At 58.9% G+C, this 115343-nt stretch carries 83 protein-coding genes, 12 pseudogenes, 1 riboswitch and 1 other annotated feature (1 of these 97 cut by a window edge); of the genes and pseudogenes, 45 read left to right on the top strand and 50 right to left on the bottom strand.

Features of this window, described 5'->3' with window-relative positions; translation table 11 throughout:
- Positions 1 to 718, top strand: the 3' portion of a protein-coding gene (hemN, locus tag AAFG07_RS31460; RefSeq protein WP_342723625.1) for an oxygen-independent coproporphyrinogen III oxidase. 635 nt of this gene lie to the left of the window's left edge; 718 of the gene's 1353 nt are visible here — the last part of the coding sequence; its start codon lies beyond the left edge, outside the window; the stop codon is at positions 716 to 718.
- Between the two features lie 758 nt (positions 719 to 1476).
- Here the strand turns inward: hemN (AAFG07_RS31460) and metE are convergent.
- Entirely contained in the window at positions 1477 to 3822 is a 2346-nt protein-coding gene (metE, locus tag AAFG07_RS31465; protein WP_342723626.1) for a 5-methyltetrahydropteroyltriglutamate--homocysteine S-methyltransferase, read from the bottom strand.
- 100 nt (positions 3823 to 3922) lie between these two features.
- Positions 3923 to 4126, bottom strand: a riboswitch (cobalamin riboswitch).
- 1443 nt (positions 4127 to 5569) lie between these two features.
- Between metE and AAFG07_RS31470 the strand changes: the two genes are divergently transcribed.
- The 3 genes from AAFG07_RS31470 to AAFG07_RS31480 all read left to right on the top strand — a co-directional run bounded on the left by AAFG07_RS31470 (position 5570) and on the right by AAFG07_RS31480 (position 8662).
- A complete protein-coding gene (locus AAFG07_RS31470; RefSeq protein ID WP_342729294.1) occupies positions 5570 to 6442 on the top strand; it encodes a nodulate formation efficiency C protein in 873 nt (290 codons plus the stop codon).
- Between the two features lie 746 nt (positions 6443 to 7188).
- Positions 7189 to 7914, top strand: coding sequence for a thermonuclease family protein (locus AAFG07_RS31475; RefSeq protein WP_342723627.1), 726 nt, complete (start codon positions 7189 to 7191; stop codon positions 7912 to 7914).
- Between the two features lie 7 nt (positions 7915 to 7921).
- Positions 7922 to 8662 (top strand): carbonic anhydrase, encoded by a 741-nt coding sequence (locus AAFG07_RS31480; RefSeq protein WP_342723628.1) that lies wholly within the window; start codon positions 7922 to 7924, stop codon positions 8660 to 8662.
- Positions 8663 to 9182: 520 nt separating this feature from the next.
- Here the strand turns inward: AAFG07_RS31480 and AAFG07_RS31485 are convergent.
- Both AAFG07_RS31485 and AAFG07_RS31490 read right to left on the bottom strand, forming a co-directional pair.
- Positions 9183 to 9339, bottom strand: a pseudogene (locus AAFG07_RS31485) (IS5/IS1182 family transposase); the annotation flags it as partial.
- A gap of 40 nt (positions 9340 to 9379) precedes the next feature.
- Positions 9380 to 9979, bottom strand: coding sequence for a hypothetical protein (locus AAFG07_RS31490; RefSeq protein ID WP_342723629.1), 600 nt, complete (start codon positions 9977 to 9979; stop codon positions 9380 to 9382).
- Between the two features lie 255 nt (positions 9980 to 10234).
- On the opposite strand from AAFG07_RS31490, the gene AAFG07_RS31495 reads away from it, so the two are divergent.
- A complete protein-coding gene (locus AAFG07_RS31495) occupies positions 10235 to 10456 on the top strand; it encodes a hypothetical protein (RefSeq protein ID WP_342723630.1) in 222 nt (73 codons plus the stop codon).
- Between the two features lie 41 nt (positions 10457 to 10497).
- Here AAFG07_RS31495 and AAFG07_RS31500 read toward each other — a convergent pair whose 3' ends face one another.
- The 6 genes and pseudogenes from AAFG07_RS31500 to AAFG07_RS31525 all read right to left on the bottom strand — a co-directional run.
- Positions 10498 to 11262, bottom strand: a complete 765-nt coding sequence (locus AAFG07_RS31500; RefSeq protein WP_342723631.1) for an amidohydrolase family protein — start codon at positions 11260 to 11262, stop codon at positions 10498 to 10500.
- A 252-nt stretch (positions 11263 to 11514) separates the two neighbouring features.
- Positions 11515 to 11874 carry a hypothetical protein gene (locus AAFG07_RS31505; RefSeq protein ID WP_342723632.1) on the bottom strand — a complete coding sequence of 120 codons (360 nt, stop codon included), beginning with the start codon at positions 11872 to 11874 and terminating at the stop codon, positions 11515 to 11517.
- Positions 11840 to 12262 (bottom strand): nucleotidyl transferase AbiEii/AbiGii toxin family protein, encoded by a 423-nt coding sequence (locus tag AAFG07_RS31510; protein WP_342723633.1) that lies wholly within the window; start codon positions 12260 to 12262, stop codon positions 11840 to 11842. The genes AAFG07_RS31505 and AAFG07_RS31510 overlap by 35 nt, the downstream gene beginning before the upstream one ends.
- Positions 12263 to 12272: 10 nt before the next feature.
- Positions 12273 to 12716 (bottom strand): DUF6088 family protein, encoded by a 444-nt coding sequence (locus AAFG07_RS31515; RefSeq protein WP_342729295.1) that lies wholly within the window; start codon positions 12714 to 12716, stop codon positions 12273 to 12275.
- A gap of 33 nt (positions 12717 to 12749) precedes the next feature.
- A pseudogene (locus AAFG07_RS31520) lies at positions 12750 to 12908 on the bottom strand (MFS transporter); the annotation flags it as partial.
- 321 nt (positions 12909 to 13229) lie between these two features.
- Positions 13230 to 13508, bottom strand: a pseudogene (locus tag AAFG07_RS31525) (integration host factor subunit beta); the annotation flags it as partial.
- 2044 nt (positions 13509 to 15552) lie between these two features.
- On the opposite strand from AAFG07_RS31525, the gene AAFG07_RS31530 reads away from it, so the two are divergent.
- Positions 15553 to 16668, top strand: a complete 1116-nt coding sequence (locus AAFG07_RS31530; protein ID WP_342723634.1) for a branched-chain amino acid ABC transporter substrate-binding protein — start codon at positions 15553 to 15555, stop codon at positions 16666 to 16668.
- Between the two features lie 679 nt (positions 16669 to 17347).
- Here AAFG07_RS31530 and AAFG07_RS31535 read toward each other — a convergent pair.
- The 3 genes and pseudogenes from AAFG07_RS31535 to AAFG07_RS31545 form a co-directional block, all read right to left on the bottom strand.
- Positions 17348 to 17524 (bottom strand): hypothetical protein, encoded by a 177-nt coding sequence (locus tag AAFG07_RS31535; RefSeq protein ID WP_342723635.1) that lies wholly within the window; start codon positions 17522 to 17524, stop codon positions 17348 to 17350.
- 316 nt (positions 17525 to 17840) lie between these two features.
- Positions 17841 to 18046: pseudogene (locus tag AAFG07_RS31540) on the bottom strand (aminotransferase class I/II-fold pyridoxal phosphate-dependent enzyme); the annotation flags it as partial.
- A 416-nt stretch (positions 18047 to 18462) separates the two neighbouring features.
- Positions 18463 to 18594, bottom strand: coding sequence for a hypothetical protein (locus tag AAFG07_RS31545; RefSeq protein ID WP_342723636.1), 132 nt, complete (start codon positions 18592 to 18594; stop codon positions 18463 to 18465).
- 736 nt (positions 18595 to 19330) lie between these two features.
- Here AAFG07_RS31545 and AAFG07_RS31550 point away from each other — a divergent pair.
- The 6 genes from AAFG07_RS31550 to AAFG07_RS31575 all read left to right on the top strand — a co-directional run bounded on the left by AAFG07_RS31550 (position 19331) and on the right by AAFG07_RS31575 (position 26792).
- Complete coding sequence (locus tag AAFG07_RS31550; RefSeq protein WP_342723637.1) at positions 19331 to 20845, top strand: GMC family oxidoreductase; 1515 nt, start codon at positions 19331 to 19333, stop codon at positions 20843 to 20845.
- 27 nt (positions 20846 to 20872) lie between these two features.
- Positions 20873 to 22180: an aminotransferase class III-fold pyridoxal phosphate-dependent enzyme gene (locus tag AAFG07_RS31555; RefSeq protein WP_342723638.1), complete on the top strand. Its 1308-nt coding sequence runs from the start codon at positions 20873 to 20875 to the stop codon at positions 22178 to 22180.
- A gap of 24 nt (positions 22181 to 22204) precedes the next feature.
- On the top strand, positions 22205 to 23152 hold the full coding sequence (locus tag AAFG07_RS31560; RefSeq protein WP_342723639.1) for a sulfotransferase: 948 nt from the start codon (positions 22205 to 22207) through the stop codon (positions 23150 to 23152).
- A gap of 98 nt (positions 23153 to 23250) precedes the next feature.
- Positions 23251 to 24396 carry an MFS transporter gene (locus tag AAFG07_RS31565; RefSeq protein WP_342723640.1) on the top strand — a complete coding sequence of 382 codons (1146 nt, stop codon included), beginning with the start codon at positions 23251 to 23253 and terminating at the stop codon, positions 24394 to 24396.
- A 20-nt stretch (positions 24397 to 24416) separates the two neighbouring features.
- Positions 24417 to 25793 (top strand): condensation domain-containing protein, encoded by a 1377-nt coding sequence (locus AAFG07_RS31570; RefSeq protein WP_342723641.1) that lies wholly within the window; start codon positions 24417 to 24419, stop codon positions 25791 to 25793.
- 777 nt (positions 25794 to 26570) lie between these two features.
- Entirely contained in the window at positions 26571 to 26792 is a 222-nt protein-coding gene (locus AAFG07_RS31575; RefSeq protein WP_342723642.1) for a hypothetical protein, read from the top strand.
- Positions 26793 to 27001: 209 nt separating this feature from the next.
- Here AAFG07_RS31575 and AAFG07_RS31580 read toward each other — a convergent pair whose 3' ends face one another.
- On the bottom strand, positions 27002 to 27649 hold the full coding sequence (locus AAFG07_RS31580) for an FkbM family methyltransferase (RefSeq protein WP_342729296.1): 648 nt from the start codon (positions 27647 to 27649) through the stop codon (positions 27002 to 27004).
- Between the two features lie 1091 nt (positions 27650 to 28740).
- On the opposite strand from AAFG07_RS31580, the gene AAFG07_RS31585 reads away from it, so the two are divergent.
- The 4 genes and pseudogenes from AAFG07_RS31585 to AAFG07_RS31600 all read left to right on the top strand — a co-directional run.
- Positions 28741 to 29055, top strand: a complete 315-nt coding sequence (locus AAFG07_RS31585) for a co-chaperone GroES (protein WP_342723643.1) — start codon at positions 28741 to 28743, stop codon at positions 29053 to 29055.
- A gap of 84 nt (positions 29056 to 29139) precedes the next feature.
- The gene (gene groL, locus AAFG07_RS31590; RefSeq protein ID WP_342723644.1) at positions 29140 to 30780 is read left to right on the top strand and encodes a chaperonin GroEL; all 1641 of its coding nucleotides are present in this window, start codon (positions 29140 to 29142) and stop codon (positions 30778 to 30780) included.
- Positions 30781 to 32001: 1221 nt separating this feature from the next.
- Positions 32002 to 32424 (top strand): transposase, encoded by a 423-nt coding sequence (locus tag AAFG07_RS31595; RefSeq protein ID WP_342723645.1) that lies wholly within the window; start codon positions 32002 to 32004, stop codon positions 32422 to 32424.
- A gap of 113 nt (positions 32425 to 32537) precedes the next feature.
- Positions 32538 to 33188, top strand: a pseudogene (locus AAFG07_RS31600) (transposase); the annotation flags it as partial.
- A 1945-nt stretch (positions 33189 to 35133) separates the two neighbouring features.
- On the opposite strand, the gene AAFG07_RS31605 reads toward AAFG07_RS31600, so the two are convergent.
- Positions 35134 to 35952 (bottom strand): YopT-type cysteine protease domain-containing protein, encoded by an 819-nt coding sequence (locus tag AAFG07_RS31605; RefSeq protein ID WP_342723646.1) that lies wholly within the window; start codon positions 35950 to 35952, stop codon positions 35134 to 35136.
- A 113-nt stretch (positions 35953 to 36065) separates the two neighbouring features.
- On the opposite strand from AAFG07_RS31605, the pseudogene AAFG07_RS31610 reads away from it, so the two are divergent.
- Positions 36066 to 36161, top strand: a pseudogene (locus AAFG07_RS31610) (IS5/IS1182 family transposase); the annotation flags it as partial.
- Positions 36162 to 36195: 34 nt separating this feature from the next.
- On the opposite strand, the gene AAFG07_RS31615 reads toward AAFG07_RS31610, so the two are convergent.
- Both AAFG07_RS31615 and AAFG07_RS31620 read right to left on the bottom strand, forming a co-directional pair.
- Complete coding sequence (locus AAFG07_RS31615) at positions 36196 to 36636, bottom strand: VirK family protein (protein WP_342723647.1); 441 nt, start codon at positions 36634 to 36636, stop codon at positions 36196 to 36198.
- A 157-nt stretch (positions 36637 to 36793) separates the two neighbouring features.
- Positions 36794 to 36935 (bottom strand): annotated as a pseudogene (locus AAFG07_RS31620) (IS5/IS1182 family transposase); the annotation flags it as partial.
- A 600-nt stretch (positions 36936 to 37535) separates the two neighbouring features.
- Between AAFG07_RS31620 and AAFG07_RS31625 the strand changes: the two are divergent.
- Both AAFG07_RS31625 and AAFG07_RS31630 read left to right on the top strand, forming a co-directional pair.
- Positions 37536 to 37802 (top strand): annotated as a pseudogene (locus AAFG07_RS31625) (IS30 family transposase); the annotation flags it as partial.
- A 785-nt stretch (positions 37803 to 38587) separates the two neighbouring features.
- Positions 38588 to 38833 (top strand): annotated as a pseudogene (locus tag AAFG07_RS31630) (IS3 family transposase); the annotation flags it as partial.
- A 189-nt stretch (positions 38834 to 39022) separates the two neighbouring features.
- Here the strand turns inward: AAFG07_RS31630 and AAFG07_RS31635 are convergent.
- Positions 39023 to 40251 (bottom strand): IS3 family transposase gene (locus AAFG07_RS31635; protein WP_342723648.1). Its coding sequence is split into 2 segments (ribosomal slippage): positions 39023 to 39963 and positions 39963 to 40251, totalling 1230 coding nucleotides; the frame shifts between segments, so codons are not numbered across the junction.
- Positions 39854 to 39970, bottom strand: a sequence feature (AL1L pseudoknot). Its footprint overlaps the gene before it by 117 nt.
- Before the next feature lie 1560 nt (positions 40252 to 41811).
- Between AAFG07_RS31635 and AAFG07_RS31640 the strand changes: the two genes are divergently transcribed.
- Positions 41812 to 42003, top strand: a complete 192-nt coding sequence (locus AAFG07_RS31640; RefSeq protein ID WP_342723649.1) for a hypothetical protein — start codon at positions 41812 to 41814, stop codon at positions 42001 to 42003.
- A gap of 570 nt (positions 42004 to 42573) precedes the next feature.
- Here AAFG07_RS31640 and AAFG07_RS31645 read toward each other — a convergent pair.
- The 7 genes from AAFG07_RS31645 to AAFG07_RS31675 are packed head-to-tail and all read right to left on the bottom strand — an operon-like array spanning position 42574 to position 50058.
- Entirely contained in the window at positions 42574 to 43326 is a 753-nt protein-coding gene (locus tag AAFG07_RS31645) for a hypothetical protein (RefSeq protein WP_342723650.1), read from the bottom strand.
- Positions 43327 to 43338: 12 nt separating this feature from the next.
- Positions 43339 to 44493, bottom strand: a complete 1155-nt coding sequence (gene alr / locus AAFG07_RS31650) for an alanine racemase (RefSeq protein ID WP_342723651.1) — start codon at positions 44491 to 44493, stop codon at positions 43339 to 43341.
- Positions 44494 to 44527: 34 nt separating this feature from the next.
- Complete coding sequence (locus AAFG07_RS31655; protein WP_342723652.1) at positions 44528 to 45592, bottom strand: FAD-binding oxidoreductase; 1065 nt, start codon at positions 45590 to 45592, stop codon at positions 44528 to 44530.
- On the bottom strand, positions 45589 to 45930 hold the full coding sequence (locus AAFG07_RS31660; protein ID WP_342723653.1) for a cupin domain-containing protein: 342 nt from the start codon (positions 45928 to 45930) through the stop codon (positions 45589 to 45591). Before AAFG07_RS31660 ends, AAFG07_RS31655 begins: the two co-directional genes overlap by 4 nt.
- Positions 45931 to 45979: 49 nt before the next feature.
- Positions 45980 to 47290: a SidA/IucD/PvdA family monooxygenase gene (locus AAFG07_RS31665; RefSeq protein ID WP_342723654.1), complete on the bottom strand. Its 1311-nt coding sequence runs from the start codon at positions 47288 to 47290 to the stop codon at positions 45980 to 45982.
- A gap of 24 nt (positions 47291 to 47314) precedes the next feature.
- Positions 47315 to 48532 (bottom strand): MFS transporter, encoded by a 1218-nt coding sequence (locus tag AAFG07_RS31670; protein WP_342723655.1) that lies wholly within the window; start codon positions 48530 to 48532, stop codon positions 47315 to 47317.
- Positions 48529 to 50058, bottom strand: a complete 1530-nt coding sequence (locus tag AAFG07_RS31675; protein ID WP_342723656.1) for a class I tRNA ligase family protein — start codon at positions 50056 to 50058, stop codon at positions 48529 to 48531. Before AAFG07_RS31675 ends, AAFG07_RS31670 begins: the two co-directional genes overlap by 4 nt.
- A 419-nt stretch (positions 50059 to 50477) precedes the next feature.
- Here AAFG07_RS31675 and AAFG07_RS31680 point away from each other — a divergent pair, with 419 nt between their 5' ends.
- Complete coding sequence (locus tag AAFG07_RS31680) at positions 50478 to 50657, top strand: hypothetical protein (protein WP_342723657.1); 180 nt, start codon at positions 50478 to 50480, stop codon at positions 50655 to 50657.
- 723 nt (positions 50658 to 51380) lie between these two features.
- Here AAFG07_RS31680 and AAFG07_RS31685 read toward each other — a convergent pair.
- The 4 genes from AAFG07_RS31685 to AAFG07_RS31700 form a co-directional block, all read right to left on the bottom strand.
- A complete protein-coding gene (locus AAFG07_RS31685; protein WP_342723658.1) occupies positions 51381 to 52214 on the bottom strand; it encodes a YopT-type cysteine protease domain-containing protein in 834 nt (277 codons plus the stop codon).
- A 319-nt stretch (positions 52215 to 52533) separates the two neighbouring features.
- Positions 52534 to 52788 (bottom strand): hypothetical protein, encoded by a 255-nt coding sequence (locus AAFG07_RS31690; RefSeq protein WP_342723659.1) that lies wholly within the window; start codon positions 52786 to 52788, stop codon positions 52534 to 52536.
- A 397-nt stretch (positions 52789 to 53185) separates the two neighbouring features.
- On the bottom strand, positions 53186 to 53356 hold the full coding sequence (locus AAFG07_RS31695) for a hypothetical protein (protein WP_342723660.1): 171 nt from the start codon (positions 53354 to 53356) through the stop codon (positions 53186 to 53188).
- Between the two features lie 185 nt (positions 53357 to 53541).
- Positions 53542 to 53688, bottom strand: a complete 147-nt coding sequence (locus AAFG07_RS31700) for a hypothetical protein (protein ID WP_342723661.1) — start codon at positions 53686 to 53688, stop codon at positions 53542 to 53544.
- Between the two features lie 1154 nt (positions 53689 to 54842).
- Here AAFG07_RS31700 and AAFG07_RS31705 point away from each other — a divergent pair.
- The 5 genes and pseudogenes from AAFG07_RS31705 to trpD form a co-directional block, all read left to right on the top strand.
- Positions 54843 to 55092, top strand: a pseudogene (locus AAFG07_RS31705) (IS5/IS1182 family transposase); the annotation flags it as partial.
- Positions 55093 to 57102: 2010 nt separating this feature from the next.
- Positions 57103 to 58572, top strand: a complete 1470-nt coding sequence (locus tag AAFG07_RS31710) for a biotin carboxylase N-terminal domain-containing protein (RefSeq protein ID WP_342723662.1) — start codon at positions 57103 to 57105, stop codon at positions 58570 to 58572.
- A 1-nt stretch (position 58573) separates the two neighbouring features.
- Positions 58574 to 59077: a biotin/lipoyl-containing protein gene (locus AAFG07_RS31715; RefSeq protein ID WP_342723663.1), complete on the top strand. Its 504-nt coding sequence runs from the start codon at positions 58574 to 58576 to the stop codon at positions 59075 to 59077.
- 1 nt (position 59078) lies between these two features.
- Entirely contained in the window at positions 59079 to 60686 is a 1608-nt protein-coding gene (locus tag AAFG07_RS31720) for a carboxyl transferase domain-containing protein (RefSeq protein ID WP_342723664.1), read from the top strand.
- A gap of 760 nt (positions 60687 to 61446) precedes the next feature.
- The gene (gene trpD, locus AAFG07_RS31725) at positions 61447 to 62460 is read left to right on the top strand and encodes an anthranilate phosphoribosyltransferase (protein ID WP_342723665.1); all 1014 of its coding nucleotides are present in this window, start codon (positions 61447 to 61449) and stop codon (positions 62458 to 62460) included.
- A 45-nt stretch (positions 62461 to 62505) separates the two neighbouring features.
- Here the strand turns inward: trpD and AAFG07_RS31730 are convergent, their stop codons facing one another.
- Positions 62506 to 62970, bottom strand: coding sequence for a hypothetical protein (locus AAFG07_RS31730; protein WP_342723666.1), 465 nt, complete (start codon positions 62968 to 62970; stop codon positions 62506 to 62508).
- Between the two features lie 331 nt (positions 62971 to 63301).
- Between AAFG07_RS31730 and AAFG07_RS31735 the strand changes: the two genes are divergently transcribed.
- The 5 genes from AAFG07_RS31735 (at position 63302) to AAFG07_RS31755 (ending at position 69861) form a co-directional block, all read left to right on the top strand.
- Positions 63302 to 63829 carry a flavin reductase family protein gene (locus AAFG07_RS31735; protein WP_342723667.1) on the top strand — a complete coding sequence of 176 codons (528 nt, stop codon included), beginning with the start codon at positions 63302 to 63304 and terminating at the stop codon, positions 63827 to 63829.
- 477 nt (positions 63830 to 64306) lie between these two features.
- On the top strand, positions 64307 to 65431 hold the full coding sequence (locus AAFG07_RS31740; RefSeq protein ID WP_342723668.1) for a M20 family metallopeptidase: 1125 nt from the start codon (positions 64307 to 64309) through the stop codon (positions 65429 to 65431).
- A 989-nt stretch (positions 65432 to 66420) separates the two neighbouring features.
- Positions 66421 to 66678, top strand: coding sequence for a hypothetical protein (locus AAFG07_RS31745; RefSeq protein WP_342723669.1), 258 nt, complete (start codon positions 66421 to 66423; stop codon positions 66676 to 66678).
- Between the two features lie 161 nt (positions 66679 to 66839).
- Positions 66840 to 68375: a long-chain fatty acid--CoA ligase gene (locus AAFG07_RS31750; RefSeq protein WP_342729297.1), complete on the top strand. Its 1536-nt coding sequence runs from the start codon at positions 66840 to 66842 to the stop codon at positions 68373 to 68375.
- A 187-nt stretch (positions 68376 to 68562) separates the two neighbouring features.
- Positions 68563 to 69861, top strand: coding sequence for a peptide ligase PGM1-related protein (locus tag AAFG07_RS31755; protein ID WP_342723670.1), 1299 nt, complete (start codon positions 68563 to 68565; stop codon positions 69859 to 69861).
- Positions 69862 to 70639: 778 nt separating this feature from the next.
- Here the strand turns inward: AAFG07_RS31755 and AAFG07_RS31760 are convergent.
- The 15 genes from AAFG07_RS31760 to AAFG07_RS31830 all read right to left on the bottom strand — a co-directional run bounded on the left by AAFG07_RS31760 (position 70640) and on the right by AAFG07_RS31830 (position 88945).
- The gene (locus AAFG07_RS31760; protein ID WP_342723671.1) at positions 70640 to 71317 is read right to left on the bottom strand and encodes a 2OG-Fe(II) oxygenase; all 678 of its coding nucleotides are present in this window, start codon (positions 71315 to 71317) and stop codon (positions 70640 to 70642) included.
- A 6-nt stretch (positions 71318 to 71323) separates the two neighbouring features.
- The gene (locus AAFG07_RS31765; RefSeq protein WP_342723672.1) at positions 71324 to 72547 is read right to left on the bottom strand and encodes a GFA family protein; all 1224 of its coding nucleotides are present in this window, start codon (positions 72545 to 72547) and stop codon (positions 71324 to 71326) included.
- A gap of 125 nt (positions 72548 to 72672) precedes the next feature.
- Positions 72673 to 73515, bottom strand: a complete 843-nt coding sequence (locus tag AAFG07_RS31770; protein ID WP_342723673.1) for an electron transfer flavoprotein subunit beta/FixA family protein — start codon at positions 73513 to 73515, stop codon at positions 72673 to 72675.
- Between the two features lie 868 nt (positions 73516 to 74383).
- Positions 74384 to 76207 carry a nif-specific transcriptional activator NifA gene (gene nifA, locus AAFG07_RS31775; RefSeq protein ID WP_342723674.1) on the bottom strand — a complete coding sequence of 608 codons (1824 nt, stop codon included), beginning with the start codon at positions 76205 to 76207 and terminating at the stop codon, positions 74384 to 74386.
- 182 nt (positions 76208 to 76389) lie between these two features.
- A complete protein-coding gene (locus AAFG07_RS31780; RefSeq protein ID WP_342723675.1) occupies positions 76390 to 77226 on the bottom strand; it encodes an SDR family oxidoreductase in 837 nt (278 codons plus the stop codon).
- Positions 77227 to 78074: 848 nt separating this feature from the next.
- Entirely contained in the window at positions 78075 to 79187 is a 1113-nt protein-coding gene (locus AAFG07_RS31785) for a nodulation protein NodZ (protein WP_342723676.1), read from the bottom strand.
- An 83-nt stretch (positions 79188 to 79270) separates the two neighbouring features.
- Positions 79271 to 81385: a carbamoyltransferase gene (locus AAFG07_RS31790; protein ID WP_342729298.1), complete on the bottom strand. Its 2115-nt coding sequence runs from the start codon at positions 81383 to 81385 to the stop codon at positions 79271 to 79273.
- 325 nt (positions 81386 to 81710) lie between these two features.
- Complete coding sequence (locus AAFG07_RS31795) at positions 81711 to 82499, bottom strand: ABC transporter permease (protein ID WP_342723677.1); 789 nt, start codon at positions 82497 to 82499, stop codon at positions 81711 to 81713.
- Positions 82500 to 82502: 3 nt separating this feature from the next.
- The gene (gene nodI, locus AAFG07_RS31800; RefSeq protein WP_342723678.1) at positions 82503 to 83423 is read right to left on the bottom strand and encodes a nodulation factor ABC transporter ATP-binding protein NodI; all 921 of its coding nucleotides are present in this window, start codon (positions 83421 to 83423) and stop codon (positions 82503 to 82505) included.
- Between the two features lies 1 nt (position 83424).
- On the bottom strand, positions 83425 to 85134 hold the full coding sequence (gene nodU, locus AAFG07_RS31805) for a nodulation protein NodU (protein WP_342723679.1): 1710 nt from the start codon (positions 85132 to 85134) through the stop codon (positions 83425 to 83427).
- A gap of 23 nt (positions 85135 to 85157) precedes the next feature.
- Positions 85158 to 85778 carry a nodulation methyltransferase NodS gene (gene nodS / locus AAFG07_RS31810; protein ID WP_342723680.1) on the bottom strand — a complete coding sequence of 207 codons (621 nt, stop codon included), beginning with the start codon at positions 85776 to 85778 and terminating at the stop codon, positions 85158 to 85160.
- A 13-nt stretch (positions 85779 to 85791) separates the two neighbouring features.
- The gene (gene nodC / locus AAFG07_RS31815; protein ID WP_342723681.1) at positions 85792 to 87168 is read right to left on the bottom strand and encodes a chitooligosaccharide synthase NodC; all 1377 of its coding nucleotides are present in this window, start codon (positions 87166 to 87168) and stop codon (positions 85792 to 85794) included.
- 16 nt (positions 87169 to 87184) lie between these two features.
- Positions 87185 to 87844: a chitooligosaccharide deacetylase NodB gene (gene nodB / locus AAFG07_RS31820; protein ID WP_342723682.1), complete on the bottom strand. Its 660-nt coding sequence runs from the start codon at positions 87842 to 87844 to the stop codon at positions 87185 to 87187.
- Positions 87841 to 88473, bottom strand: coding sequence for a NodA family N-acyltransferase (locus AAFG07_RS31825; protein ID WP_342723683.1), 633 nt, complete (start codon positions 88471 to 88473; stop codon positions 87841 to 87843). The genes nodB and AAFG07_RS31825 overlap by 4 nt, the downstream gene beginning before the upstream one ends.
- Positions 88474 to 88549: 76 nt before the next feature.
- The gene (locus AAFG07_RS31830; protein ID WP_342723684.1) at positions 88550 to 88945 is read right to left on the bottom strand and encodes a hypothetical protein; all 396 of its coding nucleotides are present in this window, start codon (positions 88943 to 88945) and stop codon (positions 88550 to 88552) included.
- A 386-nt stretch (positions 88946 to 89331) separates the two neighbouring features.
- Here AAFG07_RS31830 and nodD1 point away from each other — a divergent pair, with 386 nt between their 5' ends.
- The 10 genes and pseudogenes from nodD1 (at position 89332) to AAFG07_RS31880 (ending at position 101261) form a co-directional block, all read left to right on the top strand.
- Positions 89332 to 90276: a transcriptional regulator NodD1 gene (gene nodD1 / locus AAFG07_RS31835; protein WP_342723685.1), complete on the top strand. Its 945-nt coding sequence runs from the start codon at positions 89332 to 89334 to the stop codon at positions 90274 to 90276.
- 647 nt (positions 90277 to 90923) lie between these two features.
- Entirely contained in the window at positions 90924 to 91907 is a 984-nt protein-coding gene (gene nodD2, locus AAFG07_RS31840) for a transcriptional regulator NodD2 (RefSeq protein ID WP_342723686.1), read from the top strand.
- A gap of 652 nt (positions 91908 to 92559) precedes the next feature.
- On the top strand, positions 92560 to 92769 hold the full coding sequence (locus AAFG07_RS31845; protein ID WP_342723687.1) for a hypothetical protein: 210 nt from the start codon (positions 92560 to 92562) through the stop codon (positions 92767 to 92769).
- A gap of 121 nt (positions 92770 to 92890) precedes the next feature.
- Entirely contained in the window at positions 92891 to 93604 is a 714-nt protein-coding gene (locus tag AAFG07_RS31850; protein ID WP_342729299.1) for a MerR family transcriptional regulator, read from the top strand.
- A gap of 356 nt (positions 93605 to 93960) precedes the next feature.
- The gene (locus AAFG07_RS31855) at positions 93961 to 94371 is read left to right on the top strand and encodes an ABC transporter substrate-binding protein (RefSeq protein ID WP_342723688.1); all 411 of its coding nucleotides are present in this window, start codon (positions 93961 to 93963) and stop codon (positions 94369 to 94371) included.
- 829 nt (positions 94372 to 95200) lie between these two features.
- Positions 95201 to 95458, top strand: a pseudogene (locus AAFG07_RS31860) (transposase); the annotation flags it as partial.
- A gap of 169 nt (positions 95459 to 95627) precedes the next feature.
- A complete protein-coding gene (locus AAFG07_RS31865) occupies positions 95628 to 96656 on the top strand; it encodes an LLM class flavin-dependent oxidoreductase (RefSeq protein WP_342723689.1) in 1029 nt (342 codons plus the stop codon).
- A 1151-nt stretch (positions 96657 to 97807) separates the two neighbouring features.
- The gene (locus tag AAFG07_RS31870; RefSeq protein WP_342723690.1) at positions 97808 to 98182 is read left to right on the top strand and encodes a NolY; all 375 of its coding nucleotides are present in this window, start codon (positions 97808 to 97810) and stop codon (positions 98180 to 98182) included.
- 1103 nt (positions 98183 to 99285) lie between these two features.
- The gene (locus tag AAFG07_RS31875) at positions 99286 to 99531 is read left to right on the top strand and encodes a hypothetical protein (protein ID WP_342723691.1); all 246 of its coding nucleotides are present in this window, start codon (positions 99286 to 99288) and stop codon (positions 99529 to 99531) included.
- Between the two features lie 1004 nt (positions 99532 to 100535).
- The gene (locus AAFG07_RS31880; RefSeq protein ID WP_342723692.1) at positions 100536 to 101261 is read left to right on the top strand and encodes an outer membrane beta-barrel protein; all 726 of its coding nucleotides are present in this window, start codon (positions 100536 to 100538) and stop codon (positions 101259 to 101261) included.
- A gap of 373 nt (positions 101262 to 101634) precedes the next feature.
- Here AAFG07_RS31880 and AAFG07_RS31885 read toward each other — a convergent pair whose 3' ends face one another.
- A complete protein-coding gene (locus AAFG07_RS31885; protein WP_342729300.1) occupies positions 101635 to 102360 on the bottom strand; it encodes a LuxR family transcriptional regulator in 726 nt (241 codons plus the stop codon).
- Positions 102361 to 102997: 637 nt separating this feature from the next.
- A complete protein-coding gene (locus AAFG07_RS31890; protein ID WP_342723693.1) occupies positions 102998 to 103183 on the bottom strand; it encodes a hypothetical protein in 186 nt (61 codons plus the stop codon).
- Positions 103184 to 104399: 1216 nt separating this feature from the next.
- Between AAFG07_RS31890 and hemN (AAFG07_RS31895) the strand changes: the two are divergent.
- From hemN (AAFG07_RS31895) to AAFG07_RS31905, 3 genes and pseudogenes are all read left to right on the top strand, one after another.
- A pseudogene (gene hemN / locus AAFG07_RS31895) lies at positions 104400 to 105685 on the top strand (oxygen-independent coproporphyrinogen III oxidase).
- 1091 nt (positions 105686 to 106776) lie between these two features.
- A complete protein-coding gene (locus tag AAFG07_RS31900; protein WP_342723694.1) occupies positions 106777 to 107337 on the top strand; it encodes a type II toxin-antitoxin system prevent-host-death family antitoxin in 561 nt (186 codons plus the stop codon).
- The gene (locus tag AAFG07_RS31905; RefSeq protein WP_342723695.1) at positions 107307 to 107729 is read left to right on the top strand and encodes a hypothetical protein; all 423 of its coding nucleotides are present in this window, start codon (positions 107307 to 107309) and stop codon (positions 107727 to 107729) included. The genes AAFG07_RS31900 and AAFG07_RS31905 overlap by 31 nt, the downstream gene beginning before the upstream one ends.
- Positions 107730 to 108129: 400 nt before the next feature.
- Here the strand turns inward: AAFG07_RS31905 and AAFG07_RS31910 are convergent, their stop codons facing one another.
- The 4 genes from AAFG07_RS31910 to AAFG07_RS31925 form a co-directional block, all read right to left on the bottom strand.
- Complete coding sequence (locus tag AAFG07_RS31910; RefSeq protein WP_342723696.1) at positions 108130 to 108390, bottom strand: hypothetical protein; 261 nt, start codon at positions 108388 to 108390, stop codon at positions 108130 to 108132.
- Between the two features lie 3 nt (positions 108391 to 108393).
- Positions 108394 to 109338 carry a class I SAM-dependent methyltransferase gene (locus tag AAFG07_RS31915; protein ID WP_342723697.1) on the bottom strand — a complete coding sequence of 315 codons (945 nt, stop codon included), beginning with the start codon at positions 109336 to 109338 and terminating at the stop codon, positions 108394 to 108396.
- Between the two features lie 18 nt (positions 109339 to 109356).
- Positions 109357 to 110709, bottom strand: a complete 1353-nt coding sequence (locus AAFG07_RS31920; protein ID WP_342723698.1) for a radical SAM protein — start codon at positions 110707 to 110709, stop codon at positions 109357 to 109359.
- A 602-nt stretch (positions 110710 to 111311) separates the two neighbouring features.
- Entirely contained in the window at positions 111312 to 112043 is a 732-nt protein-coding gene (locus tag AAFG07_RS31925; protein ID WP_342723699.1) for a sulfite exporter TauE/SafE family protein, read from the bottom strand.
- A gap of 680 nt (positions 112044 to 112723) precedes the next feature.
- On the opposite strand from AAFG07_RS31925, the gene AAFG07_RS31930 reads away from it, so the two are divergent.
- On the top strand, positions 112724 to 113419 hold the full coding sequence (locus AAFG07_RS31930) for a hypothetical protein (RefSeq protein WP_342723700.1): 696 nt from the start codon (positions 112724 to 112726) through the stop codon (positions 113417 to 113419).
- Positions 113420 to 115343 lie beyond the last annotated feature (1924 nt).

Raw genomic sequence — 115343 nt, forward strand, 5'->3', positions numbered from 1 at the left:
GCAGACGGTCTCTTCGTGCCTGGACACCGTCGCCAAATGCCTCGAGCTGCATCCGGACCGGTTTTCGGCCTATGGCTACGCGCACATTCCTTCCTTCAAGAAGCATCAACGCAAGATCGATGAATCCACTCTGCCCGACAGTGTCGAGCGGCACCTCCAATCCGAAACGATCGCGGAAGCTTTGGTTGATGCTGGCTACCTACGCGTCGGCATCGATCACTTCGCCCTGCCGGACGACAATCTCGCCCAGGCAAGGCAGGAAGGGAGGCTGAGGCGCAATTTCCAGGGCTATACCGACGATTGCGCGGAAGCCCTCATTGGTCTGGGCGCCAGCGCCATCGGCCGCATGCAACAGGGGTTTGTCGCGAACGCTGTCTCGACAAAGGACTACCTCGCACGCATCACCGAGGATCGGCTCGCCACCGCGAAGGGCTATTTGCTGACGGATGACGATCGCTTCCGCGCCGAGATCATCGAGCGAATCATGTGCGACAGGGCAGTCGATCTCTTCGAGACCTCCCGTCGTCACGGCAGGGATCCGAGGTTGGCCGTCGTCGATCATTCTCGGTTCGACAGCCTTATCGCAGATGGCGTCGTGGTCATTGACGATGGCCGACTTTCCGTAGCCGATGGCGCAGAGTTCCTGGTCCGAAGCGTCGCATCGGCGTTCGACGCTCACCTTCCTCGGTCCCGGGCCACACACAGTCGGACGGTCTAAACCGACCAAGCCGAACCGAACCGTTTCGGAATCCGAAATTGACATCACCGAACCGGCTTATGCTTCGGGTTGGCACCAATCGCACGACTGAAGAGCATGTTGATCGGCATCCCGCTGCGAGTTTGCCTTCAGGCGTCGTCGTTACGCCCTCTCCATCTAGCCGCACAAGGATTTCGAACGGAGGTTGGAACCGAGACTTGACTATCGGATGGAACCGGTGAACAAATGACGGCCTGAAGCAGGCCTCAATCAATAGCAAGGCGCTCATTGCATTGATCACGACTATAAGATCCTTGCAGTCGGCAATGTTCGTATAGTCTCGCTGATCGAGCATATCGGAACGCGCACCGAGGTGCGCTTAGCGCCCGTCCATGCCGCAACCTCCCGGCATTGCCGCCCCAAATTTGCTCGACCCGGAAAACGCGTTGCGCTTCTCAGCGACAAACCTTGGTGTAGATTTCTAATCCCGGGCGATATCGGCCGCATACCACGGCATCATTGAGCTACGTTGAGCTTGTGCTTTAACTGGGTTCCGATTTTCGGCGAATGTCCTCGCCGTGATCGAGCCGTCGGCTGTCCTCCCTCCGCCGATGGACGTTCGGCGCGATGCGTAGCAGCGTCGCTCCTCCCAGACTAGACTTCCGCCCGGCCGCTAAAAGCGGCCGGGCTTTTTTGTGCTCATCAAGACTCCCTCGAGATGATCGAGAGCTCAAATGGCCCAGAGGCGGATCAACGTTCTCGACGAGAGACCGGCTGGATCAACGGCCTGCTGGATCGGATGCAGCGCGCAGTTCACGGGCGGCAGCGACCATGTTGACCAGCGCCGGGCGAACCTCCTCCCATTTGCGCGTCTTCAGGCCACAATCAGGATTGATCCAGAGCTGCGAATCCTTCAGCCGCTTCCGAGCCAACGCCATGAGCTCCTTCATCTCGTCCGTCTCGGGAACGCGTGGAGAATGGATGTCGTACACGCCCGGCCCGATTTGATTTGGATATTTGTAGCTCCTGAACGCGTCAAGCAGTTCCATTTTCGAGCGCGACGTCTCAATCGAGATGACATCCGCGTCCATTGCTGCGATCGCATCGATGATGTCGTTGAATTCCGAGTAGCACATATGGGTATGGATCTGGGTTTGATCGGCGACGCCCGATGAGCAGATGCGAAAGCAATCGCCGGCCCACTCGAGATAAGCCGTCCACTCCGATCGACGCGATGGCAATCCTTCGCGCAGGGCAGCTTCGTCGATCTGGATCATGGTCGCACCAGCATTCTCGAGATCGCCGACTTCGTCTCGGATCGCGAGCGCAATTTGACGACAGACCTCGCTTCGGGGAATATCATCGCGAACAAACGACCAGTTCAAGATCGTTACCGGTCCGGTCAACATCGCCTTCATCGGTTTCTTGGTTAGCGATTGCGCGTAGCGCCACCAGTCTACGGTAATCGGCTGCGGCCGTGAGACATCGCCAAACAGGATCGGCGGCCGGACACAGCGCGAGCCGTACGATTGCACCCAACCGTTCTTGGTAAATGCGAAGCCGGCGAGTTGCTCGCCGAAGTACTGCACCATGTCATTGCGCTCGAACTCGCCATGCACGAGCACGTCCAGACCGATGTCCTCCTGCCAGCGTACGGCGCGCGCCGTCTCTTCCTTGAGAAACTTGTCGTATTGCTCGTCGCTCATCAAGCCTCGCGCATGCGCCGCTCGGGCATTGCGGACGGCAGTGGTCTGGGGAAACGATCCGATCGTCGTGGTAGGAAAAGCCGGTAGTCCAAAGCGCTTGCGCTGGATCTCGGCACGACTGGCAAATGGGCTGGCGCGCCTGCGCATGGTCTGGTTGATCGCTCTGAGCCGGACAGCGACATTGGCATCGCGGATCTTCGGCGAAGTCCGGCGGATGGACGCGGCACGCTCGGATTCCGCAAGAGCTTTCGCAACATTCTGGTCGCCTGCGAGTGCTCGCGCCAAGGTCGCGAGCTCGCGCATCTTCTGAACCGAGAAAGCAAGCCAGCTCTTAACGTCGGAAGCGAGCTCCGTCTCGAGTTCAACATCGACCGGCACATGAAGCAGCGAGCAGGATGGAGCGATCTGGACGCGATCCTTGCCAAGCTTCGCAATTGCAGGATCCAGCCGCTGGCGGAGCGCCGACAAGTTCGACCGCCACACATTGCGGCCGTCTATGACGCCAAGCGACATGACGAGATCTCTCCGGCCGCCAGCAATGATCTCGTCCAACAACTGTGGCGCGCGAACCAGATCGACGTGCAGCCCGGCAACAGGCAGGCGCAAGGCGGTGTCCAGATTGTCGCAGAGGTTGCCGAAATAGCTGGCTACCATGATCTTGATGGCCGGCCCCTCCTTTGCGAGCCGGTCATAGGCATGGAGCAAGGATTGTCGCGAGCTCTCATCCAGATCGAGGACGAGGCAGGGTTCGTCGAACTGAACCCAGTTTGCCCCGCGTTTAGCCAATTCCTGCAGAACCTCGATATAGACCGGTATCAGGTCATCCAGCAGTGACAGTGGCTGGAAGGCAGGATCCGCGCTCTTGCCGAGCTTTAAGAATGTGACCGGCCCGATCAGGACTGGGCGGGTCTGAAAGCCAAGTGCCTTGGCTTCCTCATACTCCTCGATAGGCTTGCGACAGGACAGCCTGAAAGTCTGTCCACGGTTAAATTCCGGGACCATGTAGTGGTAGTTGGTGTCGAACCACTTGGTCATCTCCTGCGCGGGCGCGCCATAGGCGCGCGGTCCGTGACCGCAACTCGCATCCTGCCCGTCGCGTTGTGAACCGCGTGCCATGGCGAAGTACGTCATGAGCGAAACGGATTCGGTTTTCGGCGCGTAGATTTCCGGGATGGCTCCAACCATGACACTGGTGTCGAGCACCTGGTCGTACAGCGAGAAATCGTTCGACGGAATGACAGTGACACCGAGGGATGTCTGGCGAGCCCAGTTCGCAGCACGCAGGCCGGCTGCGTCCTCGAGCAACTGCTGTTCGCTGATTCTTCCGGCCCAGTAGCTTTCGAGCGCGAGTTTGAGCTCGCGCCTTGGACCGATGCGTGGCGTTCCGAGCGTGGCAACCGGAAGCGAGAAAAGAGACATAGCGTTAACCCCATATTGGGGACAAAGGCCATGGCGGACGCAGGCAGCGAAGTCGCGCGAGCGACGGCTGCTTGGCGCACCACCGGGACACCCCGCCCGTGGACGAACATATTGCCGGGGCAGGTCTCCTGGCTCGCGGGTCATCGCCGCTGTCCGGCCTTCCCGAAGCCGCGCAGGCTTCAGTGACTCTGTTGGACAGCGGCTCTCCGCTCACAGTTGCGGGGGCAGCGCCGGCATTGGCACCGGCTTCCCTCTTAGCTCCGGATCAAGTGGGACCCGGAGAACCTCGACGACTGGGATTATCGGCAAGAGAACTCGTCCGTCAACCTCTTAAATTAATGCCATGGCCTCTCTTATGCGAATGATGGTCCACCTCCATTATTGATCTCGATGTAGAAGCCGCTCTGCAATCATGGAAGTCACAATGACCATGTCACGGATGGTGCGTTGCCGTGAAGCCGCGCGTCATATCTGTGCAAGAGACAAAGGCGGCCTGCGCGATGAGGGCCATTGCGTCGAGCAGACGGTCTTCATGTGAGTTAGCTACGGTTGATCAAGAGCGCTACCCTGCGTCCGCCTTCTCCACCAACGATCAAGGATCGGTGTTGGCAAGTGCAAGACATATGCGGAACTCCAACAGCATACTCAGCGAGCGTATTGTCTTACGATGCCAGCCAATTCTGGTAGGCGTCACGCAGGTCTTTTTCGGCGATACTGCCTAAGCAAGCATATCGAACCGCCTCAACGAGAGCAGAGAGGCCCGCAATGAAAATGGCTGTTTGGAGTGCCCTCGGCGTCTTTTCTGTTGGCGTCTTTGCGGTTGGCCTGTTCGGGTGGATGGTAAGGCCGTTTATGAGTCAACCCGTTAGACAGATACTCTCGAAACTATTGAGCAACTCAAGCCGAAGCTAACACGGCTCGACGCCCCTACCCGCCTTACGAATATCGACACGGCGTGGAAGCGCACTCCTCCAATCATGAATAGCGACGACCCGTCGATGAACGACGGGCCGATAACGTGCCATCGCGCCTGCGCCGCGCGAACGCCACCGTCTCATTCGCCTGCTCGAGGGGTGCGCTTCCTCGGCGTCTATTCCAAATGCTCGGCACTGGAAATCGACTTCGCGTCGTTGAGCGACCTCGCGTCGTTTTGGACAGTAGAGCACCAAGCACAACTGGCCCCTCCTCGAAACTCCAGAAGCGTCGCATGGTCGCGAAGGAGCGCCAAGCCGCCGCAGTGGGCGCCTTGGCTGCAGGTGCTCAAAGGCATGGCAGCGATCGAACGCCGACGTTGCGGCGACGACACCGATCCAAACGGTTCAATGGCCGCAAACCGTCTCCCAGCTGCCGCCAGGAACCTGGCGGGAAAGCGTTCGCCTGCGCGGTCGAAGATCCAGTGCGTGACAGAGATAAATCGGGGAAGTCGCGGCGGATAGGCTGAATGGAAACATCAATACGCGCGCAAGTCGGAAGGCCAACAAAGACGACACAAATATCGTGCGAACTGCCACCTATTACCTGGCACGAAGAATGCAGGCCCTCGGCCTGCCCAGGCTTCTCCTCCTGGGCAGGTCCAGCATCGCAAATTGAGGCTTTGGCTGGCCATCGAAGTTAGCGGCGCGTGGCATGGAGGGGACAGCGCCTGTTCGCGCGGGACACCGGCGGGCGTCCGCGTCACGTCGCCGCTAACTTCTTGCGATCGCGCATAGCACGTTGAAGGTTGGTCCGCTTTGGAATTGACGTGTGGATGAAAACCAGATGGCCGGCGGTTATGAAGAAAATGGCTGGAAGACGTGTGCTTTGGTTCTGTCTCGGTCGATCACTGATCTTCCTGGCCGGGCTGGCTGCGACGAGCAACAATGTTATCGCCAACGACAACGGCCCTGTTGAACGAGTCAAGTCAATGTGGCGAGCACAGGACGGTGACACTATAGAACACATTATCTCCAAGGTCTCGAAAGTGGCGCAGTTCGTCCCTCAAACGTGGGGAGTCGCTGAAGGAATTGACCGAACTGATTACGTTTATCTTTCATGGACCAGGCACCGGAACCATAAATCAGACGAACAGTACGTTATTGCTTGGAAGATCGCCGCCGATGGGGCGATTAAACTTGCGTCGACGTATGCAAAGCCGATTGAATTGGGCTGGCGCGCCTTGGCGCTCTCGTTGATCGCCAGTGAAATCACAGATGGCGAAGAGGACGCAAATCTTCCATTTCTGCATGATCCGGCCAACTTCAACTTCGTGACGACCGCGCAAGGCAAGCTCGGCAATCTTCTGCGGCACGGGCGCTGCAATATCATTGAACCCGTCGAAGTGGATTACGTGCCAAAGCGGAATGACAAGCCGACCGAGAAAAGTGATCTGTGGCGCGTTTTGCTTTTGGTGAACTGTAATACCCCAGGGCCCCATTATTTTACCCATAATGGGGTCATCACCTTCGAGAAGAGCGAGGGACAAGATTGGGCACCGCAATCCTTCTTTGCCAAGCGTATCGCGGCCTTTCCTCCTGGCGCTTGGTTCGATCGCATAGAACCAGATGAACGGGAAGCATTGAAGAAAGCGCGAAAGGCCTCAGCAAATGGTCGCACGGAGCAAGATCGCGCTGCAGCTCCTTGACGCTGAGCGCCTCGGAGCAACGGCAAAGAACATGCGCTCCGAAAGTTGACACGTGTCCTGTTACGTCTCCGCAATCGACCGCGAGGAAGTCGCCCCCGTGACCAAGCGGCCGCGTGCCAGCCTACGAGAGCCGGTTTGGCCCTCGCCGCTCGCACGCAGCGAGTGGACGCCAATCATCCGCGGCGCGGCCAGCTCTCCGCGCCATCGTTCACGGAATTTGACCTAGAGATGCTTGGGACCGAAGCCCCGATCAGGCGTGCATCGCGCGGCTGATTGGTACCCGCGCGAGCGTGAGCATGAGCGACGCCGAAGGCGGCACGCGGGACCCAGTGCAGCGACGAGACCGCTTAAGAGGGTACCCGGGAACGGGGCAATGATAACGACGCCGGCATACTCCATGGCGGCGGGCCCCTTTCCCAAAGGTTTGGCTTCCTCACGGTGCGAGGAGGAAATCCCCCCATGCTCAGCTTCGCCGAACTCGCGGGCCAAGCGCGATACAGTGCGCGCCAACTAGGAGAGACCATCGAGGCCGGAAGCATGCCGCAACACACACCGGAAGAAATCGCTTGAACCTCACCTTGCGTCAGGACGTAGGGTGGAATCCACGACTAGGCTTTCACAAAGCAAACGCCGGATGATGCAACACAGGCCAAATGACAGACATGGTGCGATCAAGCAGTCGAATGTGGCGGCGCCGGACCGTACGGGTGTCTAAGCGGATGGACCAAGGGCGAAACGTTTTCGGGATGAAACACCGCGTGATGATGGCCGCATTGCTCGCTATCATCGCATCTCCGGTTTGCGCGGCAAAACTCAGCGGTCCTCCGCGCATCGTCGACGGTAATATGATCGAGATCGAGCAAACTAAAATTCGGCTCTCGGGCATCGACGCGCCAGAGACCGATCAGATTTGTCTCGACGCCCATGGCCAGAAATGGGCTTGTGGCGTAGCTGCTCGCGATGAGCTTATCAAGCATTCGAACGGACGAACGTGGGATTGTCACACCACAGGGGTAGACGAGTACGGCAGGTCACTCGGGAGCTGCTTCATCGCAGGCGAGGACGTGAGCGCGTGGATGGTGAGCTCGGGCTGGGCACTATCATCGGGTCGATATACCCATACCTACGTTATCTATGAGGTTGTGGCGAGCAATGCCTATGCGGGCCTTTGGTCGGGGGCGTTCATCGCGCCTTGGGACTGGCGTCACCGCAACAAGGGGACGATCATTATTGGCGCGAGCTCGGTACCGACCGAAGCTCAGGAACTCCTGCTCGGATCCGCTTTGCTATCGGACCCGCCCTCACCCGAGTGTCTGATAAAGGGCACCGTGGGCCGCAAGGGCGAGCGCATTTATCATTTGCCCGAGCAACTCGGTTACGGACAAATCGATATGACGAAGAAGCTGGATGATCGCTGGCTCTGCAGCGAAGCAGAGGCCGAAGCCACGGGGTGGCGTAAATCCGCGCGATGAGTGACAAATGCATCCAGACCGTTTTCCGAACATGTCTTATCCGATCATGATCGTGCCCTCGCGCCGCTCGCTGTTGCTGTTCGCTGTTTCGGCGGTTGGCATGCGGCTTGGCAATATTGTTGACGCGAAGGAAGCAAAAGGGCCGCCCAAGCCGGACAACTTGCTCTCGCCTGATGCTGCGCTGAAGCGGCTATTGGAGGGTAATGACCGCTATGTTCAGGGCGCATCACGAGGCGGCGATTTCAAAGGCGAGCGCCAGGCTTTAGTCGATGGGCAAAATCCATATGCGGCGGTGCTGAGCTGCGCCGATTCTCGCATAGCGCCCGAACTTGCCTTCGACAGTGGACTTGGTGATCTGTTTGTCTGCCGCCTCGCCGGCAATTTTGCCAACGATGACACGGTCGCCAGTATGGAATATGCGGTCGCCGTGCTGAACACGCCGTTGATCATGGTACTCGGTCACGATCATTGCGGCGCGATAGACGCCACGATCAAGTCGCTCCACGACGACAAGCCGCCGCCGGGGCGTATTCCATCCCTCGTCGCGGCGCTTGCGCCTGCGGTAGAGAGATCTCGCCAGCAAGCCGGTGATACGTTCGCCAATGCGACCCGGCAAAATGTCATCGATAACGTCAATAAGCTCAAATCGGCGGGTCCGATTCTGAGCGCGGCAGTTGGACAGAACAGACTGAAGGTAGTCGGGGGTCTGTATCGGCTCGACACCGGCAGGGTCGATCTGCTGAGCTGACGCTGGCACCTTCGCGCGGGCGCCCAGTCGCTTGCAGGCCCACCAGGGCTTCTTGAGTCCCGCGAAATTCGCTCATCCGTCGGCTGCAGATCCGCTCCACAATTGTGGTACAGCTTCGGGATAAGCCTTGATATGCGCGGGCTCTTAATCCTCCTCCTATTTTTCGTACTGATGTTGGCAACGCGCGGCCATCACCAAGATAAATTCGTGCCGCGACCGACAGCGTCCATGCCTCCGCGTTAATGCCCGAGCCAACAGAGTTGACTGAAGCTGCAGAACGCGCTGCGAGGCATGTCGGGGTCTGCGCTCGGTCTGTAGGATCCGCGAGAAATTCCAGCAGAATATTCTCGCCGGCTCATCCGCTATGGCATCGATACAGATCGTCCCGTTTAGGGTCACCCGCTCAGTTAGGGCTGAAGATCAGATAGAGCAGGATTACGACCACAACAGCTGTCCAGCCGGCGGATGTGAGGAAAACGGTTACTCGCGTCGGCATCGGAGGGCAATTCCGCTCTAGGTGTTTGGTCGTCAGGCCGCCGCGCGAATGCCCGACGGCCTGATTTTGAGCCCCCCTCTTGCGCCGCTGGCGTACCGGCGCGGACGAAGGTGGAATCGACGATCAGGTACTCAAAGTCCGGATCGTTCGTCAACGCTTCGGCCATGCGCAACCGGATACCCTAAACCCGGTTGCGCCGGTTCAGCCATCGCCCCAGAGTCTCATCCTTGCCGCGTAAGCCTGACGAACCCTCCTCCGGTTAGTTCGGCTTTGTACAGCTTGCCGTCGAGTGCGATGGTTGTTGGGTGGTAAGGGACAGGCATGTACCCCGTCTCACGCAGCTTCTCGATCAGGGCCGTCGGCGCCCACTGCTCCGGCTGCGGGACACCGCGACGACCTTGACGTTGGGCCTCCCGGAAGAATGCTCCGAAATCTGGCACCCCGTGCGGCCCCTCGCCAATTCTCTGGTCGTCCGAAGGATTGTGGATAAGACGAGTGCCGCTGATCGGGTCTTGCGTGGCCGTGTAGCGATGACCCCGGATCTCGTAGTTCATGGTCGGCTGGTCTGCGTCCGGCAGGAGACCGTGGTGGAACAGTCTCTCGGTCATTTGTTGCGGGGCGGGTCCAGAGCCATGGGAAAATCTCTGGGGAACCGCCCATGAGACATCATATGTTTCCTCAGGTGCAGCCGATGATGGCCCCGCTTGGTTTGCCCTTGTTTCATCCATGACCTGACGAAGCAAATCGTCATCCGCTTGATTCCAGTTGTCTTCCCCCGGGGACCTTGACGACCCGGCACCGTTGATTCGGTTGAAATCCATGCAGCTCTCCTTTCTTGCAGTGGGAACATGGTCTCTTGCAGATCCGCCCGATGGGGTAGCCCAAGTCCGTGACCGAGAGACCGGATTGCACGCTAGTAGGGCTAACTGTCCAGAAGCTGACAAGTTGTAGGAAAACAGCCGTGCCAGCTCAGCTGACTGTCCAGAAGCTGACAAGTTTCAGGAAAGCAGCTGTGCCAGCTCGCATGCCGTGGCCTGCCGCGCCTACGCGCTGATGGAGATTTCCGTCATATTCGGATGCAGGAGCGGCGGCGGCTCTTCCGCGTTCGCGACCTTCTCCCCCAACCTCGCTTTTCTGGTCTCGAGCCGTTTGATGTCCTCGGCGACGGCTTCGCTCGTCCCGCCGGCTTTGATGGCAGCCGACAGCTTTCCAAGTCCACGCTCGATGCGCGCAAGCTCATCCTTTATCGACGCAAAGCGACCATCTTTGTTGAATGGTCAGAGATGCGTCAGTCGTGAATAGCGGATGGCAGCGCACGGAATGTTTCCGTATACGGGGCCTAGTTGCGGAAACCGTACAGCGCAGCAGGGGTCGCGCTAAGGATCCGTCCTCTTGCGTCATCGTCTGGGACGAGTTCCTCAAGCCAATCCAACGTCTGTGCATAGGTTGGCGCATAGGCGTGCGCGGCGGTCACGTGCGGCCACTGCGACCCCCAGAGCAGCTGTTCCGGCCCGAGCCTCTCCAGCAGCCGACCCGCCGCTGCCTTGGCCCAACCATCCGCGACACGTCCGATGCCCGACAGCTTTACCCACACCTCGGCGCCTTCAGCGAGGGCCAGAAGCCGCTCCAATCGAGGGTCCCAGGTCGGATCGCGAGTGCCGTCCGCAAGTCCGAAGTCTCGGAACACCAGGCGATGGCCGTCGGCCAGCAGCGACTCTGCGAGGCCCTCTCGTCCTTCGACCCCGCCGGACACCTCCAGGTGGAAGCCAAGTTGAAGGGCTGCCTCGAGGGACTCAGCCAGCGGGTCATGATCATCAAGGGTTATCGCCAAACCCACGGTGCCCGATCGGGCCCACTCCTCCATGACCACAGGCGCCAACGATTGCACGAGAGGTGGAACCAGTCGCACCGGCATTTGGGCCCGGCTCGCCTGCGTAAAGAGCTCCATCGGGTCGCCGTGCAGGAAAGTGGGTTGGACCAGCACCAGCCCGGTGATCGCGCAGCCGCGCGCCGCGCTTTCCAGCCGTTCCAAGGTGCCGTCGATGACGGGCGTCGCCCGCCGGACCTCCTGGCGGAAGGCGTGAACCTCGCAGTCGATCCTCATGGCTCACTCTCCCAAAGCGCAGCCGGCAGAGCGCCGGCTGGGCCGTAGTGCACTCGAAATCACAACTCATTGACGGCTGTGCGGCGGCCGCGGACACTCGCGAGCTTCTGCTTGGCACGCGGCGGACGACGTCCCGCTGCGCGTCCAGCTCGAAGCGCTCACTCTCCATGAACGCGCCGATAGAGCCGCGCTCGAGGTGGATTACTCGCGCGCCGTTGTAGTACTAGCTCGCTGTAGGTGTTCATTTGGTTATTAGCTCAGGATTTCAAGCCTTCGCTCGTTTCCCTTAGCGCGAACGAGAAACAGGGACAATGGTGCCGAATGAAGCAGATCAAACCTTCGTACGTTTCGGACGAAGGCACGCGCGATACGGCGGCCTGGAAACCGTGTTGACGGACCTTTTTCTTGGTCCGGACGAATGGGCTCGGCTTTGTCGTTGTACGGGTCGAGCGCCGACTTCGCTCCGGACTCGATCTTCACTACGCGACGGACGTAGTCATCGCCGTCCTCGACAAACGCGCTCGGATGGTTGAAAAGTAACGATTGGCCGTCGGGATCTTCCGCATCCGGCTCGATCTTATGTTGAAGGCCTTCGAGCTCCTCGGCGGCCACCTTCGCGAGGGCCTTCTGAAAATCCCCCTTGATAAAGCCGCTGCAGCGCTCCTTGATCTCGTCGAGCCGTCGGCCCGAGCCTTCGACCCCATCGCACGGAGTTCGTCGTCGGACGGGAATTCGTCGCCGAGAAGGTCGGTTCTGAACACGGTGATGTCAATGTCTTCCGTCGTTGGATCAGATCGAACGCTTTCGACAGCGACGTGCCTCCTTTGAAGAGCAGGCGCGGTTTGATGCCGGCTTTGTTGTAGAGCGCGTCGAGCGTCCACGTGACCCAGAAATCCTTTTCGACATTCTCGGGAGCGCAAGCGAGGCGTTGGCCGGTCTGCTGAAATAGGCCCCGGCGGTCTTGGACGCTGGCGCGGATGACTTCCGACAGATCGTTCATGGGCGACTTCCTACGGGCTGGGAGACGACTTGAAAGTGGGATCGTCTTCGGGCGACGGTCCGGCGCGTGCGAGCAGGTCTTTCACGATGGGGACCAGCCAATCCGGCAAATCTCCAAGAAGGTCCTGCAGATCATAACGGATGAGGCCTCCGTCCTTCTGCAGGATGGATTTCAGGCGCTTCATGACGTTGTCCTTGTCCGACGGAAGGACGTCTCTGAGCCAGATGAGAGCTTGGACGACTTGAGCGGCTGGTCGATCCGCCCATGCGAGCCGGCTCGGCGCGACCTTCTTGAAGTCGATGACCATCCGATCGAGCTTGATCTGCTTCACTCGCGCATCCGTCCACACCACCACCTTGGCCGGCACGGCATTTGTGAGACCGAGATTGTTCGCGGCCGTTATCCCGTCGACGAGAAACTTGGCGCGGTCGCGCCGCGCGACCGCCTGGATCACCGACTTGTAGTCGGGAGGTGAGATCTTTTTGGTAAGGCGGTACGCGTCGTTCTCTGGTCCGAAGATCGCGAGCGGCAATGTCCGGCGTGCGATCGTCAGGATGCCGTTGCCTGCGCAGCACAGCAGGGCCAAGGACGCCGCGTCCCTTCCGCTGAACAGACCGATGACGCAAGCGCCGATCGGGTGCGTGACAACGAAGCTACCACCTGCAGGACGATTGCAGTTCGTGGCGTTTCCGACGCAAAAGCGCGCGCTCGGTAACAAGCTCGGTGTGCCGCGGCCGCTCAAATGGCAAGGGAATGTCGTTGACAACCCCTGCCGGGCCTCACGCTCATGACGATGATCCGATCGGCCAGCAGCAGCGCTTCATGAGTGACGAACACGGTCGTCTTCGTCCAGATGTCGCGCAGCACCTCTTGCATCGAGGCAAGCCTCTGAGCATTCTTCAGTCGAAGCTGGCTGCGGCAAACCCTCGTCAGCTGACCTCGGTGAGGATATCGCCTTCTTTGTCGCATCGCGCTTCAGGCGCTCGCGTATTTGCTTGCCGGCCTTGAAGAACGGAAGACGCTTTTGGTCCATCTGCATATTTTTCCCGGTTCGCGGATTGCGGCCCATGCGGGCCCGCCGAAGCCTGACCGAAAATACTCCGAAGCCACGCAACTCAACCCGGTCGCCGCGAGCGAGTGCGTCGACAATTTCGTCCAGGATTGCGCCTACGATTTTTTCGACGTCGCGCGGATAGAGATGCGCGTTGCGGTCGGCGATGCGCTGAGCGAGCTCGGACCTGATCATCGGCGGCGATGTCCACCATATTTCTTGCGAGAGGCCATATCCTCGAAAGCATCGACAACTGTCAAGCATGGCAGGTTTATGGCAGCACGGATCAATAACGGTATCGCGCGATAAAAAGACAGGGCTTTTGCCGGCGGAACCTGAGTTCGTTTCAGCTCGCCCGGCATACCAGCATTGACGCGCTCGTATTCGCTGCATTCGGCAAAACAAAGTGCGTAAGAGAGCCTACGTGCGGAGCGCGGCCAAGGCGGGAGCTCGCGACGTCCGACGCCAACGTTGCGACTTTCCGCACCACGACACCAAAGGAAGAGGCCCCGGCGGCATATCCAAATCGAAAGGATTGTGGATCTGACAACTCATAGCAGCCCATACGGTTCAGCGCCTTGTTTTGGTTTCTCCGTGGCTCCTGCTGCCGCCCAATGACGATGCCGCTTCGCTTCTCGCGGGCGAAACACATCATCAAACGTCGAAGAGGCGCGAAACTTCGGCTGGCGCAGCCCGTACGCGGTCGGGATCGTGACCATGACATCTGCCAGCCGGCGGACTTCGGGTTCGACAAAGTCCTCATCTATCGCTGCTTGTTGGTATGATCGGCGGAATTGACGAAGTTGATGCCGAATGGGCCGGTGCCGATGACTTGCACTACCTTAGAGCCTTTTCCGTTCCGATTGAATCGGAACGGGGCTCTAGATTCTTGTTTTGACGCGTTTTCTTCACGCGAACCGGTATCCACTTCGCTCGAAAACGCTCTAGGCTCCTCTCCGATCCGCGTTGACTGATCTATTTGGGCGGGAAACAACAAACCCACTGGCTTTGATCCGATCGCCGGCGCTCCTGTCGTGCTTTTCGCCTGCAAGCATCTCGGCGGTGTTGGGCCTGTGGAGCGCCACGACGCTGTGCGGCGGAGCCAGATGCGCATAGCGAAACGTTCCGGCTTACCAGGATCTGCGAAGGCACGGATGCTCTTTCTCGCGCGATCACCTCAAGATTGGCCTAGCGCTTCGACCAGGAGCATGCCCTCTTATCCAAAGGGCCAAAGTCCGACGGTGCAGGACGGCTCATGCGGTGACGAAGGGATTCACGGGTGCCGGTACTCTTTCGCCCACCGCCGGCTGCGTTGCCGAGATGGATTGCACCATTCAGTGTGTATTCCAGCGGTCCGACATGCCATTGGCACTGCGAACGGCTCGATATGCCCGTGCCTCTCCGCGAACATTTCCGCCTCTTGATTTTGGCGCCACCTGAAGCGCGCGACGCGGCGTTGTAAGCAAGTCACCGCCGACGATCTGGGGCTGATGGCAAATGAGCCGCGCAAGCGTGGGTCCTGCATGAGGCGCCAATGCGTGCACCTGCAAGCCTCTCCTGCACGTTGCAGACGGGCCGAAGCTCTTCGGATGGTCCAACATCGCCTCCCATGTCACTCGCACTCATGGTCTTGGATTGGTTGCAGCGCCGCAGATGCCAACCGATCGATCGATGGCAGCCGCGTCGGAATTGATGGCTTGTCCTGTTGGGCCAATTGTTGTTGGCATTCCCTATCCAGGCGGGCAGTTTCAGAAGCGGCGAGCTCTGTACATTACGGACTGAGCTACTTCTTTCATAGACGTCCGATTCAGCTAGTCTCCATCCAAGATAACCCTGTGCGTTGACCTGGCGGGCTGGGGTGAGATTGGTCATGCGCCACGAACACGAGACGGGACGAACGCGTTGTACGTTACCGTTACTCGTTCATGCAGCTCTCGCTTTGCGCATGGCGCCTTGGTTCGTTGCCCTGCTGGAACGACATCGGCAAATATCCATGTACTGTTTTCGGGCGATGAGCTGTCTGCCAATAGCTCACCGAACCGGAGTGTGTTTCAGCGGCGCGGACCGTTTCGCACCAAGTGCAGGTGGGCTCCTGCCCGCTCATGGCAGTGCATTCGAAGGGGTTTGATGCGCGACCATGACTTTATCTCCGGCTGCTTTCTGGCACTGACCGCCGCCGGGCTCGCTTTGCTCTGCTCGAGCTTACTCGCCGCCGCGTTCACCCTGTGAGGATCACCCCATGAAGTCGCTCAAACTGATTGGCTTTGCACTTGGAGCATCGATGCTGTCCAGCGCGGCATTGGCGGAGGATATCACTATCGCCGTCGCCGGACCGATAACTGGGGGTGAGTCCGCCTTCGGGCGGCAGATGAAGAACGGCGCCGAGATGGCGGTGGAGCAGATCAACGCTTCCGGTGGCGTGCTCGGCAAGAAGCTCGCCCTCGACGTTGAGGACGATGCCTGTGATCCCAAGCAGGCGCGATCGGTAGCGGAAAAGGTGGCCGCCGCCAAGATCCCGTTCGTTGCTGGGCACTTTTGCTCTTCGTCATCGATCCCGGCATCGGAAGCCTATGCCGACGGCGGCGTGCTACAGATCACGCCGGCTTCCACAAACCCACTATTCACCGAGCGCAAACTATGGAACGTGGCACGCGTCTGCGGCCGCGACGACCAGCAGGGCCAGGTGGCTGCCCAGTACATCACGAAGTACTTCAACGGCAAGAAGATCGCCATTCTCAATGACAAGACCACTTATGGTAAGGGGCTTGCCGACGAGACGAAGAAGGCCCTCAATAGGGCTGGCGTCATCGAGAAGATGTACGAGTCCTACAACAAGGGCGACAAGGATTTCAATGCGATTGTCTCGCGCTTGAAGCGTGACAATATCGATCTCGTCTATGTCGGTGGCTATCACCAGGAAGCGGGGCTTATCCTGCGTCAGATGCGCGAACAGGGCCTGAAGACCGTACTGATGTCGGGTGACGCGTTGGCCGACAAGGAATATGCCTCGATCACCGGCGCGGCTGGAGCAGGCACGCTCTTCACCTTCGGGCCCGACCCACGCAAGAAGCCGACGGCGGCTGCGATCGTCGATAAATTCAGGGCCAGAAATATCGATCCCGAAGGCTACACGCTATACACCTACGCTGCGGTGCAGGTCTGGACGCAAGCCGCAACCAAAGTCGGCACCACCGATCCGAAGAAGGTGATGGACACGATCAAAGCGGGCTCTTGGGACACGGTGATCGGCAAACTGGAATACGATGCCAAGGGTGACATCAGGCAGATCGACTATGTCGTTTATAAGTGGGACGCCACGGGCGGCTATAGCGAGACCAACCCGAGCGCCTTCTGACGCATCTTAGTCCGACCCGTCAAAAAGGGCGCGGTTCCCGGGGAGGTAGGCAGCGATCAATGCCCATCGATCGGTTGCTCCAGGGCCGCAAGCTACGGCCTGAAGAAATTGAATGTCTGAGGTCGGCCTGTACACGGACCCTGCGCTCGCTTTGCCTGGTCGATCGTGACGACCCTATCGCCGAAATCGTCGCAAGGAAGGTTCTCGAGATCGGCGCAAGCGGGGTTGGCGATCCAACGGAGATATCAAGGCTTGCCATTGAGGAGCTTGGCATCCGCTGACCGCCATCGGTCTAAAGCGAGCATCGCGTACACGTGCGGATGGTCGGATCTCTCCTCCCGATCTATGCATAGCCGGTCACCTCGGACTCAATCGAAGATTGTTAGACTGGCCTGACGCAGATGTTTGAACAGTTGGCCGGATGAGTCGACCTGTTCGAGGGACCGCAGTCCCACATGCTAGCGCTAGTCGCTGAGTTTCGGCCTTCGCGCCGCGCGACACGCATCGCTTTTGCCTATCGACTCAGGAAAAGTTCACCCGGAAATGTCGCGGCCCCGCCCCATAGATGGGCGGGGCCGCTCCCCCTCCCCCCCGGGGGACGCCGCGCTGCGGATCGCAACGGCAATGGTCTAACGTCCGTCTTCTGTCGATTCATCATTCGGTACGCGGCTGAGCCGCCTCACCTGCTTTGCGGCTTTCGGCTCTCAGCATTTTCCGCAACATTGCGCAAGACGAGCGCCGAAAGCTGCGCAACCAGCCGTTTGAGACGCACTATTTCTTGCCTGCACTGCGCCAATTCGCGCTGTTCATCTGTCATTACCGATCCGTCATAGCGGTTCACAGCTGCATGATTCATGCTAACCTCTATCCGACCAGGTGAGCGCGAACGACGGCTCGAGCTCCTCCCTGTTCAAAATAGTAATGGCAAACCGGCATTTTTTCGCCAGCAAACACTGTACGCAGCGAACAGATTATGTCTCCGCCTCCGCCTGGTGTGTCGTTCTGGTCTACTAATCAGAGCGTCTCGCACAAAACCTTGCTTGTGTCACGGACGCGAGTTCGCGCTTTGGCTCTTCAAGCCCCCCACGGATAGTCACACGGAATCTCCTTGATGGCCGTCCTGATCGGCACGTGGCATGCCAACTTCGCCTCGCGAACAAACACCTGTCCCGCTCCCGCGCGGCGATGGCCATCAACGGTGCGGGCGCGGCGGCGAAGACGAATGCACGGCACCAATTGACCAAGAAATCGTGCAACACGCGCGTGGTCGTGAGAGCGCGCCGGCAGCGCCCCGCGCCTTCCCGCAGGTGCGCACCACCAAGAGGTTTTCGCGCCCTTCAAATGATGCGGCGTGCCCGCGTCCCTGTTCGCCGCAAACGCTTCTGTGGCATGAGCCTCTGAGCTGAAGGTTCATTCGCCACTTTGAAATATGACGTGCAATGTTCCGGAAGCCCTCACGCGGCACGAGCCCATCCATGAACGGAACGCGACATGCGCCGCCACCCCGCCGATGACTTAGCTGCATGTCGGGGCGGGAGCTTGAATTTCATGCGGGGGCAGCTCAAAGGCCTTGAATCGCACGTGGCGTCACGTTGTACCATCTCATAGTAGGTCGCGAGGATCCCCGGCAGGTGGATGGGGGCCACAGCTTGCTGCCAGCGGTGAGAGGATGATGCCAATGCGGGCGATGTGTGTACGGCAGAGGACGACGGCGGTGCCCCGATCATCGCGCACGCGATCGCGCGAACGGTCTCCGAGTGCTCGCCTCAGAACAAGGTTGTCCTTCCCCGCCCCTCACTGGCGGACGTCGACAGGGGATGCAGCCTTGCTGCGCTCTGCGGTCGACACGTTGACGCCGGTGTTGAGCCGCATTCCGTGAAAAATCGTCTTTGTAACAAAGGAGGCGACGCCAGATTTGTCCGACATCGATCGTTTCGTAATTAGAGTTTGCGGTGAATGTTTCGCCGCAAATAACCGTCGGCAGTCCTCCCTCTGTCGACGGCAGTTGGCGGGATGCCCACTTCGCTCCCCCAGACTGACTTCCGCCCGGCCCTCGAAATGAGGCCGGGCGCTTTTTTATCGACTATGAAGGGCAGCTTGGTGTTCTAGCCCGCGTCTGATGATTGTGAAGAGTTAGCAAGACAAACCCTGTTACTGAAGGCTCATCATCACGGGATTGCCTTGCCTTCTCGCGACCAACGATTGTACAGGCATGACTGTTGTTTGCACCGACCAACCCGTTGCCAGCGAGATCGGGACCGCAAAAACGCTCCCCCGCATGGCCTCTCGACGCATCCGGATTCGAGGAGTATCGGCGAGCGCCCGTTCGATCGTTCAAAAACACAGGCGGGTGGATTGGACAACCGATTGAAACCTCATAAATCTCTTCAAGATTCCTACTGCTTCCGGAAAAGCCGCTTGGTCGTATTCATGCGATTGCCGCCTTGAAGGGCTTGAATCGCACGTAACGTCACATTGTACGATCTCGGGGTAGTTCGCGATGATCCTAGGCAAACAGCGAGGCGATACCGGGTTATCTGGGGCTCTCGCATAGACCTGCCACGCGCTCAACGCTGGATATGGCAATTGTCTCACGGCAGCTGGTCATTAATGAATAGGACGCGATTGCGCACCATCGATGTTCGTTGCCAGAGGGTGGGATATGACGCCCGATATCGTTGATGTATGCGTAATCGGGAGTGGTGCCAGCGGCTCGACAGTGGCCTACGAGATCGCCCAACACGGATTGCGAGTGCTCCTTCTCGAGCAAGGTCGGGCGCTTCCTCCCAACGCCTCGCTGGCGAGCGTCCAAAATGGCATGGATACCGCCCTGGTGCGGTCTGCGGCAGGTACGATGACGCCGTTCGGATGCCCGTGGACCGTCTGCGCGCTCGGCGGAGGAATGACTTTGTATGCCGGAATAGCCTTCCGATATCGCACGATTGATTTTGACGCGCGAGCACATGTGGCCGGGGACGCGCTCGACCCGACCTGGCCGATCAACTACGCCGAACTACGCCCGTTCTATGAGGAACTGGAACGGCGCATGGGAGTGGCCCGTCTAGCCGGGGCGGACCCGCTCGAGCCGCCGAGCGATCCGCCCGTTCTGCCCCCGCATCAGTACAGCGCGCAGGGCCGGTTGATTGCCGATGCGGGCGGACGCCTAGGCCAGCTACCGTTCCCCACCCCATTGGCAATCAACTCGGTGCCATATCGCGGCCGGCCAGCCTGTCACTGCGACGGACCGTGCAACGAACATCTGTGTCCGACCGGCGCGAGGGCCGACGCACGCTCGCCGTTTACGGATACCTCCCTGCCGTCCGGCGCGCTCACGGTTGCCCTCGGCAGCAAGGCCGTGCGCATCGATCTGGGCAACGTCAGCCGCGCGGACTCGGTGGAATGGCTGGACACTCTCAGCCAACAACGCGCTCGGGTCCGCGCCCGCTGCGTGGTACTCGCCGGCAACGCAGTGCAATCTGCCGCCCTATTGCTACGGTCGGCGCAGCGGGCAGCGCCTAACGGCATCGGCAACGCCTCCGGCATGGTCGGCAGTGGCATCTCGTTTAAAATCAGCGGCTACGTGTCCGGTCGCACGCCGATCGATCCGCTGGCCGCGCACCCGGCCGGCGGCCCATTCTCCACCGTCGCGATCTCCGATCATTACCTGGACGACGAGGCTCCTTCCGGGCTCGGCGGAATGATCTACGAAGCAAGCCGGGTTCAGCGCACGGACCACGACGGAAAGATAACGCTACGGCTGCATTTCCTGGCGGCCGACCAGCCCATGCGCAGCAATGTGGTCCGACTGGCCGCCAGTCGGGACGGGCTGGGTTTGCCGAAGATCATTCTCGACTACCGGACCCACCCGCTGGATAAGCGCCGATTGGGCTATTTGTCCCGATGCGCGTCGAAGCTGCTGGCCGAGGCCGGTGTGGAACAAGTCGATTATCAGGATTCCAATTATCAGTTTGGCAGTGGGCACCTGCATGGTGGCTGTCGGGCCGGGATCGATCCGACACAATCCGTGGTCGACCGCTGCGGCCGGGTGCATGACGTTGACAATGTCTATGTCGCGGACGGCGGCTTCTTCCCCTATTCCGGAGGCGTCAACCCGACCTTCACCATCCAGGCGAACGCGCTGCGGATCGCTCGAAGAATAGTCGCGCAGCTGACCTAAGGCATGATCATCAAACGGAGACGGCTCATGTCCATCACCACGCCTACTGCCACCGCGGCCGCCACCGACGGGCACAGATCCGCACTACGCCGCGCCCTGCGCGTCACCGCCTCGGAGAAATGGGATCTCAACAGGCGTTTTCCGGTCGTGATGACGCGCGCTTCGGGCGCGCATGCATGGGACATCAACGGAAAGCAATACGTCGATTTCACCTCCTGTAGCGGGGCCGCGCCGCTCGGAGCCGGATATGAGCCGGTCGTGGCGCATGCAGCCGCCGAGATGTGCCGTACCGGCGGCATCTTGCCCGGGCCGCTGTCCGTGCACCGGGTCGAACTGGCCGAACGGCTGGCGGAGATCTTCCCCGTCGCGGAACGCTCAATGTTCTTCCGCACCGGATCGTGCGCGACCACCGCCGCCGTCCGCCTCGCCCGCGCGTTCACGGGTCTGAACCACGTGCTTACCAGCGGATATCATGGCTGGCACGACTGGCAGTTGCAGGACCGGCCGGAGATGGGGCTGCCCAACCGCGACCGGGACAGCGTGGATTTCCGCTACAACCTGGACTTGCTCGACGAACTGGCAAGTGTCCAGCGCGTCGCCGCGGTGATCGTCACCCCCGAGGTCAACTTCTTCCCGCCCGAGTACCATCAGGAACTGCAGAGGCTGGTGCATCGGCACGGCGCCCTGCTCATTCTTGACGAGGTGATGACCGGATTCCGCTACGCGTTTGGCGGCTACCACATGGCGGTTGGCCTCACTCCCGATCTGATCACACTGAGCAAAGGACTGGCGAACGGAATGGCGCTATCCGCAGTGGCGGGGCGGGCAGACGTACTCGCCGCCGGCGAGAAGACATACATGGGCAACACCTACCAGCGCGAGGTCACCCCGTTCGCAGCCGCACTGAGCACCCTGCACGCGCTGCGCGACGGGACGATGCTGGCCCGGATGCGCGAGATTGGCGAGCAACTGATCAAGGGGCTGAACGAGGTATTCGCCAGACAGCAGGTCGCGGCATGGGCGTTCGCCTGGCCCACCATGTTCGACGTCGTGTTTGCCGACGCCGAACTTGGTCACGACTTCTTCCAGGAGATGTGGGCGCGGGGCTTCCTCATGCAGTACGGAGGGCGCTTCATGCCATCGGCGGCGGTGTCCGACGCCGACGTGCAGGCGGCTGTCGAAGCTGCAGGAGAGGCCCTGCCGGCGGCGTTATCCCGCATGGAGAGCACCGGTGGTGACCCGGATCCAGTGGCAGCCGCCGTACGGTTCGCCAGAGATCATTTTGTGGCGACCCCGGGGGCGGTTCGGCGCTGGTTCACCGCACCCGTCCACTGATGAGCAGCACCTCGAACAGAGCACATGGCCATGCCGCAGCCCGATCCATTTTCCACATCGCCAGTGCTGCTCGGCGGCGACAACCGCTCGGGCACCACCTTGCTGAGCATCGTATTGGATTCGCATCCGGATCTGGTGGCCGGGCCGGAGATCGACTTCCTCGAACCGCCCAATCTCGGGCCGCACATTCTGCGCACCATCGACCTGCTTGTGGCCGGCGATTCCCGGGTCACAGGCACGACCAAAAACACGATCGATCCGTTCTGGTATGACGGGATGCATTTCGCGGTGCAGTGCCGCCGGTTCGGTCTCGACTTCGATGACATGCGCGAGCTGGTCAGCAAGGTCATGGTCGAGGTGGGCAGCGACATCGTTTCGTTCGCCGACCGATGCCGGCTTATCAACGAGATCGGTGGGTTGCGCGGGGCACGCAGCGGGGCCCCGCGCTGGGGATTGAAACTGCAGCGTAAGATCGCCCAGATCGACGACTTTGTCCGGATGTGGCCGCGCGCACATTTCGTGCATATCGTGCGGGACGGTCGCGACGTTGCCGCCTCTCATCTGAAGACCGTTCCTGATTGGGGGTACCGAACTGTCGCCGACGCCGCGCGCGGCTGGCTTGAGGTGGTGTCCCAGGCGCATCGGATCGCGTCGCCTGGGCGTTATCTCGAGGTGCGTTACGAGGATCTTGTAAGCAGCCCCCGCCCCACTCTGACCCGAATTCTCGCCCACCTCGGCTTGCCCTGGGACGAGGCCGTGCTGCATCACGCCGAATACGAGCACGCATTGTTCGAACAACCGCACGGTCATCCGGCGGCGGAGGCTGCAGGAAAGCCGCTGCACCAAGGTCGGATCGGTCGTCACGTCCAAGATCTGACGCGAACCCAGATTGCCGAGTTCGAGCGGATCGCCGAAAGTGAGCTCGCCCGACTAGGGTATCTTTCGGTCCCAAGCCTGTCTGGCGACGCGTGAGGCACCGGCCCTGTTCCGCCGCGCCTCGCGGACTGCCACGCAGCTATCTTGCACTGCTCGTCGGCCAGACCATTTCGCTGCTGGGCTCCAACGTAACCATGCTGGCGCTGCCGCTGACCGCAATTGCCCTGCTGGACGCGGGACCGGCGCAGACGGGCCTGCTGCTGGCCAGCGGTCGGGCGCCGTGCCTGGTTGTGAGCCTGTTCGCCGGAGTCATCGTGGACCGCCTCCCGCACCGGCAAATCCTTTGGACCGCCAACGTGGCGATGGCGGCAACGCTGGCCACGATTCCGTTGTTCGCGAGCCTTGGACATCTTGGAATGATCCAGCTTTATACGACAAGCATGCTGGTTGGGGTTGCCGCGGTGATCGCGGACGTGGCTTATCTGGCGTGCATACCCACGCTCGTAGACCGCTCTCAGCTGGTTCGGGCGCAGAGTTCACTGGAGCTTAGCCAAGCGAGCGCGATGGCAGCAGGTCCGTTCCTCGCCGGTTGGCTCGTCAACGCGTTCTCCGCCCCGACTGCGATCCTGGCAGACTCGGTCTCATTCCTGTTTGCCGCCGCGTTGCTCTCGCTGGTGCCAATGCGTGCCGCCGGCTGCTCAGCAGCCGCGTCGAGCGCGGTGCTCGGCCAAGTGGCCGAGGGGCTGGCGAGCCTGTTTGGCAATCCGGTATTGAGGGCAGTCACGTTGGCCAGCGGCACATTCATCTTTTGGCAGAACGCGTATTCTGCGGCTTTTCTGCTGCATCTGACCAAAGATCTCGGGTTCGACAGCCGGATCGTCGGCATGGTGCTAGGCATCGGCGCACTTGGCGGTGTGGTCGGCGCGGCTAGCTCACCGTGGGCGGGCCGGGCAATCGGACTCGGCCCTGTTTTGATGATCGGTTTGGCGGTGAGCGCCGCAGGCATGAGCTTGGCGGCCCTGCTCACCCAACCCTTCTGGGCCGCGGTGGCATGCGTGGCGCTCTCCCAATTCATTCTGTGGATCGGCCAAGGGATCTACAACGTGCAGCAGGTTCCCATTCGATATGCGTTGGTCCCGCAGCGCTTGCAGGGCCGGGTCAATGCGAGCATCCGCAGCGTGGTGTGGGGACTGGCCTCATTGGGTGCGCTGGCCGGCGGCGCGGCCGCTGCTGCAACAGGCCTGCGCGCCACGTTGCTCGCGAGCAGCGTGCTTGGCACCGCCTCGATCGTTTGGATTTGGCGGTCGCCCCTGCGCCACACGCGCAGCTTGCATCCGTGATCATCGCGACGGACTTGCGCATGGACATGAAGGAATTTGGCGATATTGATCGGCAGCCGGTTCGGCTGGTGGTGTGGCGCGTCAACGTTCACGACCCCGTCTGCTGGCGTCCCGACCCGCGCCGTCCGTCCCATGTTCAGGAGGACCACCTTCGCTCTGCGGACGATGGCCGCCCCGGCTGGCTCGGTGCCGCGTTCGAGTTGCCAGGCGAGTTCAACGCCGCTGCGCTGACCAGAGCGATCCTTGGCTGGGTCGACCGGCACGAGGCGTTACGCAGCCGCTTGGCCAAGAATGGATCGGCAATCCATCGCACCACGGTCGATCCCGGCGCGGTAGCGCTAGAGAAAACCGTGGTGGGTGACTGCGCCAGTCCCGACGAAATTGCCCGGCTGCTGGAAGACCTGTTTGACGCGGAGACCAATCCGCTGCGCTGGCCGGCTTATGTCTTCGTGACGATCAGCCGGCCGACATCCACGAGCCTCCTGGTCGCCTGCGACCACTCCATCAGCGATGGCTACTCGACGGCCTTGGTGCCGTATGAGATCCACGAGCTGTACACGGCCGCGATCCATGGAGTGGCGCACCAGTTGCCACCGGTGCACAGCTATCTGGACCACGCCGAGTCCGAACGGGAGCGACTGACCGATCTGAGCGAGGGCCATCCTGCAATTGGTCATTGGCGCGAGCTGATTGCGGCGAACGGCGATCAATTGCCGGATTTTCCGCTACCACTCGGTGCGCCGGAAGGAACCCTACAGCGCACCGGACGAATGTGGCTGCTCGATGCGGCTGGGGCATCCGAATTCGATCGCGGGTGCAGGTCCCATGGCGGAAACGCGGCGACGGGGATTTTCGCCTGTCTGGCGCTGGCAGGAAAGACACTGGCGAACCAACGACAATTCCACACCGTTGCGCCTTTTCACACCCGATACGATCTGCGGTCGATGCGTTCGGTTGGATGGTATGTCGGGATGAGCCCGGTGAGCTTCCGGGTGGCCGATACGTTGCCGGAAATCCTGCGCGCCGCCCGGCTCGAACTCAGACGCGCCAAGAAGACAGCTCAGGTGCCATTTTCAAAGGCGATGGAGCTGCTCGGCGCCGCATTGCGCGACCGCTTCATGGTATCCTATATGGACTACCGGACAGTGCCCGGGTCGGACTGCTGGCCGCAATGGCGGACGAGATTCCTGATTAGCCGTAGTTCTGATGCTTGCGAGACATACCTTTGGGTCAGTCGCCGGCAGGACGGAATTTGCGTGAACTTCCGTCACCCCGGCACCGCCATTGCGCGAACCGCGATGGACGACTATCTCGCTGAAGTGGTCGCGCAGGCCTGCCTGATCAGCGGCGTTCGTCCGCGCCGCGGCTCTCAATTGACCGACTTGGGGCGGCTGTGAGCTAGCCGTTCTTGGTGCCGGAGACCGGCTCGCGTTACGACCGCGATCCTCCGTTCGTTGGTGATCAGAAGCAGGAGCAAACTCAGGAGATCCGATCGTCAACATGCCGTGAGCGCCACTTGTGGGAGGCGCGCGCCATGGAAGCATACGTCTTGCCAGCCCCACCAATATCCTGGTGCGAGCGAAATTGCTCGCGGCCGGCCTGTGAGAGATGAGGGCGATCATCGGAAAGCTGAGCCAAATGAGTGTTGTTCCGGACAGTGACAGGCACAGTGCCGACTGACATGTCGGATCTACAACAACTCAGCTATTGCGATCTATTGCGAGCTAGCATCCTCACATGCATGTTTTTTTTCATTGAACTACCGGGTGGCACAGCCATTGCAAGTCTTCGCTCAATAGATGGATTCGTCCCTGCCCGACGGGCCGAAATGGTTCTGCGGGATTATGAGCTGCTATAGTCCATATTCGCACACGATGACGCAGATGACCTTCGAATGAGGCTTGCCACCAGCGACGTAGCGAAGAAGATACAAACCAATCAATCAGGGTCTGAAGACGCCGAAGAAACAAGCCAAGGCGCGAGCTGCGCATCAACTCCAAGGCGTCTATGTTGTGGCGGGCGAATGAGCACCCCGAACGAGAGGACCATGCGACAAACTTATCCGATGAGGGACCACGCTCTCAATGCGCCCCGTCTCACGGGCGATCTTGATCCGGCCGAACGCCAATGCGCCAGTTCGTTTTGACTGAGACAACAATAGCGACGTTAAGCGCGTGACGAAACTGGCGCATCTGAAGGAATTACGAGAACTGATGCAGTTGCTTTGGCATTTGTTCGAAGCAGTGCACCAGCTTCCCAGAGGGCCAGAGCATTCAGCAGCCGTTCAGAACATCAAACGCTTTGAGCGCCGGCTGGTCGTGTTGATTCGAGCATCTGAAAGGGCCCGGGCAGCTGACCGCGAAGTCGCCGGCCCTGCCGGCTCACAGAATGAATGATTGTCAGACGCTCACCTACTCTGAAGCGATCCTACGCAGTGCGCCGTCCGCCCGGTCTCAGCCGCACACGTGAAAGGAAGTCGCGAGCACGCCTGTCCGGCCAGCGATATCCATTCGCCTGATTGATCGCCCGTTGTGCAGCGATGCGCCGCATAGACCCCGCGAGCGAGTCTTACGGCGATCAACGAGACGCCGGATATAAGCAGCCGTTAGAAGCGCGTATTTTTGAGCAGTACATCACCTTCCACGGCGCGGGGATAATGGGCTGCCACTTCGAATGACGGTAATAGGTCGAGAATGGCCTGCAGGGACAGCTGCCCCTCGTAGAGCTCGCGGTCGCTATATTCCGTGTAGATGAAACGCGTGTTGCCCACGGTCTGCATGCCGCCGGCGATGACATCGGCCTCGGCTCCTTGGACATCCATCCAGATGAAATCGACGGTGTTCAGCTTGGCTTCGCTGCACCAATCGTCCAGCCGTCGGGTTTCAACCGAGAACGGGCGATCGAACCGAACCCAATCATACTCGGTAAGATGGTTTTTCGGGTGGCGTATCGAGCCGGAGAGGTCCCATTCCTTTGCGTCTCCATCTGCATTGCTTGGATGGAAGTCGATCATCCCGTTTCGATCACTGATCGCGATTTCGAGCAGCTTCACCCTATCGAGGGATGGGCCTAGCTTCTTCTTGAAGCGGGCGATCGCTCGAGGGTCCGGCTCAAAGCAGTAGAGCTGAGCTTGTGGGCACAGGGTGAGAAAATGTTGCGTATCGGTTCCGTCATTGCAGCCGATATCCAAGATGACGGGATTCGGTTTCTGAAGAAGTGAGACGATGTGCTGATGTACTTCTACAGATGACACAGGTTCTTCTTCCATTGGCGCGGAGATCGGTTGAACTTCTTCGTCGAAGCCGAAATCACACGCCAGACGCTCCGGCACAACGTATATCAACGTATATAATCCATATGCCGGCGCAGTCCCCTTGATCGATCGGGGCGATTGGGATGCCGTCGACACCAAAGGAAGCTCTCGCGCCGGGAGTTGCAGCGATTGCCCTGCAACGTCAATTCTGCTGCAGGAGAGGCGGTCGAAGGCCGATGCTTACGCCAAATCGGACAATGTGCACGAAGAGCGGATGGTCACGCTAGATCGTCGCTTCCGGTGCATTGTTCGGGCGATTGAAAGGCGGCTTCGCTCGAACGCCACCCCGTCAGTCGCTCGCGCTGGAGCGGCTCGAGCAGAGTGGTCTCTCCTGCGCAAGGATAGCCAATACTCTCGATCAAAGTTCCGAACACCAAAACTTTTCTCGTGCCGATTGGCGGTCGAGGGTGCGCAGCTGCGGCCAGATCGATCGCCATCTTCTTCGCAAACATCTATTGCGAGAGGCTCGCCGGGGTTTAACATTCCTAGATCGAGTCGAATCCAATATTCGAGGAAGCCGGCGAAATGGCGTAAGTATCGCTCCGGCTCGAGATATGACATCTCGCTAGTGGCAAGTTGGAAGGGCTGGAGTGGTGATGTCCTGCAAACAGTTCTCAGGGCCGACGAGCTCGATAGGCCCGTTCTCTTTTGACGCCGGCTGCACAAGTTACTCCCTCTAGCCAAATTCGTACGAGCGGCTTCGATGGCAGGGCCGACAGTGGACAGCCAATGAGATGCTACGGACCCGGAGACTCTCGGCGCTCGCTCGATAGCCTGGCCATTCATTGGCCCGTCTGCGCGTGGCGGTAAACGCGGGTGTCTTGACGAGACGCGATGTCAGTTTCGCGACAGCCTGGCGGGCTGTGTACATGAGGGCGTTTACTTCCGGACGAACACATGCGGAGCCAGGCGTGTGATTCAGCAGAACTGCAGGTACCGATCGCCCCGCTCATTTTGGCCTGTCTCTTGCTATAACTGGGCTGTTCACAATGTGTCCATCGTCAACTCGTTCAAATGCTCAGGAGGCCTGCATGAATTTCCGTCCGCTTCACGACCGCGTCGTGGTCAAGCGCATCGACGCTGAAGAGAAGAGCGCTGGCGGCATCATCATTCCCGACACCGCCAAGGAAAAGCCCTCGCAAGGCGAAGTCATCGCAGTTGGCCCGGGCGGCCGTGACGAGACCGGCAAGCTGATTCCGATCGACCTCCAGGTCGACGATCGGGTGCTGTTCGGCAAGTGGTCGGGCACCGAGGTCAAGATCGACGGCGAGGAGCTGTTGATCATGAAGGAGAGCGACATCATGGGCGTTCTCACCGACGTGTTTTCCAAGAAGAAAGCCGCCTAATCCAGCGCTTGCACCGCTCACCCTGACGAGCGCCTGCCGGGCGCGCCGAAGGATGAGAAAATAAAAGGACTGAGGGAATTCATTATGTCAGCCAAAGAAGTCAAGTTCGGCGTAGACGCGCGCGACCGCATGCTGCGCGGTGTCGACATCCTCGCCAACGCCGTGCAGGTCACGTTGGGCCCGAAGGGCCGCAACGTGGTGCTCGAGAAGTCGTTCGGCGCTCCGCGCATCACCAAGGACGGCGTCGCCGTTGCCAAGGAGATCGAGCTGGAGGAGAAGTTCGAGAACATGGGCGCGCAGATGGTGCGCGAGGTCGCTGCCAAGGCGGCGGACGCCGCCGGCGACGGCACCACCACCGCAACCGTGCTCGCGGCAGCCATCGTGCGGGAAGGCGCTAAGTCGGTTGCCGCCGGCATGAACCCGATGGACCTGAAGCGCGGTATCGACCTCGCGGTCGAAGCCGTCGTTGCGGACCTCCAGAAGAACTCGAAGAACGTCACCTCGAACGAGGAGATCGCTCAGGTCGGCACCATTTCGGCCAATGGCGATGCCGAGATCGGCAAGTTCCTCGCCGACGCCATGAAGAAGGTCGGCAACGAGGGCGTGATCACGGTCGAGGAAGCCAAGTCGCTCGAGACCGAACTCGACGTCGTCGAGGGCATGCAGTTCGACCGCGGCTACATCTCGCCCTACTTCGTCACCAACGCCGACAAGATGCGCGTTGAGATGGACGACGCCTACATCCTGATCAACGAGAAGAAGCTCTCCTCGCTGAACGAGCTGCTGCCGCTGCTCGAGGCCGTGGTGCAGACCGGCAAGCCGCTGATCATCGTCGCTGAAGACGTCGAAGGCGAAGCGCTCGCCACGCTCGTCGTCAACCGCCTGCGCGGCGGCCTGAAGGTCGCGGCCGTCAAGGCTCCGGGCTTCGGCGATCGCCGCAAGGCCATGCTGCAGGACATCGCGATCCTGACCGGCGGCCAGGCCATCTCGGAAGACCTCGGCATCAAGCTCGAGAACGTCACGCTCGCCATGCTCGGTCGCGCCAAGAAGGTGATGATCGACAAGGAGAACACCACGATCGTCAACGGCGCCGGCAAGAAGGCCGACATCGACGCCCGCGTTGCCCAGATCAAGGCGCAGATCGAGGAGACCACCTCGGACTACGACCGTGAGAAGCTGCAGGAGCGTCTCGCCAAGCTCGCAGGCGGCGTCGCGGTGATCCGCGTCGGCGGCGCGACCGAGGTCGAGGTGAAGGAGCGCAAGGATCGCGTTGATGACGCGATGCACGCGACCCGTGCGGCGGTCGAGGAAGGTATCCTGCCGGGCGGCGGCGTCGCCCTGCTCCGTGCTTCCGAGCAGCTCAAGGGCCTGCGCACCAAGAACGACGACCAGAAGACCGGCGTCGAGATCGTGCGCAAGGCGCTGTCCTGGCCGGCCCGCCAGATCGCGATCAACGCGGGTGAAGACGGCTCGGTCGTGGTCGGCAAAGTCCTCGAGCAGGATCAGTACTCTTACGGCTTCGATGCGCAGACTGGCGAGTACAGCAACCTTGTCTCCAAGGGCATCATCGACCCGACCAAGGTCGTGCGCATCGCGGTCCAGAACGCTGCCTCGGTGGCCGCGCTCCTGATCACCACGGAAGCGATGGTTGCCGAGCTGCCGAAGAAGAACGCCGGCGGCCCCGCGATGCCCCCGGGCGGCGGCATGGGCGGCATGGACTTCTAAGTCCAGCCTCTCAATGCATCGATGACAAGCAGGACCCTGGCAGCAATGCCAGGGTTTTCCAACTTCGGGCGGGCTTGCAACGATTGGCAGCCCTTGCAAGCTTGGAGGCCGATCCGCAGGTCGCGCCGAGAACTCCAAGGCCAATGCGGGCTGTAGTCAGCATGCCGTTTGTGACGCGGTCCTCGGGCAAGCCTTCGCCTCGTGCTACAGGCAGGCGTTGGTGGCCGAGAGACCGAGGGCGCCTGCCGCTGCATAACAGGGAGCGCGGCCGTGCCTGATCAGCGCATCTATCGACCCTGGAGCAGACCCGCCGACACGTTCCCAGGCCGCAGGACGCACGAGCCTTTCCTGAAGAGGAACGCAGGTACGGAGAGCCTTCCGAAATTCTCCGTGATGTGGATCACAACTGCGACGCACCCGCTTACCCCATGACAAGGCGACGTCGAGGCAAAGGTGCCATGCTGTCGCATCTGGATAATTCGGCAATGAGCGCCGCTCGCCTGAGAGACCATAGACCCCACTGGACGGAACATTAAAGGAGCTTCGGGATCTCCATCGCGAGAGAGAACAGAAAGGAAAGCGCTGGCAGGGTGGATAGCTGGAACACCGATCTGCCACGGCCAAAACCGGTAGATGGGGCCGCAGTGGAGCAGATGTCCGGCTACCCAGCGCGACAATTAATCCATTTGTTGAGATGATACGCTTCTGCGTCGCAGTTTGGTATCCGGTGACGAGAACGCAACGTCACGCTCCCGCCTTCTCAAAAGCGCATGTTGAGGCGCGCTCGCTTCGAGAAAATCTGTTCTCTCGAAGAACGACTCGCCGGACGGGCCCACCCGCTGCAAGGAAGCAAAGTGCTACTGCGCGTTGACGTTGGAAAGAGGCGCTGCTGAAGAAGGCCCGGCAGGCTCGGACCGCACCTCATATGAGCGAATGGGAGGCGAAATCACCTAGAGACCGACCGCGTAGCTCCCAATTAGCAGTGTGTCAGCTAGCAGCGTCAACTTGGTCAGCCTATCCATATCAGCGGCGGTCCGCCCCAGATCTAAGTTGCTTGGTCTGGCTTTTCTTCCGCCGCCGCAAGGACGGTGTCTGGCGTCGTCGTAGCTTCCCCCGACCAACGCAATAAGACTGCCTCGTTCGTAAGCGGGAAGCCGGTACCCTGGCTTCACGGTTAGATTAATGTGCGAAGAAGGCCTCCGGCTTGGACGGAGGTTTTGGATGGGATTGGACGGCAAAAAGGACGTCCATTTGGACGGCTCGTCGGCTGGGGCGGTCAGCCGGCTTGAAGTGCTTGAAGGACCGTCCGGGCGTCGTGTGCGTTCGGAGGCTGAAAGGGCGCGGATCGCCGCCGAGAGTTTGCTGCCCGGCGCTCATGTGTCGGAGGTGGCGCGCAAGCACGGGGCAACGCGCTGGCAGGTTTACGATTGGCGACGACGCTTTCGACAGCGAGGCGAATTGCCGTCTCCAGAGGCTTCGCGGCCGCCGTTCGCGCCGCTGGCTGTGGAAGGGCCGTCAGAGGAGCGCCACGTTCCGGCGGTCAAGCTCGAGATCGCGATGGGCGACGTCGTGGTGCGGAGGGACGCGTCGATAGATGGGGAGCAGCTGTCTCGGGTGATCCGCGCAGTGCGGGCGTCACGATGATTGCCCCCGGCGCCGAGCTGAAGATTTACATCGCGACACGGCGTGTCGACTTCCGCTGTGGCCGCGATGGGATGGGCTTGCTTCGAGGGTGCAGGAGATGCTCGGTCCCGACCCGCCCGAAATACGTCTGCCGTCGCTGCTCGGGCGCTGTCGTGCAGGCACACGCGCCGGAGCATGTCGTGCCCGGCGGGCTGCCGACCGAGGCGGCCATTGCGCACGTGATCGTCTCCAAGTTCGGCGACCATACGCCGTTTTACCGTCAGGCCGGGATCTATGCGCGACAAGGGATCCGGCTCGATCGGCGACGCTGGGCAATTGGTCAGGCCGCGCCTGCTTCCATCTCCGGCCCGTCGGGGATCATATGCGCCGCCATCTGGCCACGGCGGATCGTCTTTTCATGGACGAGACCACGGCGCTGGTACTCGATCCCGGGCGCGGCGAGACGAAAGACGCCACCGAAGTAAGGCTACTTCTGGGCGATCGCCTCCGACGATCACGGCCATAGCGGCCCAAGTCCGCCGATCGTGCTGTTCCGCTATGCATCCGGACGCAGGGCGCTTTATGCGCTCTTCGCCGGTCATGAGGTCGGGGCTGAAAATTGGGCCTTGCTTGCGTCGATCGTCGCCACCTGCAAGCTCAACGACGTGAACCCCGTCGCCTACATCGCCCAAACGCTCGAGGCGATCATCGCCGGCCATCCCCAAAGCAAGATCGAAGACCTCATGCCATGGCGATTCCGCAAAACGTCAAGCCAGCATCAATAGGGTTGCGGCTAACTTTGAATTGCCCACATCTGCCGCCTCAAGGCCGACGCCGCTTTTGTCATCGAGGTTGTCAGCATCTCGTAAGCTAAGCCCCGCAATCTACCGTAATCAGAAGGCCGGCTGTGGCGGTTCTCAACGGGTGACGAGGCATGGATTCTATCGAGCGAGCTTTAGCTGCACGCACTTTGTCAACAATCATCGAAGAGGAAGAAATCCGAGGATCGAGTACGGAAGCTTCCCCACCAGCCGGTCCAACGGACTCTCGCCAGCAGCCAAGCGCGCTGAGAATGGTCGAATCATCCAACGGCGGGGATAATTCGCTGGGCAGTATGTCCCGGGAGTTCGGCGCAGTGCTGGCCGAGGTACAGGAAGGTCGCCCGTATTCTCGCATGAATCGCCCCTATCGTGAGTCCGCGTTGTATGACGGTCCTCGCCTTGTGCGCAACCCGTCGCCGGGCCGCGCTAGCGACAGCCCTGAGGGGATTCTCGACCGCAACGCCATTTTAGATTACTCGGACGGTGTTGCCTCAGAGGCTGATATTAACGATTATCGCCAGTGGTGCCTTGAGCGGTTGGCCAGCAGCAGGCTGGGAGCCAATCCACTGGCCTTGTCCGTTGCTTCGGCGGAGCGGTCGCCGGTTGCGTTGCCTAACGATACTCGCCTTGTGCCGCCTGATGGGGCCCGTGAACCGACCACCCCGGGTCAGCAAGCCGCTTCATCGCCTTCCATCGGACCTGTACGTGATCACCAGGACCAGGCCTCTGGGCATCGAAGCGACAGCGTCGACAGTTTCGAGAACTACATCGAGAGCCGAGACGACACTAGCGACAGCTTGAGTTTCACTGCTTCAGAGCAGGACCTGCATCGCCAGCTCATACTCCTCAGGTGGGCTCGACTGGAGCCCCCCCGTGACAGAATACGCAGCGACGACCCAGCGATACGCGAATTGGCCCACGCATTCGCGCTTCAGCGCGGCCAACGAGCTGGGCCGTCTGTCGTGGGTCCAGCCCGCGAACCCGGCTTTCAGAATCAGGAAGCCGCCGGGCCCTCGTCTTCCGCCGGGCCCTCGTCTTCCGCCGAGCCTTTACGCCATCGCCAGCAGCTGGATCGCGCAGCAACAGGAAGAATGAATAACTCCGGGCATCTGGATTTCGGGCCTGTTGTCGGCCCGGACTGGGTCCATTGTGATCAACCGGCGCCCGCTCCCCTGATTCTTCAGTTAGGTCGGCACGGCTTACTGCCGAGTTCGAGTCGAAACAGGAGCATCGACATCTATAGCGTGCCCTATACAGTTGTGCGGGGTTCGGGAGGACCACAGGACATTCGCCTCTTCCGTAACCGGTATGTTCCACCGCCGCAATCTCCTATCGCCACGCCGTGAGTAGCCCGCGCGGGCAACGCCTTGCACGCTGTGAGATACCGTGATCTGGCGGGGACTATCGCTACCGACCGACATCGAACATGGCGCCGCGACCGAGGCAACAATTATGGGTAATTGAAAGTGCGGCTAAGCGCTTACCCTCGTTCGAGTATGAGCGGTCGGTGCAGCCGCCGTCAAAGCTGGAGCGATCGGCGCTGGAACTCCACGAGCTGCTCACGACGAACGCGACCAAATCGCCTCGCGAACAACGCACATTGATCCCAGACATAGCCATCGGAACAATCTGATCATTGTACCTGACCTGTTCCTTTGCAGAGTTTGGCGTTCACAAGGATAGCCGGTCTCCATCAGTCAGGCCGCAGGTTCCCGTGCCCTGGAGATAAGTGCGTCCAACCGATCAGCCAGGTGGCCGCGATCCGAGCGACGACATCCGTAAGCCACGCCTGCGGGTCGATGCCATTCAGTTTCGCCGTGGCGGTGAGGTGTAACTACAAGATAATGTGTGGGGGCGAGCTCGTGTGTGCGCCGTCAGGGGCGCTCGGCTGGCAGTCTATGGTCTGAACTCAGCTCATTTTTTGGGTGACGACTGCCACGATATCATCGCCGTTGTAGCCTCTGTAATCATCGAGGAGACTTCTGAGCAAGTCGCTCATCCGGTCTGATCTGACGGCGAACTCTCCATAGTTCGGATCGAAGAGAGTGGTCATTCCATTTGAGGTCGAAGTCATGACCGAGTGTGCGCCGTCTCCGGCGAAGCGCAAGCTGAACAAATAGATTGATGGGTCTTTGCTGACTTCGTTCGCGATTTCGGCGATCTGCGAAGACGTGCCTAGCACGTATGCCCTCCGCTCTTGGGACGGTCGCAAGCCTGCTTCCTGAAACATGATGTCTTTTGGTTGGAAACTCAGGTTGCCCTGGAATTGGCCTTTCAGGTCTTCATACCGCCGCTGCCGCATGGCAGCTGAGGCGTGGGTTTGCGAGCCGGGCCGCAGCGCGCGCATTCGCGATGATGGACTGCTCGGAAGATTGAGGAGCCACTCCGCCGCCAAGCCAGTGCAAATGCCGTCTACATTCGCGCCACGCAATTTGGCAGTGCGGTATTCGGACAGGGGAATGATCGGCGCTTCCGAGGAGCTGGAGCTGGAGCTGGACGGCAGAGCGGGCATGCTTGGGTTGAAAGAGCTCGGAGGTTGAATACCCGCATCGGAGACATCTGGCTTGCTGCAGCACAGCCCCATTTTGTCGCACGAACCGCCAAGTGACAGAGTTCCCTGCAGCGCTAGATCCGCAACTCTTCTGGCAAATTCGCCATCGTCCATCGACTGACTCGATTTGTATTCCTGATAAGCGCCTCCGGATGAGTCACCGATTCGGTTATACATGGCGATGCCTATCCCTTCGGCGCGTGTTTCCGCACGGTGAATGCTTCGAAGCTCGTCGCGAATCTTATTCAGTCCAGCTGACGACCAGCTGACCACGAGCCCAGTGAAATCAGGCGCTGGGGCGTTCCCGAGGCGGACTGATCACCAAGATCCACGTGCTGGCCGATACGCTCGGTCGCCGGCTCCGCTTCACCGTCACGGCTGGCAGGTTAATAACATCACCCAGGCGCCCGCACTGCTCGACTACCAGACGAACCTCGCGCCATCCGGTAGCTCGCATACGAATTTGCCCTGGTCCTCGACCTCGGCCGCACCTTGGGCCAGCGTAGCGGCCTGCACCGTGAGCTTGCCGTCGCGGCTCAGGCTGTGGTGAATGTACTCCGTCACCGGATGCCCCAAACTGTCCAGAGTCTGATGCACATCGGCGAAGATGATGCCGTGCTGAGCGGTCACCCCAAAGGAACGGATCATCAGTCCGCCCTGCAGGGGCGGCCCAGGCTTGCCGCCCTCGACCGTGGTACAGCGGCTCAGGTCCAATAGGAGCTTCACATTCGAGCTGGACCGCAGGGCACTGAGCACCGCGTCGTATTTTGGCGAAGGCTCATCGGCCTTGGCGATGGTGCTCACGTTTGTGGCTGCAAGCAAGGACACCACGAACAATAGGTGTCTGCCACTGAACGGCATATACTTCTCCTTCGCAAATGTGGTAGGTCGCGCGGATGTTGTGTCCACAACCGCCTCGTGCTGGTGCGTTCGGAAACATCATTTGGGACACAACTGCACGCAAGTGGTTGTGAGGGCGAACCTAACCTCACAATCCCGTATGTAAGTTTTTGCGAAATCTGACCTTGCGCTTGAGGACCCGAAGACGCCGCGCTTCTGGTCGTAGACGAGGACGCGGCAAGGATTTTGAGCGTTGTGACCGCGGTAGCCTTGTCGAAATAGACCTGCTCGATCACACAGGCGACGAGTGTCTCAGTGCGGACGCGCTGACGTCGAACAGTCTCCGACTTCGAGACGCTTCGGTGAAACGGTTGGCCATCGGCATTTTCGGCGACGGCGGTCTGGATTAGGACGCTTCCGGCGGAACGTCTCCTTTCAATGATATTGGGCGAGGTCGGCCCTGGATAGTAAGCGCTAAGACGATACTTGGCTTCAGGGTTCAATTTAAATGTGCGAAGAAGCCGTCGGCTTGAACAGAGGTTTGGATGGTGTTGGAGGGCAAAAAGGACGCCCACCTGGACAGCTCGTCAGTTGGGGCAGTCAACTAAGTGCCATCTAGTGGAAAAGACGTGCAGCTCCTATGCGCTCGACGAAAGCTCTTGCACCATCCCGTCAGTATCGCGGCAGTTAGGAGGATGCTTGGCATCCTTCCGAACGCTCGCAACTCGCCTTTTGCAGATCGCCATGCTCGGCGAGCTATCTCGCCCGCACACGGAATCATCCTCAGTAAACATCGTCGTTTGGCGAGGTCTGACCAAGTAGCAAGATGTCTCCTTCGGCATCGCTTGGCTCAACCGGAAGACGTGGGGAATTGAAAGCTTCGCCGGAGCGATACCGAAGTCTGGGCTCGCGCTTGGCGAAGACGCCGCATCGATGCCGGAGTCCAAGTCTACTTTTGCGATCTGCGAAGTGTGTGGCAGGCGTGGCACCAATGAAAACACCGATGGCTTGCTGCATCAATAGTTCCCGAAAGCCACTGACCTGAGCATCCACAACGCGACGAAATCGCGGCGATAGCAGCCCAAAATGCTCGACCGAGAAAGGCCTTACGCTGGAATACGACGGCAGAGGTGCTTGAGGAATCGCTCCCAGGAGAGAAAATGCCTGATGCAGCGATCATAGATTGAACCCGACCGGTTGATGCGTATCGTCTTGTCGTCCGGGAAGTCGAAGCCTCGGGCAATCTGCTCCGGACTCCAAGCCTTGGCCATCGCCGATCCTTTCGCGGCCCATGCCGGCGCCCGTCCATGGAACGGCGGGACCAGGAACAGCGGGCACCGCTCGCAGCCATAACGACGCCGGCCGGTCGCTGCTCCACATAGGTGCGCAAGATTGTGTTGAGCATGAGCGCAAGCTTTGTCGGCTTGGCCCGACGAACCGATCGCTCTGCATACCATTGCTGTCGATGCACGATACTCTAAGCCACCGCCGCGCGTCGCAGCATTGCGTCGTAGCTCGCGGGAGATGGTCGAGGCGGATCGGCTAAGTCGGGTACGATCTCGCGTCTCGAAAGGCCCTGAACGCGAAGTGGCGCGATCTCCTCACGTTCCGCAAACGAGAGGTACCGGCCGGATGGCTGCTCGGTCGAAGATTTAACGATCGCTGGTGCCACGCCGCCCGCCTGCCGGAACAATCTGGTTCCGACAGGCTGCGACATACCAGCCGATGATGCAGTATCCTTCGCGGGTCATTCCTTGAGCGATCTCTAACCAAAACCGCTGGAGTTCAGATCGCCCCGCTACTGCTGGCCGTCCCGGTGGCGGCAGCGGCGCTCGTCCAGAACGATGCGATCGCCGCTTTCGAATGTCTATCGCGACCTGCTTCGTTCAGGAGTTGCGACGACCGCATGAAATCCGCCCAATCTGCCTCACACGACTAGCGCGCAGCCGTCTGGGCCGCCGACATTACCACATCGATGAGTCGCAAAGCTGATTTCTTCGATAATGCCCCGATTGAGAGCTTCTTCCACAGATTAAAGACCGAACTGGTTCATCATCGCAAATACTTGACGCAGGCCGAGGCCGCACGGGATGTCTTCGCCTTCATTGAAGATTTCTTTAACCGAACTTTGCTTCGTTCCGATCGGAATATCTCCGATCGAGATGGAGGTAAAATCCGCTTAAATCCGTCCACTTTTTCGGGGGAAGATCATCGGTAAACGACCTGCTGACGCTCTTGCATCGGACAGCTCCTGGCTCTCGAGCCTACTACGGATGTCCGCCAATTCGGAGGAGGTTCAGGCTGCGACAGCGGCAGGCTGATCACATTGACGAGCAGAAGCACTTCGGGCGGCACAAATGCTGTCAAGTGAACCGTCCCGGGTTTGCAGGAGGCCATTTGGTTTAAGTTATGCCGCCATGGCCGATTGTTCCAGCATGGCGTAGTAGCGTTGCTCGGCTTCGGCCGGCGGGATGTTTCCGATGGGCTCCAGGAGCCGCCGGTTGTTGAACCAGTCGACCCATTCGAGAGTGGCGAACTCGACGGCCTCGAAGTTGCGCCATAGTCCGCGCCGATGGATCACCTCGGCTTTGTAAAGACCGTTGATGGTTTCGGCGAGAGCGTTGTCATAGGAATCTCCGACACTACCGACAGAAGGTTCGATGCCAGCCTCAGCCAGGCGCTCGGTATACTTGATCGAGAAGTATTGGCTGCCCCTGTCGCTATGGTGCACGAGTCCGCAGCGATGGACCGGCCGTCGATCATGCAGAGCCTGCTCCAGCGCATCGCGCACGAAGCCTGCATGCGCTGTACGTGAGGCCCGCCAGCCAACGATCCTGCGGGCGTAGGCGTCGATGACGAAGGCGACGTAGACAAAGCCGGTCCAGGTCGCGACATAGGTGAAGTCGGAGAGCCAGAGGACGTTTGGCTTTGGCGCCTTGAACTGGCGGTTGACGTGATCGAGCGGGCATGGCGCGGCCTTGTCGCTAATCGTGGTCTTGACAGGCTTGCCGCGGATCACCCCTTGCAGACCCATGTCCCGCATCAATCGAGACACCGTGCAACGGGCAACATCGAAGCCTTCGCGCTTGAGCTGCCGCCAGACCTTGCGCACGCCGTAGACAGAGAAGTTCTGATCGAACACCCGCCGAACCTCGATCTTCAGGGCAGCATCCTGCCTGGCGCGCGCCGACAGATTTGCCGGATCGCGCCGCTTGGCGACATGGGCGTGGTAGGTCGAGGGGGCGATCGGCAAGACCTTGCAGATCGGCTCGACCCCATGCGCCCCACGATGTTCGTCGATGAAGGCGATCATGGCTTGGACCGGCGGTCGAGCTCCGCCGTCGCAAAATAGGCGCTGGCCTTGCGCAGGATCTCGTTGGCCTGCCGAAGCTCCCGGTTCTCCCGCTCGAGCGCCTTCAGCTTCTCCGCCATGTCGGTCGGAACGCCGGCCCGCTGCCCGCTGTCAATCTCAGCCTTCTTGACCCAGTCATGCAGCGTCTGCGGCGTGCAGCCGATCTTGGCCGCAATAGAGGTCACCGCCGCCCAGCGCGAGGGATGCTCGCTGGCGTGATCCAGAACCATCCGAACCGCACGGGCTCGGACTTCGGGTGAAAACTTGTTCGTCGTCTTGCTCATAAGGGCTCCACCTTCTCAAGAGTTGGAGCCTCCGGCAATCCCGGAGCGGTTCACAAGCTTCGGTTCAGAGCTCCCACTCCGCGGGCTGCTTGTCAGCTCCTGGACAGCTAGTGCAGCCAGAGTAGCGTCTAGGACGTATGGGATACGAGCAGCACAGGAGACTTTGGTGGATCCCTTCTTTAATTTCGATCCAGCCGCATACTTTGCCATGGTGGCGCAGCAGCAAGCGGGGCAGGCGGAGCAAGCAGAGGAGGCTGCGCAAGACGACTTTGAGCAGCACCTCGAAGATGCGGGCCAGCCGGACGCTCCGGACCATGGGAGGCGGTATAGGGCAGCGCCTGGAGACGAGGACCTTATCAAAAGCGTGGTCAATGATCAGAGAGCGGGCCTATCGAGTAGCACCGTACAGAGCGACAGCACGAGTCTCCGTAGGCTATCTGAAGCGATTTACGACCGTCACGGGCAGACTCTCTCTGGGCTCAGCAATGAGACGGCGAAGGCTTATGCTGAGCAACTATTCCCGGGCGACGACTGGATTAAACGCGCGGTGTCCGCGCTTGAGCGATACCGTATGGGGCAATCAAGATATGGAAGCGCCCCCGGAGACGATGACCTCATCAAGAGGGCGAGTGATGCGGCTCGCGGTGCGCAGCGCGGGGGGATATTTAGGAGGCTTTCGGGTAACAGCATAAAAAACAACATTTCAGGTCTCCGTAAGCTATCGAAAGCGCTTCACGAGCATCGAGGGTTGTCTCTCTCTGCGCTGAGCGATGAGACGCTGCAGGACTATTTTAAGGAGTGGTACCAACGTGACACCAACATTTCGGGGGGGCTGGCCATGCTTAGGCGGTACCGTGCCACTCTGGGAGAGGGGACCTCGGGCGCTGCGGAGGGGAGCTCTAGTCAGCCAGCGCATGAGCCAGCCTCGCCAGAGCGTGAGCCGCCTCCGTCGCGGGTGTCGAGCTACAACCAGGACGAGCTTTGGGACGCCGCTGGTATGGCGCAGCCAGCGCCATTCATAGCGGATCCAGCGCCGCCCAATTACGATTATCCGGGCTTTGGGGCAGTCGATCAAAGAGAGCCGGCCGGGAGTTGGAGGGCCTATTCGCCGAACCTTTGGCGGGGAATGGAAACGCCTTCGCCAACGCCAAGCGTCAATCAGCCAGAGCCATCGTGGCAGCAAAGCGCGGAAGCAGCGATTTTGGGAGGAGGCTATATGCCTTACGCGCCGCCTCCCGTGCCAGACTTAAACATCTACGTCCCGGGCTGGCGACACGGCAACCAACGGGCGCCTGAGGAACTCATGCGCGGAATGCACTACATGGGCGTGCTGCCGAGCGAGTCTCGGCCGCAGACCAGTTTCACCATTGACGGCGTGCCCTACACCGCGACCTTGGGGCGGTCGGGTCGGCGAAACGATATTCGGGTCGCACGAAACGAGTGATTGCCGCGCTATAAAGAGGAAAGAAGTAGAAGTTGCGTCTGCTCTCGATGAGAGCCGACGTCGCCTTGGCCAACGAGCGACGCGTTGCGCGCCACCTTGGAGAGCTCTCCGCGACAATGCGCTTCCTCCTCGTCCACAACCGCGGGCGCTCGCCTGCAATCTCCTCGACGCAAATGATCGCAACCATCTTGCTGCCAGGCAGCAAGATGGCATTCGCGATCATTCCACTCCACCGATCCCGCTGCACGTTTGGCGTCGAGCACTTCGGCGGCGAAGCCCGCGAGACGGATCTACTTGAGACCGCGTGACCGACAGCGCCCGAGCAGCGACGGCAGACGTATTTCGGGCTGTTCGACGGTACAACTTGGTTGACCTCGTTAGCCACCTACACGCCGCCTAAACCCGTCCATTTTTTTGGGAGAAGATCAAAACCTCTCCAGCCCATGCCGCTGGCGGTGCAAAGACCCGTCAGCTTCTCGACAGCCGGCTCTTTTACATTGGAGCAATTCGACAGATACCGCGGGCGCTGAACCTTGTTTCAATGGGAGACTGGGTATGGATTTCAATTCAATCAGCCGGGCAAGCCAGCAATTTGACAGCACGAGCCCGCAAGGTAGCTCACCAGCGGATCCTGCGGTTGAGCGCGTTGGGGATAGCAGGGTCGTCCGACAGGGCGGGCAATCCGCAGGACAGCGCGTCGCCGGATGACACTGATTCAGTCGTCCATAAAAAAGTGGACCGCGACTCGCTGGTACGCGATGTGGCCCTTGAACTGGCGGTCCAGGCCCAGGGAGCCGGGCCATCGTCGCCCGTCGGGCCTTTGCGCCATAGCCAGGTTTTCGGATGATTTTCGACGTGACACTGTCAATAGCTTAGATCTAGCTTCCTGGGGCGCGGTTGGCATTATCCTGACTACCGTATCCAGGATTACTCTTTTTGAAATGGAGGAAGTGACAGACATCATAGCACTCAGCATTGCTTAAGCGGAAGCCACGGGCCGATATGCGACTCTCCAGAAAGAACGGATCGAAAGCGAACGCCTGGAAACCGTTGGAGCAGTCTAAGCGGACATAGTCATCGGTACGCACTACACCCTGAACGGAGATGCCACAAAGATCATAGTATTCGAGGCGCGCAACCGTTGCCGTCTCGCTCGTTGAAAAGAGCGACAAAGCAAGATCAAAGGGCACTTGGCAGACCCGTGTGAGAAACTCCATTGGCGCATCCATCGTACCGAGAAAATTGAATGGCAATATGCAGAGTACACGCCCGTCATATCGGATCATTATCTCATTGATCAGCCGTGTTCTTTTGAAGAATCTGTTAGCCTCACATCGGATAACCGCTCCGCGCCCATTTTTTAACCGCCGTGCACGAGGTGGGTTTATATCGATGCCAAGATAATCATTGTAATCGCTTTTGACGCCGATCAGGCGATAGCCACTACAACCCACCTCAATGATCAAATCGTATCGGCTCGCGCGCAGGAGATCGCGATAGAAGCGTCTCTCATATTCATGGAACCGACGCACCTTGGCGGTGAAGTGGTTCGGACACATGAGACGCATGCCTGCGTCGCCGAGATAGATCGCTCGATTGACTTGCTCCGACTGGTCGACGGAGGAGTTCACCGTTGCCTCACATCATTTCGCTGAAACATAAAGTTTGCAGCACCGCCGCCCAATTGCTGTGGTCAATTCATCGCTCAGCATTTTCGCGGCTGACGCCATATCTCCCACGGTTTGCTCGGGGCAGATCAGGTCGACCAAGCTGCCCGGCGCCGTCCAACTCTCGGGCAGATCAGTTACGTCAACAGTCATAAGATCCATCGAAACGAAGCCGACGATTGGCACACGCGTACCACATATAAATGCATACCCTCGATTGCCCAGAATGCGCGGGAACCCATCTCCGTAACCGATGGAGGCGGTCGCGACACGCATCCGCCTCCTCGCGCGGTAGGATCCGTAATATCCGATCGCTTCCCCATGCTTTACCTTGCGGCATTGAATGATTTGCGTTCGCAGACGAACAACTTGCGACGGCTTGAAGCAGGGATCATCGGACGTTGAAAGGCCGAAAATCCCTCCACCGGACCTTATGAGGTCAAAATGAAATTCACATCCGGCGAATAGACCGGCCGAGTTCGACAATGAAAGAATAGCTTTCGGGAACAAATAGGTAAGTTTGCGGAACCGCTTCAACTGCCGAAGACTGATCTCGTTTCGCCACTCGGCACAGGCGAGCTGACTCATGAACAACCTTATAGGCAATTCCGACAGCCCGTCTTCATTCTCGGCGATTGCCTGCAACTCATCAATCGCAAAACCCAGTCGAGACAGGCCGGTGTCGACATGGATACCTGCTGGCAACGCGCGATTGCGAAGTCGGCAATGCCGAAGCCAGGCTTCCAGTTGTTCTCTGCTGTTGAGAATCGGCAACAAGTCATGCTGCTCGGCCAACAGCTCCATACCTGACATAACGCCGTGGAGCATGTAGATCTTTGCAGATGACGGCAGCACATCGCGCAGCGCAATGCCTTCCTCCAGATCAGCTACAAAAAAATGCGTACAGCCAAGGTGTGCAAGGAAGGGCGCTATGCGCGCCGCGCCAAGACCGTACGCGTCAGCCTTGACAACTGCGCCGCAGGCGCTGTTTGGCGCAAGCGCCTGACACTTCCGATAATTGGATTGAATGGCGCTGAGATCAACAATCATGGTCGATCTTGAGCTGTCGCGACAACCGGTATCTGCAAATTTGTGAGAGAAGTTGACTTCGATATCCCCTGTATCTGGCATGGTCCCCCTCTTGTCACGGTGATTGACACGGCGACTACGGCGCATACAGGGAACGTATCGCCTGTTCCGCACAAGCGGGCCCAAAGCGAAACCCATTACCTGCTCCACCCCCAATGACGTACAGACCGGCGACATTGCTAGCTGGCCGGGAGAACGGGACGCCATCGTCAGAATAGCAGTCGCAGAACACACGCGCTGAGGCCACCGCGGGCACGTCCGAGGAGAACCATTTTGCCAGGATTGCGGTGGCGCGCACGAGATCATCCGGACTGACATGCAGCCCATCGGCGTCGGGCTTCACATCCCATTCCTGCGAGGTAAAGCTGAACAACCAATATCCCTCCTCGATCATGGGAATGAGGAAAGCGTAGTCATCGAGCAAGCCGATCATTGGACACGTTGGGGTGGGGCGCGCCGCCAAGTGAAGCGCGACCACCTTTTTAACTCGCAATCGCGGCTCCTCTGCGAGAAGCTCACGCAAGGGCGAATCGGGTAGCCAGGGACCAATTGCCAGGATGGCCCGCCTCGCCGTGATTTCGCCACGATCAGAGGTTTGGAGACGAAGATTGCTTCGCCCCTGCCGTATCCTTTCAATAGGTGTCCTTTCGCATATCGAAATACCGACGGCCTTGAGCCTTTGGGCCAGATCCTGAACAATGAAATTCACTGGACTGTAAGAACCCCGATCCAGTGCCACAGCCATACCGTCGGGGATCACAAAACGGGACAGCGAGGAAAGCCTCTCGGTCAGCGCAAAAGAAGTTGATGGGGTAGTACCGCCCACGCTACTCAGTCGGGCGAGTTGGTTGGGAGTGCGCGTCAACCAATACACGTCACAGTCTCGGCCGTTGCGCCAAAGCCCATGGGGATAGATCCCTCGCCAGAATTTCGAACCACGATTGACGAGGCTTCTTTCCTTTTCATTGCGACAGATGTTGACCTGGATTCCGGGAGCAAACCCACTGGCACCTGCCCCAACGGTATCTCGTTCGAAGATGACGATTCTTTCCCGCGGACTATTGCGCGCTGCCATGAAGGCGGCACTTAGGCCCATGACGCCGGCGCCGATGACGGCAAGATCACAAATCCCGTCGGTCATCGAGCTTCTTTCCAGGAGATGGACAAAGCGCTCAACACTTCACTGCCGCGATTTTCTAAATGATGGGTTCGACCAGGCTGCAGAAACACCAGGTCTCCTGCCGTGACCACCAACGAACCATCGTCAGTTATCACCCGACCGTGGCCGCTCGTGATGCGCCAGATCTCGCTTGACGGATGGGAATGAGGCGTCGACACCGCAAGCGGATCCAGCTGGAATTCGATGAGATCGACCGGACAAGCGGTCTCAAGATCAGCTATTTCTTCGACGTGCTGCATCAATACACCAGGGCTATAGACCGTCATGTCGCCCAGGGTCATCAACCGCGCATTCTTCATAGTGTACTCCGAATGAACATAGGGTGGCGGCGGCATGCTGCCGAGTTTTTCAACACGAACCCTCGAAGCCAACGCTACTCCACTTGACGACGCCCGTTGCAGGTCGACAATCGTAAACGACGCGGCCGACGATAGAATTGAGGATCGTTGAAGCGCGCCAAGGAACCAAGCTCAGATTTGTATCAGCGATGCCATGTTGAAAGCGCGCGCCATTCTGCACGTACAAGCGACATTCTTCGGGGCCATCAAAACGAGCCGAAAAGTCCGGCTCGACCACGATCTCCTGAGAGCCACCGGGAGCACTCACGACCGTGAGCCGGCTTGCGATCGGCTCCAGAAGCGAAGGGATTTCGGTGCGGTAGCCTGTGGCTAAGACGACAATATCCGCGACATGTTCTGAACAAACGCCTGTCGTTCGCTGACGCAAGCCCAAGCGAAAGGGAGATAAGCCGCGCAAGTCCTCGGCCGTGGTGTCGACGCGTATTTCCACGTGATTCGGGTAAGCCCGCCCATGAACCTCCCGATCGTACAGCGCGTTGTAGATAGCGCGAAGCGTCGAGCTGTTGACGCCATCGCTGGCCAATGACTGTCGCTCCAGAATTTGAGTTCGCGTGGAGTCACTTTGCTCAAAAAACCAACCACCATATTGCGGAAAGAACCATTCATTGACGAAAGGACTATCTTCGAGCGCGAATATGTTTGCGCGGCGCGTCACCCATGCCAGGGTCCCCAGCGCGCCGCATGCACCACTCAGCAGATGAAGAAATGCTTCGGCCCCGCTTTGGCCGCCGCCGACGACCACAACGCGCTTGCTCGACAATTCGCGGCGCTGGAGAAGAAGGGCGCTCGCGTGAAACACCTCGTTTGACGGTGCATTCCGGCCCCAATCAGGAATAGACGGCACTCTACCCACGCCAAGCACCGTCGTTGATGTTTGGTATCTGCGGCGACTGGTTATGACCTCAAAGGAGTTGCCACGGAGTTCGAGAGCAATAACATGTTCGCCAAATCGAATGTTCGTCAGCTTTTTCGCTGCCCATCGCAAATAATCTTCAAATTCACTCCGGCTAACCCGCTCGAGTCCACGGACAATGGCTTGATAAAGTCGTCTTTGATCATGCAAATAGGCGAGAAAGCTGTATGCGCTCGTCGGATCCGCCGGTGTGACCAGGTCCTTTAACGGGCTGGTTTGCATCACGGCCCCCCCTATGAGCAGGCCTGGATGCCACTGAAGCGTCTCTGACCTTTCCAGGATGTGCAAGGACATTTTCGGGATCGGCGCCGCGAGCGCTGCCAAGCTTAGATTCGACGGCCCGGCACCGATCGCGATTACGTCACAGCTACCGCCGTCCTTCAGCATCCCATGATCCCTAAACGGAGCCACTCAATGCTCCCCGCTGGTTGAGAAGACTTGAGTTGTAAGAAGTACGCCATTGGCGACGATAAGCATGATCATGCTCATCAGCAGATAATCGAAGCTGCCGGCTTTCACGATCTCCGCGGCGATGTATGGAAATCCGAATAGGCCGATGAAGTAGGAAAGTGTGAAGACCTGAGAAGCAATGGCCAACGATGTCCCATCATTACCTGCAATGTGAACAACCATACTGTTCAATGTCGAGTAGCTGAGACCATATCCCAGCGCGAACATCGTTGTCCCGAGGATATAGGTTGCCGTATTACCTGCATTCACGAAGAGGATGACCAGTCCCGCGATAGTGCACACAATGAGAAGCGCGGCCACGCGCTCGAGGCGAAACTTTCCGATTACCGGCGCCACTGCAAACCGCAAGAAGACGGCTGTCAGCGTGAAGACCAGAAAGAATGTATCGGGAGATTGCGCTCGCGACGCAGCGTAAAGCGCTTGGAACGTTGAAAGACCCGCGAAAACGCAGGCCCCGACGCCGATCATGATTATCGGATAGCGCGTGTTCGATTTAAGGATTCCCAGCACGCCTTCGAATGTAAGTCGTACGGTCGGCATTTTGATCCGGGGAGCTTGCGCCAGTGCCCCACCGGCGAACGCCAAAAGCGTCGTCCCAACGAGACATGCGACGGCAAAGAAAGCGTAAACTGCAATGTAGGATCCAGCCACTTCCGCAATGGCGCGTGCGAGGGGGGCAGCAAGCCCGATGCCCAGCATTTGAGATCCGGAAAGCAACGTAAGATACTTGAGACGGGCGTCAGCTCGCACGTGGCACAAGACTTGAAGAGGCGCCAGTATGTAGAACACTGACCATCCAACGCCGAGAAAAAGCCCGCCGATGTAAGCGAAGAGCGTCAGAATTGATGCTGATGCGAAACAACTCATCGCTATCGCCATCATCGCCGCTGCAAGGGTGATCGTTCGCATCATGCCCAGTACATCGGCAATGCGGCCAGCTACAAGCGAACAGAGTATTGTCGCGACGGTACCGGTCGAAATGACGGCGCCGGCGGTCGTGGCACTTTGTCCAATGGACCGCAGGGCGTCCACGAGAAAGAAACTCGAGCCATAGGATGCCGCCAGGCTGATGCTACCAAGCATGAAGGGGATTGAGACTTCCGACGAGACAGCGTTGGGCAATTCTTCGACCGGAACGATGTTCGTGGCCGGTGTCATGCCGCGATCTTCCCGGGAAGGCATCGATCAACATCTGCGGCCGCTAACCTGCTCCCGTTGAGTTTCGGCACTGTTCCGCTTCGCTGGGTTGAAGGCCTCGAAGCGCATGCGGCAAGGGGATGTCCGCTATGACCGAGCCAGTGCCATACAGCTTGCGTTATCGTTGGCATCAGAGGCCAGGCCAGTATGCTAAACCCCATCAACCATGTGTAAGCCGTCTGAAGGTCCGGCGCGGCACCGACATAATCGACCCATTCGACAACCGATATCGATGCTTGGGATACTCGCAGATGGTCCAGCGAAAGGGCGGTACATTGTTTCTCATAGAGCCGATCCAGCGTGATCATCATCGCAGCATCTACGTAACAGCTGGTGAGAGCCGGCACGCCGTTTATGGACTTGGTGCAACGGTCGATGGCTGCAGATATCTTATCGACAATTGCGTTGTAACGATCGGCCAACTGCTCCGACACCAAATCGGTCTCGGTCTCTTCCGGGCAAATTTCCGACAGGTACACCCGAAGAACATCGACAGATATGTGCGGAATTCGAGCGATTTCACCTACCCAGATCACGTGACCGCGACTGGTGGAGAACTTCGATCCGTTCAGCCGAAGGAAGTGATTAAAGAAAACTCGATCAAACGGGCGAAACGAGTTCTGCCCCAACGCACATCCTGTAACTCCGACAAGCATCGGAATCGTGTTATCTATACCTGTAGCGCTAATGAGGAACGCATCGGACTCGCGGGAAAACGGACTCGGCTTGCCGGAGCCTTCCGTGTCTTTATGCCCGCAATAGAGCGAATGAGCGTAGAGTAACGAGGAATAGCTAAACAATATCTGCTGCGTATTGCAATGCGACGAATTCCAAGCCAATCCATGCAGTCCCGGTACGGTCACCCGCATTTGCTGTCCTGTGCGTGCGACATACCGCTTCCCTATGTCCAGGAAGCAAGCTTCGATGGCCGTGTCCTCCCATTCCCGTCGGAGACGGTCGTTTCCCGAAATTGAGAGAAAGGCGGAGATGTTGTCCGTCCATTCTACGATCCGCCCTCGCCTCGATACTGGGCTCAACGCGTCCTCGGGCTCGAAATGATGGCCACAGTGTTCGCAGAAGAAGCTACCCGCAGACGCTTCACAAACCGGACAGGTTGCACCAAACCAGCCTCCAATACAGAAGCGCTCCTCTCGTGGCATGGCCGTGGAAACCGCATCGTCCATTGGTAAGCGTACTGGGCGGAAATGTAGCGCGCCGGCTGCAAGCAAAGCGCCCATGAGCGCGTTGCTTACATTCGAGAATCGTTGCAGATTCCCGCCATACGCCGGATCATCGAAATGATCGAAAACGAGACCTAGTGAGGCAAGATCTTCCACAATTTTGATATGGAAGCCATGTGCCAGGTCCGATGGGTCAACTTTCTCACGAGCCGCTCGGACCAGGACATGGTTCTCGAAACCGTCCGTCGTCAGCCCAGAGCGGACATGATGCCCTGCCCTCTTCAGGTGCTTCTGTACGACATCCATTCTAAGGAATGGCCCGGCAGCGTGCCCGAGATGTGCTCTGCCATTGGCTGTCAAGTTGACGGGCGAGATGTACACATCGATCGGATGCGTGTTCGCTACATTTATCCGCGAGATGGTTGGACTTCTTCTCATATCTGTACAAAAAAGGTCCTTGAACACAGAGATACCCAAACAGATGCCCCGGACACCACCAAAACGCAGGCGGCTTGACGGAGTTGTGGACGCAATCGGGTTGCGTATTCCAAACCGGGCTCCACAGTTCGTCGAAAGCCTTTAGCACTCTGTTTGAGGTTTTCGAGCAGCCGCCCCTCTTCGGCTAAATTCTTGACGAATAGCTCTACCGCAGCTCGCGACATGGCCAATCTCCCCGCCTCTGCCCAATGAGGCCAATTATCCACCTCCCTTGAAAGCCATCGACGATGACGCCGCGAACAAAGCAAGCAGCGCGCCAAGATGAAACTCCCGATTTTGCGCTTGGTCTGGACCTGCGTATCGTCGGCTTTCCGACGTTGGTCGCGAACCTGACAAGCGGCTCGGTAAAGGCGGATGAGAGCTCGTTGCTCCCAGAACGGCCGATCGGCAGCAATGCCGGAAACTGACGGTTCAGTATGCCGGACCAACCGGCCTCATCGTGCACCGTGAAGTCGAGGTCTTTCGAGTACCGCCAGGTCTCGAAGAACCACTTCTCGTGACTCGTTTCGCCATCGAATGTCTAGCTTTCGGCGAGATCCCCGTTGGCATAGCTGCCGACGAACATCCAGCCAAGGAAATAATCCTTCGATGACGTGCGGCATGAGCAATGTCTGCATGGTGAAGTCAGCCGCGCGCGGCTGACTCGACGAGCGCGGCGCCGTCTGACGAGCGAACCCGACCTAGCCGGGACCGTCTCCCGCCAAAGGTTACCGGTCCGGTGAGTTGTTCATTCATATTATCGCAGTTGAAAGCCACGGACGGGCGTCGTCGCTCGTACGCATCGTGACGAGCGTGAGCTACGCAGGCTGACGTAGCCGACATCTGGCAGCGTGAGCAACGTGTATGAAGAGCGCCCGGAAGAGAAGAGCAGGCGATCTTGCAAACTCTCGGCGCCTCGCCACACAACTTTCCGAGGGCCCTCGTCAAGCCCACGCTCTAACATCTTCAGGGCTGCGGTGAGCTCCAGGATCGGTATATCTAGCGCACTTTAGCGGCGGCACAATCGGCCTTCGCGGCCGACGGTGTTGCACCCTAGAGCCGATGCGAACGTTCTCAGTCTCGATCGCCGCCGCTCCGCCAGAGGATCCGCGCGTGGACATCGGCAAGGTACGTCAGACGTGCCGAAACACTCAGATTATCTTCTGTGTGGCGACCGTCGATATATCATATCCGTTCAGGTTACTGTAGCGGTCGGCGAGACTTTTTAACAGCTCACCCAACTGATCTGACCGAACAGTGAATTCTCCATAGTTGGGATCAAAGAGGGTCGTCGTTCCATTCGACGTCGACGTTGCCAATGTGTGTGCGCCACGTCCGGCGAACCGCAAGCCGAGCAGATAGATCGATGGGTCTTCGGTGACTTCGTCCACTATCTGGGCAATGCGCGAAGATGTACCAAACCTATACCGCGTCTGGTCGACGGATGGATCCAAGCCCGCCTCGCGTAGCATTGTAATTGTTGCCCGAAGGTTGTGAGAACCTCCCGCCCTATCGCTTCGCAGCTGCGTATTGAGATCTTCATACCGCTGCTGCCGCGTTGCCGCTGAGGCGTGGCTTTGAGCACCCGGGCGCAGCGCACGCATTCGGGAGGAGGGACTGCGATCGAGATTGAGGAGCCACTCCGCAGACAGACCAACGCAGATACCGTTGACATTGGCCCCGGGCAATTCAGCAGTCCTGTATTGGAACAGGGGACGGATCGGCCTGGCCGGAGAGGAGGGATTTGAGTTGGAGGACAGAGAGGATGTGCTGGGGTTTGAGGAGCCTGGACTGTAAACGTTTGCATCTGAGGTATGTGGCTTGCTGCAGCAGATCCCCATTTTGTCGTACAGCTCCTCAGGTGCCAGGATCTCGCGTTGCGCGAGATCCGTAAGTGCTTGCGAAAAGTTGCTACTGTCTGGCGACTGACCCAGTTCGTCAGCATGATCGATACGTATCGATTGGCTACTAACACGATTATCCATGGCGGCTGCCTCTTGGGCGTACGTTTCCTCAGAGCGGGTGCGGACTGCTTGCGCCCTGCCCGCAAATGATATTGCGGCTAGCTGACGACGAGCTGACGAGCAAACAAGTTTGGACATGCTGTCGCACCCATGCAGGCGATCTGGCGAGTCGGCCGTTTTTACTCACCGAGCCCCGCTCCAGACGCGAGGGCGGTGGGCGACGTGCTTGTAGCTCTTGGAAGGTGGCCGGCCATCGGCCTTGGTGAGACGCTGCCGTTGTCCCCGGACCGATGTTCAGCACGATTTCGCAAACACTGGCGTCAATTCCTCCAAGACCAACTCAATCTATCGTTCCGTCCACTGGAATTGGCCGCACCTGGCATATGAGACATCTCTTGAACCGGTTCAGGTACACAGTCAGCGCCTCCTGCTCGGCAGCAGTGATTTTACGCTTCAGAACCCCTGTACGTTGTTGACAGGCGGTAGAACCCGACATGTCCGCTGGTGGCGCGACCTTCCGGCGGTCGCCGAACCGATGTTTCTGCACGTGCTCGGCCTCATCTTTGGCGCGGATATCGTTGGCCCAACTCATCATGCGGTCGCGCTCATCCGCGCAAACAACGTTGCCGCTTCGGATGGTCCTAGCCCGACGATGCCTACAAAACTCGGCGGGGGCATTGGAATGTCCTGATGAGTGGGTCTCCACAGGTGCAGGCAATACCGGCTGTTATTCACATATTGCGAATGTCGCGGATGCAGTTGCATTACACACTCCTCCTCATCCCAGAACAGGTTTTTGACGAAGCACATCTCTTCCCAGTTCGGACAACGCCGCGGCGTCGAGACAGCGACATGCTCCCAGCCAGGACGGAGTAATCCACTGATCTTCAATTCGCACCCGCAAGGCCCCTGCACAAAGAACAGGCCGCAAGGGCCTGATCCCGGAACGCTGGCGAACTGGCCGCATTGTACGCGGCCGGCCTCCAGCTTCTCTATGATCTGCGCTCGCACGCCCCCTCCTTTGCCTCGCGGATCGCTTTGAAGTCGACGTAGATGACGTTGTCTCGCAGCTGGTTAACCGGCGCCAGCACGGTCGTCAGCGCAGCGTTCCCATACCACTCTTCAGCGAACCATCTGCTGAGAAAACCGCAGATGTCCATCATCACTTGTTCTCCTACCATTAGTTTTCGGACGTTCACTTCGCGTTTCAGGGACCCGACGAACGCTCTCACGAACCCCTGATTGCCCGAATGCGGGCCCTGCACGATCTACTCGATCCGAATCAGCGCGCAAATTGGACTTTCACGCTGATGATGGGCCCGGCGGGTGGGCCCGCCAGATAACCCCGTCACCAAGCGAATTTCACGCGGGCATCTTGCTCATCGATGCCAGCAAGCGCTAGCCGCACATCGGCGAGCAGCGCGCACTTCGGCAACAGGAATTCTGCTCTTGAGCTTTCGGACTTGCAAAACAAGCTCTCCTTGCCCCTGCCCATTCCGGTCCCCCGGAGATGTGCTTGAGCATATGAAATTGGCCGATCGCGGCCCGTCAGTTCACCGCCAATGGATCTATCGTCATCCCGGCATGCTCCATATAATGGCCTCCAACATCTACACTCCCATTATGGCTCGCAAGCCGCGTGGCACCCGCACCGGGTCAAAGGCGATATCGCCTCGGCGGCGATGCTGCTTCGTGATGCGGTACTTGATCATTCGTGGCCTTCTGGTTTGCCGAGTCTGAAACATTGCCAATGCGTCATCTATGTGACCACGGTTGAGTTGTATAAGGACTAAATCGACTGGGCTCGCATCAGAGGCGCGGATGCTCGGCATACTGCCTCCTTGATTGAGCGCTGAGACAACATCTAGCAGGATCGCCTGCCATCTCAGTGCCTCCTTACAGGGTAACGATCCGAGAAGGTGATTAGCCCGCTGTATTGACTGCAACTGCGACCATCGGCGGGTCTTGCGCCGCGTCATTACGATGCAGTTCCTAACGCATTGTTGCCGGTATGGCGCTAGCAGACCACTCACCCTTTACCTGCTACTTCCGGTGCTGTCTTTCAGACATCGATGTCACGAATCCGACTACGGGCAGCTAGTCCATGTCGTCGAACCCGACAGACACGTATTTTTTGTGCCAAAGCGGTGCCGGGACTTCTCCGCCGGTGGCATGCTGATTGCTGTGGTAAAGAAACACGAACCAACAGGAGGCAATATATCCAAGCAACAATTCACAATGGACTATTGATTGGTCCTGATCGATGCAGTGAAAGCCGCGCGACAAAATCATCCGCTGGATGCTCCCGCGCAACAAACAAGATGATGACACCCGAGCTTTTGAAAGACGACCTTATGACTGATACGAGGCATCCAGACGCCAGCCTTTTTCCGTGGACCAGCGTGGCGTGTGATGAATGACGCACTGGCGCACACCAAGGCAACCCAGGATCAGGCATTACGGCGCTGTTTGCCGATCTTGGCAGGCGCAAAGGGGGCGGAACCTGTGGCCGCTGGCCGCGCTTCTCCTAAATGCGCTGCTCTGGACTGGTGTTTGCTGGATCATCGCAGCGTTCTTATGAGTGCATAACCTCGACGAACTCGCGAAGCTCACGACAAAATGGTGGGCGGGTATACAAGGGTTTTTCGACGCATCCTGCGGAGCCGACTCGGCCGGATCATCCGCGACATCCGCCGCAAGGTCGGCCAGTCCTCGAGGCGTTCGCTGCTGCTGGGGGGGCAGCTGAGATCCGTTCGCAACAGCAGCGCGAGCGCGGCTGGAAGCTTTATTTCTTCCGCGCCTTCGAGGTCGAATGCATCGGCAAGGACAACGCCGCCGCGCCCTACGAATTCGACGTCAAGCCTCCATCGTCTCCGTTAATCGGCCCGCCCTCGGCGGCTAGTTCGTGCTGCACGCCAGGGCGTTCCGGGCTTTCACGATTCGATTGGGAGCCATCTAGCGCGACCCAGAACCCGCCGGTGCGGCTCGCATATGGCGTCACCTCGACGTCGCATGCAAGCGCCACTGACTTGCCCGCACCGAGCGACGGTTGACATTTTCTTCACCGATAATGCTCCGTAGCGGTCTATGCGGGCGTTTGTTCGAGACGCGGCGACGGCCTACAGATCCTGATCAGGCCATGTATCGTCCGAGTTTCTGCGCGTCTGCCACTCTTGGGCACGCCGTGCCAGCTTGTCGTACTCCATGGCAATCTTAAGAAGCCGATCTCTGGGTTTGCCGTAAGCGAGCGCGTCCGCTTTCTTTCGCGTTGCTTCCGCACGGCCTCGCCAGTGGTCGGGCTCGCAGAGTTTACTTTTCGGATTCATGCCATGAGCATGCAAGTCGCAGATCAAAGAAATGCGACACCGGCGCTACGTACAATTACGTAACAGCGACGCTGGAGGCCTCCCTTTCCCAACGCGATCGTCACATCGGAAGCAGGCGCTGATTGTTGCTTGCGCTGCCCCGCGCCATGCACAGCCGTCGCCGTTCAGAAAACACGATGTGCGACCTTGCAGCCGAAACTCATACAAAATATCCGCACACCCCAGCCAGGCATCTTCAGGCGATTGGGACGCACGAAAATGCTTGAATCGCACGTGGCGTTAGATTGTACGATCCTACACAAGTGGGGACCACCTCCGACAATCTTGACGCTTCCCGACAGGTACTGAGAATTGCAAATGTCTCAAGCATCCAAGCTCGTTCCGCAAGACTCAATCACGATGCTAGGATCCTCCGAATGCATTGTTGTCTACATCTCATCGGAGGCTGGTCCAGCCGCGGCTGGACCAAATCACGCGTTTCGAGATCTGCGCGGGACGCTCTCCCGTCGCACGAGCCGCATGGGAACGGGCGCTCGGCAAAGGCTCCATCTCAGAATTCTCGCCCGTCGTCTTCACATCAAATGGAATAAAGATTGCAAGACTACACCACGCATGACCCAGGCGCGCGCGACCATGGTTCACTCCCCACCATCGAGTGCATCATTCGCAACGGCTTAAGCGCACCTGGCTTCTGCCTCGTCGCTCTGCCACGCGACACCTTGGCCCGGGCCGCAAGTCTTGTTCGATCCTGCGGCGCACCGGCTATGGCGTCATCAGTCGGCTGGCAGGTTAGTCGGCCGAATCCGGCACCTTAAAGCATGCCACGCCCACGCAATGCCTCGCATGGCGGACCCGACCACACGATCACCGGAAGCCTAAGAATGATCACTTGCTCAGCGAGCTCGGCTGCGAATGCCTCCCGTCCGCCTGGGACTCGGTCCCGACCACGATAGGTGCTGATTGCGTCGTTGCCGACAGAGGACGAGCGCCGAGCGTGGCTAGGTCCGCAGAAGCGATAGAGCCGGCTCGCAGGCACTGGCACTTGACCAATTCCAGCCTGTTTCCCGTTTCATGTTGCGCGTGCACGGGACGAACAATACAGCAGACCTACCGACTTGAAGGAACAATCATGATTCAAAACCAATGCTTCCAATTGGCTTCGCGCCTCAACGCCTACCACTGCGCCATCGCTCTTGCTGTCGCAGTGTCTGCTGCAATCCCCGAGCCTGTTAGCGCGCGCGATCAAGCGCCGACTGCAGAGGAGAAAGAGGCATGCATGGACGACGTGTTCCGCCTCTGTAGCAGCCACATACCCGATCGAGCCGCTATCACTGCTTGTCTCAGATCCAAGCAAGCGAGCCTCAGTCAGCAATGTCGCCACGTCATCTCCGTTCGAGATACAGGAAAGCGAAGCGACGACGCGAAGTGAAGGATCGCGGACCAGGCGGCCTGTTCGCGTCCCTCACGCTCAGAAGCCGCCCCAGCCCGACCTGCAGGACGGTCACGCGAGGACAGATGAACGAGCACGGTCGCTCGCAACTGACAAACGCTGCTGGTTCCAGCGCGCTTGTCCGGATAAGCAAATGCACAAATTGCCCTTCGATACAGTTCTGATCGCCAATAGGGGCGAGATAGCCACACGAATCATCAAAACGTTACGCACCCTTGGACTTCGCTCCGCAATTGCCTACCACGAGGTCGACGCGCAGACCCCCGCCGTCTCCATGGCCGACTTAGCGATTCCGATCACCGGCCGCACGCCGATCGCGAGCTATCTGGACATCGCGCAGATCATCGCGGCCGCCCACAGAGCGAACGCCGGCGCGCTGCATCCCGGTTACGGATTGCTTGCCGAGAATGCGGAATTCGCCAGGACGGTTAAAAAGGCCGGTATTGCGTTCATCGGACCCGCTCCAGAAACTATCGAACTCATGGGCGACAAGATCCGCGCCCGCAATTTCGTTCAGAGCAATGGCTTTCCAGTCGTGCCATGCGCCATCGAGGAAGATGACCCGGCGACATTCGTTTCGAGAGCCTGGGCTATTGGAGCTCCTTTGCTCGTGAAGCCATCAGGGGGCGGTGGCGGCAAGGGCATGCGGATCGTACGCGATCTTGATGCATTGGAGGTCGCCATTGAGCAGGCACGCGGTGAAGCGCGCCGCTACTTTGGAGACGGCCGACTTTACGTCGAACGATATATCGAAGGCCCGCGACACATTGAAGTACAGGTGCTCGGTGACTCCTTCGGAAACTTGGTCCATCTCTTCGAGCGCGAGTGTTCGGTGCAGCGTCGTTTCCAGAAGATCATCGAGGAAACACCCTCGCCGGCACTATCACCAGAATTGCGGACACGAATTTGCGAGACCGCAGTCGGCATCGCCCGTGCAGCGAACTATCAAAATGCAGGAACGGTCGAGTTCATCTTCAGCGGGAGAGAGTTCCACTTTCTCGAAATGAATACACGCCTTCAGGTCGAGCATCCCGTGACCGAGATGATCACCGGCGTCGATCTGATCGCCGAACAGGTCTATGCGGCAGCGGGTCGCGAACTTGCGCTTTCGCAGTCCGATATTGTTTCGAATGGGCATGCAATCGAGCTCAGATTGTACGCGGAAGCTCCGGAACGCGGCTACGTCCCGACCACTGGGAAAGTACTTCTTCTCGAGTATCCGGATAACGTACGGATCGACAGCGGCATCATGCAAGGTCAGAACATCACGCCGGCGTTCGATCCCATGCTCGCCAAGATCATCGTGCATTCACCAAGCCGCATAGAGGCTGCTCTGAACGCCCATCGCGCGGTTCGGGAGCTGGTTCTCCTTGGGTGCGAGACAAACGCAGGCTTACTCGCCCGGATCCTTTCCGACGAGGCATTTCTCGACGGTCAGTTCCATACGGGATACCTCGAAGAGAACCCGCATCTCGCAGCGGGTAACTTTGCTGCCGGAATGTCTGCGTTCCTGGCATCGGCTGCTCTCCTGACGGGGCCGGTCCGCGAGTCGGCCGATGCCGTGCCCGAGCTTCACGCGGCGCTCGGCAGCTGGAGGAATTGACGTGTATCACTCATTCGAGGTCGACGGCGTGGATCACAAATTGTGGCTTTCAGCCAGCCAGCAGGGCTACCGTCTCCATCTGTGTGATCAAGTGATCGCCCCCGTCGCTTTCACCCGGCACAGCGACAGCAGCGGGATCCTGACCATCGCAGGCGAGAGCGAACCGGTTCGGTTCGCCATCGAGGGCGAGCTCATTCACCTACACATACGCGGCAGAACGCGCGTATTGCGCTACAATGACCCATTGCGAGCGCTCGTTTCCGGGAATGACGAGGCACGTCCGCGGGTTGCCCGGGCGCCGATGCCTGGCGTGGTTGTTGCGACCACCGTTTCGCCTGGTCAGGCAGTCTCAGCGGGAATGGCGCTGATGATGATTGAAAGCATGAAGCTGGAAACGATCATACGCTCACCACAGGATGGCATCGTCGATCGAATTCACGTCAAGGAAGGCGAGAGCTTCGAGCGCGACGCTGTGCTGGTCACGCTCTCCAAAGAAGGGCGCTGAAATGCAGCGGATCGGTTCCGTGGCGGACGTGAACTCACGGGAGTTTCGTCGCAACGACCTCCACAACAGACAACTTGCGGCCGACTTGAAGGAACGCCAACGCGTTGCCCGCTTCGACCGGCCCGAGCGGGACTTCGAGCGGCTGCGTCGGCAAAATAAACTGTTTGTTCGCGAGCGCCTCACGGCCTTGCTCGATCCGGAAACCCCATTCCTGGAGCTTTCCACCCTGGCCGCTAACAAGGCATACGACGGCGAGGTGCCAGGCGCTGCGCAGGTCGTCGGCATCGGCATTGTGGCGGGTCGGGAGGTGATTGTTCACGCTGACGATGCCAGCGTGAAGAGCGGCGCATGGTATCCGCTCTCGGTCAAGAAGATCGTGCGGGCCTTAGATATCGCTCTCGAAAACCGTCTGCCGGTGGTTCATCTGTGCGACTGCGCCGGGGGATTCCTGCCTTTGCAGGCGGAGTTCTTTGCTGATCGCTACCATGCCGGTCGAATTCTCCGCAATCAATCCATTCTCTCGAAGATGGGAGTGCCGCAGGTCGCCATCGTCATGGGCCAATGCACCGCGGCAGGGGCCTACGTCCCAGCGCTTAGTGAATACAACATTATGGTCGAGGGTGCAGGAGCGATCTTCCTCGGTGGCCCCCCGGTCGTGAAGGCTGCCACCGGGGAACAAGTATCCGCCGAAGAGCTTGGGGGCGCCCTCATGCATACCAGCGTGTCGGGCACCAGTGATTACTTCGCAAACTCCGAGATTCATGCGATTGCGATTGCCCGCGACGTCGTCGCTCGCTTCCACCAGCCGGCGAAGACCTGGATCGATCGAGTCGCCCCTGAGCCGCCCGCCTATTGCGCGACGGAACTCTACGGTATCATTCCAAAGGACACGCGAGCGCAGTTCGACATGCGAGAGGTCATCGCTCGTCTGGTCGACGGCAGCCGATTTCATGATTACCAGCCGCGCTATGGGACATCACTCGTGTGCGGCTTTGCGCGGCTTCATGGATTTCAAATCGGGATCCTTGCCAATAATGGCGTGCTGTTCGGCGACAGTGCGCAAAAGGGTACTCATTTCATCCAATTGTGCGACAAGAACCGAACGCCCCTGCTCTTCCTGCAGAACGTCACGGGCTTCATGGTTGGCCGCGAATATGAGCAGCGTGGGATCACCAAGGACGGCGCCAAGCTGATCATGGCCGTGTCCGGAGCGTCCGTGCCGAAGTTTACGATCGTTTGTAACAGCTCGCACGGCGCAGGCACATACGCTATGTCGGGACGCGCGTTTGATCCCCGGTTTGTGTTCAGCTGGCCGAATTCCCAGATGTCTGCGATGGGTGCCGAGCAGGCTGCCGGTGTTCTCACTCACGTCAAGGCGAGACAATTGGCTCGCGCGGGAGGACGCCTCTCGGAGCAGGAATTGGCAGCCATTCGAGAGCCCATCCTTGAAGAATATCGCGAGCGGTCGAGCGCCTATTTTGCGACCTCCGAAATCTGGGACGACGGCATTCTTGATCCGGTCGACACCAGAACCGCCCTCGCAATCGCATTGAGCGCCTCGCTCAATGCGCCGATCGATGCACCACAGTACGGCGTGTTCCGGCCGTGAAGCGGCGCAGAACACGATGCATGGCTCGAGACATACCTCGTTCCGCTAGCTGAGAGGTAGGGGTTATGATGATAATGGATCCCGCCAGCCTCGAAGGTAGTCGCCCCATAGTCGATGACGATGCCGCGATCGTCGTCTGCATCTGTCAAAACTTCGAATTTGGCCGTGGCTTTCCCCTGATTCGTTTGAACAAGCGCTCGCCTGCCGCTGTAACGAGAAGGAGTTTTCAGTGGCATCAATGAGAGGACATGCAGCACGTCGTTCGGGGAGGTCTGCGCATCTTTCATTCACGATCTTGCAGGTCATGAGGTCGCGCTTCGATCTAACTGGCATCGATACTCCCGAAGCCGGTAGAGGAGGCCTGCTTCATCGCCCCACGACGGCGGCACCTGCAAGCCGAAAGACTTCGAAGAATACGGTGAATCGGCAGGGACGCTGCGATCGAGGCGGACGCGGCAAGCGGCGGCATGAGACAGTCCCATCGGTGCTGGCGTCCACGCGCCTACACTGTTCTCGCCGGCCGATGATCTCCTCTTGAGCGCACCACGAAATGGAGAGCTTGACCCTCACGTAGCGTCAGGTTGTAGCCTCACCAAGGGGCCCACGCTCAAACCGAACGATACGCAAGCGTCAATGAGGCATCTGGCGCGCGCGGACGGGGCGGGCACTGCATCAATGCAGCCGATGCCACGTCTCTTTAACGAAAGCCCCCGTTGAACGGAAGAGCGTCAGGTTTGGACAAGGGACCGTGTAAAGTTCGATGGAAGCGCTTAAATCGATCATTGGAAAAGTTGCGACGGGCGCCACTCTGACGCGTGAGGAAACTGCGTTAGCCTTCGACAGCATGATGTCGGGCCACGCGACCCCCTCGCAGATCGGTGGCTTGTTGTTGGGAATGCGGGTTCGCGGCGAAACGGTCGAAGAAGTCACCGGCGCAGCCTCCGCGATGCGGAATAAAATGCCGCGGGTCGAGGCGGCATGCGACGCCATCGATATCGCTAGCACCGGCGACGCCCCGTTGTGTTCGATCAGCGTGTCGACGTTCGCCTCCTTTATCGTCGCCGGGGTCGGCGTTCCTGTCGCCAAACATGCCAACCGCGCTGCATCGTCGGCCTCGGGCGCCGCAGACGTGTTGGTGCGCCTCGGCGTAAAGATCGATCTCAAGCCTGACGCCGTTGCTCGTTGTGTGCACGAAGCCGGCATCGGCTTCATGTTTGGGTCGGCCCATTATCCGGCGATGCAGCGCGTTCGTCAGATCCGGACCGCACTAGGGACCAACACGATCTTCGATCTAATCGGACCTCTGTCCAATCCGGCCAGGGTCAAGCGGCAGATCGTCGGGGTATTCTCTCGCGAATGGGTCCAGCCTCTGGCGCAGGTGTTGAGGAACCTTGGTGCCGAGTCGGTATGGGTGGTTCATGGTTCGGACGGGCTCGACGAGATAACCCTCACCGGCCCGACCTTTGTTGCCGCGCTTGAGGCGGGCACCGTCCGCACCTTCGAAGTGACGCCGGAAGAGGCCGGGCTCCCGCGCTGCCGCAACGACGTGCCGGAGAGCGGCAATGCCGATATCCATGCCGTCGCGCTGCAAAGCGTGCTCGATGGCGCACCAAGTCGACATCGTGACGCTGCACTTTTGAACGCGGCGGCGGCATTGATCGTGGCCGGCCGGGCCTCGACGCTGCAGGAAGGCGTCGCACTTGGGCAAGAATCGCTTGATCGGGGCGCCGCAGCCGCTCGACTGCAGCGCCTGATCACGGTTTCCAACGCATGACAGCCGAGTTGACCGATGTCTCAAGATTCCGACCAAGACCAACACTTACAAACGCGGCGAGATCGCTTGTGCGAATGCGCATTGCTTCTGCGAGATTTCAGGGAGGCTGCGCCGCCTGCCCGCGCGCGGATCAAAGCAATTCGCGTTGAGCACGCGGCGCGAGAGCCAACGCTCTTCGTCGGCGAGAGCCTGTAGCGGCACGTCGTTGAGGTCAGGGCCCGCGACGAAGTGCGCGCTGCGCTCCAAAGGAGATAATCGATGATGTCCTCGCAGCCTATGGAAACACTCGGATCTATTGCCATGATAGAGCACATCATTCGAAAGTTTCGAGAATTGATCGACACAGATAGCTCGATCCCGCCGGAGCTGCGGGGTGCGCTGCACGCGACGCTCGATGAGCATCTTCTCGATGCGAAAAAGCGTCTTCTTGTGAGAGTACGTGAGGGTGCCGATGCTGTTACATGCGGATAAAATCTGGCCGGCGCCCGCCGGTAGCGGAATCGGCATCATCTTGTACGCACGGGCACGTAGGAAGGCTCCAGCCCAGCTGCTCCGAGCGCACCACGAATCCATGAGCACTGGCCGCACTTTCACCGTGGCAGTACAGCGCCAGGAGGTCTCTTGAGGAGCGCCCGTTTGAAAAGGGGCGGCGGCAACTCGCACTCCTGCTGAGGCGACCCCAGATCCGGCGCGACGCGGCGAGATATTGCACGTCCGTCAGGTCATCATTGTAGCTGATGATCGATGCGGTCCCCGGTACCAATCTGGGCTCGCCGGTCGGAAATCGAGGTCATCACTGCGTACAGGAGACGCTAGAAATGTACAACTCCAGAGACGGGTCATGAGTCACCACCAGTTCCCTCCTACACTTCGGGAAATTCCGTCTATCCAATCGGCGGAGTTCCGTCAGGCCATGCGACATCTGGCGAGCGGTGTCGCTATTGTGGCGACCGGAGCCGCCGACGAACGACGCGGATTGACGGTTAGTTCTATGACGTCGATCTCCATGGAGCCGCCGTGCCTGCTCGTTGGCATCAATACCGGCTCCGAGACCCATGATGGGATACTGGCCAGCCGCAGTTTTGGAGTCAGCCTTCTCCGCAGCGACCAGGAGGACCTTGCACTGCGTTTTGGCGGCCAGAAGGGTGCGAAAGGTGTTCACCGCTTCGATACCGCGCCCTGGATTCGAGGCGTCCTCGATGTACCGCTATTGCCGAACGCGTGTTGTTCGCTCGAATGCGTTTTGTACGACCACAAGGTGGTTGGCACACATACCATCTTTATCGGACGAATTGTCGCGACCCGGGCAGGCCAGGGCAATCCATTGATCAACTTCAGGGGCGCGCTTCGAACCTTGCTGCTAGATTGAGTGCCACTTACGAAAGTCGCCGTTAGCAGAGAAGAACAGGACGATCGCTGATCTCTGTTAAGTGGCACCTCCGCTTGGTTGCCCGAAGGACCGAGGCCCGAGTAGCAGCCGACGAGACAATCGCAGCAAGCGCCCGCGAGGCGGCTGGATTAATGCCATGGGAATGCAATTTGTGCTGATATCGAAAGCAGTCCTGATCGGAACGGCTACAACTCACCAGAACGGCTCCAACCAGGACAGACCCTTGAGCTTGAGCAATTGCGTCGATACCTACCAGCCTTGGTAGCTCCTTTACGATCGACAGTCGCGTAGCATCATTGCCGCGGCAAGGCCAAGCTTCCAAGGCCAACCTTCCGAGGCACACCTGCCCCATGACAGTAGGCGAATCCGAAGATCTTCGCGCTAGATCACGATACGATTAAGTGAATCTTATCATGATCTTGTGTGAGCGATGCCCTCAGATTCACAGAGACACCCATGTCCAGCAATCCGTTTGGAACAGCTACGATTCTCGACGGCATCCGCCGCTGGGTCGAGATCGAGTCTCCAACGGATCGGCCGGATCAGGTCAACAAACTGGCCGATCTTGTCGCGGCGGGCTATCGCGACCTGTCGGTCACCATCGAACGCGTTGCGGGCCGTGACGGCTGTGGCGATCATTTGGTCACGCGCTCGTCCTGGGGGCAGGACGCACCGGGCATTCTGGTGTTGAGCCATCTCGACACAGTTCATCCGATGGGATTCATCGATCGCCTGCCGTTCAAGGTCGAGGGCGACAGGGCATTCGGCCCTGGTATTTACGACATGAAGGGCGGCGCCTATCTCGCCTATCATGCGTTCCGGCAGATCTGCGCAGATGACACACGCCCGCCGCTCGGCATCACCCAGCTCTACGTCTCGGACGAAGAGATCGGCAGCCCGACCTCGCGGGCGCTGATCGAGGCCGAGGGCCGCAAGGCCAAATACGTGCTCGTGACCGAGCCCGCCCGCGACGGCGGCAAGATCGTCACCGGACGCAAGGGCGTCGCGCGCTTCGACGTGCACATCAAGGGCGCGCCGGCGCATGCAGGCACGCGCCCCGAGGACGGCCGCAGCGCGATCCGGGAGCTCGGCCATGTGATCCTGGCGCTGGAGGCGATGAACGATCTCAAGCGCGGCATCACCGTCAATGTCGGCGTCGTCCGCGGCGGCACCAAGCCGAACGTGATCGCCGAGGAGGCCCATGCGGAAGTCGATCTGCGCGTGCCGACCATCGCCGACGCCGACGAGCTGGTGCCGAAGATCCTCGGGATCACCGCGCGCACCGAGGGCGTCAGCGTGAAGGTGACAGGCGAATTGAACCGTCCGCCCTACGAGAAGAGCAATGCCGGCGCTGCGCTTTACGAACACGCCAGGGAGCTTGCCGCCGAACTCGGTTTCGAGCTGCTCGATGTCTTCACCGGCGGCGGCTCCGACGGCAATTTCACCGCACCGCATACCGCAACGCTCGACGGCCTCGGCGTCGACGGCAAGGGCGCGCATACCTATTATGAGCAACTCTACGTCTCATCGATTGAACCGCGCGCGCGGCTGCTCTACCGCCTCTATCAGACGCTGCGATGAGCTCAGAACCAGGGGAAGCCGCCGACCGCGACGTGCGTCCGATGACGGCCGCTTGCACATTCGCACGGCTCGTTGCTCGAACGGCGCAAGGGCCAAAAACTCCCTTCCGATCAGGCCGGCCTGATCGACAATTATCGTCGGATCCGGCACTTGGCGTTGTCACGTCAGCTGCGACTAAACTATCAATGACGGCGCTGCAGACGTCAGGCGCGAAATCGCCTCCGAGGGCGGTGAGCACCTCAATCGCGGAAGCGCAGGCGTTTGCGGCAACGGACTCACCTGCTGTGAGTCTAGTCTCAATGGGATGACGAATTTTCTGACACAGATCGAAGCGTCGAATGCTGTCAACCCTGCACTGCTCGGCGGCGCTTTTCCCGCAAACCAGAGAGTTTTGGCATGTTCATACCGGCTGCCAAAAGGGCTTGAATCGGACGTAACGTTAAGTTGTACGATTTTGCGATTGGCACGAATCTTCGTCTGCCGTTGGGATTGTGAAGGATTGCGAATGTCTCACCTGATCAGAACCACGCCGCAATGGTTGGTCGCGATCCTCATCCCCGGCAGCGGGTCGGTCGAAACGGCTATGCAGCGCGTCATGATCGCGGCGCTACGGCTCGCAGGTCGTTGTGAATGGCTCGGCATTCCAGGACCGGTGCTATGGGGCGCTCCTAAGCCGGGTCACCAGAGGGCCGGTGATGTCAGAAGAGATCAACCTCGATTTCGATCCCAAGCCTTTGCAGGGCGCCGCGGCTTCCCGAATTTGAAACCGAACCCTTCCTCTGCTGGGGCACCGTACCGGAATCAGGCCGGCGAAGCAGCATTTCGCTCTGTTCACACCGCTTTCCCGGTGCTGGCAGGGCCTTCTCATCGCGCAAGTGTGCGACAGACCGTGCGACCGCGGAGGTTTTCAAGAGGCTTGAGCTGCAAGTGTCGCCCGGCGTGACCGGCGCGATGTCGCAAGAGATGGCTTGGCACTGCGGAGCAGCAAGTTGAAAGAGCCCGACGACGTCAAGAAGGTCCTGTTAATCGACCACATTGAAGGCCAATGCCGGGCCATTGTCGGCTTCAAAGATGGAGATCCCAGAGCGGCGTATATGTGCGGCGAGCCTGTATATCAAAAGCCGGGCAAGAAACAGTCGTCGTGGTGCGCCTATCACCACGCGCAGATGCACGCGACCGAGCAGAACAGAGTAAGTGCTCACGTGCCTGAAACTCCTCCAGCGATATCCATCGTTCGCAACCCATGACATCCATCAAGGACCGCGTTGTTCTGCTTAGGCCGTGTGATCATAGCCTGTGCAAAGGACGACCGAAGCATGTGATCGAGGATTCCCGAAGCAATTGCGAGCTCAGCTTAACTGCATCAGTACAAACCTATTGTGCTGAGCCGAGCCACACGGAGAATACATTGAATCTCTGCACACTGATTGAGCGCAACGCGGCGTATGCTCCCGACAAAGCCGCGATCCATTTCGAGGGACAGACTCTAACCTACGCCGGCTTCAATCGACGGATCGAGCGGCTTTCTCGTGCGCTCGAGAGCCAGCTCGGCGTCGAGAGAGGAGACCGGATCGCGATCCTCAGCCTCAACCGGCCTGACTATCTGGCGCTGCTCTATGCCTGCGCGCGGCTCGGCGCAATCCTCGTACCATTGAATTGGCGCCTTGCGGCGGCCGAGCAGCTTTTCATCTTGTCCGACTCTGGGGCAAAGGTGCTCGTGCTTGAGCAGTCCTTCGACGCAGTCTTGCCCCTTTTGACGGGGCAACTGCCCGATGCCTCCCTCGTGGGGTTGGACTTTGCGCCTCTGGGCGGAAGCAAGTTGGACGATCTGCTAGACGAAGACGGTGGTGACGGGAGCAATCCACGTGCGGACCTGACCTGCCCGCTTCTGATCGTCTATACGTCGGGCACCACAGGGCGACCGAAAGGCGCTGTGTTGCGCCAGGAAGCGTTGCTGTGGAACGGTGTCATGAGCCAGCACATGCATGACCTCACCTCGGCCGATCATGCCCTGACGGTTTTGCCGCTTTTCCACGTCGGCGGTCTGAACATCCAGACGACCCCAAGTTTGCATCACGGCGCCACGGTAACTATCCAAAGCCGCTTTACGCCGGAGGCAACGTTTGATTCGTTTGAGCGTGACCGGCCCACGCTGGCAGCCTTGGTCCCTGCCATGATGCAAGCCCTGACGCACCATCCGCGATGGGAAACCACGGACCTATCCGCGCTCAAAGCAATCTGTACCGGATCAACGATGGTGCCGCAGCGCCTTGTCGAGCGCTTTGTCATGCGCGGAGTACCAGTCTTACAGGTTTACGGTTCGACGGAGACCTGCCCCATCGCTGTGTATACGAAGCTCGGCGGAGATCTCGTGCCTGAGGGGTCAAGCGGCCTGCCCGGTCTTTGCTGCGAAGCGGCGATCATCGATGGTTCCGGCAGCAAGTTGCCGCCCGGTACATCAGGCGAGATCGCGGTACGTGGGCCCAACGTCTTCTACGAATATTGGCGCAATCAACGGGCTACGCGTGAGGCTTTGAGTAATGGTTGGTATCGTACTGGTGACATCGGCCGCCGCGACGCCGATGGATATTTTTGGGTCCACGACCGCAAGAAGAACCTGATTATTTCCGGCGGAGAGAACATCTATCCGGCCGAAGTGGAGCGCGTGCTTATGGGCCATCCGGATGTGGCGGAATGCGCGGTCGTCGGTCGCCCCGATCCGCGCTGGGAGGAAGTACCGATCGCTTATGTGATCAGGCGACCGGGGGCCCAGATCGAAGCGGAAGCGCTGATGGCGCATGTGCAATCACAGCTCGCCCGTTTTAAGGCACCGCGCGAAATCATTTTCACGCAAGAACTACCGAAAACGGCATTGGGCAAGGTCCAGCATTTTATGCTGAAGGAAATCGGCACCCGATCAGGCCCACAAGGAGACAGCAATTGAGGATAGCCAATTGGCTGACCGTCCTTTCCCGCTACACCGCGGGTGTTATCGAGACGGTGCACAATCTGCAGCTTTCGGTCGTGGACTGTACACGATGCGCCGCAGCGAGGTCATCATAGCTGGCACGGCGATCTCTGTCTGATCGCGCCAAACGCCCGGGAGGTTGTTGTTGCCTCGGATCCTAATCATGAATGCCGGTACGCCCCAAATGTCGGGCGGCGATCTAACAGCCGCTCAACTTTCCCTTGCCGCCAACTCGGCTTGCCGCTCAGCCTGGTTTGCACAGGAGGGTGACCTCATTGTCTCTCCGGTAGCCATCCCGACAGATCTGCTATCTTTCATTGGCACGACGCTCAATTTCGATGCTTCGAGCCTCTTGCTGCTTGTGCCTGAAGGTACCCGCCAAGCGCGGGTCCTTAATGATTGCACCCTGCTGTCCAATACTGTTGTTGAACGAATCGACAGCCATATTCACCCGAAATCATCTTGGAGAATACATCCCTGCTACTCTAGTGAAGGGGTCGCGCGCTTGGCGGCCCTGCTGGGCATCCCGCAAAGCGGCGACGACTTCGCTCTGCAGCGAGGGCCTGATCTATTGAACCGCAAGAGCCACTTCCGTCAATTGGCGACAAGTGTCGGACTTCCTTTGCCCAATGGATGCGTAACCACGGATTCAAACGAACTATTTAGGGCGGTCACCTCGCTCAGGTCTGAGAACGGAAGCGTGATTGTCAAGTTGGACAATGGAGCGGGCGGGATCGGGAATGTCGTCCTGACCAGCAACGAGAGCGATCCACTACCTGGGGCAAGAGATACCAGGCAGATTCCTTGGCCGTCGTTTGATCCGGAAGCACTTTGGTCTGAGATGACAACAGCATCGTGCAAGACGTTGGTCGTCGAATCGTACCACGTGGCTCGGTCTCCGTTCTATCTCGAGTATGAGATCGAGCAGGATGGTTCAATCGTTTTCATCAACAGTGGAAACATACGTCTGCGTCGAAGCAACGATCGATTTGAAAGGGCTCTCATCTGGACAGGACTTGAGCTTCCAAGCGACCTGAGGAATGAGCAATGGTTGACCGCCCAGACGCACGCCTACCGATTTGTGCAGCTTGCGCGAACCCTAGGGTATCGCGGAATGATCAACATTGACGCCATTTTCGCGAGCGACGGGCGGCTGCTGTTTAATGAAGCAAACGGCCGGTGGGGCGGAGGCTCGGTGTTACACAGCATTGCCGTCCGCCTGCTGGGCTACGACTATTCCGGTTGCTACGTTGTTTTATCCGTGAGAAACGTCCGATCAAGTTCTGTCCAAACCGCGCATGATCGTTTCGTCGAGGACGGATTTCTGTTCGACGGCACACGCAAGGAAGGCGTGATCCCGCTTGCCGCTGATCAAGAGGCTGGCACGGTAGAGTGCCTTGTGATTGCGCGCGATCGGCCCGCAGCCCGCAATCTGCAGCACCGGCTATTGACAATGGTTTGATTGAGATCACAGCGACCATATCTTAACTCCCTCCAATCATTCGAACTCGCCCCTGCTTTTGAACTCGCCGTTGAGACCGGTACTTGGGGACGTGACGTGAACGTGTGCTTCGTCTCACTCGAGGCCGATACCCACCGTGAACCAGGATGCGCTACGAGGAGATACAAAGGCCTCTGTCCGAGGTGAGCGGCGTCTGTCACCCGCTCACTTTCCAAAGCTGAATCGGCGGATCGGCAGATCCTCAAGGCGGAGTTGGCTGTCGCTCTTGTCCACTGGTCAGCCAACCGCACAGTCTGATGTGGGCAAGGGTCGTTCCGGTGAGCTCCGCCACCCCACACCGCGATCAGCCTTGAGTCGGTGCTGACGTACCGGCCGATCGGCGATGAAGTCGTCGAGGTGCCGCGACTCCTCGTCTGGCCGCTCGCTTTGCGCCAATCGTCCAATCAGCGCTCGCGTGGCGGCCACCCAGGACTCCGCAATCGAACCCAGGTTCCCGCTCGACCAATATCCCAGCGCCACTCCGATTCGGTGGAAATTGGGGAGCCCGATGGCAGTGTTCAGTGCGCGGACTATCGGCATTGATGGTGAAAGGTGCCAGCCTCATCTCTTCCGAGCGGCTTTCGCTGACGACGTGTCACCGAGCCTGAGCGAGCAGCCCATATCGCACAGCGACGAAGATCCCACAGGATATCTCCTGCAAGAACCAAGCTATCGAGATCACCTCCTGAGAGTTCACCCGTTCCTCAACTCATTCGGAGGCCGTTCCAGCTAACCCGCCTCATAGGCTACCGGAAGAACCTTCGATCATCCGACGGTTCACACCGCTGCGTCTTGAACAGAAGTACACCAGCGATCGTCGCTCCCCAGCGCGTACAGGCTTCACCTCATGCCGGACCTTACATGTGGTGACGAGCACGGCCCCAAATGGCGGTCGGAATACCTGCTGTTCGTAAGCGCTTGGATATACCACAAACTCACCTCCCTCGAACTCTCTGGCGAGCTGCACAATCACGGAGTACTCGAAATCAGGGTCGCTCTCAGCATCCAAATGGATGCCAACAAAGGAGCCAGGAGGCATACGATGCATTTGGCATCGGCGAATCACATAATCTGACGATGCTCCCAAGATCTTTTTCAGCGCGAAGCTGCGGTCCTTCTTTTCGAGCAGTTCAATGATCTGCCTTGGAGCTGTACCATTCGCATTGCTAGGAGGGCGGCCGGGCGGATCTACCCGTACGCGTTTAACGAAGACATTGTGTGAGTCGCCGGCATCTCCCACCCGTACTTCTTCTTCGGGAATCTCAGTCTGCAGCTGATCGATCCTCGCCAAGTCATCTTTGGTGAACAACGTCTGCGGGCCGACCACGACCGTCCCCTTCACCAACAACTCTATGCGGTACTTCGTGAGAGTGTCCTCTGAAAGCAGACCAGATCTATCATTCACCGCGCGCGCCATTCGGGTTCACTCCAGGGCTTGATCTTCAAGGGAAGCTTTCATATCTTCGTGCATCGAGCGGAACGCCTGCTCCCAATGCTCGCCTTCAAAATCATCTATTCTTATGCTGTCGGTCGTTCTTCTATCCAAGCATCCAACATTTACGCTGAAGCCGGAGGGGTTCGATCCCGGCCTATAGAATGGCTCTACGCCACAAACCCGGAAAAGCGGGCACTTGCTCGTGCCTGGTGACAAGCTCAGCATTGCGTCCGGCGAACAGTGCCTCACCTCGTACCAGTTCGACAAGAACATCGCTCGACACAGAACTCCAGATATTTGACATATCGAGCAACTGCATCGAACTGCTGACAGCTCTCGCGGCGCTCGGACGCTGAACTTGACAGCACGACAATGACGACGGCCTTGGTGTTCGATCTCCGCTCGACCATCTCCCTCGAGTGCGACAATTCGGAGCAGATCGCGGCACCACTGCAAACTTAGCCGATAGGCTCGATCGAATTCATCGAAAAAACGACCATTGCTGCCAGCCGGTACAAGTTCACGAATGAGACGGGTTGTCATTTCTCCGCGATATTTCTCCGCGGGATCTTCTCCGCCGACATGACTGCGGAAGTACACAAGATCGTCGAAACGCACATCAAAGGCCTTGACCAGAGCAGTCCACAGTGACCGGATCATTTCCGCAGCATGCAGCTCGAAAGCGACCATGTAGGCGCAACGCACGACGGGGTCTTTCGATGACAGTCCGGCAAAGAGGGAATGCAGGTACCGCTTCGTTGTGGCGCTGTAGTTAGGCTGTGTTGCCCTGCCGAGCAGTCGCGATGCATCTTGTCTAAGCAGGTTTGAGTGGACGTTTTCAGTGGCCAGAATATCGGGCAGCGCCGCCTTGCCGCCTTGGAGAACTCGGCCATAACCACCCGTCTCATCCCAACAGATGAAATTTCCGACCACGCTGGTCAGTTCAATATCTCTCGGAAGGTCTCGGTTGTGATGGATTGCATCGAATATGAGATCCTTTTGCGACCCCGCTTGCAGGTACGGGAACGCCTGTGACATCGCCAAGTATTCAGGCAGCAGGCTGGCAAGTTGGTCTTCAGACAACTCCGCAGCGAGCGGATGCGGGCCGAACAGAGCTCGCGCCTGCGCAGTCAAATATTCGCAGAATATCCGCGATGGCTGATCCAGTGCAAAGTGAGACGCTTGAGAAGACCTCATTTGATTCCTAGCCATGCGGAGAGAACGATCCTTGACGGGGCCACTTCGTGTCCGGGCCCACTATTCGCAGTAGCGAGATCGATCGTTCGCTGGGTCTACGGTCGCGTTCGCCATTTTGTCGTCGCGACGGCTCTTCATGATCACGTATCACGGGCTAGTGCTGCGAGATCGGTTTCGAGCTTCGGTTGATGCTTGAAGATGGCGTCAATCAACGCCTGCGCTGGTTGCTCGGTGGCCTCAACCAGCGCAGCTTTCTCAGCCCGCGCCGAGGGAGCGAACACGCGCTTGACGACCGTCGGCGAGCCCCTAAGACCGCATTTGGAGACGTCCTCGACACCGGCATCGTGCGCGTTCCACTTCACGATTGGCACGCGCGCGGCACGCAAGGCATCCGCCATTGCGCCGCGTCGAATCTGGTTTGTTGCCTCCAGCATGGTGATGAGACAGGGCAGCCTCGTGTGCAGCACCTGGACGCCACCTTCGGAGCGTCGCTCCGCTTCGATTGTACGGGCGGTGAGATCCAGGGATCTGACCTTGGCGACGTAGGTAAGCTGCAGCACGCCGAGCCGCTTTGCGATGCCGGGTCCGACCTGCGCGGTATCGCCGTCGATGGTCTGCTTGCCGGTAAAGATGAGGTTTGGGGGGCCATACTCCTTACCAATTTTTCGAATGGCTGTTGCCAGTGCATACGTTGTGGCCAGGGTGTCGGAGCCCGCAAAGCAGCGATCGGTGAGCAGTACCGCGCGATCAGCACCGAAGGTCAGCGCTTTTCGCAATGAGTCTTCGGCCGATGGCGGCCCCATCGTAAGCACGGTTATCTCGCCGCCGAACCGATCGCGCAGCTCCAGCGCGGCCTCAAGCGCGAAGAGGTCATATGGGTTGATGATGGTCGGCACGCCCTGACGCATGATCGTATTGGTCACGGGGTGCACGCGGATCTGCGCAGAGTCGGGAACCTGTTTGATGCAGACGACATTGTGCACGGAGTTGCTCCAAAAGTTGCGATGGCTGCGGACAGAACAGCAAGTGTTGTACCATCGCACACGATTCGAAATCACCTAGCTATGACAACGGCTTAGACGAGGCGGATGTGCCCCTCTGGTTTGGTATTCCTGACGAACGAATACCGACACACGTAGGAGCTGCGACAACGCTGTTCCGCTGGGCACGCGCGCTGAGTGACGCCAGGATCGCTTGCGACAGATGACCGTCGTTAGTCACAAGCGGGCAACGTACCGGTTGATGGTGAACAAAGCGCAGTCGGGCTCACCACGGAAACGTCTGGCCTCGTAAGCGAAATAGCCGCCGTGTTCGGCGGCATGGTGAAGCGGGCCAGGCGGGCACAATTGAGACAGGATCAAGGCTGCGTTAACGAGCTCGCGCTCGAGATCCCTGAGCAGACGTGTTCGAGGATCTCGTGAAAACGCCAAGGGCGAAGTTGACGCTCGGTCGTTCAACGGTAACGGTGTCTGGTTTCGACGCTGCCAGCGCTTGGTTCGCTTCGAGAATTGCCGCTGGCCACTTCGAGCTTGATCGGCGGATGCGCTTGACACCTCGCTTGACGTCGACCAACTGAACCATTCCTCAGGGCTCTTGAACGAATAGGCGCCTGGGTGATGCTCTGCATTTCGTGACGAGCAACTCCATCTCTCGACGAACCAAGCGAACTCGCGTTGCGACAGCGGCTCTCACAAGCGGACAGATCCTTTTGCTCGTGGCCAAGCTGCCGCCGAGGCGGACCATTCCCTTCAGATTGCGACGGGATTGGAGGCCCCGAACGACGGAGATTGCCCTCTTGGTCATTTTCCTCAACTGTGATGGTCGCAGCTCCAGTGGCTATGGTCCTTGGGTTCAGAACCGCTTGATCTCGATTCCGTATTTCCTCAGCGCGTAGCCAATCTGGCGCGGCGTTAGTCCGAGCACACGTGCTGCCTTTGCCTGCACCCAGCCAGATTTTTCCATGGCCGCAATGACCCGCTCGCGATCGGCCACCTTCGCGCCACTTACGAGGACTGTGCCGGGCGGCGCCAGCGAGGCCACCTCGCCGCCGACGGACGAGACCGGCGCGGCCGCTCCAGATAGTGGGATAATGGACTTCGCAGGCACCGGCACAGGCGCTGCCGGTTGGACTGTCATCTCGTCCGATGTACTTCTCCACAGCATCGCGGAAAGGCACTGGCCATGGCAGCATGCAAAGTCATTTCTCACGATCGACGGTCCGGCGGACAAGGTCGCTGTGCGCTCGATGCAGTTTTCGAGTTCGCGGACATTGCCTGGAAAGCCGCAGTTCATCAGCACATCGATCGCGCTCGCCTCTAAGGTTAGCGTACGGCCGTTCTCGCTGTTGAAATTCCTGAGGAACTCGCCGGCCAGCAGCGGAATATCACTGCGCCTTTCGCGCAGCGGTGGCAGCAGCAAGGGAACGACGCTGATGCGATAGTAAAGGTCTGCGCGAAACTCATTCCTTGCCACAGCCTCTTCAAGGTTCTTGTTGGTCGCAGCTATGACACGAACATCGACCTTAATCGTCTGGTTGCTGCCGACGCGCTCGAACTCCTGCTCTTGCAGGACTCGCAGTAACTTCGCCTGGAACGCGGCCGAAATCTCGCCGATCTCGTCAAGAAATAGCGTCCCTTTGTCAGCAAGCTCGAAGCGCCCTTTGCGCGAGCTAAACGCGCCGGTAAAGGCTCCTTTCTCATGACCAAATAATTCGGACTCCAGGACTGTCTCGGGCAGCGCCGCGCAATTCAGCTTAACGAAAGGCCGCTTGGCGCGGGACGACGATTCGTGAATAGCCTTGGCTACGAGTTCCTTTCCGGTGCCCGATTCGCCGCGCAACAGAACCGTGCTGTTCGATTTGGCTACAACCGCGATCTTCTCGAGCAGCCCGCGCAGCGCCGAGCTGTCGCCAATGATCCCATGGACGTGTACTTTCTTACGCTCCCGTGCAGGCTGCTTAAGCTCGAACAATTGCTTTTGTAGCCGGTCCTTCTCCACCATCAGTCGCTCGCGGTCGCAGGCGAACAGCCGATGCAGCCTCACTGTCTGTCCCACCAGGTTGGCGACCATGGCAAGCAGCCGCGCGTCATGATCGAGCCGGAGACTCGACCTGTCGTCACGGATGCGGTCGACCGTCAGCGTACCCACGACATTCGGATCAATGCGAATTGGAACTCCGATGAACGATACCGGCACTTTATCGGAGGCGCCGAGCACTTCCAGGTCCGCCGCGCCGAATGCCGGCTCGGCTGCCACGTTCTCGGCGACAAGGGGTCTCTCCGTCGCGACGATCTGGTCGATGGCCTTCCGCGGCAGGTGCATCCGGTAGCGCTCGTCGCTGCCTTCGCTCCAGCCGGCGCCCACGGTAATGTCCGGCATCCCGTCATCGTCGAACAGTGAGACGATGCCGTGTCGCATCTCCACAAACGACTGCAGAAGATCGATGACGTTGGCCAACGTGACTTCGAGCCGGCAAGGAGTTGTGAGTATCTTCGATATTTCGAAGATCCCGGTCAGAGCGCTCTCGCGCAACGGCTCGACCAAAAGCTCGCGCTCCGTCTCCGGGTGTAAGGTCGGTCTTTCGCGTGCGGAAGCGATATGCAGCATGGGGCGGTCTCCGTTGTTTTGATCATCCTCCCTGGCAGCTTGTTCGGATTTGCGAGCTTCGTTTTGCATGTCATTCTCGATCTAGCGCCTGGTGTTGACGAGATGACATAGACGGGTAGCACCTTTTCATGGCACGACGGTAAACTTACAGTGCGTTGATTTTCTTTTTCGGAATAGATGCGCGACGTTAGCGTAGAACGCAAGTTCCACTGCTGCAGCTCAAGTCAGCTGCGTTGTTAGGCCCGCTCGTTTCACAGATGTTGCCCACCATTGATCGGCACCTCGGCCCCTGTGACGTAGCTTGCGGCGTCCGAACATAGGAAAAAGATGACCTTAGCCACCTCATCGGGCGTTCCCACTCTGCGCAGCGGGATACTTGGCACGAGCCGCGCTTCTGTATCCGGCGACAACATCTCCGTCTTGATTTCGCCGGGCGCGATCGCATTCACGCGAATGCCATGCGGCGCATAGTCGTGGGCCATTTCCCGTGTGAGACTTGCAAGGGCAGCTTTGGACGTCGCATAGGCGCTGCCGGCAAACGGGTGCACCCGCGAACCCGCAATCGAAGTCACGTTGACAATCGATCCTGACGCGGCCCTTAGCTCGTCAAATAGACCCTGCGCCAGCAGGATCGGGGCCACCAAATTCAGATGGAACACCCTCATCCAGGTTTCGGTCGACGTCGTCAGCGACGTCAGCCGGTCACCATCGGGCGTTTTCGGCGAGATGCCGGCATTGTTCACTAGCGCGTGCAAAGGTGCGCCCGCCAAGCGTCTCTTGACCTCAGTGATTACGCGCGGCAGCATTCGATGATTGCTGAGGTCGGCCTGGACATGATCCTCGCTCCCGGACTCCCACGGGCATCGCTCACCCTCGAACGGTTGGCGCGCGCAAGAAATGATGCGCCAGCCCGCCTCCGAAAACAGTTTAGCAGTGGCGTGACCAATTCCGCGCGATGCTCCGGTCAGCAACATCGCCTTTTGTTCCCCCCGATGGACGCGGACTTTATCGGCTTGAGAGGGACAACCCAAGTGTGTCGCCGACAGCGGACCTCCAATCGGATCGTCATTTGGCAGATCGAGACCCACGCCCGCCTCCTCTCCTCCAGCGCCGCTGGCGAAGCCCTAGCAGGATTTGGGCCACCACGATGCACGCAAACGGGCTCCGGTTTTGCGTCCTAATGTCGCGCACGCGGAACGCTTGGCGGGTTCGCGACACGGCGTGTTTGCTTTGCGACAGCGACGGTGCATCACCTACAAAATACCGAGAGCAAGCTCGCCCCACTGCTAAGACCACGCTACAAGGCTGCGCTCTCTTTCGTGATCGCGCAACCGGAGGAGCGAGCGGATGGACAGCGCCTCTCATCGGAGCACCGATAGGTCGGGATAGCGCCGCCCCAGCAGTCGCTGCCAACTTGCGATCGAAACCTGACGTTACCAGCTTCGCACGTAAGGTTTGCCTGACGCTCACTTCATGGCGCTCTGCCCTGTTGTGTCCAGCAGTGACTCATCGCCGCGCGGATCGATTTCGCGACCACGAGCTGGCGCACTGAATCTCCAGCCCCACATAGTCGATTCCGAATACGCCAGTCCGCGTGAGCGAGTGTGCCCGACGGGCGCGACGGAACTCGCCGGCTCAACGGAGACCTTTCGATGACTTGGTCCGCGATCGGCCACCGGGACGGTTCCGCTTGCGGGTCCGCACGAGGCGAAGACGAAGATGTGTTACACCGTTTAGCGCCCGGCAGTGCGTTAAGGCCACTCTTGTCGAGGTCGAGCTTCAGCGGAAGGCACTCCGGCCGCAACATCTTTCTCTTCTGCAGTGAAAGGTGGCCTCGGAGCGTCAGTTCGGGCAAAAAACTGCCGCGCGGAAACATAGTGACAGTACTGCCGGATGCAAAGAGCGGCCACCAGATCGATGAAACCGGTTACGACTTTCATAAGGCCACGAGCTCTTGCGAGGTGTCTTCAATCAAGATCAATCGGCTCGGATCGTTCAAATCGAATTCTATAACGCGTGGCGCAAAGAGGCGTGCATAACGCGTGAAGGCGCTCGTGGGGGGGAAACGAATCACGGTGTCGCACCGCGCAAGGAGATACATCTCGATGAGGGCAGAAAAGCCCCCGTCGGTTCCAAGCGCGGCACTGTGCAACGGCCCGGCCTCAGGCGCCTGGAAACGTTTTGGGATCGTGAAAACCTCGGGACATATTGACGAAACCTTCGCAAGGACGAGCGCGCTGTCCGTGCATAGGAAGGCCCTCACAGGTTTTGCGTGGGGCAAGGCCCTGGCCTTGTCGATGGCATTACAGACCTGCCTCAAGGCGCGCTCCGGATCGGCCCAGTAAGGAGCATGCCCCATAATATCCTCGCCGTTGCCGTGCCGAACATGAATGCCGATCATGCTGTACGGCTCAAAGTGCTCCCGGTAGATGGCATCAACCCGAGCCTGAATTTCTGATCGCGGTTTGATGCTCCGAAATATTTCTCGTTCAGCATCCTGATCGCAGCGCCACATCAAGCACGCGTCGCACACAACGGTGCTAGCGTCACTATCTTCCTGGCTTTCGAACAGCTGGTCGAGTTCATCGCGCTCCCGGAAAATCTGTTCGTCCGGCCGATAGACGCAGTCTATCGAGGGCTTGTTCCACCATGCCGGGAAGAATGGTCCCGGAAATGAGCGCTGGTTGATCTGATCGTCGCAGATCACCCGTACGCCAGCAATGTCTTGAATTGGTTCGAAGAAGACTGGAAAGGCATTGGTGAATGGTTGATCGAGATAACAAGACCCCCGCCAATCGATGGCAAGCGTCCGTCCGGTCCGCTTTGCAAAACGCCAGGCTGCAGCGAGCGACCATAGGCAGTCGCCGAACCCCGTACGTCGCCGGGAAACAACAAACCGATCATTCCTCGAACCGCTAGGTATCAGCATTGCCTCGTTCCCGGCTCCCTGTTGGACATGAGACGTCATTGGAGACGCCTCACGTATGATTTCGTCCGATGTCATCGTCGGCATTCGCGGTGCCGGCGAACTGCGTCGGTAGAACTTCATAGCAGCGATATCCCTGTTGTGGCGGGTTCTCTCAACGCTTTCGACCTCTTCTATTCAACGGTGTCGCGTCGACATCGCCGATCTCAGCCGGATGCCGATTGCAACCGAACCCGCTGGCCTGCCTCTTCCCCAGGTGGACGCGTAGACATAGCCGAACTCATGAGCTCCGGTTGTGCTTCGCCTTGCGTTGCATTGCAGTCGCAAACAGCGCGTGGCGGATGCAGCCGGACGCGGCGCTGCTCCCACACGAGCCGCAGCTCCTTCACGAGGTCTTCACGCTTGGCCTCGTCCAATTCGGTTGTGTCGAGAAGCCAGCCGAGCGACGCCTCACCCTCAATCCGCATTAGCAGCTCGAAAAGCTCATGTGAGACACGCATGCTGTCGTGGCCCGAACCTCCCGTGCGGATCTCGCAGACCGTTTCGTGACGATTTCGCGCTGTGTGGGAGCGAACGCGATGAAGGGATGCATAGGGCGGCAATGAAACGCTCAGTGCAGACCAATCCTGCCGTGTTGGTGCCCGCTTCTTGACGAGGAAGGGCCCAACAACAAGTCCATCCAGGTCAGTCGTCAAGAACGTGGCGATCGCGTCTGAAACGGACTCCACGATCGGCTCGGCATTGTTGTTAAAGGACGTATTTAGAAGTACTGGGATGCCGGTTCGCTTCTTGAACGCATTAATCACATCCCAATAGGCGGGGTTTGTCTTGCGCGATACTGTTTGCAGCCGGGCGGTACCATCAACGTGCGTGATCGCACCGAGCACGCTACGCTGTGCTTCACGCACACGAACCACGAAGTTCATGAACGGAAACTCCCGCTTGCCGTCTGGGAGCTCAAAGAACTCGCTCGCATTCTCCTCCAGCACCGATGGTGCAAACGGACGATAGCCCTCGCGCTTTTTGACCATCGCGTTGATCCGGCCCTTATTTTCGGCCGGCCGAGGGTCCGCAAGAATGCTGCGGTTGCCAAGCGCACGCGGCCCGAACTCAGAGCGGCCCTGAACCCAGCCGATCACGGCGCCATTTGCCATCCAGTCGGCCGCACTGCCCGCTATGTCATCACTTCGTTGAACATCGAGATGGCCGGACCATGCATTGAGCTCCTGTTCGATGGCTCGCTCGTTCCCGAGACCGGGCCCCCAATAGACGTCCTGCAGTCGCTCGCGCGGCACTGGCTTGCCCAACTCGTTAGACATCATTAGTGCGGCGCCTAGTGCGCAACCGGCGTCGTGCGCCGCGGGTTGGACGAAGATGTCGTCGAAAAGTCCGGAATAGAGCAGCCTACCGTTCACGGTGCAGTTGTGCGCTACCCCTCCAGCCAGGCACAAGCGCGTCATGCCGGTCGCTTCGCGATGGTGCCGCAGCACGTGAAACACGATCCGCTCCAACGCCTCCTGTAGCGAAGCGCTGACATCCCGATGCTGCTGCGTGAATGGCATTCCCTTTCGCCGGACCAGGATGCTGCGGAGCAGGGCCGGACCGATTCGATCCAGGTGGACGCGATAGCCACCATTGTTCAACAACTCGTAGAACTGCGCGAAGAGCTCGCGATAGGGAGTGGGGTCACCGTAGGGGGCAAGTCCCATCACTTTGTACTCGTCGAACAACCCGTAGCCGAGATATCGGATCGTCTCGAGATAGAACAGCCCCAGAGAGTTATGTTCTGGGAAGCTAGCGAGTCGCGTAATGTCGGTGCCCGACCCAACAGCCAAGAGGCCCGAGAGAAAATCGCCACCGCCGTCGACCGCAAAAATGAGACTTTGCTCGAACCCAGACATGGCAAACGCGCTCACGGCATGGGCTTCGTGGTGATTTACGAAGGAAACCCGCGACGCGTCGACCTCGGCACCGAACTCCCTTGCCAGCAGCTGCCGCAGCACTAGTTTGGCGTCCAACGGAATGGGCTGGGAAACACACAGGCGCTCGAGCATCGTATTGCAGTAGGCTTCAGTCGCGTAGAACGCGATACGGTCGATCTCGCCAAGCTCGACTCCTGCAGTAGAAAGGCAGTATCGGATCGCGTTGCTGGGGAACTTGTTGGAGTGCTTGACCCGATTGAGACGCTCCTCTTCGACGGCAGCGATAACGCGGCCATCCCGCACAAGAACTGCAGCGCCGTCGTGCAGAAATGTATTCGGTAGCTCGGGCGAGCTTTCATAGACTCTATCCAGACCGCCACTCACTCCCAGACACAACATCACCTTCTCCATTTAATCATGACAGGAATGTCAACTGCCGTTCCACCTACGTAGTCCGGACTGTCGCGTTGCGTCGGCTGCGCAGGGCCAGACAGCACAACCCGGACTCTCGCAAAATCAGTCCCGACGCGTAGCGATCGGCGAGCGCAATTGAGGGGCTGGCGCTCGCACCGATCAACCGAACAAGCGGCCGTAACCTGGCTTGATCGCGTCCTTTTAAATCCATACAGCTACTGCTGTGGCAGGTCGGGTCGTCTCGCGCCACCGCAGAGGGCGTCGTGCGACCCCATCGATTGAGCTTTCTCCGTTTTCGCAGAGTTTCATGTCAACGCAGCAGGCGGCGCCGAAACAGTGCCGTCGATACGAAGAAGGGCAATATCGCGTACATGCAAAGCGCACCGACATGCAGGGCAGCGCCGTCGGCTGTGCGCTCAAGCATCGCCGGACGAATGAGGTCGACCGAATGTGCGAGCGGCAGCAAACCGGCGAAGTGCTGAAATGAGCCGGGCAGTTGGCTCATCGGAAACACCGCACCACACAGAAACACCATAGGGGTAAGGACAAGCGTCTGGTAAAACACGAAGTAATCGTAACTTGGCGCCAGAGATATGACGACCATCGCCAGGCTGGCGAAGACAAGGCCGGTAAGGGCGACTGTTGGCACCGCATAGAAAATGGACGGCCAGGATGCATAACCCAGCGTGGCAGCAACAATCCCGATCGCAGTTCCAGCCAGAACGGACTTACTGGCCGCCCACACCAATTCCCCTAGAACGATATCGCCAAGCGTGAGCTGTGTGGACAGAATAGCTTCCCAGGTGCGCGCGGAATCCATGCGAGCAAAGGCTGCATACAAGGTTTCAAAGGTCGCAGCTGTCATGGCACTGGTCGCGACCATGCCCGCCGCCAGAAACGCGATGTAAGAGGTTCCCTCGACGCGCCCCACGATCAGCCCGAGGCCAAAGCCAAGGCCAAATAGATTGGTTATGGGATCCGCGAGGTTGCCAAGAACCGATGCAAGTGCGACTTTCCTCCATGCTAGGAAGTTTCGACGCCACACCGCGATCCAGTTGTACGCGTTAGCGGGCATCACCGCCGTATAACCTTCACCCATCGCTCACTTCTCCATCTCGCGCCCGGTCAGCCGCAAAAACACGTCTTCGAGATTTGCCGGACGCTGCAGAATACGAAGGCCCGCTCGCCCGCGCAGTAGCACGCGTATCTGCTCCGGATATGGAGCGTAACAGAAGAGTGTCTCTCCACTCGTTTCGATGTGTCGCGCATGAGGCCTGATCAGCTCACAGAGCTCATGAGGATCACCGCCAAAGATCTCGATCACGTTGCAGCCGATATGCTCGTCGATCAAGGCGTCGGGCTTGCCTTCAGCGATCTTGCGTCCACCCTCGAGGATACACAGCCGATCGCATAGGCGTTCTGCCTCTTCCATGAAGTGTGTGGTCAAGAGGATCGTCTTGCCACGCGAAAGCAGAACTCGCAGGCGTTCCCAGATCAGATGGCGTGCGTGTGGATCTAGACCAGTCGTCGGCTCGTCCATCACCAGCAGATGTGGGTCATTGATCAATGCACGCGCCAGCGTCAACCGCCGTTTCATGCCACCGGACAGCTCGGCGACGCGCATGTCCGCCTTGCCTTCGAGACGCGCGAACTCAAGCAACGACGGCACGACTGCCTCGATCTTGCGAGCGCTCAAGCCGAAGTAACGACCAAACACCAGCAGGTTCTCTCGTACCGTGAACTCGAGTTCAAGGTTATCGAACTGCGGCACCACGCCGATGCGCACACGTGCTACACGAGCGCGTGCCGGCACAGGCTCATTAAGGACTGCAATCTTGCCTGCGTCCGGCGAGATCATGCCGAGGAGCATACGAGCAATCGTGCTCTTGCCAGCTCCGTTGGGGCCGAGCAGGCCGAAGCATTCTCCGCGCGCGACCGAGAACGATAGCTCATTGACGATGGTCTTGTCGCCAAAGGCCTTTCTTACGCCGGCAAGGTCGATTGCTACGGTGGACATGCTCATCTTAGGCAGGCAGAAGTCGTTCAGCCGACGTTGGCTTGCGTACGACCGTTTTGGTCCAGAGCAGGCCGTCGCACCAGACATGTTCGACGCGTCCCCATTGGCAGGCTGCGGCAGCATCCGGGAAGAACCCACGTCCGTGGAGGTTGGCACTCGTGTTACAGAGTAGCGGAATGCCCGTGAGTTGCTCAAACTCGACGAGGAGCTCGGCGATCTTGTGCGGAGAGTTGCGTGAAATTGTCTGCAATCGCGCAGAGCCGTCCAGATGGACGACAGCGGGGACCTTGTCGCGCCATTCCGCTCGAGTCTGGTGATCGAACAGCATGTAAGGATCTGGCGTACCCGGGCTGAATATCTCTGGCGCCCGGTCCTCCAGGCAGATCGGCGCAACCGGCCGAAAGTGCTCGCGACGCTTGATGTCGTTGAGATGATCCTTCATCGCAGGCGAGGTCGCGGCTGCAAGAATGCTTCTGCCGCCCAACGCCCGCGGCCCAAGCTCGGCGCGCCCGGAAAGAAAGATTACTGGCTTGTTGCCGGCGAGAATGGCCGCCAGCTCACGCAGACTACACGGCGCGGCCTCCCATTCTGACGGAATTTCGCTGGTCTGCAGGGCCGGACCGCTGTAGACCGACCATTCCAGCGGCGCGAACCCACTTTGCGCCGCTATCGCACTGCAAGCAGCACCGATTGCCGAGCCGCTGTCATTCGGAAATGGCGGCACCCAGACATCATCGAACAGTCCCGTTGCGCGAAGCGCGGTATTCCACTTGATATTGAGACCACACCCCCCGGCTACACATAGATTTCGCGCTCCCGGAAGCGACGAATACCGCAGCAAAACCATCGCGATTTCCTGAACAAGAAGACGTTCCAGGAACACATGAAACGACGCAAGGACGTCCTCCGCTGGTTTGGCCTTCAGGTGCAGTGCGCTCGCCTCGAAAAACTCGTGCATCGCTGCAAGCGACGCTTCCGCATTGGAGATGTCCGCGCGGTAGCGGCGAGCCTGTTCCGTGTCCGCCGCGAAGCGCCTTTCGTAGAGCTCCTGAAACACCGCCACAATGCTTTCGTCGACAGAGCCAAGCGCGACGTAAGCCATCAGCTTACCGGCGATGCCTAAGTCCCAATTGGCGCGATCCGGCTGCCTGTACGGCCCGAAGTGAAGGCCGGCGGCAGCGTAGGCGTGACCGATCATCGGAAACAGGCACCCTATGAGCCGCGCGCCCCGAGGTTCAACATAGTAAAGCCGTGGAAAGATGCTGCCGTCCCATACCAGACAGAACGCGGGCTTTCCCGAGATGGCGAAGGGGCTGGTGCTATACGCTGACGCGACGTGGCCCGTGACGTGCGGGTAACTCTTATAGGGAAACACCTTGCCGCCAAGGATCAAGCCAAAGCCGTCAACGGAATCAAAAAGGCCCTCGGCATGGCGCTCGACATATGGCGCCCCTTTCAGCGCGATCGGCACCGCCCCACTGAGGACCTGGAATTGCGATTCGATCTCCCCATCCCAGCCGTCGATGACGAACTGATCAATATCTCGCGGATCCAGGCCATGCTCTGCCAATGCGAGCACAACTGCATCGAGATTGTCGATGGACTGATAGCGCGGATTGTTGCCGCGTTTCTCTTGCTCGGTACAAAACACAAGCTGCCCGTCCTCGACGACAGCAACTGCCCCGTCATGTGTCAACTTGATGCCGCAGATGCGCATACGACCCCCTGGCCTAATGACCGCTATTTTGATTGTTCTAACGAGTGGCTCAGCTTCCGGAACAGGACGAGCAAGTATTCTTCGTTGACCGACTCCGTGTGGCAATGCAGACGCTCGATCTCCGATAGACTCTCATTGAAGAGGGACATCAGCGTCTCAGCACCAGCAGCATGACCCCAGCGCCGACACGTGGCATCGCGCGCGGATCCGAACAGCAGAACGCCGTTTGGTGCAAGCATACTCGCCACGTTGCGGACCGCCGCGTGCATCTCGGCAACGTCCTTGAGATAGTAGAGACTCTCAGCTACGACGATCAGATCGAACTGCTCAGCCGTCGAGAACTGTTGAATGTCGCAAGTTATCCACGTGATATGCGACCACCTCTTGGTCCGTTGGCGCGCGCGCTTAATCGCCTGCGGCATGACATCGAGCACGGTGATTCGTTGGCAGTGCGGTGCCAGCATCTCTGTGAATGCGCCGACTGCACATCCGACCTCCAGGGCATGCCCAACATCCCCGTTGCAACGCAAGATCCGGAGCATTTGCGCGTACCGCTCCTGCTCGAACGAATTGCCGTCGAGACGCCATGGCTCGTCGACAGCCAACTCGCGCTCTAGTAGCTGATGGTTGTTGTCCGCTATCACGAGTTCAATCGACCTATTTGTAGGCAGTCGATCGATCGCGACCGCAGGCGCTCTCGGCCGCCGCCAAGCTCGATGGACGGTGCGAAAACCCAGGCCTACGAACTGCGCCTGAACTTCCCGCGGTACTTGCATGGCTTGGTCCAGCATTCGCGTGCGGGATGACGGCCTGATTTTCGCCTTCGGTTGGCAAGTTGACGACCTTACGCGACAGCCAATCGCTATTGCTCAATGTGCAAAGCGCATAAGCTTTCAAGGGCAGTAAGAGAAAGATGTTGATCGGTGTGTGAAGTGAAAAGCCGAGAAACCGTACTTCGCGTGCACGGAAGGCTGCCACACTGCACCGAACCATTGTCATTGCCGCAATCGTCAGTGCCGTCCACCAGGGCACCGACCCGCCGATTACCAACTGTGCGAGCGCAGCCAGTGATGACAGCGCGAGGAGCAAGGGGCCGAGATTTTGTCCGATAACGTCTAGGGTGAGATAGCCATCGAGTTCGGGCAGCAGGCGTAATGCAAGAAACGTGTCCCGAAAGGTACTGCGGGCCCAGCGGAGTTGCTGACGCAGATATGGCGCAAGGCTGTCGGGGACGACTGTTGCTGCGATTGCGGCCGGGACATATTCGGTTCGAAACCCCGCCTTGAGCATGAGGATCGTCAGATGGCGATCCTCGCCGAAATCACTCGGCTTTCCACGAAAAAATTGCGCTTCGTATTGATCAAGCAGCAAAGCGAGAGCAGAGCGACGATACATTGCGCATGGGCCGCAGCAGCACATGACTGCACCAAAACGAGCCTGTGCGGCGCGCTCTTCGTTGCACGCTAGCCAGTATTCCATGTCGATCAGCTTGGTCAGCCAGGTTTCGCCGCGATTGCTCGCTATCAACTGACCCATGGCCGCACCGATTTCTGGCTCTCGCATTTTCAGTGCAAGCTTCGTGACCACGTCAGCGGCAAGGATCGTATCCGAGTCGACGTTGAGCACCAGGTCCCCAGAGGAGCTGCGTATTGCAGCAATCTGCGCCTTGCGCTTTCCAACATTCTTGGCCAGCAAGGTGATGCTGAACCTCGGATCGTTCGCATAGATGTCGTGTACAGGCCCCACAACGTCGCGATTTGCAGATCCGTCGTCGACCACATAGACTTGCAGCTTTCCAGCGTAGTCTTGACGTGCAATCGACTCGAGGCATTTGGAGAGCGTGTTTGGGTCCTCGTTGAAGCAAGGCACGATGACGTCGACGCTCGGAAGAGCTCCATCGGATTGTCCCAGATCGTCCTGCAGCGAGGAGGCAATCGCCGGCTGAGCATAAAGCGCTTGCGCGCTCTTGTAGACAGTCGAGAGCAGCGCATAAGACGACACGGCGACAGCGCTGGTTGTAGCGAACAGGTCCATAGGGTGCCAGTATCATTCAGTGAAGTTGAGGAAGCGGACGGATTGCAAACCCGCGCTGTTGTAACGTCGGAATCAGATATGACAGCGCCATCACCGTCTGATCACGCAAAGTGGCATTGGCGCCCAGTCTCTCCTCACCCGGAGGATATCCGTCGTGCAGGAGCACAATTGCACCCGGGCGAACGGCCGCCAGCACTGAATTCACAATCCTATCAACCCCAGGGCGCGACCAATCTCTCGGATCGACAGACCAGTGCACAGCTGCGAGACCAGCCCTCGCTGAGATAGCGAGCACCTCTTGGGTCCATATGCCGTAGGGTGCTCGCATGTGCCTAAGCGAGGCCTGCGGGCACGCCAAGCGAATCGCCTTGCTCGCCGTTAGCACTTCATCGTGGACCACTGCTGGTTCACATCGGGACAGATCCGGATGCGTCATCGTGTGGTTTGCGACCTCGTGCCCCTCCGCGATCATTCGTCGAATGAGTTCAGGCTGATCGGTCGCGTACGTGCCGATCACGAAGAAGGTCGCCGGCACCCGATGTTGCGTCAGCAAATCAAGGACGTCTGGCGTGCAAAATGGATTTGGCCCATCATCGAAGGTCAAATAGACGCTGCGACTTCCATTGATGTCAGCGTAATCGCGACGCACCGCGGACGGGGGGACGAGTTCTTTCACAGCTCAGGCCCGTTGCGATCAATAGTCGTCCCGGCCGGCCACTCGCTTATCGAGCGTCCAAGGGGGAAAACCACCACGAGAACATCTTCGATCCGGATCGGTGACAAATTGGGATACACATCTGGATGCGTAGACCGGACGCGAATACCCGACATGAGGGTTGCCAGCCCCTGCCTCCCGACCAGTCTGTTAAGATGCTTCCCAAGCGCAGGCCGAACCGTACCAAAGCCGAACGGAACCCCGAACTCCTGCAGTGCAGGATACATCACGCGCATTGAGTGGCTGATTCCGAGCCCCTCAAGATCCGGACGCACCGCATATAGTCCCAGTTCGGCAACGAGCAGATCGACCCCGCCAACGTTGATGAATCGGCGTAGCAGGCCGATGTGCGCAGCGACACCGCGCGCGTCGTAACCAATAGCGCGGACCTCCGGCCTAGCACCGGCCCAACTTCGATTGCCTTGGAATGACTGCGCATTGAACGCACCGGTCGGCCCGTAGCTCTTACGGAAGAAGTCGGCGAGCTCGGCATGGTCGGCGAGCCGCAGCTCGTTTTCCCAGCGAAGGCTCCACTGGACTTGAGAGCGCGCTGAAGGACCGTCCGCGGACCGGGATCCGGCAATATTCATGACGGACTTCCCTGCACCAGTTAGGTTAAGAGCGGAGATGGCCACGTGAGCAACTAGCAATTTGCCGAACCGCCGATCAATACTGATATGCGCTGACATGCGGCATCAGAGCTCGGCTCTCCTCGCCAGCACCGCGCCCGAGCAGATCGATTTGAATGACGCCGTCACTGGGAGCGAGATGATCGTACAGGTTGCGCGCGTCGTTCCGACCGATGCCACGCCCGAGATATGCCGGGACATGCCGACGGGGCGATCGGATTGCCCACAACCTATCGGCGCCACCGAGCGGTTCCGCCTCGTCCAGGATCGCTATCGACGCTGTGCAGTCTGAGGGTTGGCCATCGATGCGTGAGACCTCATCGCGGGCGCGCCCGATTGGCACCAGATCAACTTGGGTCTTATGCATTTTCGACGCGCCCTGAATGCGATGGACAGGCGAGCCGTTTGGCCATTCGCCCGAGATCTTTGGCATTCGCAATCTGCGCCTGCCGCTCGATCGCGACACTAAGGCGAGGCTGAGCGCAGCCTCTAGTGTACGTGGGTAAACCGCCGATATGGAAAGGGATGGAATACACATACGAAGGTTTGTCGGGGCCCGCCTAGCGTCGTATCGAGCCCTCGTCGCATCGAGAAGAAGCGACGCAGGTCGCATGGCGCGCCGATAGGCGCCCCCGCTGAACGGGTTCGGCAGGCGCCCACACGTCCAGGAGTTCTTCTCGGAGCCCGCGCAACCAACAGCAGCCATCGTGATATGCCTGATAGATTTTTCCAAACTGATGTTTGCTATCCAACATTCCGCAATTTGGTAAAATCGATTGTTTCGATCGAACACATCCACACGATGGATAGACTCACAACATGCGGTTCAACGGCCTTGATCTAAACCTTCTCGTTGCGCTCGACGCTCTGATGACGGAGCGCAACCTCACAGCGGCGGCGCGCAAAATTAACCTGAGCCAGCCCGCTATGAGCGCTGCGATCGCGCGGCTGCGCACTTATTTCCGCGATGAACTGTTTACGATGAGAGGTCGCGAGCTCGTCCCGACACCTGGCGCGGAGACGCTCGCGGGGCCGGTTCGCGAGGCCCTGCTGCACATCCAACTCTCGATCATTTCACGGGACAGGTTCGACCCGACTCAGTCGGCCCGACGCTTCAGGGTCATTCTCTCCGATTTCATGACAATCGTCTTTTTTCGGAGAATTGTCGATCGTATCGCACAGGAAGCTCCTGCAGTGCGCTTCGAATTGCTACCATTTTCAGATGAGCGCGATGAGCTGCTCCGCCGCGGCGAAGTCGATTTTCTCATACTGCCGGAACCGTTCATGTCGAGCGCGCATCCGAAGGCGACCCTGTTCGATGAGACCCTCGTATGCGTGGGATGCCGCACGAACAAGCAGCTATCACGACAGCTTACATTCGAGAAATATATTTCGATGGGGCACGTTACGGCCAAGTTCGGACGAGCGCCGAGACCCAACCTCGAAGAATGGTTTTTGCTTGAGCACGGCCTCAAGAGACGCATTGAGGTCGTTGTGCAGGGCTTTAGCCTGATTCCGCCTATATTGGTAGACACGTGCCGTATAGGGACAATGCCCTTACGACTCGCCAGACACTTCGAACAGCAGATGCCCCTGCGGATCGTAGAGCCCCCGCTCCCCCTGCCCACGTTCACCGAGGCTGTGCAGTGGCCAGCGCTCCACAATACCGATCCGGCGAGCATGTGGATGCGTCGGATATTGTTGGAGGAGGCATCCAATATAGCATCTGCTCGTCAAGAGACCCCAACTCGCAGCCACCGCTAAGTTCGCCACAAGCCGCTCGCGGCAGGTTGCAAGCATACTACTAACCCCTCCGACGTGCTCGGCCGCTTTGGCATTTCAACGTCTCGGACGGCGATGCTGTAACAAGGCTGTGCGAACCGGCGATGGGTTGCGACGATTCGCCATTGGCGAGCGTCGTGATCTCGCAAGGTGTGGTTTGGCGCGCTTGTACTGCAAGCGGCGGCGTCCGGCACGATCGTGGGGACGTCTTCGGCTGCAATAATGTCTGGCTAGCAGAATTAAATTGCTTGAATCCCACACTGCGTCAGGTTGTAGATTGGCCGCCGTGACTAACGCTGCGCTACGCGGACGTCGACGGGGCGCATTGGCGAACTCGACGGCTCTTGCCGGATAAGCTCCGGGGCCGCCTGCCAACAATGTTATTGTCCAGTTCGCGCTGCGAGCGTCGCCGGAGCGGCGAGATCGATCATCGCGGCTACCGACGGCTTCCGGCCGCTGGTGGTCCGCCGATCGCCTTGCTCGCCAATCTAGCGATGATTCCGCGAGCTTCTTTTCGCGATCGCACGGTAGGAACGGAGTTGATTCGGGCGAGCCAATGAGACTTCTTCAAGCGCAGCCGTTGTCGCTCATTGTATGCACCGCAAAACGTTTGCGCCGGATAAGACGATATGCGTTTCAAAGGCCTGGATCTAAATCTCCTCGTCGTGCTTGACGCTCTAATGAGAGAGCGCAATCTCACCGCAGCAGCACGCAAGATTAACCTTAGTCAGCCGGCCATGAGCGCAGCCGTTAGCCGACTGCGGTCCTATTTCCGTGATGAGCTGTTTGCAATGAGAGGCCGGGAACTTGTCCCGACCTCACGCGCCGAGGGATTGGCGGCTCCTGTTCGCGAGGCCCTGATGCAGATCCAGCTCTCCATTATCGCGCGGGAGGCGTTCGACCCGGCTCAATCGAACCGGCGATTCAGGATCGGCCTTTCTGATTCTATGACAGTCGTGTTCTTCCGAAATGTCGTGGAGCGTGTCGCGCGAGAAGCACCCGCTGTCAGCTTCGAATTGGTGGCACTCACCGATGAGCACGATGAGCTTCTCCGGCGCGGCGACGTCGATTTTGTTATCCTGCCGGAGCTATTCATGTCCAGCGCGCACCCGCGGGTGGCCCTGTTCGAGGAGAGGCTCGTCTGCGTTGGCTGCTGCACGAACAGCGAGCTACTACGGCAGCTTACATTTGATCGATATATGTCGATGGGCCACGTTGCGGTTAAGCTCGGAGGCACGCGTAAGGCCGCCATCGAGGAAACCTTTTTACTCGGTCTCGGCCTCAATCGGCGCATTGACATTCTAGTGCAGAGCTTCAGCATGATCCCGCCCTTGCTGGTAGGCACAAGCCGCATAGGGAACATGCCATTGAGGCTCGTTAAGAACTTCCAAAGAACGATGCCGCTTCGCATTGCCGATCTTCCACAACCTTTCCCCACCTTTACCGAGGCGGTTCAATGGCCTGTCCTTCACAACAGCGATCCGGAAAGCACCTGGATGCGAGAGATATTGTTGCAGGAGGCGGCCCGCATGGCGTCGGCGCGCGAAGAGTGCTCGATCATCTGCGCTTCGGAACAAGCGGATACTGACGGAGACTTCGCTAGATCCGTCTAGCCGTTCTCGCGGGGACGTTCGCATGGTGCGTGAGTCTTGTATCCGGACGGACGCTCGACGCACGCAATTTAGGCTTGCCCTGCTCGCACTTTATCGTTGCTAGACCGAACGTCCCGCAGTTTTCGCTGCATGGACGGCGATCATGACGCCATTGTGTGGCTTGCGCGCACATTGGCATAGGCCCGATGCGAAAGCGGCAGCTCAAGCCGAGCGTTGCCTTGTTTTGGCGGGTTTAGCAACAGAGACGGAGGGCGCGACACTCGCGGCCTCGCTCAAGTCAGCCCTTTACGTTGCAGTGCTGCCTCCGGGCGTAGCAGCAGCCTCGATCGACATACCAGGACCGGCTCACGGCTGCTCGCCGTCAACCCTCAGAATGAGTAGGCTCCGAGCGAGCGGAGACGATCCGGCCTCGCCGGAGCCGCACCATGACGCGCAGCCAGCGCGGTGCTGATCGATTGTGCAGATGACGAGAACCTCCCGTACGCTTTCGACGCTGAGTGTCGCGCACCTGTGTTGCCCTATCGCATCACCTTCAAGCGCATCGGATCTTCATCGCCCTGCGCCGTCTGTCTGACTTCTTCTGGCCCTATCGCGGCCACACGTCTTGACGACGTGCGCTACTCTGGCGCAATGACAAACAAGGAGCTGAACGTTGGCGCAGCACAGCGGTGTATTTGATCCGGAAGACCTTTCCGTCTTGGGAAGCCTTTTTGATGGCACAGTCACAGCGTTACCGCCATCGATGCGAACTCTGGAAAATCGAACGGCGATTGCCAAACTCATTTTGGAGCGTACAGCAGTTAGCGAGGCTCAACTGGCGTGCCTGATGAACTTATTGGTCACCATTTCCCGTCAGGGTTGATCGCCCGCCGTTATGAGGATAGTCACCTCTCTTACGCTGGAATCAGAGACGATCCAGCTAGAGCTTTGAAATAGCTTGAATCATACGTGACGTCAGGTTGTAGGCTTTGAAATTGAACAACATGAGCAAAGCTACACCACGAAGGCGTCGATGGCGCATTGGCGAACTGGCGGAGGCGACCGGAGTAACGGTACGCACGCTGCATCACTACGAGCACACGGGCCTCTTAGCCGCCTCAGATCGTACGGACGGCGGCCACCGGATGTACGACCGCGAAAGCGCTCAACGGGTTCATCAGATTCGGGCGCTACGTGAGCTTGGCTTCTCTCTTCACGAGATCCGTAAAGCCATGGAGCGCACGACTTCACTCACAGACCTACTGCGCAAACATTTGGAGCGAATTGAACTTCAAGTCACTCGTGCGACCCTGTTGCGAGATCGTCTGCGCAACATGACGACGGACGGCGAAGTCGAGGTAAGTGTAGATGAGCTGCCTGCCACTTTGGATGCCATGTCGCGGGTCGAGACGCGCAGGCCAACGTCTCGATGCACATGCAAGTTAGCTGCAGAACGTGAGGAGCGGTGGCGGCGGATCCGCGATGAGCTGCGTGATTGTATGGACAGGGGTGAGCATCCTTGCGGCGAGCGGGCAAAGGCTGTCGCGATTGCAGCGCGATTGCTGATCGGCGAGATAGCCGGAGCCGATTCACGCGTGTCGACGATGCTGAAGGTACTTGCACGGTTAAGCGCCCCCCGCAGCCTGGCTGGTTGGGATCCCTGCCTCATGCAATATCTCGATCTCGCCCTTGCCGGGTTGGAGGATCAGCCGTACTGACGGCCTCACGGCGGATGCGCACAGGATTGCCGGTCGGCCTTGCTCGAGCTGGGAGCGCGATGAAGTGTCGGTTGATCTGGCCGCTCTGATGCGCGCCAGCAGCTTTATGGACTCAACCGGACAGCTCTTCACGCCCTGGCCTCGCCGATCGGCCTCCCCTGACACATTGATCGAACGCGCCCTTCAAAGGGGCTTGAACCGCACGTAACGTCAAATTGTAGGCTCTACCATGGTCGCGGTTTGGCCGAGCTGACGCGCATGACTTGGCTTGGCAGAAGCAACCGCATCGATCTCTGCAGGCCCGTCTGCCCGCAGAGGCTGGCGGTTCACTTCAGGTGAGCATTGGGAGCTCTACAATGTTAAATGAACGTTACGCTTCAGCCGCAAGTACAGTGCTCCTCTTCTGCGCACTCACCTCGACTGCGCGCGCCTCCGACATCCATATTGCCGTGGTTAGCCCGATCAGCGGAAGCAGCGATGCGTCCGGCGCGCTGATGCGCGGTGGCGCGGCTGCGGCGGTCGAGACGTTGAACCGTTCGGGCCTACTTCCCGACACAAAGGTGACGTTGAGCATCGCCGACGACGCCTGCGCCCCGAAGCAAGCCGTGGCAGTTCCCAATGAGCTCACCACAGACCAGGTCCGGCTGGGTCGCTGGTCATTCTTGTTCCGCTTCTTCGATCCCCGACTCCGACGTCTACGACGAAGCGGACATGATTCAAGGATCACCAGGCTCGACAAATCCTCAGCTGCCAGAACGTGGCTTTAAGACCGTCTTTCGGATCTGCGGCAACGACGACCAACACGGCGTCGTTGCAGCTGCCGAGCAGAACTGATCGGCACGAACACAACGGCTCACCAAATTCAACCAGTGACACAGATGATAAGACGACGCTCTCACGACCTTGGTGCTGCGATACTCGCGTGCTCCCTTGTACTCGCGGCTTTCGGCGCATTTGTAGCGCTCACTGCAGCACTCGCGGAGCGTCCCGATGTCGATCCGCTGGAGGAGGAACTACGTCTGATGATAGACAAATAGTACCTGCACCAACTCTCAGCGTTGCAACTCTTCCTTGCCAAGCCTGATTTGATCAGCTCGATGGTTGGCCGCGTTGGGTCGTCGGCTTTCTTCTTCAAATGAGTCCTCCATGCCGGATGGCAACGGCTTTGTTTGGCGGTGTCGCGAAGTGTTGGCCGTTAGCTTTTTCGCAACAGTAGCCATGAAACTCAATTTGCCGCGCAATTCTGTTCTATCGAGCTCGCATGCTGACAACCGCGCCTGCACTCCGCAACTTCCAGGGAGCACCATGTCGTGCGGAGCGGGGCGAACGGTATGCGCTGCTCGCTGTGCCATCCGGCCGGATTGCCTCCCACGCGACTTGCCTCGACCTCAACATCAATGAAAGCCGATTTTCGGTGCCCGCACGCCTCATGCAATGGTCACTTGCTGCCGCCCTCGAACGGCAGTGCCAGTATCGAGAGGACCGTCTCATCTTGGGGCACGCAGCCGCCAAGCCGAACATGGCGAGGCGCCAGTCGGCTCACTTCGCAAGATCTTCCCGCTGGAGTGCAGGTCCGGCCCCAAGAAGGGCGGACAGATGAAGCGACCAAGATTCACAGAACAGCAGATTATCGCGATACTGAAGGAGCACGAGGCTGGGGCGAAAGCGGCTGATCTAGCTCGCAGGCACAAGACGTCTGAAGCGGCGGTCTACAATTGGAAGGCCAGGTTTGGCGGCATGGACGTTGCTGCGGCCAAGCGGTTGAAAGCCCTGGAAGATGAGAACGCGAAGCTAAAGATGCTTCTGGTCGAGCACATGCTCAGTGTGGCGGCGCTTCGCGAGCTCCTATCAAAGTAGTGGTCGGGACCCGCCAACTGCAGGTCGTCATGAGCCACTCACATCGTGCACGCTCAGAGCCACGCATCCCAAAGAGACGACGCTAAGCGCCAATGATCAACGAGACGTATTTGAGCGCGACGGCATGAAGCAACCCGGACCCTGTTCCACCATCGGAGATGATCGAGTGAAAAGCGACCTTCCTTCAAGACTAACTTGCGGCATTTTCGACCACTTGGACGACGACGGCCGCGATGTCGCCCGACAATACGAAGATCGCCTCAAGTTGGCGGCGGCATGCGATTCTCTGGGCTTTTACGCTTATCACCTGGCCGAGCACCACTGCTCACCACATGGCAGAGGGCCGTCACCGAATCTGTTTCTATCAAGCGTAGCGCAGCGTACCCAGAAACTGCGCGTTGGTCCGCTGGTATTGTTGCTCAACCTCTATCATCCATTGCGCGCATTCGAAGAGATCTGCATGCTCGACCAGTTGAGCGGCGGCAGGCTCGAGCTCGGTATCGGACGGGGCTCGCAGCCGATCGAATGGGGCTATTTCGGCATCAGTGCGGACGCGGCGCCAGGCCGTTATGAGGAAGCCAGCGAAATCTTAGATATTGCGCTGAGGGGGCATACGTTATCCTATCGGGGACACCATTTTGAGCTGAGCGAGATACCCTTAACTTTGAGGCCTTATCAGCGTCCATATCCGCCGACCTGGATCGCGAGCAATCGGGCCGAGTCGGCGGAGTGGGCCGCCGCACATGGTGCTAATCTGGCGTGCGTGGGCCCCTCCTCTGCTGTCCGAAACATTACGGATGCGTTCCGCTCCCATCGCGCGCGCAATGCAACCGCAGACGGTCGAGAACCATTTCTCGGGTTGGTCCGCATGGTCGTGATCGCGCAGTCTGACCAAGACGCCCATGCCGCCGCCGAAACTGCTTATCGACGATGGCTGGAGAGCTTCAAATTCCTTTACGAGCGGAATGCCATTCCGACACCACCTAACCTGCCGCTGACCTTCGATGCAGCGCTTGAGAGCGAGTTGTGCGTCGTCGGAACACCAGCTTCCGTCCGACAGCTCCTCCTTAATCAGATGGAGCAGGCAGGTGCCAACTACCTACTTTGCCAGCTTGCATTCGGAAACCTGCCGTTGGAGATTTCCCTATACACCGCAACCACAATTCAATCCGAAATCATCCCTCGGTCTGGGTGACAAGATCTATCCGAGCTTTTCACCTCGGCAGGCCAACGCATCACCACTTCCGTCTACGATCGAGCGTCCTGCCGACCGCAAAGGACTTATTGGCCGCAGATTTGGACCTCCTGCCTGCACTGCAGGAGGTCCTCCGACAACAAGGACACCAGAGCGCGCCTCGAGTACCATCATGTCAGCTGCTTGACCGATATCATCGGCGATGACGTGATTGGCTTCGGGAGCGCTGGCATGACATGCCGAACCCATTCATATGGCTTGGCATAGTGCGTCATCCAAAGCAGGTTGATCGTGCTCGCGCGCGCTATCCGGGAGCTGGATGCGTTCCATCAAAACTTTCGATTTTACCGGTTTTAGCTAAATATCCCATAGTCGATCGCCGGTTTCCGGAAAGCACCTTTCACGAGCGTCGTGTGACAATGGACCCTTTTTGCTTTCAGCGTAGTCGCAGGCCAACTCAAATCCCTCGTGCCTGCATCTGCAACGAGACGTCTCGCTCTTTCAAATCGACGCACGTGCGGGCCCGCTGCAGTCAGATGGCTCATCGCAACGTCCGGCGCGCAGTCTGTCGCGTTGTCGCCGACCCAATTGCCGTCACCCCAAACGCGCCCCAGAGGATTGGTTCTCACGCACTCTCATTGGCCGGGGTCGACGCGCGACGCCGCTTAGAATTCGAACCGGCACACTGCGCTCTCAGCAAGCGTGGCCTGGATTTGTCGCCTTGAACAGCTCGGGCAGCGCCATCAAACCGGCGTTGTGGCGGCCTGCTGGCGACGCAATGCTGGCTTCTAACCGGCTATCCTAGTTGCAAGACACATGTCCTCCGGTCAGGACGAGGCACTGATGTCGACCTGTGTGACCAGACCAGCTTCGCGGTCTCATTCCCCGGCTCCTACGTCGGGTGATCGGAGATTCTCGTTCCGCTCGCGTGCTCAGTCTTGCTCGGCCGCGGTCGCCCACACCGTGCTTCCAACAAACCGGCACCGTCGCCCTCTCGTCCTGTGCGCCGCTCTCAACCGACCCCACGCGCACGGCTTTCTTGTGCGGCCGCAATTCGTTCCAGCCTCGCGTCCGCCCCCTCGCGAATCGGAAAAACGAAACACACTTCCTTACTCGGCCTACCCCGCTTTTAATTGCTATGGAGCAACACCGTGGAACTTGACCCTTCCAATTCACGCAAACAGGACCTTGAAGATCGCATCGACCTGCAACTGGACATCGTTGCCGCCCTGATCGGCGAACAAGGCAACGAGCTCGACACCGTCCGACTGCTTAACGTACTCACAAACGAAATGATAACAGCAGAACTGGAGCTTAGCCAGCTCGGCGATACCAGAACCGATGGCCACACCGGCGATGGGCGAACGGCGCGAATGTCCCGGGACCGCGGCGTTTACTATCCGGAAGACCTTCAGGTCTTGGGACGCGTTTTCGATCAAGCAGCGGCGGCCTTACCGGCAGCTCTGCGAACTCCTGCCAACCGGATGAAGATCGCCACGCTAATTCTGTCGCGTGCGGCGGAGTGAGATGCGACCTGGTGTTTTTCTGCGGTTGACGGTGGGCTTACAGAGCGTTCATTGCTGGGCCGGCAGCCCTGTTGCGATCTTGCACTGAGTACCGCAGCAAGGCTGGGCTTACCATCGCGCGAGCGTGTCGCTTCCACTGGCTTGTCCATTTCGCAGCCGTCCCCAATCGCCGCCCGATTCGGAAGGGCGGCGCCGCATTAAACGATTTTGCGCCGGAGATGATACAGCTCCTTTTCGATCTCAGCTGCACTTTCTGTTACTCGAGTACTTCATAGCTATAGTGTCCTAAATGCCCACAGCCAACCTCGCGGCCGATGCCGCGGACGTGCGACGCAACGCATGGGTGCGAGACACCGGTACGGGCTGATCGCCGGCCTAATGTCTGACTTTTCCCGGATGGTTGGCTCCCTTGTTGCGGCCGCATTGCCCCTTACACGCCCACAACGAACTACACACCACACTTCTTGGCAGGACGACAACGAACCCTCGGATTGTCGCGATTGCTCAGCATCTCCTCATCTTCTCCCTTGGTGCGCTTTACTCGAGGCAGAAGGCGCACCAAGTGCACGGGGCCATACCCACGGGTCGAACAACGGATACCGAGGGGCATGCCGCAGACACATGTTACAAAGCAAACGAGCAGTGTCCGGAATACGCCACACGATTGGCGAACAACTTCATGGAAGACGGACAGTACTGCGGCTAGAATGCTCCTCAGCTTGACGCTGCGAAAGCTTGGCGAACGGCCACTTCGTGATGCACGGCTGTAGCAGCGATTGGTACGGAATCGATCTTCGATTGCCTGGAAGAAGAGCCACCAGTGTTGGACGACGCCAAGCAATACGGGCAATGGGGCAGAGACGCACGCGACAACGCACGTTCGATTCAAGCGATTCAGAATCATTCGAATCGCGCTTGGCACTACGGCATTCGGTCATCCGAACTTCAACAAGCCTCTATATAAACTTCATTGTACGCCGAGAGCAGCTCGATGCGCGACCCGGCCGCGGACCCGATCTCTTGCTTGCTGGGGCAGGTCATAGGCTCTCGGTTTCGCCGTGGACAAGTTACTTCCTTATCAGGACGTCGAGTGGAGCTTTGAGATGGATCAGGTCTTATCCGAACAAGTGCAAGCGCCAGAGGCCCTCGTGAGCGTCGCATTTGACAAAGCGTGGCGCTTTATCGAGAAGGACCCGATCCTGGCGCACAATCTCAAGACAGTCCTTCATAGCCGATTGCGAGGTTTCCTGGAGTGTTCGATAAGGAACGGCGAACGAAATACCTTGCATCTGGCAAACGAGGCGATACGCAATTTACGCGCCGAACTGGCGCCATCGACCAAGCAGTAGGTCGCTCGCACCTCCACTGGCGGCAAACGCTCGGCTTTCGTTACGGCTCTTCGTGATCTTACGCAGCAGGAAGCCGGCGCCCGCATCGATCGTGGTCGAGCCAATCTTCCTCCGCTGGTATTGTGCCCCGCTGAACGCGAACCACGTCCTCGACTACTGTTGCCTGTCACCCCTCGTGGCGCTGCGCGACCAGTCAGCTAGAAGCTGAGAGCAACGCGATGAAGAGCGAGACAGGCGCGCTATTCTTTACGCACTAAACGATGCATGCGATAGATTCTGCTCCTGCCGTTGGCTCAGCGTGCGCTTGCGCACATTCAGGGTGGCACTTCGCCAAGCGTGGCGAACACTGCGCCGCACAACACAGCCAAGCACGAGCCCGGCCGAGTTGTACTTTTTGTCGCTCCCGCGAGCGCGTAGAGATCGAGCAACATCGCGCAAGACCTGCGATCGGTCCGGCTGAGCCGCAAAGTTCGAGGCCTTGGTGGATTTTATCGATGATCGCCGCACGCGCCATGATCGCAAACGGCAGCCTGGTCGTCCTGCTGGACGGACGAGCTTGATCGCCCCTGGAAGCGTGCTTCGTCAAGCGCTCATCATTTGGCGAAACTCACCGGACAGCGCGCGCGACCCTGCTAGTGTTGCCGTAGCTTGGCTTTGAAGCTGGTTAGTGGCGTGAGGGAAAACACGCCGCGCCACTCCGTCGCTTCGTAGGCCATGATGAACGGATCGCCTGCTAAGAACGAACACACTAATCGATCAAAGACTGTCCGTTCATTCAGCGTTGTCTAATCCGGACTTGCCTTTCGCTAAGCGTGCCCCACTCTCGGTTCGGAACATCGCGGTCGAGCTGTGCACGATGGTGGTTGCGCGCGCTTCACAAGCTGACGCAGCGTGCGTTTCGGCCGATTTCTTCCGGAACAATGTTGTGCTGCAGTTACAGCAATTCGCGATGATGTTGCTAAGACGCACGGCGCCGGGGGGCATCGAAAGGAACGAACACTCGAATGAAGAATTTGCTGATTCTGACTGCAAGCATCGGCGCACTCAGTGCGGCCGCGCCCGCATTTGGTGCGGACTTCGCCGTGCAGCCCGTCAACATCAAGGTGCCTCCGTTGCCGGTCGCAGCCCCAATCAACGACTGGACCGGCTACTATGTCGGTATCAATGGTGGCTGGGGATCGAGCGACAATTGCTGGGACTTCAATGGCGTCACTCCCGAGGGCTGCCATAATTCAACCGGCGGCACCATTGGCGGCCAGATTGGCTATCGTTGGCAGATCTTCAGGACGGTCTACGGCATCGAAGGTCAGGGCAACTGGGCCGACTTCAGCGGCTCCAATGTCAGCACCGCCTTCCCAGGAAGCACGGTTGGCACCAAGACAGATGCGTTCGGTTTGCTGACCGGCCACGTCGGCTACGCGTTCAATGCCGTGCTGCTTTACGCGAAGGGCGGTGCCGCGGTGACCAGCAACACCTATCACATCAACTCAGTGGGGACTGGGACCGAGTTTGCCAGAAACAATGATGTGCGTTGGGGCGGCGCGCTCGGCGCCGGTGTCGAAGTCAGCCTCACGCCGAGCTGGTCAGCTGGCGTCGAGTATGACCACTTGTTCATGCAGGGCAGCAACGTAACCTTCCCAACAGCCGTTGGCGCCGACCGCGTCCACCAGGACATCGATCTCATCACGGCACGGCTCAATTACAAGTTCAGCCCGGCGTTTGCAAAATAGTGATCTCCACGCGCTTGCGGCGGTGAATCGAGAGCCCCGACCATCGGTCGGGGTTCTTTCTTCGAGCGCTCCTCTCCAGCGGCATCCCTGCTGCACTTTCCGAAGCACCAGGCTCGAGCTCGCCTAAGCGAGATCACTGGCTGGATGGCACGACGCCTCCGGGGCCCCAACGCTGACGGTCCACGTCAGTTGATCAGACATCTCATCTGAAGGTTACGGAGCCCCACAACCTGACGCGGCGTGAGGTTTCAAATCGCTCGTCTCGATGGAGCGGTGTGTCTGCTGTTTCGGTAATTAGTGCCATGCTGAGATTTACCCGAAGCCGGGAGCATCACTTTAGCCAATTGGCGCTTGCGCCATTCGAGTGAGGAATTCAAAGAACATTAAGGCGAATCGCTATCACGATCGCCTGGATTCGGCTGGTCGCCCCCAGCTTTCGCATCGCATTCTTGATATGAAAATTGACGGTATTCTCGCTGATTTGCAGGATCTTCCCAATTTCCCAGGACGATTTTCCCTCTGCCACCCAGCGCATGCAACTGATCTCCCGCTGCGATAGCGCCACTTTCTTTTCACGGCCATTATCACAGGGGCTTGCGATCTCGCCATAGGCGGTGTGAAAGTGCCACGCCAGTGCGTTGAGATGACCAATGCGGTCTTGAGGATCAGCATCGTCGGACGGAGATGCAAACGACACCACAGATACGCGGCCCAACGGTCCAAACAACGGCACGCTCATGCCATGCTTCAGGCCTGCCTCTCTGGCCTCATCCAGTACGCGTCTCTCGTCGGGTTGAAGTTGATAGTGGTCGGCGAGTTGATCCCACAAAAACGGCCGCGACAGCATGGGCGTCCGCCGGACCACCGGATCGATGGTATGGTACTTGCGTTTGAAGTATCGGTCGCACCAGTCTGGCGGCCACTTCACAGCCACAGTCGGGGGTGGATACTCCGCCAGCCGAAGTGGCTCGACGAAGTTGAGGGCGCCGTAAGCAACTTCACTGAACCCCTCCTCGGTGGCACAGCTTACAAGAAGCTCGAACAGCGCTCTGAGCGAATGCGTCTGGTTTGCGCATTCAGTAAAGCTGAAAAGATCCATGATGGGCGCCTGAGGACGCCGATCAAGGTCGGTGTCACGGCGTTCGATTGCGCCTGTTTCAGGCGGAGCCAAGTTCCATTCCATGACCTGAACTCTTGGGTTTGTTCTTCGTGAAGTCTGGAGCGCTCGTATGCTGCGTCAGGCGCCATTCCCGAATTCGTTGCCCTGCCGCCAGCCGCAGCGGCGTGATCGTCGCCGTCAAACGGCCGAGGTGCCGCGGCCATCCTTCGACCCAGGCTGAACGGCGCGCCGCAACCACAGCGCCGATGCACCCTCAATTTGATCTGTCCGGCTCGCGGATAAGGCACTGGCGAAATCGATGATCGCCGCAATGTTGTCCGTGTTGATGGTCTGCGCCTTCGATGCCGTTCCGGCGCCCAATTGCCCTGGCAATGCAGGCGGTGACAGAAGGTCTGATTGCTGGTCTGACCGACGTGCGCGAGCGATCGATCTGAGGTGATCCGACGGTCGTAAAGACTTCACTGGCGATACGAACCAAACCGCACCAGCGGCTAGGACGTCGGCACAGGTCAGATTAGGTTGTGCGAGACCGGGGTCCGGCCTGACTGACACTTCGTTCGGTCTCAAGGGCGAGCACGAGGGGGCCCCAGGCGCTGCACTTCGCGATCTCGGTGAGCTAGAGCACGCCGACTTGCTTGGAGGTGCCAGGCTCCACCTGCTCGATATCGGCATCGATGCTCTGCTTGCTGGCGAAGATGATGGGGGCGTCACTTTTCTTCCCAATCTTGCAGATTGCCATCGCGCACCCTTGGCTGGTCCTCCGCCGTTCGTCGGCGTCGAGGGCGCGATCGATGAGCAACACGCAACAGTCGACGCAAAAGGTAACCGCCTAGCATCAGTGCCCGGCCTCTGAGGCGTTCCGTCAGGCAGGTCCGGCGCGAATGAATCGACGGAGCAAATAATGGTCGCGTCAGAGGCGCAACGGGAGATACGCGGCGTCGCGAGACCTGCTTGATGCAGAGGACACTTGGCATGCGCAACTCCAGAGGGAGAGGACCTGTGGATCGGATCAGCAAGTGTCGTACCAATTGTCGGGCGCGTTAGAATCAACCGTCCAGACAAGCGCTTGACAGGATAGCGATCGGTTCCCGCGTACTAAGCGCATTGAAGCAATCGTGACACCGGGAGGAGGAAACGCGACAGCGCCGTTTGCGCCAGCTGCTGGGAGCGGGCTGGATGCTCAATCCGTCTCTTCGCTGCGACGACCTTCCAGCACGCGCGCATGGCTGCCAGCCCCGCGTGGTGAGCTGTTTAGATTTGGCGACGGGACGGGATGCCGCCAAGGCGCCCCGACGCACTTTGCCGGGGTTGGAAGTGCGCCGGGCCCGCCCCAACATCATCAGTACATCCGTGATGATGCTTGCGGCAATGAGACAAGCAGCGTGGCGGAATTGAGGCTCAACCATTTTTCCAACTTGGGGTCCAAAATGTTTTCATGCGGGCTCCCAGGGACTTGAACCGCACGTAGCGTCAAGTTGTAGGATCTCGCATTTGGCGTTTTCATCTAACAAGCAACTGCTTGTCGGTGACATCACCAGGCTCGGAACGGGATTTCGATGCACGCTCCGCTGGGATTCTTGCTGGTGACGCGAGATCCACCGAGACCAAGCGCCATTCCGCCCCAAGGGGCCAGATCTAATCCGCGGGTTGTCCCTGATGATCGAGTTGCCTTTGAATGAATCTTGAATGAACTCCGCAACAGCCGAAGGCAAACCTGCTGCATGATCGAAAGCGCCTCGATTCGTGAACAGCGCAGCGCCCCCTGCGCTATCACTGCGTGTTGAAGCTTTCAGTGTACACAGAGGCTATTTGTTCGACCTGCTTGCACTTTTGATCTGTGCTGGCAGCACAGACGTAGAGAATGCAGCAACGAGGAGCGTGCGACCATCGCATATGCAATTCCTTCCTAGTAAACGAGAACGGGAGCTGATTTCAAAGCGGGCGCGTTGACATAACGCAAAGACACAGGAGAGAGCATAGGTCAGCTTCATGTTGTATGAGCATGGGAATGTTAAGCCCTGCAGACCTCACTTCTGAACAAGTATTGCGATGCTCGTCTGCCTTGGTACACTATCTACCCAACCGTACCTGATTTCCCTGCGACCGTCGGCGCCGACGCTTGTGAGACATGGTTGAGGCGGCTGCCGCCCGACGACCCCGTATCTCTCTATCTCCACGTTCCGTTCTGCCGGTCGATCTGCTGGTATTGCGGCTTCCCCACGAGCCTCACTCGCAGCGAGCGGCCGATTCGTGATTTTGTGGCGGTGCTGCGGGAGGAGATTCGATTGGTCGCAGAGCAAGTGCCGCGCGCTTTGCCCGTGAGCGACGTGCATTTTAGCGGCGGAACGCCGACCACCATTGCGCCGGCCGATTTCCTCGCCCTGATGGAACTCCTACGCCGCTGCTTCGCGTTCAGCGAATCGGCTACCGTCGCCATCGAGATCGACCCGCGCGCGTTCACCGCGGAGATGGCCGAAACCTTAGGCGCAGCCGGCGCCAGCCGCGCGAGCATCGGCGTGCAAAGCTTTGACCCCCTGGTTCAAAGGGCGGTCAACCGCCTCCAGAGCGAGGCGCACACGGCGTCTGCCGTCGAAAATCTTCGCCAACATGGAATAAGCCGCATCAACTTCGACCTTCTCTTCGGGCTGCCACATCAGACAGTGCAGTCCTGCGTGCACTCCAGCGAGGACGGCCCTGGCGATGCAGCCCGACCGGCTCGCGGTTTTCGGCTACGCCCCAGGTTCCCTCCTATATGAAACGTCAGCGCCAGATCGACGGGGCGGCGCTGCCGGACAATGTTGCCCGCGCCGAGCAAGCCGCGGCCGTGGCCGATACGCTGGTCTCCGCTGGCTACCGCCAAATCGGGCTCGACCACTTCGCCTTGCCGGACGACGAGCTCGCGCTGGCACAGAAAGCCGGTCAGCTGCGCCGCAACTCCTTGGGTTATTCAGCCGATACCTGTAGAACCGTGATCGGCTTCGGTCTGTCAGCCATCGGCCGTCTCCGCAGAGCTGGCCGTCGGGCAATCTCAAAAGGTTACTGTCTCACCGCCGAAGATCGCCTCCGCGCCGCAATCATCGAGCGTCTGATGTGCGACTTGCAGGCCGACGTACCGGCAATCTGTGCTGCCCACGGATTTGATCCGATTGCTGTTCTCGATTCAGCTGATCGCTTGGCAATGCTCGCGGAAGACGGGATGTTGGACATCGAAGAGGGTCTCATCCGTGTCAGGCAGGAGCACCGTTTTGTCATTCGCGCTATTGCTGCCGCGTTCGACGCTCATATCGACCGCGCCCCTTATTGAGGAAGCCACGCATGTGAGCGCTCCAAAAGCATCAACGCTGCTCGTAAACGAGTGATCGGACGAAGCGCCCCGGGCCGCTACCCGTTCGCGCAGATGGTACGCCTCAAGGGAGCAGTGGAACTGCCCGTCTGGCCGAATGCTGTTCTTTCATTAAGTCGCGGAAGTCATCGAGGAGCATTTCATAAGGATCGATATTGGTTGGGATATCAAACTTGAAGTGTCACTTGGACCGCGTACCGAGTTCTTTAGCGCGTTCTTTCCAAACACCAAGGAGAGAAGCGAATGGATGACAAGCCGGGCCGTATGCTCATGGAACACCAGTTCCAAGCGCGTGGGCAACCTCGTTGAGGTTGAGGGCGCGAGCGTCCGCAGAAAACGCCTGAAGGTGGAGGTTCAAATTCGGTCCAAGTACCGAGGGAAAGCGGATCGGAATAAGGATGCCTCTTGTGCCGACGGCCAGGCTAACGCCTGGCATTTTAAGGGTCCGTCTTCGTAACCGGCAGCCAATCGGATCGACAATCGCGCGGAGTGCCCGTTCTATCTGCGGAAGGAGAATATCTACGGCTTTGACGAAGGTCGCCTTGCACGAGAGCGCAGGTATCCTCGAGCAGCCAATTCGGCCCCAGGCGGCGAAATGTTGGTCTGCCGAAGCGATAGCAATCCAGCTGTTTGCAGAAATTCCGCTCCTCCATCCCCCGATGGCTGACTGCATGGTCTTGCGCCGCAAGTCGTATGGCAATTGAAATGAGTGCTGATGGCACGCAGGAGAAGTTCTAGCCTCGATCGCGAGGATCAGCGCGCCGCAGCCGGGGGATGTCAGCCGTTTCGGGTTCCGGCGCATTGTTGCCGGACAGGTGGATCAAAATCTCTTCGGTGAACGTCGCAGAATTCGCTTCGCCACACATGTCTTGGTCCGCCGAAACGCCAGTCAAATAAGTCCCAACCGTCGAACGCCGCTTAACAAGGTTGAGTTCGATCCATCGGGAGCGCGAGCTTCAAAGCCAAGTGATTTCAATACATTGTCGGAATTTCCTTGATCGATCAGAAAAGATACGTATCTTATGGAAACAACGGATTATCAGGATAATTCCATGTCAGTGGTCAGTTCTGCGGAATTCTCACGAAACCTCGGCCTCTATCAGGACAAGGCGTTGGCCGAGCCCGTGACCATTACGAAGAACGGCCGCGAACGGTTGGTGCTGCTTTCGGTCGATGAATATCAGCGTCTAAAAAGCCAGGCCGAGCGTGACGCTAGGGCGCCGCATCCGGAGCGCTCAAGGAGCCGCTGCTTGAATGTTGAAGCTTTAACCAAGGCCTTCAGGGAAGCGTTCAAGCGTTACGCGGGCGCTGTAGATGCGGCGTTTGTGTATGGCTCCTTCGCCATGGGAACTGAGGTCGCGCAAAGCGACATTGATCTCATGGTGATTGGCGACGATCTCAGGCTGTCTGACCTCTATACAACCGCGCAGGATGTCGGGTTAAGACTGGGCCGGAAGGTCAGCCCCACATTTCTCGCACCCGATGAGTGGCGCCGGAAGTCATCGCAGAAAGGGTCATTTGTTCAGAAACTCAATGATCGACCCAAGATTTTCATTGTCGGTTCGGAGAAGGATTTAAAGGCATGGGCAAGCAAGAACTCGACAACCTCGTGAAGATCAAGAAGCTTAAAGCGGAGCCTCCATCTCGCTCAGAGTATGACGGTATGCTGGCCGCAGCGCGGATAGGCTTGACCGACGCCCAAAAGGATCTCGATCCCGACAGCAAGTTTACGCTTGCCTATGGTGCTGCGCATCGGTTGGCTTTGGCGGCGTTACGGCGTGACGGTTATCGCTCCGAAGATCGGATTTCAGTGCTCCAAACGCTTGTTCATACCATCGGCGCCAGTGCCGCTGACGTTCAAATCTTCCTCAAAGCGCATAACGAGCGCAATCTTGCAGAGTATCAGGGACGGGTTGATATCGACGAGAAGGTGCTCGCTGATCTCATTCGTTGTACGAAGACTTTGGAGGCAGCCATCGCGAAGCTCGCGCCTCCCGAAGAATAGCGCGGCTCAACCGTTCCGCCGTAACTTCGCGTTTCGCAAGCCTGAAGCGCCGCGATGCTTTCGGACTTTACGTGGATGCTCAGACGAGACCGCTTGTTCTTCTTCCCGCAGCCTGTGAACACGTGCCCTGATCTCGTCGGATGTGCCAATCTCACAAACGGCGGCAAATCGCGCTGCAAACTCGCGCCGAATGTCGAAGCGGCTCGTTCGACCGCAACAGGACGAGCGGACCGGAAGTAGTCTCAGCCGGCACGATGCATCTACCCTTCTTTACTCGGTTCATCGCGACGTGCCGGACCGCGCCCCCAAACCACTGGGCGCCAATCTGGAGAGGCGAGATTCCGAGATACAGCGTACGCATCTGGTGCAGGCCGCAGCCTCGGCTGGATTGTTCTGACGGTCAGCGCTCAAGCAACTCTGGATTTTGTCCAGTCAATTCATAAATTTGGATGAGCTCGATGAGGCGTTCGATGCTGACGTCGGTGAACGCCGGGACACCGCCTTCGCCAAGGCCATAGACCCATATGGCTCCGTCCTCGAACTCCACTTCATGGGCGACGTCGCGCAGCCAATCTTCGTCTTCGCCGAGGTCCCCCGCAACCTCGGTGGCTGTCGTGATGAGACCGAGACGTTTTTCGGCGGCCAATGAGAACCCTTTCAAGCATCACTCAGCTCGAATGCTCAAGCGCTTCGGCGGTGTGAAGTATCGATATTTGCCGGTAAGTGTTCCATTTACGAACTGCAGGCCATGATCGCCATAGATCATATCCTCACGTACGTAGCCGTCAGCTATGGCCTCTTGATTGTTGCCGCCGACTGTCTTGCGGGAAGTCGTCACTTCATGGCTGGCTGGCGGCGAGCCGAGCATTTCAATTATCACATCGCGTGGCGTGCCCAGCTTCAAGGTATCAAACTGTTTGGCAGGAATCGTCCCGGCTGTCTTGATGGATTCGACAATCATTCGGGGGAGATCTTCAGATCCAACGGGGTTACGAACCACAACTTTCTCGATGCAGTGTGAATGGATTGGAATGCCAGGGTGAGAGTCCCACTTAATGTAATGATCGGAGCGCAAGATCTCCCAACCGGCTTCGGTGTAGATGGCCTCCAGCTCTCCGCGCGAGAACGATTTCTTGTGACCAGATGTCACCCCCTCCTTGGGGATAGGATGGTCTGGTCGATCGAGCGTGTTGGTGAAGCAGTGAAATCCTCCAGGCCGCGTCCGATCGATTAAGGTCGTGACGAGCGGCTTCCAGACGGTCCGTTCCGTGAAATGCAACACGGAATGCGCTATAAAGACGTCAAGGTAGGCAGGCGGCTGGACGTCTTCAACACGAGCCACATCGCTCGTTATGTTCACGCCAAGATCGCCTGCGAGCCGATTCAGCTTGGAGATGGCGGCTTCGGAGATGTCGGTCGCGATCACTTGATGATCAAAATGCGCCAAATAGAGCGCATTGCGCCCCTCGCCGCAACCCACCTCGACAACCACGCTCTTCGCACGGAGAGCCGGTGCTATCTCGAAGATTTCGGGGCTGGGACCACCCATACACGAGACGTAGGGGTTGTCGTAGCCTGAATCCCACCAAAAAGGGGAATGCTTCGCCATTTCTTGCCATACAGCACCTCACGTTGCCTGATATTGCTCTTCGAGGGCCGCCATCGTGTCCGAGTAAAATATTCGCGCCATAGTGCTCGAATATTTGAATCCCGCATGAGTCAGTTGATAAGTATCACCGTCTGCCAAGTCGACGAGTTGCAGACATTCAAGCGCCTTGAACTCTTCGCCGAAATCGACCGCCAGTTCGCGTCTGAATACTGAAGCGTAGTTCCTTTTGCTGAGAGCCGACAACGTGAGGCCGAGCAAGACGTAGCGACGCGCAAGATCTTCCGGCGTCAGTTTGATTCCATGCGATGCTATCGCGTCGGGATCGAAGGGGCGCGCCGAGAAAGCGTCGATGTTGGGCGAAGCCGCACGCCAGTCGACGGCATCGCCCGCGCTATAGTGATATGGCCCAAAATAGCTTCTGGCGCCAACTCCCAATCCTAGCAGGGGTGTTCCCTCAAAATCCGAGGCCTCTTGCCGGTAGGCTCGCTCGCCTGCGATCTTGGTGAAACGCGTGAAGGATTCCTGACGGTAATGTTTAGACGCCATCAGAGCAACGTTCTGGTCGTAGACCTCATACTTTTCCGCTTCAGAGAAGAATAGTTCGGGATTGTGCGCCTTCGAGGTCATGATGTTTGTCATCGGACGAACAACAACAGGGTAAAGAGAGAGTGTCTGCGGCTCATAGTCGAGCGCGCGGCCAAGCGAAAAGATCCAGGAATCACGGGTTTGACCACGCAGGCCGTAGATCAGATCAAGGTTGACGTTGGAAAAGCGGTCCATGAGCGCTTTGATCCCCGCTTGTGCTGTCTCGACCGCATATGGTCGACCGGTTTGGACAAGCTCGCCGGGCACCATGCTCTGGATACCTATACTCATTCGGTTGACGCCAAGGGCCCTCAAGCAATCTAGAAGGTTGTTGTCGAAGGTGTCTGGCGCGCTCTCGACGGTAATCTCACATTTCCGGCTTCGTTTTGGAAATGCGGCATCGAGGGCGGCGAAAAGCCTGCCGAATTGATGCTGAGTCAGCAAGGTCGGCGTGCCGCCGCCGAAATAGACACTTACAATCTCTCGATCTCCGAAGTATTGTCCATATCGCGCGATGTGCTCCAGCAGTCGAACAACATAAGATTCCCTCGTCTCCGGTTTTTGCCCCGTTGCAAGAAAGAGCGTGCAGTAAGTGCAGCGATAGCGGCAGAACGGGATATGGATATAGATGTTGATTTGCTTAGAGCGGCCAGCATGCTCAACGACATCAGTTATGCGCAGTGGCTGCGGAAAAGCCCGATACGCTCGCTTGGAAGGATAACCATAGACGTAGGTTGGCAGCTCCTTTCTCGTGATAGCTGTCCGAAGAAATTTCAGACAATCCAAGTCCTACCTCGTTGATTGCCAAAGCTGACGAATGCACCGCAGTCCGCGCGGCGTTTTCATCACCAATGTTGTTCAAGTCCAGTCCTGCGGCTCATGTGTAAGAAACCGGACGCCCGCAGAATAACTACAGCAGACTGCCACCTCGAGAATTCCGCCAATTGCTCCTATCAGCATCCAGGACCAGCTTCCCGAAGTTGCAGATGCTTCTCCAGCAGTGAGAAGGTCACGCCATAAGCTGATATATCGCTCTTCGTTGCTGCCTCCTTCTCAATGAGAGAATCGATCAGTGGTGCCGGTCGGCAGCTCCCGCCGTCGGGCAGCAAGAGACACTCAAGAGTCGTGCCAACTGCGCGGAAGGAGCGCCCGTAAAAGCAGTCCTGCATTTTATTCAACGACTTAACCGCGAGCGGGGCAGCCCGTCGGTCGAATATCATGGGTCGGGCACGGCTAACTGAAAGTGACCTGCCACTGAACTTTTCATTCACTAGCAGTTAGGGTCTCGGGGTGTTGCAGCGAGACCGAAGCTTGGACGACCCCAGGGCGCCGGGAGGCGAGACACAAGAAAGCTCCGATGCAGCCACGCCCGAGCTTTGCGCACTTCATTACCGAAGCAACAACCTGACGCCTGCAAACAGCATGATAGCCGCAAGGACATATCGGGTGGCCCGATCCGACATCCAGCGCAGCCCGATGAAGGTCCCCAGCATGGCTCCAAGAATTGCACTGCTTGCATAGAAGGCAACATCCGGATTCACTGACTGACCGGACAACAGCATGCCGGCCAGCGCGAGCACCGAATTGCTGAGGATGAACGGTGGGGAGAGTCCGGCGGCCTGCCTCGGAGACGCCCAACCAAGCGCCACGATCAACGGGGCAAGAAATACACCACCACCTATCCCCGTCAATCCGGAGAGCAAGCCCGTGACAGCGCCTACTGGCGCAGCGCGAGCAAGCCGCACCTGACGCCGCTTGGCGTTGTCAAGATCACGTTTGACCAGCATCAAGACGGAGGCCGCAATCAGCAGGGTGCCGGTCATGATGTAGTAGAGCGAGCCGCCGGGCACGAACAGGCCGCCGATAAAGGCGGCCAACATTGACGGGATCGCGATCCGCCAAAGCAGGCTCCACGCTATCCTTCCATGTCGATGCAGTCGCCAAGTCGCATAGCTGGCGGCAAAAACATTTAAAACAAGTGCGGTCGGCCGCATCTGCTCGGCGGGAAGTCCTGCAAAGGCCATCACTGCGAGAAAAGCAGCACCTCCGACTTGACCGGCGATTGAGTAGAATAGTGAGATAAAGCCGATCAATAAGGTGACGAGCAACGTGAACTGCATGGTTTGTAAGTGCTGACGAGGAATTCAAGAGAAAGAAGGACCATTCCGGCAGCTTGCTGTCGGGCATGTAACGCTGCTGACGAGGGGTGCCTGATCGGGGCGCCGCGTCCGGGAGGCAATGAGCCGACGTCCGCCGCTGATCGATCCAGACGCCTAGTCATTCGATCCCAGGGAGGGGACAACGCCTTACAAACCTCTGTCAATATCACGAGGCCGACCTCGTCCACCCGCCTCTTGCAAGATGTTGGCCTTGCAAGATGTTGGCCAATGAGATCCTTGGCATTTGAACGTGAGACACGGACGCCACTTCGGTTTCGGATTCAGGTAATGAGATTCAACTTCTATGCCGTCCGGAAGCTTCCTCGAGGAAGATCGGGGCGTATGACCTTGCATGATGTTCGATCGCCGACCAGCGTTTGTCGACAACCGGACACTCAGGACGTTGTCTTTATGCTGGACTATTGCGCCGCTCTGCCCGACCGACCGGACCGATCTCACCACGGTCTTGGCGCACGACGTCATTTGCCCGGACTGTCCGCATCGACCCAGCGAGTTGCTCATCACGATCCTGATGGCGGGTCCTGCCAAAAGCTCGATGTGTCCCAACCTTCGGCTATCGAATGGTTTATTCGATCTGCCCCTGCCAAGACTCCTTGAATCAAATTTAGCGGCGAAAAAGATTGACCATCCAACAATTGCCGAATCTCGCCTGGAAGGACAGGTTGATCAATTACCCGTTGCGTGGGCTCTTCCAGCGCAGAACGCTGGCGAGACGGCAGCGGCGCGCGCAAGCGGCCCCTGCCGTGCGCCGGGGACGGAGCCTCTTCCACGGTTTTCAAGAGATGAGACGCGCGAAGTTCCGCTCGGCAGGCGTGTCCGCGGCTGCGGATGACATGGACCGTCCTGCCCATCGGTCACGCTTCGCCCACCCGAATGGCTACCCGGTATGGCAATCGTCGGCGTTGAAGCACCTCGAGGACCCGCGCCAGCGCTTCCGGATCGACGTGTGCATCCACTCGGATGCGTCACCGGTTGCCAAGATCAATCTCGATCAACCCAATATGCGCAGCCACCACGGAGTGCACTCGGCCGTCACTCGCAAGCAGATGCTTCTGAGTTTCCTCTCATTCGGTAGCTGCGATCTGCACCGGCGCAAGATGGTACAGCCTGCTCTGATGTCCGCGCCTGCCAACGCCAGGCAAACACGAGGCCGGCCGCTACTGCGTTGCGACGCGCAACCTCCGTCACCTTCGCGCCCGGCGCCAACATCTCTCGACAATCCACGCCTTGTCATCTTGCGACCAGCGCCGCCGCCGCTCCAGCCCACCCAAAACCTCGACCCGCATCGCCTGATGACCTTAAAGCTAGTGACTTAAGGTCTCGCGCTTCGCGCATGTCCACGTGTCGCGCAAGACGGCAGCCGTCAGATACATACGATACAGCAGTGCTGTGATAACATGATCTTTCAGACATGAGCTCAAAACTGCCGGGGGTTAATTGAGAAGAATGGTGCAGCGGATTCCGCCGTTCAGTGCCTCGACCATGCGGAATGGGTCCTGCGCGACCTGTTCCAGAGTGCTCTCGAATGATGGTGAACACCTGGGCGAACGTGCCCTTGGAGACACGGGCGCCCGTAGAAGTTTTACCGCCACAAGCCGCTTTGCGAAACTACGGTCCACTCCCTCGAGCGCGACTGAAGATTCGGCCACGCCTGTAGCCGTCTGAGACCTCAAGGCTCGCCTGTCTTTGGTTCTGCGATCACTGGCGCGCCTCCGACGGAGACGGGTCCCTGTGGTTTGGACTGCCCGACGCGTTTCTTGGCTGGGCTCGAAACAGCTTGGGCTGGGGACGAAGGAGGGACGGAAGGCGCAGAGGGGATGGGTATTAGATTCTGCAGGGAATCGATCCGCGAACTCAGCGCGGTGACCTGATCCAAGATCACCTTGAGGTCCTGCCGCTGGGCATCGAACCGGCGGTTGAGCTCTGCCATCTCATCGCCAGCCTTCTGCTGCGCCCACTTTATTTCGGAGAGGGATGCCCTGTCCTCCGGTGACAGGCCCATCGTTGGAGGGACTTCCCGGGCTACCGGCGTCGCGACAAACTCTCCGAGGTTGGCCCAAAAATAGGCGCCAGCGGCACACGAGCCGAGGAGGGCGGATGGGAGCACCAAAACCCAGAGAATGCGTCTTGGCGGTCTGTGCAAGAGCGGCCGCAAGTCCGGAGCGGCCGCTTGATCAATCATCTCCATCGTCCCTCACCCAACTTCCCCTGTTCCGATCGGCTTGTTTCGTTGACGCTGGAGCTTGTGACGCTCACGCATTCCTGGGGCATCGACCGTCGACAATATCATTCTTCACAACCTCGCCCGATCGTGTGCCCCATCGGCTTGATGAAGCGGTTCCCATGAGGCGCCCTTTTTGAGCAACACAAAGAGACATTTTGCTCGGGCTCCAGCACCATGGCGCCACCAGCGAGCAATCGTTCTCATCTTCGTTGGCGATGGCGGCATTTTTGTATCATCGGATCCTTGCAGAATCTTACCTTGCCGGCGCTCGAATGCGAACTGGCCGCGGCTTCCCGGAGTGTCTTCGCGATGAAGCCCGCCTTGCGGCTTTGCCGAGACCTGCGACGTCGTCGAACCGTTGCACGTGGTCAACTACCAATCTCGGCAGATTGATCGAGATGGCGGGTACGTGGCAAGCGCGATTAACGAAAGCCGCGCATGTCAAGGGACTCCGAATGCAGGACAGATTTGGCCGGACCAGCCGAGCCGATGGATTTACCAACTGCTCGTCCGCCCCCACCAAAGCCCGCTGGGAGGCAACTTTCTCTGTTCTCCCGGGCAACCATGATTGACGTTGTGGTGCGATCGCCGGGCGCACAGGCTCCAAGGCTTTCTGGCCTTCGAGCCTATCGACTGTCTCGTCTTTCGGCGACACCAAGGAGGCTTCATGAAGCCACGTCTCGTGGCCGGCGACGCTTGCTTTCTGGTAGCTGCCATTTCGCCGAGAAAGACGCCTTCGATCAAGGTACGCGGCACCGCGAGACTGCTGCGACCCACAGTGAAGCAAGGTCGTCGTTTGCAACGTCGTGGCGGCGAGGAAAGCCGAGGCTCCGCATGGTCGCCGCCAACATCTCGCCGAGCCAGCGCGCCGCTCGCATGATGCACAGAGCAAGATGCAACGAGATCATGCTCGCGCCTGCCAGTGACGAGGTTTGGCAAGGCAAAGCGGACCTCGCTGGATCGAGGGATCTTCCGCTGTAGGGCGGCCCCTTCGCCCCCTGACGCAAAAAGTTGGG

It is taken from the genome of Bradyrhizobium sp. B097 (assembly GCF_038957035.1).
In the GTDB taxonomy this organism is placed as follows: Bacteria; Pseudomonadota; Alphaproteobacteria; order Rhizobiales; family Xanthobacteraceae; genus Bradyrhizobium.

What these genes read in the sequence shown, in the direction of transcription:
- metE (WP_342723626.1), bottom strand. Translation starts at nt 3,822, where the DNA reads ATGTCTCTTTTCTCGCTTCCGGTTGCCACGCTCGGAACGCCACGCATC.
- AAFG07_RS31470 (WP_342729294.1), top strand. Translation starts at nt 5,570, where the DNA reads ATGAAAACCAGATGGCCGGCGGTTATGAAGAAAATGGCTGGAAGACGT.
- AAFG07_RS31475 (WP_342723627.1), top strand. Translation starts at nt 7,189, where the DNA reads ATGAAACACCGCGTGATGATGGCCGCATTGCTCGCTATCATCGCATCT.
- AAFG07_RS31480 (WP_342723628.1), top strand. Translation starts at nt 7,922, where the DNA reads ATGCATCCAGACCGTTTTCCGAACATGTCTTATCCGATCATGATCGTG.
- AAFG07_RS31490 (WP_342723629.1), bottom strand. Translation starts at nt 9,979, where the DNA reads ATGGATTTCAACCGAATCAACGGTGCCGGGTCGTCAAGGTCCCCGGGG.
- AAFG07_RS31495 (WP_342723630.1), top strand. Translation starts at nt 10,235, where the DNA reads ATGCAGGAGCGGCGGCGGCTCTTCCGCGTTCGCGACCTTCTCCCCCAA.
- AAFG07_RS31500 (WP_342723631.1), bottom strand. Translation starts at nt 11,262, where the DNA reads ATGAGGATCGACTGCGAGGTTCACGCCTTCCGCCAGGAGGTCCGGCGG.
- AAFG07_RS31510 (WP_342723633.1), bottom strand. Translation starts at nt 12,262, where the DNA reads ATGAACGATCTGTCGGAAGTCATCCGCGCCAGCGTCCAAGACCGCCGG.
- AAFG07_RS31530 (WP_342723634.1), top strand. Translation starts at nt 15,553, where the DNA reads ATGAAGTCGCTCAAACTGATTGGCTTTGCACTTGGAGCATCGATGCTG.
- AAFG07_RS31535 (WP_342723635.1), bottom strand. Translation starts at nt 17,524, where the DNA reads ATGAATCATGCAGCTGTGAACCGCTATGACGGATCGGTAATGACAGAT.
- AAFG07_RS31545 (WP_342723636.1), bottom strand. Translation starts at nt 18,594, where the DNA reads ATGTCGGACAAATCTGGCGTCGCCTCCTTTGTTACAAAGACGATTTTT.
- AAFG07_RS31550 (WP_342723637.1), top strand. Translation starts at nt 19,331, where the DNA reads ATGACGCCCGATATCGTTGATGTATGCGTAATCGGGAGTGGTGCCAGC.
- AAFG07_RS31555 (WP_342723638.1), top strand. Translation starts at nt 20,873, where the DNA reads ATGTCCATCACCACGCCTACTGCCACCGCGGCCGCCACCGACGGGCAC.
- AAFG07_RS31560 (WP_342723639.1), top strand. Translation starts at nt 22,205, where the DNA reads ATGGCCATGCCGCAGCCCGATCCATTTTCCACATCGCCAGTGCTGCTC.
- AAFG07_RS31565 (WP_342723640.1), top strand. Translation starts at nt 23,251, where the DNA reads ATGCTGGCGCTGCCGCTGACCGCAATTGCCCTGCTGGACGCGGGACCG.
- AAFG07_RS31570 (WP_342723641.1), top strand. Translation starts at nt 24,417, where the DNA reads ATGGACATGAAGGAATTTGGCGATATTGATCGGCAGCCGGTTCGGCTG.
- AAFG07_RS31585 (WP_342723643.1), top strand. Translation starts at nt 28,741, where the DNA reads ATGAATTTCCGTCCGCTTCACGACCGCGTCGTGGTCAAGCGCATCGAC.
- groL (WP_342723644.1), top strand. Translation starts at nt 29,140, where the DNA reads ATGTCAGCCAAAGAAGTCAAGTTCGGCGTAGACGCGCGCGACCGCATG.
- AAFG07_RS31595 (WP_342723645.1), top strand. Translation starts at nt 32,002, where the DNA reads ATGGGATTGGACGGCAAAAAGGACGTCCATTTGGACGGCTCGTCGGCT.
- AAFG07_RS31605 (WP_342723646.1), bottom strand. Translation starts at nt 35,952, where the DNA reads ATGTATAACCGAATCGGTGACTCATCCGGAGGCGCTTATCAGGAATAC.
- AAFG07_RS31615 (WP_342723647.1), bottom strand. Translation starts at nt 36,636, where the DNA reads ATGCCGTTCAGTGGCAGACACCTATTGTTCGTGGTGTCCTTGCTTGCA.
- AAFG07_RS31640 (WP_342723649.1), top strand. Translation starts at nt 41,812, where the DNA reads ATGCGCTTCCTCCTCGTCCACAACCGCGGGCGCTCGCCTGCAATCTCC.
- alr (WP_342723651.1), bottom strand. Translation starts at nt 44,493, where the DNA reads ATGCCAGATACAGGGGATATCGAAGTCAACTTCTCTCACAAATTTGCA.
- AAFG07_RS31655 (WP_342723652.1), bottom strand. Translation starts at nt 45,592, where the DNA reads ATGACCGACGGGATTTGTGATCTTGCCGTCATCGGCGCCGGCGTCATG.
- AAFG07_RS31660 (WP_342723653.1), bottom strand. Translation starts at nt 45,930, where the DNA reads ATGAAGAATGCGCGGTTGATGACCCTGGGCGACATGACGGTCTATAGC.
- AAFG07_RS31665 (WP_342723654.1), bottom strand. Translation starts at nt 47,290, where the DNA reads ATGCTGAAGGACGGCGGTAGCTGTGACGTAATCGCGATCGGTGCCGGG.
- AAFG07_RS31670 (WP_342723655.1), bottom strand. Translation starts at nt 48,532, where the DNA reads ATGACACCGGCCACGAACATCGTTCCGGTCGAAGAATTGCCCAACGCT.
- AAFG07_RS31675 (WP_342723656.1), bottom strand. Translation starts at nt 50,058, where the DNA reads ATGGATGTCGTACAGAAGCACCTGAAGAGGGCAGGGCATCATGTCCGC.
- AAFG07_RS31680 (WP_342723657.1), top strand. Translation starts at nt 50,478, where the DNA reads ATGACGCCGCGAACAAAGCAAGCAGCGCGCCAAGATGAAACTCCCGAT.
- AAFG07_RS31685 (WP_342723658.1), bottom strand. Translation starts at nt 52,214, where the DNA reads ATGGATAATCGTGTTAGTAGCCAATCGATACGTATCGATCATGCTGAC.
- AAFG07_RS31690 (WP_342723659.1), bottom strand. Translation starts at nt 52,788, where the DNA reads ATGATGAGTTGGGCCAACGATATCCGCGCCAAAGATGAGGCCGAGCAC.
- AAFG07_RS31695 (WP_342723660.1), bottom strand. Translation starts at nt 53,356, where the DNA reads ATGATGGACATCTGCGGTTTTCTCAGCAGATGGTTCGCTGAAGAGTGG.
- AAFG07_RS31700 (WP_342723661.1), bottom strand. Translation starts at nt 53,688, where the DNA reads ATGGGCAGGGGCAAGGAGAGCTTGTTTTGCAAGTCCGAAAGCTCAAGA.
- AAFG07_RS31710 (WP_342723662.1), top strand. Translation starts at nt 57,103, where the DNA reads ATGCACAAATTGCCCTTCGATACAGTTCTGATCGCCAATAGGGGCGAG.
- AAFG07_RS31720 (WP_342723664.1), top strand. Translation starts at nt 59,079, where the DNA reads ATGCAGCGGATCGGTTCCGTGGCGGACGTGAACTCACGGGAGTTTCGT.
- trpD (WP_342723665.1), top strand. Translation starts at nt 61,447, where the DNA reads ATGGAAGCGCTTAAATCGATCATTGGAAAAGTTGCGACGGGCGCCACT.
- AAFG07_RS31730 (WP_342723666.1), bottom strand. Translation starts at nt 62,970, where the DNA reads ATGATGCCGATTCCGCTACCGGCGGGCGCCGGCCAGATTTTATCCGCA.
- AAFG07_RS31735 (WP_342723667.1), top strand. Translation starts at nt 63,302, where the DNA reads ATGAGTCACCACCAGTTCCCTCCTACACTTCGGGAAATTCCGTCTATC.
- AAFG07_RS31740 (WP_342723668.1), top strand. Translation starts at nt 64,307, where the DNA reads ATGTCCAGCAATCCGTTTGGAACAGCTACGATTCTCGACGGCATCCGC.
- AAFG07_RS31755 (WP_342723670.1), top strand. Translation starts at nt 68,563, where the DNA reads ATGAATGCCGGTACGCCCCAAATGTCGGGCGGCGATCTAACAGCCGCT.
- AAFG07_RS31760 (WP_342723671.1), bottom strand. Translation starts at nt 71,317, where the DNA reads ATGGCGCGCGCGGTGAATGATAGATCTGGTCTGCTTTCAGAGGACACT.
- AAFG07_RS31765 (WP_342723672.1), bottom strand. Translation starts at nt 72,547, where the DNA reads ATGGCTAGGAATCAAATGAGGTCTTCTCAAGCGTCTCACTTTGCACTG.
- nifA (WP_342723674.1), bottom strand. Translation starts at nt 76,207, where the DNA reads ATGCAAAACGAAGCTCGCAAATCCGAACAAGCTGCCAGGGAGGATGAT.
- AAFG07_RS31785 (WP_342723676.1), bottom strand. Translation starts at nt 79,187, where the DNA reads ATGAAGTTCTACCGACGCAGTTCGCCGGCACCGCGAATGCCGACGATG.
- AAFG07_RS31790 (WP_342729298.1), bottom strand. Translation starts at nt 81,385, where the DNA reads ATGTTGTGTCTGGGAGTGAGTGGCGGTCTGGATAGAGTCTATGAAAGC.
- AAFG07_RS31795 (WP_342723677.1), bottom strand. Translation starts at nt 82,499, where the DNA reads ATGGGTGAAGGTTATACGGCGGTGATGCCCGCTAACGCGTACAACTGG.
- nodI (WP_342723678.1), bottom strand. Translation starts at nt 83,423, where the DNA reads ATGAGCATGTCCACCGTAGCAATCGACCTTGCCGGCGTAAGAAAGGCC.
- nodU (WP_342723679.1), bottom strand. Translation starts at nt 85,134, where the DNA reads ATGCGCATCTGCGGCATCAAGTTGACACATGACGGGGCAGTTGCTGTC.
- nodC (WP_342723681.1), bottom strand. Translation starts at nt 87,168, where the DNA reads ATGGACCTGTTCGCTACAACCAGCGCTGTCGCCGTGTCGTCTTATGCG.
- AAFG07_RS31825 (WP_342723683.1), bottom strand. Translation starts at nt 88,473, where the DNA reads ATGAATATTGCCGGATCCCGGTCCGCGGACGGTCCTTCAGCGCGCTCT.
- AAFG07_RS31830 (WP_342723684.1), bottom strand. Translation starts at nt 88,945, where the DNA reads ATGCCAAAGATCTCGGGCGAATGGCCAAACGGCTCGCCTGTCCATCGC.
- nodD1 (WP_342723685.1), top strand. Translation starts at nt 89,332, where the DNA reads ATGCGGTTCAACGGCCTTGATCTAAACCTTCTCGTTGCGCTCGACGCT.
- nodD2 (WP_342723686.1), top strand. Translation starts at nt 90,924, where the DNA reads ATGCGTTTCAAAGGCCTGGATCTAAATCTCCTCGTCGTGCTTGACGCT.
- AAFG07_RS31850 (WP_342729299.1), top strand. Translation starts at nt 92,891, where the DNA reads ATGAGCAAAGCTACACCACGAAGGCGTCGATGGCGCATTGGCGAACTG.
- AAFG07_RS31855 (WP_342723688.1), top strand. Translation starts at nt 93,961, where the DNA reads ATGTTAAATGAACGTTACGCTTCAGCCGCAAGTACAGTGCTCCTCTTC.
- AAFG07_RS31875 (WP_342723691.1), top strand. Translation starts at nt 99,286, where the DNA reads ATGGATCAGGTCTTATCCGAACAAGTGCAAGCGCCAGAGGCCCTCGTG.
- AAFG07_RS31880 (WP_342723692.1), top strand. Translation starts at nt 100,536, where the DNA reads ATGAAGAATTTGCTGATTCTGACTGCAAGCATCGGCGCACTCAGTGCG.
- AAFG07_RS31885 (WP_342729300.1), bottom strand. Translation starts at nt 102,360, where the DNA reads ATGGATCTTTTCAGCTTTACTGAATGCGCAAACCAGACGCATTCGCTC.
- AAFG07_RS31900 (WP_342723694.1), top strand. Translation starts at nt 106,777, where the DNA reads ATGTCAGTGGTCAGTTCTGCGGAATTCTCACGAAACCTCGGCCTCTAT.
- AAFG07_RS31905 (WP_342723695.1), top strand. Translation starts at nt 107,307, where the DNA reads ATGGGCAAGCAAGAACTCGACAACCTCGTGAAGATCAAGAAGCTTAAA.
- AAFG07_RS31915 (WP_342723697.1), bottom strand. Translation starts at nt 109,338, where the DNA reads ATGGCGAAGCATTCCCCTTTTTGGTGGGATTCAGGCTACGACAACCCC.
- AAFG07_RS31925 (WP_342723699.1), bottom strand. Translation starts at nt 112,043, where the DNA reads ATGCAGTTCACGTTGCTCGTCACCTTATTGATCGGCTTTATCTCACTA.